We start from the raw sequence: 109,098 nt of genomic DNA, 5'->3' as shown, positions 1-109,098 counted from the left end.
GTCCAGGGGCCCGCGCTGTGCTCGCTGACCGCGCCGCTGAGCAGTTGCCTGTCGCCTGCCGACCCGTCCGGGCCGCTCGCGCCGCTGGGAACATCCGGGAGCCGCCCGTAGTTGTCCGGACATGGCGAAGACGTTGCGGTGGGCCCTGCCCGCGCTGCTCGGCACGGCGGTGGCGGCCCTGTGGGAGATCCCGGTCGCGTTCGGCGGGCGGCCCGACCCCGAGCGCATGCGGCGCTCCCCGCAGTTCCACGACGGCCGGTTCCGCAACCTCGCGCCGCCGCTCGTGCAGCCGGCCAGGGCACGCGACCTGGTCGGCGAGATGGTGTTCGGCAAGCAGCAGCGCAAGCCGACCGGTCCGGTGCCGCTGGTGCCGCCTGCCGCGCCTGCCGACGAGGGGCTGCACATCACCTGGTACGGCCACGCGTCGTCGCTGATCGAGATCGACGGCCGGAAGGTGCTGGTGGACCCGGTGTGGGGCGAGCGGGTGTCGCCGTCCCGGTTCGTCGGCCCGAAGCGGATGCACCGGCCGCCGCACCAGCTGTCCGAGCTGCCGGACCTGGACGTGATCATCGTGTCGCACGACCACTACGACCACCTGGACCGGCCGACGGTGGTGCGGCTGGCCAAGACGCAGCGCGCGCCGTTCGTGGTGCCGCTCGGGGTGGGCGCGCACCTGCGGCGGTGGCGGATCCCGGCGGAGCGGATCATCGAGCTGGACTGGGACGAGACGGTCTCGGTCGGCGGGGTGGACGTGACCGCGGCGGCGGCCCAGCACTTCTCCGGGCGGGCCTTCACGCGGAACAACACGCTGTGGGCGTCGTGGATCGTGGCGCGCTCCGGGCGGAAGGTGTTCTACACGGCGGACTCCGGCTACTTCGACGGCTACCGCACGATCGGCGAGAAGTACGGGCCGTTCGACGCCGCGATCGTGCAGATCGGCGCGTACCACCCGGCGTGGCCGGACATCCACATGACGCCCGAGGAGGGGGTCGCCGCGCACCTCGACGTCCGCGGCGGGCTGCTGATCCCGGTGCACTGGGGCACGTTCCGCCTGGCGATGCACGGCTGGGCCGAGCCGGCGGAGCGGGTCTGGCGGGAAGCGAAGGCCCACGAGGTGGCGCTGGCGGTCCCGCGCCCGGGCGAGCGGATCGACGTGGACGCCCCGAAGCCGGTCGACCCGTGGTGGCAGCCCATCGGGTAGCGCGTCAGGGACGCACCCGGGTCAGCCCGACGCGATCCGCCGCGCGGCGGATCTTGAAGAACGTGTTCCGGAACCACGCCATCAACGTCGCACGCGCGTCCGGGTCCAGTTGCTCCTCGCCGGCGGCCTTCACGGCCTTGTAGTGGTCGATGAGGGTGTGCAGCCACGCGTCCACGTCCCGGACGCTCTCCAGCTGCACCATCCCGCCGGTCTCCGGCAGCCGCCGCAGGAACTCCTCGTGCGTGTTGCGGACCCAGTGCGACAGCTTGAGGTCGATCTCCGGGATCACGACCGGCGGGTCCAGTTCGAACGCGAGCCGCGAGCGCCACCCGAGCAGCTCCCGCTCCACCGGGTGGTCCCAGCGGCCGGGGCGGCCCAGCTGGTGACCGGCGATGCGGCGCTCGGCGAACCACAGGAAGTCCTCGGACCCCCGGCGCAGGGTGCTGATCATCGACGGCGCCAGCGCGCCGATCACGGTCCGGTCGACGACGTCCCACGTCGTGCCGCCCGCGAACGGACTGTCGATCTTGAGGGTCTTCGCGGTCCGCACTCTGAATTACTGCCTTATCTTCCCGTTTGTCCGCAACCCGCCAACGGTGTGCTTTACCTCATGCCGAGTCTGCGGTCGAGGCTGATCTCGATCACGACCCGCTCCGGGTGGGGCGTCGGCTGCCGGTGGTACCGCACGGCGTAACGGTTTTCCGCGTCCGCCACCGACTCCGGATCCTCGCGGACCACCGCCGATCCCTCCAAACTCGACCAGCGGCGACCGTCCACCTGGCTCACCACGACACGCGCGGGTTCGCCGAGCCGGACGTTGCGCGCCTTGACGCTGCCGCGGCGGCAGATCACCCGTGCCGTGGTGAAGTCCTGGTCCACGGTGACCCCGACCGGCACGACGTGCGGTTTCCCGTCCGGACGCAGCGTCGTGAGCATGCACAGGTGCCGCTCGGCCCAGAACGCCCGCAGCTCGTCGCTGGGCGCCTCGGTGGTCCTGGTCATGCGCGTCCCTTCGCGTCGGTCGGTGTCCATCTTGCCAAGATCTTCTTCATGATGGGCTCCACCCACGCGCTCACCGGCTGGTGCGCCGGTCTCGCGCTCGCCCCGGCCATCGGCGCCGGCTCCGTGCACCAGGCGCTGGCCTTCGCCGCGACGACCGCGGGTTTCGCGCTGTTGCCGGACCTCGACCACCCGCACGCCCGCGCATCGAAGCTGCTCGGGCCGATCACCGGCCTGGTGTGCTGGCTGCTCCGGCACACCTCGGCGGCGCTGTACAAGGTCACGAAGGGCCCGCGCGACGAGCGGGGCCGGGGCAGCCACCGGCACCTGTCGCACACGCTGCTGTTCGCGATCGGTCTCGGCGTGGCGACGACGTACGGCACCCGGGCAGGCGGCTGGTACGTCGTGGCCGGGGTGGTGTTGTTCGCGTTGCTGCTCGCCGCGGACGCGCTGGGGGACTGGCTGCTGCTGGTCGCCGGCGGCGGGGTCGTGTGGTGGGCGCTGACGGCCAGCGCCGCGGCGGAGTTGTCGCAGCTCACCGGCTGGCTGGGGATCGCGGTCGCGGCCGGCTGTTTCGTGCACTGCCTCGGCGACGCGCTGACCGAGTCGGGCTGCCCGTTCCTGTTCCCGGTGCCGATCGCCGGGGAGACCTGGTACGAGCTGCGGCCGCCGTCGTTCCTGCGGTTCCGCACCGGGAAGGGCGTGGAGAAGTTCCTGGTCGTGCCGGTGTTCACGGTGCTGGCGGTGCTGCTGGTGCCCGGCGCGTGGCCCGGTCTGGTCGGGTTGTTCGCGGAACCGGCGGTGACGGCGGGCGGCTAGAATCGGACACGATGACGACCCCCGCGAGCCGCACCGGACTGCGCGCCGACGCGCGCCGCAACCGCGCCCGTGTCCTGGCGGCGGCGCACGAGGCGTTCGCGGACGAGGGCCCGTCGGTGCCGCTGGACGAGATCGCCCGGCGGGCGGGGGTCGGCGCCGGCACGGTGTACCGGCACTTCCCCAGCAAGGAAATGCTGTTCGAGGCCGTCGTGCTGGACCGGATCGAGTGGCTGGCCGGGCAGGCGCGGGAGCGGCTCGAAGCGGCCGACCCCGGTGCGGCGTTCTTCGAGTTCTTCGACGTGGTGGCCGAGCAGGCGCTGCTGAACAAGGCCCTGTGCGACGCGCTGGAGGCGAGCACCGGGCTGCCGTTCAAGGCCGCGTCGGACGAACGCGCCGAGTTCCGCGCCGCGTTCGCCGACCTGCTGCGCCGGGCGCAGGCTGCGGGCGCCGTCCGGGCGGACGTCGAGCCCGGCGACCTGACCGCGCTGCTCGCGGGCTACCTCGCGATCCAGCGCCAGGCCCCGGCGGGCCGCCCACTGGCGAAGATCATCGCCGACGGCCTGCGCGCCTAGCGCCCGATTTTGTCGGTACCCCCTGCGACGATGAACTCGCCGGCCGACAGGGGGCGAGATGACGGATGACGCGGATGTTCTGCGGATGCGGTGGCTTGCGGAGCTGAGGGCCGAGAAGGCGGCTTCCGAGGAAGAAGCGGTGGCCGCGCAGTGGCGCGCGGAGGCGAACCGCCTCCGGCCGCGGCGGCGTGACTCGCGCCGGCCCACTCGGCAGGGGAGCCGTGCGGCCGGCGTCGAGCGCTTCGAGTCGGCGTTGGCGGAGTTCCTGGGCGGGGCCGCGGTTCCGGGTGACGTGCTGCGGATCGCGGCGGAGAACTGGGTCGTCCTGGTCGGTGGCAGGCTGGACACGGCCCGCGAGTGGTGGGCGAGCGGGATCAGCCCGTTCGACGACAGCGTGTGGGAGCTGCACCTCAAGGGCGTGCGCCCGGACGACCTCGGGCGGCGCTGGCAGGGGAAGTCCTTGCTGCAGCACTTCCGTTCGGGCGTCCCGGCCGAACGGTGTGCCGAGCTCGCACTGCGGTTACGCCTCGGAGGCGTTCCCAAGTCGGCGTAGGGCCATCAGTGCGAGCCCGCGCGACGTCACCGCCAGCCCGGAGCGATCAGCGCTGCACAGCCATCTCGCCCAGCTCGGACCAGTCCTCCTGCGGCACCTCGAAGTTGACGATCCGCGGGGTCTCCGCCAGGTACGGCGGCAGCGTGCGCTGCGCTTCCTTGAAGTGCTCGGACTGGACGTGCGCCGCGCCGGCGTCGCCGTCGCGGAAGGCTTCCACCAGCACGTACTCGTTGGGGTCCTCGACGCTGCGCGACCAGTCGAACCACAGGCAGCCCGGCTCGGCGCGGGTGGCGAGCGTGAAGTCCCGCGCGATGTCGGGCCAGTCGTCGGCGTGCTGGGGCAGGATCCGGAACTTCGCGGTGATGAAAATCATGGGTCCACCGTAGAGCCGCGGGGCCGCGACCACACCGGCCGCGGCCCCGCGCGGGTCACGGCGTGACGCCGAACTGGTTCGCCAGGTCCGTCAGCATCGCCGAGGCGCCCTGCAGGCTCACGGCGCTGAACCACGTGGTGTCGGAGACGTCGACGATCTTGCCCTGCAACGTCGCCCACAGCGGGTTGGCCTGGAACTTCGCCTTCGGGTCCTCCGCCGTCTTCGTCTCGTCGGAGTACGACGACACGAAGATGACGTCGGCGTCCAGCTTGGCGATGTCCTCCTGGCTGAGGTTCACCGAGATCTTGTCGGTCGAGTCCGGCTGCCCGGCGGGCCGGGACAGCTTGGCGTCGGCCATCACGACGCCGGGGTAGGACGCGCTGCTGTAGAGCCGCACGGTCGGCTCGCCCTCGACGAACCGCACGATCGACACCGTGGGCGTGCGGCCGAGCTTCGCGGCGATCTCCTGGCCGATCCGCTGCGCCCGCTGCTCGTACGCGGCGATCTTCTGCTCGGCCAGCGGCTCCTTGCCGAGGACCTGCGCGAGCAGCCGGATGTTGTCCTTCCAGATCCCGCCGGTCGTCGTCGAGAAGACCGTCGGCGCGACCCCGGTGAACTGCTCGTAGTACTTCTCGTGCCGCACCTTCGCGGAAACGATCACGTCCGGCTTGATGTCGTAGAGCTGCTCGACGTCCGGGGTCTCCAGCGGGCCGATCACCTTGGCGCCCTCGCCGAACCTGCGGTCCTCGCCCAGGTACTCAGGCAGCTGGTCGAAGTTGCGGTACTTCGTGTACGCCACGACCTGGGCTTCCAGCGCGAGCGCGGCGTCCACGTAGCTGGTGTCGAGCGCGGCGACCGTCTTCGGCTGCGTCTCGAGCACGGTCGAGCCCATCGCGTGCTGGATCGTGCGGGGGAAGCCCGCCTGGCCGGCCCCGCTCTGCTGCGTGGCCTCGTCGCTGCCGCCCCCGCAAGCGGTGAGGGTCAGGCTCGCGGTCACGGCCAGCGCCAGTGCTGCTCGCCACGGTCTCGTCATCGTGATCTCTCTTTCGGTTAGCCTTGCCTAACGCGGAGCATAGGATGCGGTTTGTCCCGTTTGGAAGCTCGAGTTGGATAGGCGACATCAGTGACGGTGGTGGCGACAGCCCGGCCACGGACGCGGAGGCAGCGTCGTCTCGCCGGTATCGGCGGGCTCGCCGTCCTGCTGGTCCTCATCTGCGCGGCGAGCGTCGCGCTCGGTACGAAGTCGATCCCGCTCGGTGAAGTGTGGACGGCGCTCACCCAGCCGTCCGGGTCCGAATCGGACATCATCGTCCGGTCGCTGCGGTTGCCGCGCACCGTGCTCGGCCTGCTCGTCGGGCTCGCGATCGGCGTCGCGGGCGCGCTCATGCAGGGCCACACGCGCAACCCGCTCGCCGACCCCGGTCTGCTCGGCGTCACGCACGGCGCGGCGCTGGCGGTCGTGTTCGCGGTCGTGGTGCTCGGGATCGACGGCCTCTACGGCTTCATCTGGTTCGGGTTCGCCGGCGCGCTGCTGGCCAGCGTCGCGGTGTTCCTGCTCGGCGCGGTCGGCGGCAAGGGCGCGACCCCGGTGACACTCGCGCTCGCCGGCGCCGCGGTGAGCGCGCTGCTGCACGGGCTGGTGTCGGCGATCATCCTCGGCGACGAGCGGGGCATGGAGATCTACCGCTTCTGGCGGATCGGGTCGATCGCCGGGCGTGACTTTGCGATCACCGGCCAGATCGCGCCGTTCCTGGTGGTCGGCCTGCTGCTCGCCCTGATCAACACGCCCGGCCTCAACACGCTGGCGCTGGGCGAGGACGTCGCGACCGCGCTCGGGCAGCGCGTGCTGCGCACCCGAGTCCTCGGCGTCGTCGCGATCACGCTGCTGACCGGTTCGGCGGTCGCCGCGTGCGGGCCGATCGCGTTCCTCGGGCTCGTCGTGCCGCACCTGGCCCGCGCGATCACCGGCCCGGACTACCGCTGGCTGGTGCCGGTGGCCGGGCTGCTGGGCGCGGTGCTGTTGCTGACGGCCGACGTGCTCGGGCGGGTGCTGACCGGCGACAACTTCGAGGTGGGCATCCTGCTCGCGATCATCGGGGCGCCGGTGTTCATCGTGCTGGTGCGGCGGCGGGGGCTGAGCAAGGTATGAGTCGCAAGGTGCTGGCCGCCGGGCCGGTGGCGTGGACGGTCAAGCCGCGGCTGGTCGCGGTCGTCGTGATCGCGGCGGTGCTGCTGGTGCTCGTCGCCGCGATCAACATCGGGATGGGCAGTTCCCGCATCGGGATCTGGAACGTGCTGGAGACCCTGCTCGGCGGCGGAACCCGGCGGGAACGCGGGATCATTTTCGACCTGCGCCTGCCGCGCACGCTCGCCGGTGTGCTGGTCGGCGCTGCGCTCGGGCTGTCCGGCGCGTTGTTCCAGTCGGTCGCGCGGAACCCGCTGGCCAGCCCGGACATCCTGGGCATCACGTGGGGCGCGGGGGTCGGCGCGGTGACCGCGATCGTCGCCGGCGGGTACCGCGGCCAGGTCAGCGGCATGGTGAGCGCGCTCGGCGTGCCGGTCGCCGGGCTGATCGGCGGGCTGCTGGCGGGTGTGCTGCTGTACGCGTTGTCGTGGCGGCGCGGCATCGACGGCTACCGCATGGTGCTGATCGGGATCGGGTTGTGGGCGATCAGCTACAACATCGTGAACTGGCTGCTGGCCGCCGGGGACGTGAACGACGCGGCGCGCGCGACGACGTGGCTGGTCGGCAACCTCGCCGACGTCGGGTGGGACTCGGTCGGCCCGGTCGCGATCGCGCTGGCCGTGCTGGTGCCGGTCACCCTGATCTGCGGGCGCACGGTCGGGGGCTTGCAGTTCGGCGACGACACCGCCCGCGGGCTCGGCATCCGGGTCGACGGCGCGCGTGGCGCGCTGCTGTTGCTGGCGGCCGCGCTGGCCGCGATCGCGACCGCCGCGGCGGGGCCGATCACGTTCGTCGCGCTGGCGACGCCGCAGATCGCGGTGCGGCTGGCGAAGACGGCGCAACCGCCGCTGTTCGGATCGATGGTGCTGGGCGCGCTGCTGACCGTCGGGGCGGACCTGCTGACCCGGTTGCTGCTGCCGGACCTGCCGGTCGGGGTGCTGACCGCGATCCTCGGCGCCCCCTACCTGATCTTCCTGTTCGTCCGGAGCCGCCGGGAGGCACGAGCATGACGTCACGACTGCGGGCCGAGGGGCTGAAGCTGGGGTACGGCGAGCGGCTGGTTGTCGACGGCCTGGACCTGGACGTCCTGGACGGCACGATCACCGCGATCATCGGCCCGAACGGTTGCGGCAAGTCGACGCTGCTGCGGGCGCTGGCGCGGTTGCTGGCGCCGCGGGAGGGTGCGGTGCTGCTGGACGGCGAGCGGATCGACAAGCTGCCCACGCGCGAGGTCGCGAAGGTGGTCGGGCTGCTGCCGCAGTCGCCGGTCGCGCCGGAGGGTCTGACGGTCGGCGACCTGGTGGCGCGCGGGCGGCACCCGCACCAGCGCTGGTACCGCCAGTGGTCGTCGTCGGACGAGGCCGCGATCGAAAACGCGCTGCGCTTGACCGGGATGGACGTGCTGGCGGACCGGGTGGTGGACGAGCTGTCCGGCGGCCAGCGGCAGCGGGCGTGGATCTCGATGACGCTGGCCCAGGAGACCGGGTTGCTGCTGCTGGACGAGCCGATCACGTACCTGGACCTGGCCCACCAGATCGACGTGCTGGACCTGGTGCACCGCCTGCACCGCGACCGCGGCACGACGGTCGTGATGGTCCTGCACGATCTGAACCTGGCCGCCCGCTACGCCGACACGCTGGTCGCGATGCGCGACGGGCGGATCATCGCGCAGGGCCCGCCGTCGGCGGTGCTGACCGAGCCGCTGCTGGACGAGATCTTCGGCCTGTCGGCGAAGGTCCTGCCCGACCCGGTCTCCGGGACGCCGCTCGTGGTGCCGATCAGCGCACACCTCCAAGGGGACGACTGACCGCGGGCGCACCGCTCGGTCGCACCGGCGCTGCTGCGGTGCCGACCGCACCAGCTGCTGCGGCGCGCCACCGCCACCGCGCGAGCTGCGACCGAGGCCGCTACGGCACCAGCTGCGACCGGTGCTGCGACGGCGCGCCACCTCCACCGGGGCCGCTACGGCGTGCCACTGCCGCCCCGCGAGCTGCCAACCCGGGCCGCTGCGGCGCGCCACTGCCGCCGCGCGAGCTGCCACCCGGGGCCGCTACGGCACCAGCTGCGACCGGGACCCGCTAGGGCACGAGCTGCGACCGGCGCTGCGACGGCGCGCCACTGCCACCGGGGCCGCTACGGCGTGCCACTGCCATCGCGCGAACTGCCAACCCGGGCCGCTGCGGCGCGCCACTGCGACCGGGGCCGCTACGACGCCAGGTGCCGCGGCCACCGCCAACGGTGCGCCGCCACCACAGTCACTTGTTCAGCGCGCCAGCCGCCGCCATCACCGTTCGCTGCCCACCGCGTCCCGCAACAGGAACGGCGCGCCTGGGCCACCAACAGCAGGACGGCGCTCATCCACAGCCAGCCGACGGACACGTGGATGAGGACGAACATGCGTCGGTGGCTGGACCGTCTCACCGCGACAGTCCTCATCGGACTCGGGCTGCGGATCGCTACGGAGTCCCGCTGAGCGACAGTGCCATGTACTTCACGTCGAGGTACTCCTCGATGCCCTCGGCGCCGCCCTCGCGGCCGAACCCGGACGCCTTGACACCGCCGAAGGGCGCCGACGCGTTCGACACCAGCCCGGTGTTGAGCCCGACCATCCCGGTCGCCATCCGTTCCCCGACGCGGATCGCGCGGTCGAGGTCCCGCGTGAACACGTACGCCACCAGCCCGAACTCGGTGTCGTTGGCGAGCCGGACGGCCTCGTCCTCGTCCTCGAACGTGGTCACCGGCGCGACCGGCCCGAACACCTCCTCACGCAGGATGCGCGCGTCCGGCGGGACGTCGGTGAGCACGGTCGGCGCGTAGAAGAAGCCGTCGCCGTCCAAGGCCTTGCCGCCGGTGGTCGCGTGCGCGCCGCGGGACAACGCGTCCTCGACCAGCTCGACGACCTTGTCCCGCTGTTCGGCGCTGATCAGCGGCCCCACCTTCACGCCGTCCTCGGTGCCGTGCCCGACCTGCAGCGACGACATCGCCTCGGTCAGCTGCCGCACGAACTCCCCGGCCACCGACGAGTGCACGTGGAACCGGTTGGCCGCCACGCACGACTCGCCGTTGTTGCGCATCTTCGCGGTGACCGCGCCCTTGACCGCGGCGTCGAGGTCCGCGTCCTCGAACATCAGGAACGGCGCGTTGCCGCCCAGTTCCATCGACATCCGCTGGAGGTTCGGCGCGCATTGTTCGACCAGCTTGCGCCCGACCTCGGTGGATCCGGTGAAGGACAGCTTCCGGATCCGCGGGTCGGCCAGCGCCGGGTTCACCACCCGGCTCGCCGACGTGCTCGGCAGCACGCTCAGCACACCGTCCGGCAGCCCGGCCTCCTTCAGCAACCCGGCGAGGTTCAGCATCGACAACGGCGTCAGCTGCGCGGGCTTGACGATCATGGTGCAGCCGGCGGCGATGGCGGGCCCGATCTTGCGGGTGCCCATCGCCAGCGGGAAGTTCCACGGTGTGACCAGGATGCACGGACCCACCGGGTGCTTCGACACCAGGACGCGACCGCCACCGGCCGGGCTGCGCGCGTACCGCCCGTCGATGCGCACGGCCTCCTCCGAGAACCACCGGAAGAACTCCGCGGCGTAGGTGACCTCGGCCTTCGACTCCGCCAGGCTCTTGCCCATCTCCAGCGTCATGAGCCGCGCCAGCTCGTCGGCGCGGTCGGTCATCAGCTGCCACGCTCGGCGCAGGATCTCGCCCCGCTCCCGCGGCGGCGTCGCGGCCCACTCCTCCTGCTTCGCGACGGCCGCCTCGATGGCTTCGCCGACGTCGGCGTCCTGCGCGTCGGAGACCTCGCAGAGCTGCTGCCCGGTCCCCGGGTCCTGCACGCCGAAGCGGCTGCCGTCCGCGGCGTCACGCCACTGACCGGCGAGGAAGATCTGACGCGGTACTCCATCGAGGGTCATGTGGCGTGACTACCCGTGCGCGGGGCCTCGTATGCCTCTGCCCCGGCCGTCGTGCGGCAGAGCCCGGACCCCCCGACGAGCCCGGGCGCTGCCACTCGGCTGACCAGGTGCTACCCGATGTCGCGCCGCTGAAAACGTGCCAGACCCGTGGCAAGCGTGACCACCGCGATCCCGAGCAGCCACGCGAACGGCGCGACCACGAAGTCCGCGCTCGGCAGCTTCGGCACGTGCGTGAACGGCGAGACGTCGAGCAACAGCTGCGGCGCCTGCACGACCGGTCCGAACAGCGACAACAGGAGGAACGCCGCGGCCACCCCCCACGCCGCCGTCGCGAACTTCGGCGCGAACCCGAACACCACCACGGCGATCCCGACGACCACCCACACCGCGGGCACCTGCGCGACCGTCGCGCCGAGCACCGCCGGCACTTGGCCGGCCACGTCACCGACGCGCAACCCGTGCAGCAGCCCCGCGGACAGCCCGGACACGACCAGCAGCAGCGCGGTCCCCAGCAGCGAGAACACCAGGTGGCTGCCCGCCCACTGCAACCGGCGCACGCGGGTCGCGAGCAGCGGCTCCAGTCGCAACGCGGTCTCCTCCGAGCGCATCCGCAACGTCGCCTGCACCGCGTACATCGAGGCGACCATCCCGAAGATGCCGGCGATCGCGGCGAGGAACGTGTCGACCAGGTTCTGCGCGCCGCCCAGCCGCTCGAACATCTGCTGGGCTTGTGCGCTGTCCCCGACGATGTCGCCGATGCCCGCGGCCAGCGAGCCGAACATCGCCCCCAGCACCGCGAAGCCGACGGTCCAGCCGATCAGCACGCCCCGGTGCAGCCGCCACGCCAGCGCGAACGGCGACCGCAGCCCGGGCGCCGCCACCGGCGGGCCGGGACGGGCCGGGAAGATGCCCATCCCGACGTCCCGCCTCGGCAGCAGCCGGTAGGCCACCGCCCCCAGCACGACGGCCACCGCGACCAGCAGCAGCGCGACGGCCCACCGGTCCCCGGCGAACGGCCGGATCTGCGTCGACCACCCGAGCGGCGACAGCCAGGACAGCCACGAGATGTCGGTGGCCGAGTCGCCGACCGCGCGCAGCAGGAACGCGACCCCGAGCACCGCCGAGGCGATGCCGTTGGCGGTGCGTGAGTACTCGGCGAGCTGGGCGGCGATGGCGGCGACCGCGGCGAACACCAGCCCGGTCAGCGTGGTCCCGAGCCCGAATGCCACCGACCCGCCCGCGGGCAGCCCCGCGCCGATCAGGCCGAGCGCCACCAGCAGCCCGGTCCCCACCGCGCCGATGGCGGCGGTGATCAGCGCGGCCGTCAACGCGGCGTAGCGCCCGGTCACGGTCGAGGACAGCAACTCCTGCCGCCCGGTGTCCTCCTCCTGGCGGGTGTGCCGCGTGACCGTGAAGATGCAGGCCAGCGCCGCGAACAGGGGCAGGAACACGCCGAAGCGCCATGCCGTGAACCCGCCTGCGGTGGACAGGTCGAACGGCGGCCCGTACAGCAGGGTGATCGACGGGTTCGCGCTCATCCCCGTCGTCAGGGACGCGCGGCTGGCGGCGTCCGGGTACAGCTGGTCGTAGGCGCCGGCGCTGCTCGCCGGCAGGACGCCGATCACCAGCGCCCAGAGCGGCAGCACGACCCGGTCCCGCCGTAGCGCGAGACGCACCAGGTGCCGGGTGCCCACGAGCGCGGTCATCGCGCGCTCGCTTCGGTCGTGTAGTGGCGCAGGAACAGCTCCTCCAGCGTCGGCGGCTGGCTGGTCAGGCTGCGCACGCCGACCTCGGTCAGCTTGCGCAGCACCTGGTCCAGCGACTGGGTCTCCACGTCGAACCGGACCCGGTTGCCGTCGACCTTGAGGTCGTGCACCTCGGCCAGCGAGCCGAGCCCGTTCGGGTGGCCGGCGAGCTCGGCCACGATGGACGTGCGGGTGAGGTGCCGCAGTTCGCTCAGCGTGCCGGTCTCGACCGCGTGCCCGTTGCGGATGATGCTGACCCGGTCGCACAGCGCCTCGACCTCGGCGAGGATGTGGCTGGACAGCAGCACCGTGCGGCCCTTGTCGCGTTCCTCCTGGATCGCGTACTGGAAGGTGGCCTCCATCAGCGGGTCGAGGCCCGAGGTCGGTTCGTCGAGGATCAGCAGCTCGACGTCGGAGGACAGGGCCGCGACGATCGCGACCTTCTGCCGGTTGCCCTTGGAGTAGGTGCGGCCCTTCTTCTTCGGATCGAGGTCGAACCGCTCGATCAGCTCGTCGCGTCGGCGCTTGTCGAGCCCGCCGCGCAGCCGCCCGAGCAGGTCGATGACCTCGCCGCCGGACAGGTTGGGCCAGAGGTTGACGTCTCCGGGGACGTAGGCGAGCCGGTGATGCAGGCTCGCGGCGTCGCGCCAGGGGTCGCCGCCGAGCAGGCGGACGGTGCCCCGGTCCGCGCGCAGCAGACCGAGCAGGACACGGATGGTGGTCGACTTCCCGGCCCCGTTCGGGCCGAGGAAGCCGTGCACTTCTCCGGTCTTGACCTGCAGGTTCAGGTCGTCGAGGGCCTTGGTCGCACCGAACGACTTGTGCAGGCCCTCGATGGAGATGGCGTTGTCCATGCGGCCGAAGCTACAGTCATTTCACAAAGTTGTGAAGTTAGGAAAACGTATAGATTGGCTGAAGCGCTGGACGGGTGAGGAAGGATGATCTCCATGCGGGACGAAGAGGCGGTTCGGCGGTACGTCGAGCGGCTGGCTCTCGTGCTCAACCAGCTCGGCATCCAGCGCATGGCCGCACGCGTGTTCGCCGCGCTCGTGGTCACCGACGACAGCCGCCTGACCGCGGCGGAGCTGGCGGAGAACCTGCAGGTCAGCCCGGCCGCGGTATCCGGGGCGGTGCGCTACCTGGAGCAGGTGGGGCTGGTCGAGCGGGAGCGGGAGCCCGGCTCGCGGCGCGACCACTTCCGGGTGCTCGACGACATGTGGTTCGCCAGCCTGCGCAAGCGCGACCGGCTCATGGAGATGTGGCGGGACGCCGCTGAGGAGGGCGTCGACGCGGTGGGGGCGGGCACCCCGGCCGGCAGGCGGCTCGCCGATATGCGCGACTTCCTGTCGTTCATCATCAGGGAGCTGCCGCTGCTGCTGGAGCGCTGGGAGAAGGAGCGGGCGAGTCGCTAGGGCAGGACGGCCTTGACGAGCTTGCGCGCCAGCGCCGTCGGGTCCCCGGCCTCGGTGTCCCAGTGCCGCAGGAAACCCTGCTGGAAGGCGGCGCCCAGCAACAGCGTCGCGATCGCGTCCGGGTCCGATGTGGACGGCAGACGGCCCAGGTCCCGTTCGGCGCGCAGGTAGTTCGCCAGCCTGGTCACGGGTGTGCGCGGCCCGGCCCCGTGCTCGTGGATCGCGGCGCGGTGGGCCGCCAGCAGTTCCCGCGAGGAGAACAGGGAAGCGCCGATCGGGAAGCTCTCGGTGTAGAAGTCGATCGCTGTGCTGGTGATGCGGATCAGGTTGCCGCGCACCGTGTGCCGCCCGGGGGCGATGTCGCCGAGGACTGCCTCCAGCCCGGGCAGCTGTGAGGTCATGACGCCGAGGAAGATCTCGGTCTTGTCCGCGAAGTGCTTGTACAGCGCCGCTTCCGAGAAACCCGCGGCGCGGGCGATCTCCTTGGTGGTGGCGCGCGCGTAGCCCTGCTCGCGCATCACCTCCGCGGCCGCGGCGAGGATCTTCTCCCGAGTTCCCATGCGTCCTCAGCGTTCTCTCAGTGCTCGCTTGACGGTTAGTGAGTGCTCACCCACCATAGCAGGTGAGTGAACACTAACCAGGGAGGAAGACCATGAAGCTGACGGTGTTCGGCGCGACCGGCGGGACGGGCGTGGAGATCGTGCGGCAGGCGCTGGCCGCGGGTCACCAGGTGACGGCCGTGGTGCGTGATCCGGCGCGGCTGGACGTGCCACCGCAGGCGCGGCTGGAGGTCGTGACCGCGGACGTGTTCGACGCGGATTCGCTGGTGCCCGCCATCACCGGCCGCAAGGCCGTGCTGTCCGCGCTGGGGCCCCGCGACCGGGGGCCGAGCGTGATCTGCCGGGACGGGACGAGAGCCATCATGACCGCGATGGCCGCGGCCGGCGTGCGGCGGCTGGTCGTGGTGAGCAACAGCGGCATGCACCCCGAGGGCGACGGGTGGTTCACGCGCCTGGTGGTCAAGCCGCTGCTGATCCGCATGCTGCGTGAGGGATACGCCGACATGGGCGAGATGGAGCGCCGGGTGATCGAGTCCGGGCTCGACTGGACGATCGTGCGCCCGCCGAAGCTCAACGACGGCCGTCACACCGGCCGCATCGCGAGCGAGACCAGGGGGAACGTGCGCGGCAGTTTCACCATCTCCCGCGCCGACCTGGCCGACTACGTGCTGCGCGCGGCCGCGGATCCGGAGCTGACGAGGATGGCCGTGTCGATCGCCAAGGGCTAATGTGAACGGGTGTCAACTTCGCGGACTGCCCTGACCCTCGCGGCCACGGTCGGACTCGCCCCGGTGCTGGTCGCCCAGGGCCTGCACGTGCGCCGGACGACACCGCGGCTGCCGGGCGCGTCCGGGCCGCTGCGGGGTTCGGCGCCCGGACCGGACCCGCTGCGGCTGCTGGTGGTCGGCGAGTCCACTGTGGATGGCGTCGGCGCGGGGACGCACGAGGAGGCGCTGACCGGGCAGCTGGCCGCGGCGCTCGCCCGGCGGCTGGGGCGCGGGATCGACTGGCGCGTGGCCGGGCGGACGGGCGCCAACGCGCGCACGGTCCGGACGGAGCTGCTCGACGAGGCGTGCCGGGAGCGGGCGGACCTGGTCGCGGTGGCGCTCGGTGTCAACGACACCATCGAGATGCGCTCACCCACCCGCTACCGGCGCGACCTGCTGGAACTGGTGGTGACGGCGCGACGGGCGCTCGGGCCGGTCCCGGTGCTGCTGGCCGGCGTCCCGCCGCTCGCCGCGTTCCCGTCGCTGCCGCAGCCGTTGCGCCTCGTGCTCGGCCTGCGGGGCGAGGCGCTGGACGCGGCGGCGGCGACGCTCGCGGACCTACCGGGCGTCACCCACTGCCCGGTGCCGCGCGCGGTGGTCGCCCCGGAGCTGTTCGCGGCGGACGGGTTCCACCCCGGACCGGCCGGCTACCGGCTGTGGGCGGACAAGCTCGCGGAGGCCGTCGCATTGGGCTGATCGGGTGAAACCGGCCGCCGCCGACCAGGTGCTTTGGAAAAACTTCTGTCGCTGTGTATCTGGCGAGGGCCTCCCCGCGTCATAGGGGGCGTTGGCTGGTTGCACACCGACTGGAGGAACGCATGAGCTCTCCCCGGCCCTTCGCCGAGGAAATCCGCGCCGTGCGGGATTCCCTTGCCACGATGGGGGATCCGTGGCAGGCGGGGGAGACGGTGCTCAGCCGGCTGGCGGGCGAGTCGCGCAGGGTGCGACTGGGGGTGCCGGCCCCGAGCGTGGCCGAAGTGGAAGCCCGGGCCGAGTTGCCGGGGCGGATGCTCGAGGTCGCGCTCGGGGCCGCCGGCCAGCCCTGCACCGCGCTGCACGCGCCGGGCAGCACGCTGCCCGCCAAGTTCGACCTCCGCGACGTGTGCGGCCGCAGCTACGTCACGCCGGTGAAGGACCAGGGGGAATCGGGGTCCTGCAGCGCGTTCGGCACCATCGCGGCACTTGAGGGGACCGCCGCGTACACGCGCCGCAACACCGGCATGCGCCTCGACCTGTCGGAGGCGCACCTGTTCTTCGGGTTCGCGCCGGCACACCGCAAGCCGGGTGACACCGGGTCCTGGCCGGACGACCTGATGGGGGACTGCGCGGCCAAGGGCGTCACCTTCGAGGACTACTGGCCCTACTCGGACGAGGGCACCGGCGCGCTGCACCCGAACTGGGTGAACCGCGTCGCGCGCGCGGAGGGCGTCGTCGACCTCACCCAGGACCCGGCCGCGATCAAGCACCACATCTACGGCTACGGGCCGGTCACCGCGTGCATGGTGATCTACGACGACTTCTTCCACTACACCGGCGGCATCTACCGCGCCACCACGACGGAGAGCAACGGCGGGCACTGCGTCGCGCTCATCGGCTGGGACGACGAGCAGAGCTGCTGGATCGCCAAGAACTCCTGGGGCACCGACTGGGGCGAGGGCGGGTTCTTCCGGATCGCCTACGGCGAGGCCTTCATCGAGGACTACCCGGAACCGCGGCCGACGACCCTCGGCTGCACCGGGGTCACCCTGCGCGCGTGGCTACCGCCGCAGCGCGCGCTGCGCCTGTTCTCGGCCGGTGCCGGTGAATGGGTCTGCCTGGAGCAGCTGGGCTGGGTCCGGCTCGCGGGGGACGCCGCGGGCGTGAGCCGTCAGCTCGCGCTGCTCGCCGAGGCTCGGGCGGGCGGGCATCCCGTCAGCCCGTTCCTCGACCAGGGCGTGCTGACCAAGGTTGCCACCACCTACTGATGGGGAGCGGAGCATGACCACGAGCAAGAGCGAGACGCCGGACACCGGCCCACAGGACGACCCGAACGCCGAACTCGCCGAACTGACCAGGGAGACGCCCGGATCCGACGGCCCGGCCGGCGTCTACGACCCGAACACCCCGCCGCCGACCGGCGTGTATGACCCGAACACGCCGCCGCCGACGGGCGTTTACGACCCGAACACGCCGCCGCCGACTGGCGTGTACGACCCGAACACGCCGCCGCCCACCGGCGTCTACGACCCCAACACCCCGCCCCCGAGCGGTGTGTACGACCCGAACACCCCGCCGAACGGCAACGGCACGCCGGCTCAGCCGGTCCAGCCGGTGCCGCAGGCGCAGGGCGTCTGGGTGCACGGCAGGCAGGTCGCGCGGCTGTGGTCGACGAGCGCCAACCCGGGCGTCTGGGTGGACATCGCGGGTCTGGGCTGGAAGCGGCTCGCCGCCACCGCGGACGGGCGCAGCTCCCTGACGACGCTGGCACTGCTGGCCCGCAACCACGGGCTGCCGGTGTCCTTCCACGAGAACGCCGCCGGGCAGATCGACCAGATCCTGGTCTGACGGCGGCACGCAGACCGGCGGTGGCCGGCAGCCGAGGGGGCCGCCGGCCACCGCCACCCTGGGGAGCTTCCAGTGACACAGATCCGGCTCGCGCAGGCGGATTCGGGGGAGACGGCGCGGCTCCACGTGGGGGACACGGTGGAGCTGCGCCTGCCGGAGGTCCGCGCGTCGGGTTACCGGTGGCGCTGGCGGTTGCCGGACGCGGTCCGCGTGGTGGCGGACGAGCACGTCCGGTCCAGGGGGGTGGCCCACGGGGAGGGGCCACCGGGCGAGGGGGGTGTGCGCCGGCTGGCGCTCGACGTCGTCGAGCCCGGCCGGCACCTGCTCCGGGCGGAGCTGGCGCGGCCGTGGGAGGTGGAGCCGCGCCGCTCCGTCACGTTCGTGCTCGCCGTGACTGCTCCGAACGAGTGATGTTGTGTATCTGGCGTTCGCCTTCGTGCTCTGCACGGTGACGGAGCCGGAGATACTGCCTAGCGCTGACCCGAGGAGAACCACGCGAAGTGGGGGCGAACGCGGTGACGGAAGCGAGGACCGCCGAGGCGGATCCGTCCTGGGAGGGACTCCGCGGACCGGAGCTGTTCGAGGCGTGCCTTGCCGCGGCGCGGGCGGGGGACAAACGCGCGCTGAACCGGCTGGTCGCCGAGCTGACCCCGCTGGTGTGGAACGTGGCGCGCGGCCAGGGGCTGGACAGCCACTCGGCCGAGGACGTGGTGCAGACCGTGTGGCTGGCGCTGGTCAGCCACCTCGACCGGCTGCGCGAGCCGAAGGCGCTGGCCGGCTGGCTGGTCGTCACCGCGCGGCACGAATCGCAGCGCGTGCGCGGGCGGAAACCGCCGCCGGTGCCGTTGACCGACGAACTGGCCGAGACCGTGGCGAGCACCGACCCCGCGCCCGAGGCCGAGGTGCTGCGCACCGAGCGCGACCAGCGGCTCTGGCGCGCCTTCCGCAGGCTTCCGCAGCGGTGCCAGGAACTGCTGCGGCTCACCGTGCTCGCCGGTCGCGCCGAGTACCGGCTCGTCGCCGAAGCGCTGCAGATGCCGCGCGGCAGCATCGGACCGAACCGCGGCCGCTGCCTGAAGACGATGCGCGAACTGCTGGACATCGAAGGGGGCAGCGCATGAACGACAATCTGCCAGGGGGTGGGGCGCACCCCGGCGACGAAGAACTGCTGGCCGATCTGGGCCGGGTGCTGGCTGCCGTCGACCCGCCCCCGGACGGCCTGGTCGAGCGCGTGCAGTTCGCACTCGAACTGGAGAACCTCGACTTCGAGATCGCCCAGTGGGAGCGGGCCGACCCGGCGCTGGCCGGCGTCCGCAGCATCACCGACGAGGGCACGATCACGTTCACGGTCAGCGATCTCACGGTGATGATCAACCTGACCAGGGTCGGGCACTGCCACCGCATCGACGGCTGGCTGGTGCCCGCCGCCGCGCACGGGGTCGAGGTGCGGGTGGCCGAACACGGGTCGTCGTCGACGGTGGCCGACGAGGGCGGCCGGTTCGTGCTCGACGACGTGCCGCGCGGGACCACCCAGATCGTGATCTCGGTCGGCGGGGCCAGCAGCCGCCGCACCGTCGTCACGCCCGCGGTCGTCCTCTGACCGGCTGCTCACCCCGGCCCCCGCATGTGCTCAGATAGACCACGTGTCAGCTCAGCGTGAGTCCCGGCGTGCGCTGGGCCGGGCATCGGAGCTGCGTGGGCGGGCCGCGGACGCCGCGGGCAACTTCCGCAACGTGGAGGCGGTGCGGTTGTTCAACCGCGCCTTGCGGGTGCTCGCGGACGGGCCGGACGACGTCGAGTGGATCACCCTGCGGGCTCGGGTCCTGCTCGGCCTCGCGATGTCCGAGGCCGAGACCGGCTCGGCGGCGGCGGGCCTGCGCCACCTCGACGACGCCCGGCAGCTGACCGATCGGCTGCCGCCCGGGCCGCCGCAGCGGGTCCTGCGGGCGCTGGTCGGCGCCCAGCGCGCGCTGGTGCTCGGCCGGATCGGCCGGCTGTCCGAAGCGCTGGCGCTGTTCGACGAGATCCTGCCGGTGCTGGAAAACGAGGCCGACGACAACGCGCTGTCGCTGACCCGCAACCTGATGAACCGCGCCAACATCAACGTCGAGCTGCAGCGGCCCGCGGCGGCGCTGGCGGACCTGCGGCGCTGCCTCGAACTGGCCACCGAGCACGGGCTGACCCGGCTGGAGGGCAAGGTCCGGCACCTGCTGGGCGAGCAGGGGCAGCTACTCGGCGACGTCCCCGGCGCGTTGCGGCACTACGAGCAGGCCGCACGGATCTACGAGGACGCGGCTCCAGGCTGGCTCGCCCGGCTGCGCGTCGACCAGGCCAGGGCGCTGCTCGTCGCCGGTCTCGCCGAGGACGCGGCGCGGCACCTCGACGAGGTCCTGCCCGAGCTGTATTCGAGCCGCAACGTGCAGGACATCGCCGAGGCCGAGGTGGCCCGCGCGGCGGCCGCGATCCTGGACAACGACCACGGCCGGGCCCGCGAGCTGGCCGAGCTGGCGCGGCGGCGGTTCCTCCGGCGCGGCAACGAACGATGGGCCGCGGTCGCCGCGCTGACCCGGCTGCGCGCCGACGCCACCGAGGTCCTCGGCGGCACGCGACGGCCGCCGGCGCGGCTCGTCACGGGTCTCACCGGGCACGCCGACCGCCTCGCGGAACTGGGGCTGCGCGACGAAGCGGCGGTGGCCCGGCTGCTCGCGGTGCGGCTGCTGCTGCGCCGCGGGGACGTCACGGCGGCCGAGGAGCTGCTCGCGCGGGTGCCGCGGCCGCGCCGCACCACGCCGATCGACCACGTCATGCTGCTGCGGCTGTGCCGCGCCGAACTCGCCGTGGCGACCGGCCGTCCGCGTGCGGCGCTGGCGCAGGCGCGCAGCGGCTTCGCCGAGCTGAGCCGGGTGCGCGACCGGATGGGCGGGCTGGACCTGGTGTGCGGGACCGCGGTGCACGGCCAGGAGCTGGGCCGCCTCGCGGTCGGGCTGGTGCTCGGCACCACCCGCGGCCACGCCGGCGCGCGCAGGCTGTTCGCGTGGCAGGAGCGGACGCGTGCGCAGGTCTACCGCTACGAGCCGCTGCCCGCGATCGACGATCCGGTGCTGGCCCGGCTCATCACCGAGATGCGGCAGGTGCAGCGGCTCGCTCAGCAGAACCGGCTGGACGGCAGGCCGGTGGCGGCGCTGGAGCAGCGCTACGCCCGGCTGCAGCGGGAGGCGGGCCGCCTCGGCTGGTACACCAGCCCGTGGGGCAGGCCGCGCCCGGTCAGCTCACCCGAGGAGGTGGCCGCCGAGCTGGGCGAGCGCGTGCTGGTCAGCCTGATCGGCCAGGACGGCGAGCTGTCCGCGGTGGTCGTGCGGGACGGCCGGTTCCGGCTGGTGCGGCTGGGCGGGCTGGACGAGGTCGTGGAGATTACCAAGCAGCTGCACGCCGACCTGAACGCGCTGGCCCCGGACCACCTGCCGTCGCCCCTGGTCGCGGCCGTCACGGCGTCCGCGGAGAAGCGCGCCCGCCTGCTCGACGAGCGGGTCGTGCGGCCGCTCGCGGACGCGATCGGCGACCGCGAGCTGGTGATCGTGCCGACCGGGCCGCTGTACGCGCTGCCGTGGCCCGCCCTGCCGTCGTTGCGCGGCCGTCCGCTGTCGATCGCGCCGTCGGCGACCGCGTGGGTGACCGCGATGCGCCGCGAGCTGATCGACCCGGTCGTGCTGGTCGGCGGGCCGGACGTGCCCGGCGCGATCGGCGAGGTGCGGCAGCTGCGCGCGGTCTACCCGTCGGCGACGCTGGTCGACGGCTCGGCGGCGACCAGTTCCGCGGTGCTGGAAGCGCTCGACGGGTCGGGCCTGGCGCACCTGGTCGCGCACGGCGCGCACGAACCGGCGAACGCGTTGTTCTCGCGGCTGGAACTGGTCGACGGGCCGCTGTTCGCGCACGAGACCGCGCGGCTGCGGCGCCCGCCGGACCGGGTGGTGCTGGCCGCCTGCGAGCTGGCGATGAGCCACATCCGGCCGGGTGAGGAGGCGCTCGGGTTCGCCGGCGCGCTGCTGGCGAGCGGGTCCCGCACGATCGTCGGGGCGATCGCGCGGGTCGGCGACCGGGCGGCGGCGGAGGCGATGACCGACCTGCACCAGCGGCTCGCGTCGGGGATCTCCCCGGCGCTGGCACTGGCGCACGCGACCGCCGCCGATCCGCTGCGCCGCCCGTTCCTCTGCCTCGGCGCCGGTTAGCGCTCGGCGGCCTTGACCAGCTTCGCGGACAGGAACTTGATCGCTCCCGCGAGCGCGGCGCGCACGACCGGGCCGGTGCCGGGGATCTTCTCCTGGAACGAGCCGCGCCAGGTCAGCCGCGTGCCAGTGCCGTCGGGCTCGAAGGTCACCTCGCCGCGGTAGCCGCGCACCGGCGCGGGCTCGGCGAAGGTGTAGACGTGGCGGCGGTCCTGCTCGTACTCGAGCGTCTCCTCGCGCATGAGCAGCGGCCACGCCCCGACGGCCCGGATCGCGCCCACCCCGCCCGCCGGATCGGCCCACCGGTCCCAACGGGACACGACGATGAGCGGTTTCGCCCAATCGGACCAGCGGGCGCCGTCGGTCTCCAGGCGGAAGAGGGTCGCGGGCGGGGCGCTGCTGGTGCGGGTGACCTCGAAGGAGAACGTCCTGGCGGGCATCGGTGGCCTTTCCGCTCGGGTAGGGGTTACCGGGCAGTAAACCAGGGGCTTACCGGATGCGGGGGGCCTGACCTTGGGGTTTCATGGGTTCATGGGCATCGACTTCAACGAGATCAAGAAAAAGGCGCAAGAGGCGCTCGGCCACAACGCCGGCAAGATCGAACACGGCCTGGACAAGGCGAGCGGCTTCGCCAAGTCGAAGTTCGGCCAGCACTCCAGCAAGATCGACAACGTCACGTCGAAGGCGAAGGACTTCCTGCACAAGCAGACCGGCGGCGGGCACGGCGAGCCCGGCCCGCAGGGCGGACCCGGACCGGCCGGACCCCAGACCGGACCCCAGAGTGGCCCGACCGGGCCGACCGGGCCGACCAGTCAGCCGTAACCGTTACGGCACCTCGCCGATGGCGGTGTCCTCGGTGAGGGAGGTGATGCGGCCGCCGCGCTCGCCGAGCGCACGCAGGCCGTCCCGGGCGTCCGGCGCGTCCAGCGCGACGCGGACGCCCGACAGCGTGGCCTGCCTGGCGGCTGCAAGCGCTTGCGCGCCCTCGTAGCCCGAGTCGATGCTGACGGCGAGGCCGCCGGTCGAGGCCAGTGACCCGCGCAGGGCGCCCAGCCGGCCGAGGGCCTCGTCGATCACGGGCAGCAGCGCTTCGCGGTTGCCCTCGGTCATCGCGCGCACCAGCGCCGGCCGGGTGGCGGCCACCCGGGTGCCGTCGGTGTAGGAGCCGGCGGCCAGCGCCATCGCGACCGGCCCGCCGTCCGCCCCCACGGCCGCGAGCACCGCGGCCAGCAGGTGCGGCAGGTGGGAGATCCGGGCGACCGCCTCGTCGTGGGTGGCCGCGGTCAGCGGAACCACGTGCGAGCCGAGGTCGATCGCCAGCCGGGCCACCTCGGCCCACGCGCCGAGATCGGTGTCGTCCTCGACGCACACCACCCACGCCGCGCCGCCGAACAGCGCGGCGTTGCCGGCGCGCCAGCCGGACTCGGCGGTGCCCGCCATCGGGTGCCCGCCGACGTACCGGGCGTTCGGCGCGAACGCCCGCGCGGCCGTCAGCACACCCGTCTTCACGCTGGTCACGTCGGTGAGCAGGCACGACGGCGCGCACACGTCGACCGTCCGCAGCACCTCCTCGACGGCGGTCAGCGGCACGGCCAGCACCACCAGCGCGTCCCGCTCGGCGGCGCGCCGCAGGGCGGCTTCCACGTCCGTCGAGGCGTCGAACCCGTCGGCGGCCGCCGCCTCGGCGTCGGCCGCCGAGGCCGAGGCGCCCCACACCCCGCGCCCCACCGCCGCGGCCGCGCGCAGCACCGACCCGCCGATCAACCCGAGCCCGATCACGCATACGTCTCGCACGGGGCGTCATCCTGCCAGGGCGTCGAGGGCGAAGGCCGCGTACATCGCGACACCCGCCGGGAAAGCACCTTCGTCGTGGCGCACGCGGTTGGAGTGGTTGGTCGGCGCCTCCGCCGGGTCGACGTCCGGCGGGCACGCGCCGAGGAACGCGAACGCGCCCGGAACGCGTTGCAGCACGTAGGAGAAGTCCTCGGCGCCCATGATCGGGTCTGCCATCAGCTCTGCCCGGCCGAGCACGCGCTGGGCGAGGTCCAGCACCCGCAGCGCCTGGTCCGGGTCGTTCACGGTGACCGGGTAGCCGGGCTCGATGTCGACCAGCACGCGGCAGCCGTGCGCCTCGCCGACCGCTTCGCACACCTTCGGCAGCTCGGCCTTCACCAGGGCGCGCGTGGACTCGGACAGCGTGCGGATCGTGCCGGCGACCTCCGCGGTCTCCGGGATGATGTTGGTCGTCGTGCCTGCCTGGATGCGGGTCACCGACACCACCGCCGGGTCGAACACGCTGACCCGCCGCGTCACCATCGTCTGCAGCGCGCCGACCATCGCCGCGGCCGCCGGCACCGGGTCGATCGCGTTGTGCGGGCTGGACCCGTGCCCGCCCTTGCCGGTGACCTGGACCGTGAACGTGTCGTTCGAGGCCATCAACGGCCCGGGCCGCGTGGTGATCAGCCCGGACTCGACGTGGGACAGCAGGTGGATGCCGAAGGCCTTCTCGGCCCGCGACCCGGCGGCGTCCAGCACGCCTTCGTGGATCATGTGCCGCGCGCCGTGGTAGCCCTCCTCGCCGGGCTGGAACATGAACACGACCGACCCGGCCAGTTCGTGCCGGCGGGCCGCGAGCAGCCGCGCGGCGGAGGCGAGCATCGCGGTGTGACCGTCGTGGCCGCACGCGTGCATGGTCCGGTCCACTTCGGAGGCGAACTCCAGCCCGGTGTCCTCCTGCAGCGGCAGCGCGTCCATGTCCCCGCGCAGCAGCACCGCGGGCCCGTCCTGCGCGCCGCGCAGCACGGCGGTCAGCGCGGAGGTCGACTTCCCCTCGACGATCTCCAGCGGGAGGCCCTCCAGCGCCCGCCGGACGGCGGCCTGCGTGTGCGGCAGGTGCAGGCCCTGCTCCGGCCTCCGGTGAATCTCGCGGCGCAGCGCGACGGTGGCCGGTTGCAGGGCCTCGGCCTCGGAGAGCAACGCGGCGAGCCGGGTGTCCGGCAATGGGGGCAACTCCGTGGGTCCCGTCATCTTCCGATCCTCGCAGAGCGACTGCACCGATGATCGGTCCAGGTATACGGTGTGCGCTATGTCGGTGAAGGAGCCGGTTGCGGGATTCGCGGTGGCCGTGGTCCGGGAGGACGGCAAGTGGCGCTGCAGCGCGCTCGACGCCGGCGCACTCACGGGGTTGGACGCCGCCATCACCGAGCTGGCCAAGTTGCGGTCCACGGGGGCCGTGTTCGGCCTGCTCGCGGTGGACGACGAGTTCTTCGTGATCGTGCGGCCGAGCCCGCGCGGACCGTCCCTGCTGCTATCGGACGCGGCGGCGGCGCTGGACTACGACATCGCCGCCGACGTGCTGGATGTGCTGCGGGTCGATCCGCCGGACGAGGAGGACGACTCGATCTGGCCGGAGGGCGACCTCGACATCCTCGCCGACGTCGGCCTGCCCGGGCCCGAGCTCGAGGTGATCGCGGGCGAGGTCGACCTCTACCCGGACGAGCAGCTGCAGATGATCGCGCAGCGCTGCGGGTTCGGCGGCGAGTTCACCGCGTTGCTCGACGAGATCTGACGTGTCCGACGCCGACCTGGTGTCCGTGGCGCTGGCCGCGGCGCGGGAGGCGGGCCCGGACGTGCCGATCGGCGCCGCCGTGTTCGCACCCGACGGCCGCCTGCTCGCCCGCGCCCACAACGCCCGCGAGGAGCTGGGCGACCCGACGGCGCACGCCGAGGTCATCGCGCTGCGGGAGGCGGCCCGCGAGTTCGGCGACGGCTGGCGGCTGGACGGCTGCACGCTCGCGGTGACGGTCGAGCCCTGCACGATGTGCGCCGGGGCGCTGGTGCTCGCGCGCGTGGCCCGGGTCGTGTTCGGGGCGTGGGAGCCGCGCACCGGAGCGGTCGGGTCGCTGTGGGACGTGGTGCGCGACCGGCGGCTCAACCACCGCCCGGAGGTGCGCGGCGGGGTCCTGGAGGCCGAGTGCGCCGCGCTGCTCGCCGAGTTCTTCACCGGTCACCGGGACGTGTGACGCCGCGCGAGGCGGGGTAGCCCGTCTCTGACCGCGTCGAAGGAGGGTCGATGAACGTCGTGAAGAACCGGATGACGAGCCGGTCCCGCCAGGCCAAGGGCGGGGCGCGGGAGCTGTTCGGCCGCCTCACCGGTAAGCGCCGCCACCAGAGTGCCGGCCGCGCCGAGCGGATCCGCGGTGTCGTGCGCGAGACGACGACCGAGGTGGCGGACTGGGCGGCCACCGCCGCGCGGGACGCGCAGCGCCGCTTCCGCTCCAGGTGAGGAGTGCCTGCAAGTCGCTCTTGGGCGTCTAGTAACCTAGTCGGCGGTAGCGTGTCCGAGCGGCCGAAGGAGCACGACTCGAAATCGTGTGACGGTTGACCCCGTCCGTGGGTTCAAATCCCACCGCTACCGCCGGAACGAACGCCGGGTCTCCCCAGGGAGGCCCGGCGTTCGTCGTTTCCGCTACCGCACGTCCACGGTGATCTCGGCCGCGGTGCCGCCGTCGGCGGACAGGGTCAGGGTGGCGGTGCCGAAGGTGACGTCGAGGACCTTCGCCGTCCAGATCGGGTTCGGGCAGGCCGGCACGGGCCCGACGCCCACCGGGGTGCTCGTGAGCCGGAAGGCGGACCGCCCGTGGTGCGGGGTCTGCTGCCGCCCGCTGGTCGCCGTCACCTCGACCTCGGTGTCCTGCCCGGTGACCCGGTGCCCGGCCGGGTTGACGCACTCGACCCGCGCGGTGCCGGTCGCCTCGGCGGTGACCTCGAAGGTCGTGCCGCCGAGACCGGCCACCTCGCCGGTGCACTCGAACCCGGCGCCGGTGTCGCCGCACGCGGCGCCGGTGACGAAGTGGCCGTTGTCCGCCTGCGCCGGCGCGGCGAGCGCCGCGACGGCGAGCGCGCCCGCGAGGACGCCGAGCATCCGCCTCATCTGCTTGCCTTTCCGCATCGTCGGGGAGTCCAGTCTCGGCGCGCCCGGCCCCCCGTGGCGGCCCGCTCACGCGGACGGGTGGCACGGTTCGCCCGCCCGGGTCCCCGCAGACGATCCGTACCGGCCGCTCCCGCCTGCGGGAACAGCCCGCCGGCGTGCGTGGGATCCGCCAGCGTCAGGTCGTAGGTTCACCCTCTTGGTCACTTCTTCTGCTGGGGGTACCGATGAGACTGCTCAACGTCCGCACCCTGTCCGCGGCGGCGGCCGTGGCGGCCGCCGGCGTGCTGGTGCCGGCCGGCACCGCGGCCGCCATGCCGGACCCGCCGGGCGACAGCTGGGACCACACCTTCACGGCCCCCGGTGTCACCGTCTACGTCGAGGAGTACGGCGACCGGATCTCCGTCTGCGACAGCGCGGCGAACGGCTCCAGCGCGCAGGTCAACGTCTGGGCTGACGGCGGGTGGCGTTACAAGGCCGTCGCGAGCGGCGGCTCCGGGAGCTGCGTGACGCACTCGGCGAGCGAGGGCGGTGCTTACAACCTGCCGGAGGGCGCGTTCATCGAGCTCTATTACAAGGGCGTCAGCACCGGCTACGCCACCAGGAGCACGTACGTCAACGACCACTGAGGCACCCTCCGTCAGTCGTAGGCCGGGCGGACGAACCGTTACCGGTTGTTGCCGCTGAGTCTTCCTTCGCCTCACCTCATAGAGGGAAGATGCCTCGACTGTTGATCAGACGAGGGGACTCAGGGTGACGACCAGTCGAAGAATCGGCGTGCTCGCCGCTGCTGTTCTGGCGGGGGCGACCGTCGCTGCCGCACCGGCGTCGGCGGCGAGCCCGGACGTCGTGATCGCCGAGGTCTACGGTGGTGGTGGCAACAGCGGCGCCACGCTGACCAGCGACTTCATCGAGATCGCCACGGCAGGCGGCACCGTCGCCTTGGACGGCTGGAGCGTGCAGTACCTGCCCGGCTCGCCCAGCACGTCGAGCAAGTGGCAGGTGACCGCCCTGTCCGGCTCCGTCGAGGCGGGCGGGCGGTACCTGGTCGCCGAGGCCACCGGATCGGGTGGCACGGTCTCGCTGCCCACCGCCGACGCCGCCGGGTCGATCTCGATGGCCGCGGGGTCCGGCACGGTCGCCCTCGTCCAGGGCACCACTGCGCTCACCTGCCTGACCGCGGCCGACTGCGCTGCCGACCCGCGGGTCCGCGACCTCGTCGGCTACGGCTCGGCGACCGTCCGCGAAGGCAGCCCGGCGCCGGCGGCGAGCAACACCACGTCGGTCGCTCGCGCCACGCTGACCGACACCGATAGCAACTCCGCCGACTTCGCGGCAGGCGCCCCGACGCCGGTCAACACCAAGGGCGAGACCACCGGCGGCGACGCGGGCGGCACCCCGGCCAAGATCCACGACATCCAGGGCACGACCCGGCTGTCGCCCCTGGCGGGCAAGAAGGTCACCGACGTGACCGGGATCGTCACCGCGCTGCGCACCTTCGGTTCCGCGCGCGGGTTCTGGATGACCGACCCGCGGCCCGACGCCGACCCGCGCACCAGCGAGGGCGTGCTGGTGTTCACCGGCTCGACCACGCCCGCGGTGGCCGTCGGCGACGCGGTCACGGTGTCCGGCACCGTCACCGAGTACTACCCGGACAGCCCCACCGGCTCGATCTACCAGTCCACCACCGAGATCACCGGTCCGAAGTGGACGGTTCAGTCGAGCGGCAACCCGCTGCCCGCCGGGACCGCGATCACGCCGGCCACCGTGCCCGGCACCCTCGCCCCCGACGCCGGCGGCAACATCGAAGCGCTGCCGCTGGAGCCGGCGAAGTACTCGCTGGACTTCTGGGAGTCGCACGAGGGCGAGGTCGTCAGCGTGCAGGACGTCCGCGTGGTCGGGCCGTCCACCGAGTACTACGAGCTGTACGTCACCACCAAGCCGGGGGAGAACCGGACCGACCGCGGCGGCACGATCTACACCGGCTACGCCAGCCCGAACACCGGCATCCTCAAGATCGAGTCGCTGATCCCGTTCGCGCAGCGCCCGTTCCCGCAGGCGAACACCGGCGACACACTGACCGGCCTCACCGCGGGCCCGGTCGAGTACGACAGCTTCGGCGGGTACACGCTGCAGGCGACCACGCTGGGCGAGGTCAAGGACGGCGGCATCCAGCGGGAGGTGACGCGCAAGCAGTCGCCGAGCGAGCTGGCCGTCGCCACCTACAACGTCGAGAACCTGTCCGCCGTGGACGACCAGGCCAAGTTCGACCAGCTGGCGCGCGGCATCGTGGAAAACCTGGCGTCGCCGGACATCGTGACCCTGGAGGAGATCCAGGACAACAACGGCCCCGAGGGCGAGGGCGACGGCGTGGTGGCCGCGGACCAGACGTTGAAGCGGTTCACCGACGCGATCGCCGCCGCGGGCGGGCCGCGCTACGAATGGCGGCAGATCGACCCGCAGGACCTCACCGACGGCGGCGAGCCGGGCGGCAACATCCGCGTCGGGTTCCTGTTCAACCCGCGCCGCGTGTCCTTCGTGGACCGTCCGGGCGGTGACGCGACCACGGCGGTGTCCGTGGGGACGGAGCGCGGCAAGCCGCACCTGTCGGTGTCGCCGGGGCGCGTCGACCCGGGCAACCCGGCGTGGGCGAACAGCCGCAAGCCGCTGGCCGGGGAGTTCGTCTTCCACGGCCACACGGTGTTCGTGATCGCCAACCACTTCAACTCGAAGGGCGGCGACCAGCCGACGCACGGCCGGTACCAGCCGCCGGCGCGGAGTTCGGAGGTGCAGCGCGGGCGGCAGGCGCAGGTGCTGCGCGGGTTCGTCGACCAGCTGCTGAACGCGGATCCCTTGGCCGACGTCATCGTCGCCGGCGACCTGAACGACTACCAGTTCTCGCCCGCGCTGAAGACGCTCACCGCGGGCGGCGCGCTCACCGACCAGATCGACCGGCTGCCCGCCGACGAGCGGTACAGCTACGTCTACGAGGGCAACTCGCAGGTGCTGGACCACATCCTGACCTCGCGGGCGCTGTGGTGGGTCGACTACGACGTGGTGCACATCAACGCCGAGTTCGCCGAGCAGGCGAGCGACCACGACCCGCAGATCATCCGGTACCGCCCGATCCTCTGACGCCTGGGCCGCCGCCGCCTCCCTCCCGGGCGGCGGCGGTCAGCGGTGCAGCTGGCGGGCGCGGCGTTGAGCGGCGCGGGCGGCCTGCAGCATCGCTTCGGCCAGGTCGGACGGCTTCACGTGCTCGAAGAGGGCGGAGTTGATCGCGACTTCGAGGACCTCCCCGTTGCCGGCGACCCCCACCTCGACCAGACCCCAGTCGTCCTGCGCGGTGACGACCTGCTGGGCGGCCTGGCGCCGCCGGGCGGCCGGACGCTCCTCCACACCTTCGGACTGGGTGGTCAGCTCGCGGTTCACCGGATCCTCTTCCTCTCACCTGGCTGCTGGGACGTGACCGACTCCCCACCGGTTCCGTGGGGAACCAACCACAGGCGCGCAACGTCCCAAGATCATGAACTGGGTACGCGCGACCGTCGACCACCTGTCCCGCCGCGAGGTCTCACCCGTGGTGCCCGCGACCCTGCGCAGCGACCTGAGCTGGGCGCGCGCGTACGTCCGCCGGGAAATGCCGAAGCCGGACACCCTGGAGCCGGAGAGCTGGCTGCGGCCCGCGAACTAGTCGCAGCCGCCGGCTGAATCAGCGCCGCGCGCGCCACCCCAGTGACAGCACCGCGTCCACCAGCGCCTGGTAGGTCTCCTTGACCTCGCGCAGGTAAAGATCCAGCCGTCCGGCGTAGGCGTGCGGCGCGGGCGCCGGGTCGGCCCCGACCTCCAGCCACGGCAGCCTGCTGACGTTGTCCTGCGCCATCCGCCACCAGTGCTGCGCGCCCTGCACCGTGCGGGCCTCGCGCTCCTTCGCCTCCGCCACGGCGGCCTCCGCGGCCGCGATCTCGGCGTCCAGCTCCTCGGCCCGGCGCCGCTCCCACGCCCGCAGCTCCTCGGCCGCCTTGCCGGCCAGCCCGACGATCTGCTTGTACTCCATCGCCGCGTTCATGCCTGGTGCTCCGGCCGGTCGAAGGGGATCATCACCTCGGGCGAGACGTGCGTGCTGCGGTCGAAGAACAGCGCCCGCCCCGGCCGCGGCGACCAGTGCACGACCTGCCCGGCCGCGAACTGGCTCAGCTCCGCGCCCTGCACGTCCAGCGCCGCCCACGCGCCGATGTCGTCGGTGCCCGCGAACCCGAGCGTGTCCTTCAGCCGCGCCGTGCTGCGCCACCACCCGATCGTGTGAGTGCCCTTGCCCGGTCCCTGCTTGAGAACCACCCGGAAGTGGTCCAGCCCGCTCTTGAGCTGACCGGGCTGCTTCTGCTCCAGGATTGGCAGCGCCGCGTCGACGCCGTACAGCAGCAGGATCCGCGCGTGCTCGGGCGGCTCCTCGGCGAGCTTGGCCATGTGCTCGCCCAGCTCGACGTCGCTCAGCCGCACCACGCGGTGCCCGTCCGACTCCAGCCCGTCGGCCAGCTCGCCGACCGCGGACGCACACCGGTCGACCAGGCACGCCACCAGGAACTCCACCTCGTGCGGCGGGTACTGCTTCGCCAGCGACCGGGCCGCGGCGTCCATGATGGACAGTGCCTCGGCGATCGCGGTGCCCATGATCGCCAGGTTGCGGCCGGGCGCCCCGGTCAGCTCCACCGCGCACGCCGTGTCCTCGACGTCGATCGACTGGCCCAGCAGCGCCCGCGGCGGCCCGCCCGGCGTGAGCCCGGCGAACGCGGCCGAGTGCTCCAGCACCGGCGAGTGCGCGCCGTCGAACAGCCGCGGCCGCTGGTGCTCCTGGGCGTAGCGCTCCCACAGTTCCCGTTGCAACGACGAGAAGATGTCCTTGCTGCTGGCGTCCGGCACGTGCGCGAGCTGGTTGCCGTGCGCGACCCCGGAGTCGTGGTTGATCACCGCGTGCCACTTCGGCGCCGCGACGGCCGCGTTGTTGGTCTCGGCGAGCACGCGCCGCGCCTTGGGCATGGCGATGCGCAGCGTGCACTGCTCGAACACAGCGGGCTTGCCCCAGAACGCGTCGATGCCCGCGATGTCCTGGCTCGCCAGGATCAGGTGGATGCCCTGGGCGCGGCCACGGCGGGCGATGTCCTCCAGCAACGCGGTCGCCTGGTTGGTGACCCCGTCACGGCCCGCGAACAGGTACTGGAACTCGTCGATCACCGCGACGATCCGCGGCCAGTGCCCGTCCGGGTCCTGCTGGCGCAACCCGGCCAGGTCGGTGACCTCGTGCTCCTTGGCCGCGGCCGACCGGCGGCGCAGCTCGTCGGCGAGGAACCGCAGCAGCGCCAGGCCGAACTCGCGGTCGGTGTTGACGTTGACCCCGATCAGGCGCGCGTGCGGCAGCCAGCTCGCGTCCCGGCGGCCCGGCGCGAGCCCGGCGAAGGACACGCCCTCCTTGAAGTCCAGCAGGTACAGCGCGAGCTCGTCCGGCGGGTAGCGCGCGGCGAGGCTGCCGAGCAGCGCGTAGAGGAAGTTCGTCTTGCCCGAGCCGCTCGGGCCGCCGATCAGCGCGTGCGGGCTGGCGTCGCCGATGACGACCTCGACCGGATCGCCCTCGAAGAAGCCGACCGGCGCCCGCAGCTCGCGCGCGGAGTTCTCCTGGCCCAGCTCGGCGGGCAGCAGGTCGCGGAACGACCGCGGGCCGCCCTGCTTCTCCACGATCGCGTCGGCCAGCCTGCTCGCCGCGGCGCTGACCTCGGCCGACGGGACCGGCGGGTCCAGGTCGACGACCAGGTTGGGCCCGGTCATGCTGGTCGCCGCGTGGTGCTCGTCGAGCATCCGGATGTTCTCGAACGCGCCGCCGAGGATTGTCGGGATGTCGACGGTGATCAGCGAGATCCCGGCGGCCAGCGCGGCGCCGGCGATGCGCTTGAGCTCCCGCAGCGGTTCCGGCGCCCACGTCTCGCCGTTGCCGAACAACACGACGATCCGCCACGGCTCGACACGCTGCCCGAGCTGGTCGCGCAGGCCGCGCAGCGACGTGTGGCCCGCCTGCATGGTGTGCGCGTGGATGCGGCGGATGTGCCCGGTCACCTCGTCGAGCAGCACGCCGAGCTGGTCCGGGTCGTACAGCGTGACCGCGGACGTGCGGGACAGCGGGTACAGGTTCGGCAGCACGGCGGTCAGCTGCGCCACGTCCCACAGGTGGATCCGCACCGAGCCCAGCTCCATCGTGCTGAGCACGCGCAGCAACAGCCCCTCGATGAGCGATTCGACGGCCGCCCGGCCGCGCACGGCCGTGGTGATCGCCAGGTGCGAGTCGTCCAGCAGCGGCACCATCACCGGAAACGGGCCGGAATCGTCCATTGTGGACGACCCGATGCGCCACAGCGGCGGCGGCTTCAGCGGCTCCCGGCCCGCGCGGCCGAGCCACGCGCTGGGCGGCAGGCTCGCCGGCCCCGGCGCGACGCGCGCGACCAGGTCCCGCAGCCGCGCGGGCACCGTCGCGGCGTCGGTGTAGAACGCGGCGTGCTGCGCGTTGAGCTTGTCCCGCACCCCCGCCATCACCGGGCTGCGGAGCGCGGCGGTGAGCTCCTCGTCCCCGGCCGCGTTGTCGATGCCGACGCGCACGATCTGCTGTTCCAGCTGGAGCCGGGCCAGCTCGGTCTCGGCGATCTGACGGCCCGCCTGCGCGGCGCCGAGCACCATGCCGAGCTTCTCGCGCATGGTGCCCAGGGCCGTCACGACCCGGCGTTTCTGCTCGTTGGCCTTCGCCATGGCGCGCCTACAGCCGGGCCAGGTAGGTGTTCACCAGATCGTCGGCGGCGCGCAGCCGGTCGGCGTCCTTGCCGAGCCGGTCGACCGCCGCCGCCAGTTCCGGCGGCACCCACGCGTCGGCCTGTTCATGGGCGTTCACGATCACTTCGCGCGCTTCGTCCAACAGCTCCACCGCACGGTTGGTGTGTTCGCTTGCCTCGGCCAGTTTCGCACGGAACGCGGTCAGCTGCGCCTGCAGTTCGGGGAGCGAGAACATCTAGAGGCGGGCGGCGTACGACTCGGCCGACGACACCGCGGCCTGGATCGTGTTCTGCTGACCGCTGATGCCCTGCAACGCCTCGGCGAGCATGCTGTTCGCCTGGGTCACCTCCGGCTGCGTGCTTCCCGAGGTGACCTGGCCCAGGATCTGCTGGGCCTCCTCGAGTGCCTGAGCGGCCTGCTGGAGGGCTGCGACGCTGGCGTTGCACTTCTCGTTCGCCATCGCGATCCCAGCGCGGATCTCTTCCACTCCGGCCATAGTGACGCGGGTTCTCCTCGAGCTAGCGGTTAGTACGGCCGCGTGTGCGGCCTGTCAACAAACTATCGGTAGAGCGGACCGGAGCATGAGCCTGGTCACTGGTGCATCCGGGTGAAGCGCGGGGCCGGTTCACACGGCCGTGTGCGCCCTCGAACGCAGAACGCCGGGCCCCTGTGGGGTGCCCGGCGTCGTGCGAAGAGCGGAGGATACGGGATTCGAACCCGTGAGGGCTGTTACACCCAACACGATTTCCAATCGTGCGCCTTAGGCCGCTCGGCCAATCCTCCGCTGAGAAGGGTACAGCAGGCCTCGGCGCGCTCCGCCTAGACCCGCTTCTGGCAGGTGTAGGCCCCGAAGACCCGGCCGGTGAACTGCACGTCCAGGACCTCGAAGCCGGCGGCGTCCAGCATCGGCTCGAGCAGCCACCGGAAGGTGCTGTGCTCGGTGCGCACGTGTTCGGCCAGGTCGTCGCGGGTGTAGCCGACCTCGGGATCGGTGACCGCCTGGTCGAACCAGTCCCGCAGGACTGTTTCCGTCTCGCCCGGCTGGAAGTCGTAGATCAGGTCCCGCAGCCGGAGCAGCCCGCCCGGCCGGAGCATCCCGGCGATGCGGTGCAGCGCGATCGCCTTCCAGAAGTCCGGCAGCTGGTGCAGCGCGTGCCGCGTGAACACCGCGTCCGCCGGCTCGCCCCGGTGCTCGTAGGTGAGGAACCCGGCCTGCACGCACTCGACGTTCGGCAGCCCCGCGGACCGGATCACGGCGAGCATCGCCGGCGACACGTCCACGGCCACCACCCGGTCGAACCGCTTCGCGGCGGCCATGGCGAAGCGGCCGGTGCCCGCCCCCAGGTCGACGACCGTGTGGCCGTCCAGCAGGGCGAGGTCCTCCGAGGGGTCCGGCCGGCCCTGCTTGCGGTCGAAACCGGCGACGAAGCCGGGGTCGAGGTGTTCGGGCCCGGCATGGGCGAGCTCGTCGAGCATCCACGGTCCGGTCATGTCCCCGATTGTGTCGGCCGTGGCCAGCGGTTTTTCAGGCCGCTTCGGGCGGGGCGGCGAGGATCTCGCGGCCGGCGTCGGTCAGCCGCACGCCCACCCGCTGGCCCAGCAGGCCGGGCCGCGACGGGCACACGAACCCGGCGTGCGCGAGCAGGTGGGCCGTGACCTGGTCGCAGCAGGGGAGGCCGTCGATGAACAGGTCCGGCTCCGAGCTGCAGGTCATCTCCGCGCGGCCGGCGCTCACGGCACGCAGCATCGCCATCGCGCGGCGGGAGAGGTTTCGTCGTTGTTCCATCGTCGCCCCCGTCAGGCCGACTGGGTGAGTGTCTCCCCGTCGTCGTCCGGAGCGGCGACGGGCGCGGACAGCGCGCAGATCTCCTCCACGACCTGGCGGTGCGCGGCGAGCGCCAGGTGGCCGACCCCGGGCAGCACCACGTTGCGCACGTCGAGGTCGGGGTGTTCGATCCGGCCGTGGCGGCTGGGCAGCACCAGCTCGTCGCCGTCGCTGGAGAACGCGACGAACTTCGTCGCGCAGTCCGGCGCCGGCTGGTCCAGCTCGGCCAGCAGGTCGCTGCCGGGCCGCAGCTGGCGCGCCAGCGGGATCGGCGAGAACAGCCAGGCCGCGACGGTGCCGCCGTGCGGCGTGCCGACGGTGACCACCGTGTCGACCCGCTCGTGCCCGCCGAGCCGCTGCACGTAGTACCGGGCGATGAGGCCGCCGAGGCTGTGGCCGACCAGGTCGAGCTTCGCCGCGCCGGTGACCTCGCACAGCTGCTCGATCTGCTCGGCCAGCCGCGCGGCCGCGGACCGGACGTCCCGCAGCAGCAGGCTGTAGCTGAACGAGACGACCGGCCCTGCGCCGCAGCGGTCGAGCGCGAGCTTCAGGTCGGTGAAGATCGCGGTGTTGTCGGCCAGGCCGGGCAGCACGACCAGCGGGCGGCCCGGCACCGGCACGCTCCGGCGGACCGGGTGGATCGCCCAGCGCCGCCCGATGCCCGCCGGGTACCGGACCGCGTGCGTCACCACACTCGCGATCTCACCCGCGACCGTACGCAGAACCGTCATCGCACACCTCCCCGTCGAGGTGGTCGTTCACTTGCTGCGAGGTTAGCCGTGGGTACCGACATTTTTGTTTCGCCGCCCCGGTATCGGTTTCGTTTCGACCCCGATCAGTGGAACAACGCGAGCTTCCCGGCGACCTCGCGGGCGGCCGCGAGCAGGGTGCGCACGGTGCCCAGGTAGGTCTTGGCCTCCGAGGGCAGGATGTGGCTGTCCCTGCTGGTGGGCATGTCCAGTTCCCGCGCCCGCTGGCGGAGCAGCTCGATCTGCGAGAACTGGTGCCCGAACTGGGCCGCCACGGCCGTCCCGACCGCCTGCTCCGGCGCGGACAGCGCGGGCCGCAGCCCCTGCCGGGCGAGCAGGCCGGAGCCGATCAGCTGCGCGGCCTTGGCCAGCAGCAGGAACGCCGAGTCCGGCGACACCTCCGCGAGCCGCTCGGCCGAGGAGATGTGCTTGGCCGCGAGGTCCAGGAACGGCTGCCCGTTGGCGGCGGGCCCGCCGACGAGGTCGAGGTGACCGGCCCGCACCAGCTGGATGACGACGTCGTGCCCGTTGAGGACGACGCCGGAGGCCGGTGGCACCTGCCGGGGCGGGATGGGCGCGATCTCGACGACCGGGTGGCCCGGCCGCTGCCGCGGGATCTGCAGGCCGTCCAGACCACGCTCGAGCGCCGCGATCGAGAAGCTCACCGGGCGCTTGAGCCGCTGCTCGGCGCGCCGCGCGGCGGTGTGCAGGCCCTGCTCGTCGGCCGGTGCGCCGGGCTGCAGGGACACCAGCAGTTCGATGCTCTCCGGGGCCGGGCCCGGCAGGCCGGCGAACCGGTCCGCCCACACGCCGCCGACCAGGATGCGCAGCACGCCGCGCACGCTGCCGAATTCCTCGCCGAGGATCTGGGGGACGCCGTAGGTGAGGCGAAGCAGTTCGGCGAGCGGGCGCGCGAGCGGCCCGTCCCCGGACGCGCGCATCAGCCGGATCGTGCCCTCGCGGCGGCTGGTCAGGATGCCGGCTTTCTCGAGGAGCTTGTTCTCCTTGTCCACGGAGGCGAGGGAGCTGCCGGAGTGCTCGGCCAGTTCGGTGAGGCTGAACGAGCGGTCCGGGTTCAGCAGCGTGGCCGCGAGGATGCCGGCCTGCACGCGGGAGCGGAAGACCGGGAGGAGGGCCGGAGTGCCCTGCGCGCGACGCGCGGGCCCGGGGGAGGCGGGCGCGTTGTCGGTGACGACGGCGTGCCCGAGCCGATTTCGCCGCCGGGCAGCCGCGGCCGCCTGGTCGAGCCGTTCCTGGGGCACCTGCAGGACGACGGACAGCCATCGTCGCGTGCCCAGTCTCGGGATCTGGTGCCCGCGTTCCCACCGGGCCACCAGATCACGCGTGACGGTCGGCCGCCCCGAAACGGTCGCCAGTTCGCGGGCCAGGGTGTACTGACTGAGCTTCCGCTCCCGCCGAGCGGCCCGGATCAGGTGCGAGATGGGCTGGTTCAGGTCCACTTCCATGATCTTCAGGGCTCCTAGTTCCGCCGATTGGGCCACGACCGTAGCTCCGCGGCCGGCCCCCGCACCGTACGTTTCGCGCACGCTTTCATCTGTTTTGCGCCCCCGGCGCACTGAGCCCGCCGCTGGGTGAACTCGTCCCCTGGTTGGGGTTTTTCCGATTGGGCGAGTCTGAGATCACCGTTCCTGGCCGAGAAGCTGATGAATGAGTGAGCCATGTGTCTTCAAGATTTCCTGATCACCCAAGGAGCCCGCCTCCGGGACGCTTTGACGGTCATCGACATGCACGGTCTCGACAACGTGCCGGTGGTGGACGGCGGCGACCGTCTCCTGGGCGTGGTCACCGAGCAGGACCTCCGCCGCGCGTTGCTCAGTGGCGCCTCGCTGGACGACGATGTCCAGCCGCTGTGCAGGGAACCGCGGGTGAAGGTGACACCGGGGTCCGGTCGAGCCGAAGTGGTCGACCTGATGCAGGCCCTGGGGATCCGCCAAGTGCCGATCGTCGACGAGAACGGCCGGGTGGTCGGCCTGCACTCCGACCAGAAGGTGATCGGAGTGCGGCGCCTCCCGAATTGGGCCGTGATCATGGCCGGCGGGAAGGGAACCAGGCTGGGTGCGCTGACGAAATCGACGCCGAAGCCGATGTTGCCGGTCGCGGGGCGCCCCATTCTGGAACGCATTCTGCTGCACCTCGTCGGATCGGGCGTGGATCGCGTTTTCCTGTCGGTCAACTACATGGCCAGCGTGATCGAGAAACATTTCGGTGACGGCGCGCAGTTCGGGTGCACGATCGACTACCTGCGCGAGGACCCTGACCAGCCGCTCGGCACCGGTGGGTCCCTCGGGTTGATCGAGGACCTCGGGTACGAGCCGGTCGATCCCGTGCTGGTCATGAACGGCGATCTCATCACGCAGTTCTCGGTCCGGGCGATCCTCGAAGCACATGCGCAGCAGTCGGCCGTCGCGACGGTGGCGACAGCCGAGTACAAGCACGAGGTTCCGTTCGGGGTCCTCGAGGAGAGCGGCCACCGCCTCGTCCAGATCATCGAGAAGCCGACGCACCGGTGGCCGGTCAACGCCGGCATCTACGTCTTCGATCCGTTGCTCTTCTCGCGCATCCCGAAGGGATGCGATTACCCGATCACGAAGCTGATCGAGAGCTGCCTGAACCGGGGCGAGCGAGTCGGTTTGTGGGACATGGCCAGCGACTGGCAGGACATCGGTCGCCCGGAGGAGCTTTCCCTCGCCCGCGGCGAACGGTGACGCGGCACGGATGAAGCACAGCGGAAGGAAAACGCGCGAAATGAATACCGCCATCCTCGGAACCGGTTCGTACCTGCCCCGGGAAGTGCTCACGAGCGCCGAACTGGGAGATCGGCTGGGCGTCGGGGAGCAGTGGATCATGGACCGGACGAGGATCCGTGAGCGCCGCGTGGCCGCACCGGACGAAGCCACTTCGGACCTGGCGACGCAGGCTGCACACGAGGCGATCCGGGACGCCGGGTTGACCGCCGCCGACATCGATCTCATCATCGTCGCCACGTCGACCCCCGACCAGCCGATGCCGGCGTCGGCGTGCCTCGTCCAAGCGAATCTCGGAGCCTGGCGGGCGGCGGCATTCGATGTCGAAGCTGTGTGCTCAGGCTTCGTCTACGCGCTGGTGATCGCGCACGCGATGCTGGTCGCAGACGCCGGCCCGCACACGGCACTGGTGATCGGGGCCGACACCTATTCACGGGTGCTCGACTACACAGACCGAAAGACCGCGGTTCTGTTCGGTGACGGTGCGGGTGCCGTTGTGCTGGGTAAAGCTCCGCACGGCCGCGGGCTGATGGCCAGCCTGCTCGGCGCGGATGGCGCCGCCGCTGATTTCGTCCAGGTTCCCGCCGGCGGTAGCCGCCGCCCCGCCAGTCACGAGACGGTGAATCACGGTGAGCACTACTTCGCGATGAAGGGACGCGAGGTGCGCAAGATGGCTGAGCAGGTGCTGCCCGAGGTCGTCGTCCGCCTCACCGAGTCCGCAGGTATCGATCTGCGCGATGTCGGGCTCATCGTGCCCCACCAGGCCAACGGTGTCATTCTCGAGGCGATGGCGGCGTCGCTGGAACTGCCACGAGATCTCATGCACGTGACCGTCGACAAGTACGGGAACACAGGGGCGGCATCCGTTCCGGTGACGCTCGACGACGCCGCGCGGAACGGACGGTTGACGCCGGGCAGCACCGTCCTCCTCGTCGCTTTCGGCGGAGGTATGACCTGGGCAGGAGCGGCTCTGCACTGGCATGGTCCGGCGCGACACCGGAAGGACCCCTCATGCACCTGAAGGACCGCGTAGTTTTCATCACCGGCGCAAGCCGGGGGATCGGTGCCGAACTGGCGCGTGATTTCGCTGCGCACGGAGCGCGGCTCGGGCTGGTCGCGCGGAACATCGAGGCGCTCGCCGAACTCGCCGGCGAGCTGCCTTCGGATGCACTGCCTGTACCTTGTGACATCCGTGACGAGGAGGCTCTCGGAGCGGCGTGCCGGAAGGTGGCAGACCACTTCGGCACTATCGATTCCGTAGTCGCCAACGCGGGCGTCGCGCTGGAATCGGGGCGAGCCCACAAGGTGCGGACAGAGACCTGGATCCGCACGCTCGAGACGAACCTCACGGGACCGTTCCTCACCGCCCGCGCCGCCCACCCCTATCTCGCGGCCTCCGGGCGAGGACGCCTCGTCCTGACGTCGTCGGTGATCGCGCGGCAACCGCGCCCCGGCTTGAGTGCTTACGCTGCATCGAAAGCCGGGGTCGAAGGGTTGACCCGCGCACTTGCCGCGGACTGGGCGAAGGATGGCATCTGCGTGAACGCCGTGGCTCCCGGGTTCTTCGGCCTCGGAATGGGAGCCGCTTTCGAGGCCGGTGAGCGCCTTCGTGACCAGGTGATCGCCCGCACCGTGCTGGGCCGCTTCGGTGAGCCGCAGGACATCGCGGGTGTTGTGCGGTTCCTCGCCAGCGACGCCGCTGCCTACGTCAACGGGCAGGTCCTCGGAGTGGACGGAGGGTACGGGCTGGGAGTTTGATGGGGCATCGGCACCGGCAAGCGCCCGTGCCGATGCCCCATCTGCTCAGGATGTCGGTGCGGTCCAGCCGGCTCCTACCGGAACGTAGTCCGTAGCCCGCGTGTCGCCGGAGCCGGCGAGCAATGTGGACTCGAAGTCGTACCGCGGACGGTAGCCGAGGAGCCGTTCAGCCTTCGCGTTCGACAGCTCGAACGCCAGCCGAACCGGCATGTGGGCGTTGAGGAGGGTGGTGTCGCGGTGCTTAGCGATCACCTTGGCACCTTCGGCGAAACTGGTCGCCCGCGGCCCCACGATGTTGAAGCCCTCGTTCGCGGCCGCTGGGGACTCGATGCACCGGATCGTCCCTTCAACGGTGTCGCGGACGTCGGTGAGGTGGATGGACCAAGGTGCACCGTCCGGCCCGACGAGGCAGACGGCCGGGTCGTCCGCCTGGTCCGGCGCGGGCAGCAGGGTGGCGAGGCCGTGCGCAAGTTTGAACAGCGGCCAGAGGTTGCTCCGCGGCCCGAGCGCCGAGTGTGTTTCGAGGAAACCTCTCACCCAGCTCATCCGGAAGAGCGACCCCGCCTCGTTCGGAGCAAGTACCGATCCGTACCGCAATATTGTGTACTGGAGCCCGTGGATTTTGCGGTAGTTGCGGACGAGGTGCTCGCACAAGACCTTTGAAGTTCCGTAGTAGTCGCCGGGAAACTGCTCGGACTCTTCGGTCAGTGACATGACGTTCGGGTCCGCCGGACCGTAGGTGTTGTCGGTGCTGGCGTAGATGAAACGCCGGACCGTGCGGCCTGCGCCGACTGACGCCTCCAGGACGCGCAGCGTTCCCAGGACGTTGATGTCGTAGTACTCCTCGACCGTGCTGTCGCCCAAGGGCATCTGGGCTGCCAGGTGGATCACCACGTCGGCACCTTCGACTGCCGTTCGGAGCGCACGGCCGTCAGTCAGGTCGGCCTCGGCCGTCTCGACCTCGGACGGCATCGGGAACTTCTTGTTGCCGGGGCGAACCACCGCACGCACGTCGTAGCCGCCGGTGCTGAGCCTCCGCACGAGCGTCGAACCCACCCGGCCGGCAGCCCCTGTCACACACACCAATGTCATTTGTCAACGCCTCCGAGGTCGTTCTCGTAAAATCGCTTCTTCTGGAAATCAGGGAAATCGGCACTTTTCACCGGTGCTGCGACGAGGCGGCTCAGGTCGTTGTCCGCCGGCCTCCCGGGTTCGGGTGGCGCCTTGCGCTGGACGGCACGGGCTTTGGTGATCGCCGCAGCGATCGCGGCCCGCTCTGGTGGGCAGTCGAGAACCGAAGCTGCCCGATCGCGCCCCTCCTGACGAGAGCCGATGTTGACGCTCGGGACTCCGGCGGCCGGTGCGTCGACCAGACCGCTGGACGAATTCCCGATCACGACGGCACTGCAGGCCAGGAGGCTTTGGTACCGCCGCCAGCCGAGTGAGGGCACCAAGAGCGCTCGTTTTCCGTTCCGCCACACGTAATCCCGGATCTGGAGGAGAATCTGCTGCCCACCGCGGTCGACGTTGGGTGCGGTGAACACGAGCGTGGCATCGGGATGGGAATCCAGAGCGTCCAGCATCGCCGCGAGCCCTTTGGCGGATTCGAGTTGGTCACTCGTGACCGGGTGGTAGGTGATGGTGAAGACCGGTGGCCCGAGTGAGATACCCAATTGCTGCGCGAGTTCGGCCCGGCCCAAGGTTCGGCCGGTGACGTGCCCGCGGAGAAGAGCGCCGCCGACGACATGCACGTGGGCTGGATCTTCGCCCATGCGCACCAAGCGGCCCTTGTCGGTCGCACTCAGCACGAAATGGAGGTGCGCGATCTTCGTGAGGGCGTGGCGGATACGTTCATCCACGACCCCGTAGGTGAGCTGACCGCCACCGAAGTGAGCGATCACGATGTCCTGTGGAAGTGCTGCCACCGCGACGGCGAGTGCTTCGTACCTGTCGCCGGAAACGAGCAGCACGTCAGGCCTGATCCTGCGCAGTGCGTCGGACATCCCGATCACTCCCAGGCCGAGTGACTTCGCCATGGCGGCGGGGTGGTCTCCGGACAGCACGACATCGATCTCGTCGGCGATCGTGAAGCCGTCTTCGCGGACTTCGTCAACAGTCTTTCCCTGGTCTGGCACCAGGTGACCGCCGGACACCAGTAACACCAAGTCGATCTCGGGATCGGTGTCCAGGCATTCCAAGATGGGGATCATCGGACTGTAGTCGGCCCGGGATCCGGTGAACGCACACACTTTCCGCAGCTGAGTCATCGGCCTCGGTTGATGGTCTGGATGACCTCGTGGAGAACGCGGTCCTGGTCGATCTCGCTCAAATGCACCGAGCTGGGCAGGGAGACGGCCCGCTGGTACAAGGAATCCGCGACACCCCGGCCCACCTGGTGCGACGAGAGGTACGGAGGCTGCCGATGAACTGGTGGCCACAGGCGCCGCGCTTCGATGTTCTTCTTGGCGAGGGCGTCGATCAGCGGATCGGGATCGCTTGTGAGGATCGAATAGATCCAGTGGGATGGGGTCGCCCATGGTTCGTGCGGGCAACGCTCCACGGCTAGCTGCTCGAGACGCGCGTTGTAGCGCGCGGCAATTCGTTGCTTCGCCGAGAGCTTCTTCGGGAGCTGCTCCAGCTGAGCCAGACCGATCGCTGCAGCGACATTGGTCATCCGGTAGTTGTAGCCCACTTCGTCGTGCCAGTAGCCGCGTTCGGGTGACCGCGCTTGCGTGGTGAGGTGCCGTGCTTTCGCCGCGGCACGCTCGTCAGTGGCGGCGATCATGCCACCGCCGCCGGAAGTAATCATCTTGTTGCCGTTGAAGGAGAAGCAGCCGTAGTCACCGACGGTGCCGACATGTCGGCCAGCCAGCGGTCCTGTGCTCCATCCCGCCCCCAGCGCCTCGGCGGCGTCCTCGACGATGCGCACGCCGAACCGTTCGCGGAGGTCCAGGAGCGGCTCGATGTCAGCGGGATGGCCGAGAAGGTGGACCACCTCGACGACGTCGGGGAACCGACGGCCTGCTCGTGCGGCTCGCACGACCTCGTCGTGGAGTAGGTGGGTGTTCATGTTCCAGGTGCGTGGCTCGCTGTCGACGAGCCACAGATCTGCACCGGTGTACGCGGCGGCGTTCGCCGAGGCGATGAAGGTGAGCGTCGACACGGCGACCAGCGAGCCAGTGCCCGCTCCGGCCAGCCTGAGCGCTACGTGGAGTGCCGCGGTGCCACTCGCGCACGCCACCGTATGCGCCCCACCGATGCTCTCCGCGAACTCGCGCTCGAACCGGTTCACGAACGGTCCCACCGACGACACGTAACCCGTGTCGAGGCATTCCTGTACGTAACGCTTCTCGTTGCCGGAGAGTTCGGGTTCCGCCAGGGGAATTCGATTTGCTTGACCGGTCATCTGGCGTACCTCACGGCGCGGTGGGGATCGGTTCTCGGCTGCAGCCACGCGGCTGTTCTCTTGATGCCGTCCATCAGCGCGGTTTCGGCCCGCCAACCGAGTACCGACTGTGCGTTCCCGGGATCAGATCGCAAGATCTCGACCTCGCTGGCTCTGGGCCGGACGCGTATCGATTGAGTTTCCGGGACCGCGTCGGCGCCCGTGACCCGGCAACAGACGTCGAAGAGCTCACCGATGGATATGTCTTCTCCGGTGCCGAGCTGGACCAAGGTGCCTGGAGCAAGATCGGCGAGGCCCATCCGGACGAAGCCGTCGACCGTGTCGGAGACGTAGGTGAAGTCGCGCCGGGGGGTGAGGCTACCCAGCCGTACTCGCGTGTGTCCGGCGAGCAACTGCCCGAGGATGGTGGGGATGATCGCGCGCGCCGATTGCCGGGGGCCGAAGGTGTTGAACGGGCGCAGGGTCCGGACGTCGAGGTCGAATGACCGCGCGTACGCTTCGCAGAGCTGGTCCGCAGCGATCTTCGATGCCGCATAAGGCGACTGAGCCCGCAGCGGGTGAGACTCCCGGATGGGCACCGTACTGGGGGTTCCGTAGACCTCGCTGGTCGAGGTGTTCACAACCGTCACGCCGCCAAGAGCCCTGGCCGCTTCCAGAACGTTGAGGGTGCCGGTCACGTTCGTCTCAACGAAAGAGGCCGGGGCCTGGTAGCTGTATGGGATGGCGATCAGAGCGGCGAGGTGGAACACGATGTCGATGCCTTCGACGATTTCGTGCACGAACCGCCCGTCCCGGATGTCGCCGAGCCGGAGGTCCAGTCGCTCCGCGAGGTCCTGGTCGAGCTCGTCCAGCCAGCCGTACGACCCGTTCGAGTTGTACACGCACAACGCACGGACGTCCGCGCCTTCGGCGAGGAGGCGCTCGACCAGATGGCTCCCGATGAATCCGTCGGCACCGGTCACCAGGACCTGGCGGTTCAGGAGGGTGGCCGCATGGCCACCCCCTGTTCGCGTCGGCAACGGCTCTTTTCTCGTATGTGCAGACCGTTCAGTCACACCTACGTTGCTATCAACCGTCGCCGCGGCGCTCCCAGAGAGCGAGTTACGCTGCGGGCCCGCAGAGTCAGTCGAAGACGATGAGCCCGCGGAGGTCCCGGCCCTCGTCGAGCGCTGCGGAGGCCTCGTTGATCTGGTCGAGGCGGTAGCGGTGACCGATCAGCTCGTCGAGTTTCAACTTGCCCGCCAGGTAGAGCTCGACCAGTTCGGGGAACGCTTCGTGCGGGTTTGACGAGCCGTATTTCGACCCGACGATCCGCCGCTCGCCCGAGGTGAGCAGCCCGGGGTCGACGCGGACCAGGTCACCAGGACGGGGCGCACCTACGAGGACGCACACGCCCCGTGGCCGGAGAACCGCCAGCGCCTGTTCCATGACCTGCGTCGAGCCGACCGCCACCACTGCGCAATCGACTCCGCCGGCCGAGTGGGCGAGGACTTCATTGATCGGGTCCGTTTGCTGCGCGTTGATCTGAACCTCTGCGCCGAGGACTTTGGAGGCTTCCAGCTTGTGCTCGGCGAGGTCGACAGCGATCACCGGTTGAGCTCCTGCGAGCGCAGCCCCCTGCACGGCGTTCAGGCCGATGCCCCCGCACCCGAAGACGACGACACTCTGGCCAGGCCGTACTTGGGCGGTGTTCAACACCGCTCCGACGCCCGTTGTCACGGCGCAGCCGATGAGCGCTGCCTTGTCGAGCGGCATGTCGGCGCGGATCTTGACCGCAGCGGTCGCGTCCACCACCACGTACGAGCTGTACGTGGAGGGGCCGAAGTGCTGGATGGGGGTGCCGCCGGCTTCGAAGCGGGTGGTCCCGTCCCGCATCTGGAACGGGGAGGTGTTCGGGCACAGGGCGGGAAGCCCGGCTGCGCATGAACGACATCGACCGCACACCGGGGCCCAGGAGAGGATGACGTGATCGCCGGGTTGCAGTGAGTCACATCCTGGTCCCACGGCTTCGACGACGCCGGCGCCTTCGTCGCCGAGGATCATGGGCAGGGGCACGTCCGGGTAAGCCCCCTTTTCGACGCTGAGACAGCTGTGGCAAACCCCGGCCGCGACCATCCGCACGAGCACCTCACCAGTCCGAGGTTCGCCGAGTGCAACGAGTTCGACGTTCTGTGGCTCATTGGGGTGTCTCAACACGGGGGCGAGAACGTCCACTGTCGGCTCCTTGCTCGAACGGGCGGGCGGCGCCGCGCTTGCTGTGGGGCTCGGCCGGCCAGGCGAATCGTCACCGCTGCCGGCGCGACGCCCGCTGGTTCCGGACAACGATACAACAGTTTCATAATGGCGAGAACCGCTACCGCCCCGGATGGCCTACGGTGCACCACAATCACCGCCTCGCCGCGGTGCGTGCGGACAGGAAAACGACTGGTCCAGCCGTTGTCCACCGTTAGCGGTAAGTGACCTGGAGCTTCGCGCCGGTCGCGTGCTGTGCCCAGGTTCCGCTTCTTGTTGGACGCCAACCCGTGGGGTACCTTGTTTGAAACAGCAATCTCACCCAGTAGAACCGAGCTTGTTGGCGACACTGCGCTCCCGGGGGCATTGACCACGGTTCAGAGGAGACATCATGAGCAATTCCGCATCTCGTACCGCTCCGCCGGCTCTCGCAGCAAAACGGCGTGGCATCGGCAGGCGAGAGGCGTTGCGCTGGGGGATCGGCGCGGGGGCGGGTCTGGTCGTGGGTCTTCCCGTCTTGTCCGGTTGTTCCATCGGTAGTCAGCAGTCTTCGGGTGGCGGGCAGGGCAGCCCGCCGGCAACCCCGACCGGCGTGCTCCGTGTCGGGCACCCGGCGGATCCATCGAGCCTCGACCCGTCGGTCGCCTTCGACGGTGCGACCCTCTCGGTGCTCTCCAACCACGTGTACGAGGGGCTGCTGCGTTTCAAGCAAGGGACCTCTGACGTGGAAGGACTGCTGGCGGAAAGTTACGAATCCTCCCCTGATGCTCGCGAGTGGACGTTCCGGCTCAGGGAAGGCGTCAAGTTCCATGACGGCGAGGTGCTGAACTCGACGGCCGTGCGGAAGACGTTCGAGTACTACAGCCGGGAGGACGCCGGTCTTTCGCTGCTGATCCCGGCCGATGCGGTCTTCGACGACTCCGACCCCGCCGTCTTCCGCGTCAAGTCGCCTAAACCTGCACCGGATATGGCGCGGAACGCCACATTGGTCGGCATCATCTCGCCGAAGCTCGTCGCCCAGGGGGTCGACGTCGTCAAGGCGACAGCGGTCGGAACTGGCCCCTTCAGGTTCGTCAGTTACACGGCAGCGAAATCGATCGTCCTCACCGCCAACCCGGACTACCGCGGCCCGGGGCCGTACGTGCAGGAGGTCCAGTTCCTGATCATCCCTGATGCGTCGGCCCGTGCTTCCGCCCTGCGATCCGGCAGCATCGACCTGGTTGCCAAGGTCGCGCCAGCTGATGCGGTGGCGCTGCGCTCCGATCGGAACCTGGTGGTCCAAGAGGCGCCGACCTGGTCGCAAAGCGAAGTCATCTTCTTCCTGAAGAGCCCGGTTTCGGACAACCTCAAGGTTCGGCAGGCCGTCGCCCACGCGATCGACAAAGCCGCACTGATAAAGTCGATCCAGAACGGTGTTGGCACGCCTGCCGAAAGTGTTCTTCCCCCGGGGGTGTACGGCTATCATGCGCCCGCCACCAAGTACTCGTACGACCTCGGAAAAGCACAGCAAATCATCGCCGAATGCGGGTTGTCCTCCCCTGTCCAGGCTGAGATAATCTGGGCGCCAGAACTTGGTGCGAGTCTCGACAAGATGGCGTTCGCGATAAGCGGCATGGTGAAGAAAATCGGTGTCGAGCTGAAGGTCACCCAAAAGCCCATCGGTGAGATCGCAAAACAGATCATGGACACAACTCTGCAGAAGCCGTACCAGTCGGTCATGGGGGACATGGGCTGGCTGAACGGAGCTCCGCTGTTCCTCACCACCGGGTACTTCGAGACTGTCTCCGGGTTCGAGGAGTTGAAGCCTCTCAAGGAAAAAATGGTAAGCACGCCGGACGGGCCGGAACGGTTGCAGGTGATCGCGGACATGCAAGAGCTGTTCGCCCGGCAACTGCCCATGATCCCGCTCTACACCGTGACCGAGATCGACGTGCACAGGTCCGCTGTCCAGGGTTACTCCGTTCCCCGTGACGGGTTCCTGCCGCGACTGGGCGAGGTGTACCTCAGCGCCTGAAACCTGTGACCGGCTAGGAGGTCAGATGTTGTACAGATACGTCGGTAGCAGGCTTGGGCAGAGCCTGATCGTTTTGTTCGGCGCGGTGGCGATTTCCTTCGCCCTGACGAACCTGATCGGCAAGCCGTCGGACGTTCTCGGTGGCCCGTTCATGACCGCCGACCAGCGTGCCGCGCTCAACGCCCAGCTAGGGTACGACCAGCCGGTACTTCCGAGGTTCGGCAATTTCCTGGTCAACCTCGTCACCGGTGATTTCGGTGTTTCATACCGGTCCAACGAGAACGCCATGACGGTTGTTATGGAGTCCCTGCCGAACACCCTGGTACTGGTTCTCTCCGCGCTGCTCCTGGCGTCGGCGATCTCGCTGGTCCTGGCGATCTTCAGCGTGCGGCACCGGGAAGGCGTGGCGGACCGCGCGCTGCGTCGTTCAGTTGGAGTCTTCCAGGGCATGCCGAACTTCTGGCTCGCCCTGATGCTGATCTTGCTCCTGTCTGTGCAGGTTCCACTGCTGCCGAGCTTCGGCTTCAACGAACCGGCCGCGTTGGTGCTTCCGATGCTCGCGATGGCTATCCCGATCGTGCCGATCCAATTCCGCATCTTCCGGGGACAACTGCTCGACGTGATGGGGAAGAACTTCGTCGAAGCGATGCGAGCCCGGGGCTTGAGCGAGCGAAGCATCGTCTATCGGCACGGACTGCGCAACATGGTGGGCCCCGCGGTCACCTTGACTGCCCTGCAACTCGGTTACCTGATCGGCGGCAGCCTGGTCGTGGAGACGGTGTTCTCCTGGCCGGGGATCGGCAACCTCGTGGTGTCGGCCGTACAGGCGCGGGATTTCGCTGTGGTGCAGGCGATCATCATCGTCGTCGCCGCCTTCTACGTCCTGCTCAACCTGGTGGCAGATGTCGTCGTCCTGCTCATCGATCCTCGGACGCGGAAGGGGACGGCATGATAGCCATAGCGGACAGGATCCCTCGCCGGCCTCGGACGAGCGCGGGAGCCACTTCTCTGCGGGCCGGTGTAACCCTGCTGGGTGCCATGATCGCCCTCGCATTGTTCGCGGTGTTCTGGCTCGAAGACCCCAACACGCAGGAGTTGTCGGAGGGCGGCCTCCCCCCGTTCTCCCCGGGGCATCCCCTCGGCACGGACGTCCTCGGCCGAGATCTCCTGAACTGGTGCGCGCACGGGATCGTGACGTCACTGATGATCAGCGTCACGGTTACGCTGCTCAGCGCGGTTGTCGGCGTCACGATCGGCACTCTTTCCGCTTACGTCGGGGGCTGGGTGGACGCGCTGCTCATGCGGATCGTCGATCTCCAGCTTGCCGTGCCGCCAATTCTCGTGTTCCTCGCCGCTGCCATGGTGGTGCCGAGGAACGTAGTGACGATGGTGTTGCTGCTGTCCTCCGTCGCTTGGGTGCCGTTCGCGAGACTCCTCCGGACGCACACGCTCGTCGAGCGCGAGCGCGGGTACATCGCGGCAGCGCGGTTGGCCGGCGCGCGGAAGGGCAACATCTTGATCAGCCACCTGGTTCCGGCGGCGGCGACGCCCATCGTCGTGTTCAGTTCGCTGGAGGTCGGTGGTGTGATGCTGTACGAAGCGGGCTTGTCGTTCCTCGGTCTCGGCCTGGAACCGCCTACGCCGAGTCTTGGTTACATGATCGCGCAGGGGCGCGACCAGCTCGGCAGTTCTTGGTGGATCGCAACGGTGCCCGGGTTGTTCATCGTTGTGCTCATCCTGGCTGCGAACCTGATCGGGGACGGTCTGCGCGACCGTTTCCACGTCGACAACGGAGGCCATTGATGAACGCTCCAGCGGTTGTCGTCGAGGACCTGGCCGTCAGGACGGTGAGCGGAGCGGAAGTGGTGTCCGGGGTGAACCTCGTGGTTCAAGCCGGGCGGATGGTGGGACTCCTCGGCGAGACGGGGGCGGGGAAGACGGTCACTGCTCGCGCGATGCTCGGTCTGTTGCCGCGGGGGCTCAAAGCGGCCGGACGCGTTCGTTTCGGACGTGGACAGTGGCTTGACCTGTCGAAGCCGGACACCGTTGTACCGCTCCTGGGCAGGATGGCCGGTCTCATGTTGCAAGACCCCGCGAGCGCCTTCGATCCGGTTCAGCGGATCGGGCCTCAGTTGGTCGAGTCGGTGGTGCGGAACCGGCTGATGAGCAAGCCGGAAGCCGTGGCTCGTGCCGAGGAGCTTTGTGCGAAGCTCAGTTTGCCCGAGCCGGCCAGTTTGTTCCGCCTGTTCCCGCATGAACTTTCCGGCGGCATGAGCCAGCGTGTCGCATTGGCGATGACGCTCATGCCGGCTCCGGAACTCCTGGTCGTCGATGAGCCAACCTCCGCGCTGGACGCCAACTTACGCGTGGATGCGCTCAGGCTGCTACGCGACATCGCCGGTGACGGGAACACTGGCATGCTGCTGATATCCCACGACCTCGCATTGGTAAGCCATTTCTGCGACGAGATCGGCATCTTGTACGCCGGGCACTTGGCAGAACTGGGACCGACATCTACCGTTCTCCGCAAACCCGCGCATCCCTATACTCGAACGCTCGTCTCGTGCTCTCTGCGCTTGAACAGTTCGAACCGGGTCCTGCTACCCACGGTCGGCGGTGAACCGCCGTTACCGGGTGACTGGCCATCGGGGTGCTACTTCCACCCGAGGTGCCCTGCTGCTCGGGAGAAATGCAGGGACCAGACGCCGGTCTACGTCACGGCCGGCGCTCGCGGCGCAGCATGCCACTTCGCTGATCTGGAGGATTGACGTGACTACCTCAGTGATCGGAACTGCCCCCGCCATTGAAGCGATTGGCCTCGGCAAGACCTTCGGGGGCCGTGGACGCGTCAAACGCGAAGCCCTTGCCGAGATCACGTTTTCGGTCGAACGAGGCCGGACACTCGCGATCGTGGGGGAAAGCGGTGCGGGCAAGACCACGCTGGTGCGGTGTATAGCCGGGCTCGAGACCCCGACCAGTGGCGAGACTCTCATCCACGGCGCACCGCACGCATGCCGGGCGGGCCGGGTCAGTCCCGTGCAAATGGTGTTTCAGAACCCGTCCGATGCGCTCGATTCGATGCGCAGTGTCGGCTCGAGCATCGCTGAACCACTGCGCGGCAGGTCGCGCGCCGCGAGGCGGGCCCGGGTAACCGAGCTCCTGTCCCTCGTCGGCATCAACCCAGCACGCGCCAAAGACCGTCCTCGTTCATTTTCCGGCGGTCAGCTACAACGGATCGTCATTGCCCGCGCGCTGGCGCCCGAGCCATCGGTTCTCCTGTGTGACGAGCCGACCTCTGCGCTCGACGTGTCCGTGCAGGCGCAGATCATCAACCTTCTGCTCAAGTTGCAGAAGGAGCACGGGTTCGCTGCTGTCGTGGTCACCCACGACCTAGCGGTGGCGAAGGTACTCGCTGATGACGTGCTGGTGCTGCGCCACGGCAAGTCGTTGTTCTACGGACCGGTGGACGACCTGCTCGACGTAAATCTGACGCACGACCCCTACGTGACCGGCCTCGTGAGCGCCTCCCGCGATGCCGAACTGGGCTTGGGGACCGGCGAGGAGGAATTGGCGTTGGGTTGAACGGCCGGTTTCGGACTGAAATGGTATATCCTGTTCATTTACTGAAACGCAGTCGAGGAGGGTGATGGTGGCTGCTGGGGAAAGGCGCGTTGCGCTCGTCACGGGTGCCTCACGGGGCATCGGGGCAGCAATCGGCCGCCGCCTCGCGGCGGAGGGGATGGCCGTAGCATTGAACAGTCATCCTGACGAACGTATGGTCACCCTTGCAAAGCAGGTCGCCGAGGACATCGTGGACGCCGGCGGCACCGCGCTCGTCATCCCGGCAGACGTCGCGGAGCCCGCGGACGTGCAGTTTCTCTTCGAGGAATGCGAACGTGAACTCGGCCGGGTCGGGACCCTCGTCCTGAACGCGGCGGCGACCGTCCGCCGGAGTTGGACCGAGATCGGCCCGGAAGAGTGGGACAGGATCATCGGTGTGAACCTCCGCGGCGCATTCCTGTGTAGTCAACGGGCGTTCCGCTCCGCGGAGGTTCGAGACGGCTGCATCGTGACTGTGAGCAGTGTCCTGGCACGTACCGGCGCTCCGAGCGCGCTGCACTACGGGACGAGCAAGGCTGGAGTCATCGGTTTCACCCGGTCGCTCGCCCGCGAGCTGGGACCTCGGGGCATCAGGGTGAACTGCGTGGTGCCTGGCGCCATCCGCACTGAAGAGGAAGAGGAAAGCTTCGCTGATCGTGCCCAGACCGATCGCGCCGCGCTCCGGCACCAGGTGATCGGGCGGCGTGGCACTGCTGACGACGTGGCAGGTGTCGTCAGCTTCCTGGCCGGCCCTGACAGCCGTTTCATGACAGGACAGGCGATCGGTGTGGACGGTGGCTGGACGTTGACGTGAGCGCTCGTGACTCCGCCGGGAGGTGGTGCGAGGTCCGCGAGTCCGTCGTGACGAACGGCCCCGCCACGGGGACGCGCCAGTTGGAGATTCGCGTCGAAGACGGACTGGACATCCGGATTCTCCCGGACCGCGGGTTCGACGTGGGCCAGGCGTGGTGGCGGAGCAAGCCGCTGGCCTGGTACGACGAGAGCCGTGACGTCCCGCCGCTGGCGGTGCTGAGGGACAACGCCTGGATCAGCGGGTTCAGTGGTGGCCTCGTCACTACGTGCGGGCTGTTTCACATCGGCCGGCCGGTGCACGAACGTGGTCTGCACGGGACCTTCGCGCATCAGCGCGCGCACTTGGTCGCCATCGGGCCGGAAGGTTCGGCTCGCGCTCGGATCAGCGAAGCGGACGGGCTCGGGTCGTTGCTCGAGGTGGAGCGGCAGATCAGCACCGAGGGGGGTCGAGGCCGGTTCCTGCTCTCCGACGTAATCACGAACCGCGGTTGCCAGGCCGAGCGGGTCCGCCTGCTGTACCACGTGAACCTCCTGCTTCCCGGTCCGGAAATGTTGTTCCTCCTGCATGGGCAGAGGCTCGGTGACCCACACCTCGAGCGCGCGTACCAGACCACGGCGCTACCCCAGCCGCCAGCCGGGGAGCGCGCCGAGGCGGTACTCCGAGATCACCGGCGGATGCTGGAGATCAAGATCGCCTGGAGCGGCGATGAACTGCCCTTCGGCCACCTTTGGCGCTGCGACACGCCGCACGGTGGGGTTCTGGCGGTGGAGCCGGCCACCGCTCCGCTGCCCGGTGTGCCGCCCCCGGCTCCCGCACCGGAGCTCGTCCTTGCTCCTGGTGCCAGCAAGACGATCCGGCTTGAGGTCGAATGCGCAGAGCTTCGTTCGAGCGAAAGTCATCCTCTGGGGCGCGTGCCGGAAACTGGATTACGTTCTCCACCACCTGTGTCCCTGGATCCGGATTGACGACTTGGCGGTGAGTTCCGTGGCGGGGCCGGCTTTGGTGCCACAACCCAGGCGCGCTTCTTGGACCGGACGGACTGTGCGCGTCAGCACCTTGTTGGTCGCTGAGCTCGACGAGGGGTTGCGAAAGTACGAAGACCACATCCGGAGGATCGCCGGGCTCGTGTCCGGTGATCCGTCACTGCCCGCTCTGCCCGTCACCTTCCATCGAGCAGGACTCAGGAGGGAGGCTTACGAGATACAGCTCGACGAGACCGGAGTGCGCGTGTCAGCCGGTGACAGCCTTGGCGCTTTGCACGCTGTGCGCACGCTGCTCGACGTCTGGGACTGGGGCGGAAACGGATCACTGCCCGAAGGCGAGGTTGCGGATTGGCCGACCTTCGCCGTCCGGGGTGTGTTCGTCGAATCCTTCGCCGGAACGGACCGCATGTCGATCGAGGACTGGCGTCAATTCCTCGACCGGATGTCCCAGCTGAAGATCAACACGGTCGGCGTGTCGATCTACGGCTGCTGGGACATCCGTCATGACGGAAGTCCCAGTGAATACCTCTTCACCCCGTTGCCGGGGTACCCGCAACTCGAGTCACCACAACACGTGACCACTTGGAGCGCGGAGACAGAACGCGAGGTCGACCTGGACTACCTGCCGGCGATGTTCGCCGGCCGATTCTTCGGCGAGGTGGTCCGGTACGCGGACCGCCTGGGCGTCCAGATCATCCCCCATCTCGGTGGCCCCGGTCACTCCACCCTGGTACCACGCGCCCTACCGGCGCTGTCCGCGTTGGACGACGAGGGAGCGCCCACCGGCTACGGGTATTGCGTCTCGCGACCGGAGGCTCGTGCGGAGCTGGCGCGCCTGGTGCGCTGCCTCGTCGCAGAACACCTGCGCCCCAACGGGCTGTCCCGGCTGCACGTCGCCGGCGACGAGTACTATCCGATACGGAACGTCGATCCAGCCGATCGTCGGCGCGTTGTCAGCCCGTACTGCCGTTGTGTAGGTTGCCGGTCGCTGTCACCCGGAGACATGCTCATCGAGTACCTCCTGTGCGTGGGCGAAGTGCTCGCGGGCGAAGGCGTTGCCATGGTGCACTGGCACGACACGCTCGTGCGTGAGGGTGTCCTCGACCGTTATCTCGACGCGGTTGAAGAGCGTGATCTCCCGGTGCCGGTGATCGCCTGGTGGAAGTACAACGATCCGGCCCCGAGACCGAACGCCGATCGCGCGGAGACGTGGTGCTGTCCCACGACCGGGCTCTTCCCGCACCTGTTCCAGCAGGACTTTTCCGGGAACATCGAGGCTGTGTTGCGCCGTGGCCATAATGCCGGCGCGCAGGGTGCCCTCGCCTACAGTTTGCCGGATCCCGCCGATCACGCGAACTACGCGTGTTTCGCCGATCTGTCGTGGAACCTCGAACACTCAGGTGGCGCCGGGGGCTTCCAGCAGAGGTGGGCCAGGTACATCGCGAACGACGAACATGACGTCGCTCTCCAGGCCATCCGATCGGCCGGATCGGTGACCGCCAGTTATCCGTTGATGATGTACATCGTCCACCACCTGCTGCCCTACTTCTCGACCGCCGCTGCGGGAAGCACCCAGTACCCGGACGACTTGTTGCGTTCGTTCGCGATCATCCAGCCGCCAATGGCAGACGTCCTCCGGCAGGTCGCGGCGACGTTGCGAGACGCGGTTTCGATCATGCCCGAAGGGCGGGTGGTTCGCTTCTGGCCCGAGCCCGTCACGCAGTGGAAAGCCGAGTCGGGCCGGCTCGCGGCGACCGCCGATCTTTTCCTCGCTGTCATCGAAGCGGCCCGGCGGCCGACATTGACCAGCCAGGAGGTCGAACGGTTGTCCGCAGACGGGCGCGAGCTGTTGAAGACCGCGGCCACGACAAAGCCGGCTTACCTCGCTCCCCTGGTGGTGCGCGAACACTGGGGTTTCGTCCGGGAGATCGAGACATCGCTCGACCGCTTGCGCACCGGGCCGGGCCTGCAAGGCGAGGAACAGTGGCATGCGTGGATCGTTTGATGGCTCGCAGGTGAGAGCTGCGGAAAATGGAACCTGGCTTTGCAACGGCACGGTTGTCGACGGAACCGGGCGTCCTCCGTTCCTCGGAAACGTGCTGTTGGCGGGCGATGAGATCAAGGCGGTTTCCGCTCCGGTAGCTGAGGTCGACGAGAGTGACCGCATCGATTGCACTGGACTGACGATCGTCCCCGGGTTCATCGACATCCACACGCACTCGGACGTCAGTTTCCTCCACGAGCCGGGGGCGGGAAGCAAGGTTGCGCAGGGCGTGACCACCGAAGTCATCGGTAACTGCGGCTTTTCACCCTTTCCCGTCGCGCGGTCTCGGCGAGATGCACTCGAAGAGTTCATCACCGGGATCGGTTTCCCCCGGCAGCGCGTCTGGTGGGATGACCTGGCGGGATTCGCTGAGGCAGTCACCGCGAGCGGGCCGGTGATGAACGTCGTGCCGCTCGTGGGACACGGTGCGTTGCGAATAGCGTGTACGGGCTCGGCTGACGTCCACCTCGACCGGGCGGACCTGGAACGGCTGGCGGCGAGCTTGGGCAAATCGCTCGAGCAAGGCGCATTCGGCATGTCGAGCGGCCTCACTTACGTCCCCTCGAAGTTCGCAAACCTCGATGAACTCGTGCGACTGGGCCGGGTGCTGGCCGAGCACGGTGCCATGTACGCGACCCATGCCAGGGCGACCCCTGGGACGGAGCCGTTCGAGGAGGCGATAGCCGTTTGCCGTGCTGCCGGCGTCAAGCTGCAATTCTCGCACGTGGCTCTGAACGACCCCAAGATGTGGAGACGGGCACCGGAGGTGGTCGCGTTGTTCCAAGCGGCTGCGGACCGCGGGCTCGACGTCCGGTACGACGTGTATCCCTACCACGCTTCGGCATCGGCCCTCACGCAGTATTTGCCAGGTTGGTTGCAGGAGTCGGGAGAGACGGGCATTCGTGAACAGCTGTCATCGGGGCGCCTGTACGACCGGGCGCGTCGCGAGCTGTCGCGCGGCCTCTTCGGCGCCATCCCCTGGGACTGGAGCCGTGTGGTGTTCTCGTTCGTGGATACCGGGCGGCCGGAACTGGCGGGCCGGAGCGTGGCGCAGGCGGCCGAGGCCCTCGATACGGGCCCCGAGGACCTGTGCCTCGACCTCTGCGCCCGGTATGGCAACCGGGTTCAGGTCGTCCTCTTTTACCGTGACGAAGCCGACGTCGAGTTCTTTCTCGCGGATCCGCTGTCGATCGTGGGTAGCGACGGCAGTGCGATGACCGAGGACGCGCCGGGGAAACCGCACCCGCGGAACTTCGGTGCGCACGCACGTCTCATCGAACGGTACGTCCGCGCGCGATCCGTGGTGGACCTCCCCACTGCCGTGCACAAGAGCACCCTGGCCGCGGCGGAGCGGCTCGGCCTGATCGACCGTGGCCGCATCGCGTCAGGCGCGAAGGCGGACATCGCGGTGCTGGACCTAGCCGCGGTCAGGGAGAGGGCGACCTGGACCGATCCGTGCCGCTACGCGGAGGGCGTGCGGCACGTCTGGATCAACGGTCGGCAGGTTGTGGCTGACGGACGGACAACGGGTGCCCGTGCTGGCCGGTTCCTGCTTCGCGGCCGGTGATCGCGTGGTCAGGACTTCCGCGCTTCCAAGTCTGCGGAAACGGGGTTGGTCGCGATCTCCGCCGCCATGTCGATCAGGGTCTTGGCGACCTTCTTCACGTCCTGCATGGTGAAGCGTGAAGCCGGCCCGCTGACGCTGATCGCCGCCGGGAGGTGGGTTGCCAGGAGTGGCGCGGCGACGCACCGGCCGTCGATCTCGTTCTCGCCGTTGTCGACGGCGTATCCGACGCGCCGGACCTTCGCCAGTTCGTCCAGGTAGTCGTCGATCGAGGTGATCGTGTTGGCGGTCCGTGCGGGCAGGCCCGTGTTCTCCAGCAGCTGCCGGACCCGGTCCTCGGGCAGGTGGGCCGCGATCGCCTTGCCGAGGGCGGTGCTGTGCAGGTAGTCGTGATCGCCGCGGGCAGCGGCCAGCCGGACGCCCCGCCGGCTTTCGACAATCTCGATGTAGATGATGCGGTCGCCGTCAAGGAGGCCGAGGTTCGCCGTCTCGCCGAACTCGTCCCGCAGGCTCTCGAGCGTCGGCCGTGCCCGCTCGCGCAGGATCTCCAGGTGCCGTGACTGCATACCGACGAACCCGAGGCCCAGCCGGAACAGACCGTGTTCCTCGTCCCGCTCGACGTACCTGTGGTTCTCGAGCGTCCAGAGGTACCGGAATGCCGAGGACTTCGGCAGCCCCGTCGTCTGGGCGACCTCGTTGAGGGTGATCCCGTCGACGGACTCCTGCAACAGGTTGAGGATCAGGCAAACCCGTTCAACCGCGCGGACGGAGTAATCGCGCTCCTCTTCCGGCGATCCGGCTCCCGACGGGCTGTCTTCAGGGTCTTGTTTCCGGCCGCGAGCCACGGCTCCTCCTCGTTTCGGCGGGCAATGTCGATGTTTCAGATCTTAGTCGGGATCGAAATCGCTTGTCAGGGGGCCACGCGTGGTTGCGGGACGGTGGATAACACCCCTTGACGCTGGGCGCGGTCAGTCCTACCGTGGGTGAAAGATAGACTCTGAGTTTCACTCAATGAAACGGCGCCGGAGCTGATTCTCGACCGGGCCCGGCCGCAGGAGGGATTCGTCGATGTCCAGCGACTCGTCGCGGCTGTTGCCGCGGTCGGAGGAACTGAGGGAACGCGCGTTGAAGCGAACCCCGGGGGGTGTGCATTCCAACGTCCGGCTGAGCGGCGCCCAGGACTTCATCGCGAGGGCGAAGGGCGCGTGGCTCTACAGCGTCGACGGCCGCGACTACGTCGATTACCTGCTCGGCCAGGGCCCCAACTTCCTTGGCCACGCCCCGGAACAGGTCGTCGACGCCGTCGCGGAAGCGTGCCGGGGTGGAGTGATCTACGGCGGACAGCACGAGCTCGAGGTGCGCGCGTCCGAATTGGTGTGCCGCGCGCTGGGCTGGGCCGACATGGTCCGCTTCGGCGTGTCCGGGACCGAATCCGTGCAGGGTGCACTCCGGCTCGCTCGCGGCGCGACGGGACGAACCAAGGTCGTCCGGTTCGAGGGGCACTACCACGGCTGGCTCGACAACGTCCTCACTGCGGTGCGCGACGGCAAGTGGGGCGCGGCCAGCGCGGGACAGTTGTCCAGCCACCTCGACGACTTCATCGTGTTGCCGTGGAACGACGCGGACCGGCTGGCCGCGGTGTTCGAGGAGGAAGGCGATCAGATCGCCGCTGTCATCACCGAGCCGGTGATGATCAACGCCGGCGTGATCGAGCCGTTGCCCGGCTACCTCGAGCGCATGCGTGAACTCTGCACCCGGTACGGCGCCGTGCTGATCTTCGACGAGGTGATTTCGGGCTTCCGGCTCGGGCTCGGTGGCGCTGCGGAGAGGTACGGGGTCGAACCGGACCTGGCCACCTACGGCAAGGCCATCGCCGGGGGCTTCCCCGTGTCGGCACTGGCCGGGCGCGAAAGCCTGATGAGCCGGCTCGGCACCGGGGAGGTGAACCACTCGGGCACCTTCAACGGCTCGGTCATGGCGACCGCGGCCGTGGTCGCGACCTTGACCAGCCTCTTCGAGGATCCGCCTTACGAGAGGGTTGCCAAGCACGGCAACACCTTGATGATCGGGCTCCGCGACATCGGCCAGGAGTACGGTCTGCCGCTGCGGGTGGCCGGACTGCCACCCGCGTTCCACGTCGCCTTCGGCGATGCTCCGGTCACCGACTACCGCTCCCTGCAGCAGTTGGACCTGGCTCGGTACGAGCGGTTGTCGAAGGCTCTCCTCGAGAACGGGTTGTGGGTGGCCGGGCGAGGTGTCTGGTACGTCTCCGCCGCACACGGTGAGGACGAACTCGACGCCGCCCTCACCAGGTTCGCGGCTGCTGTCGCCGGGGAGGCCGGACGGTGACCGGTTCCGCCGCGTCCCCGGCCGGGGTGTTCGCGCCGTCCGTCCGTGCCGGCGACTACGTCTTCGTCTCCGGGCAGGCTGCGGTCGACGAGGACGGCCGGCTCGTCCCGGGGACCTTCGAGGAGGAATTGCGCCGCTCGATCGACAACGTCCGGCGGGTTCTCGCGCAGGCCGGTCTCACGCTGTCCGATGTGGTCAAGGTCGGCGCGTACGTCGAAGACCCGGCAGACCTGCCGGAGTACAACCGGATCTACCCGGAGTACTTCCCCCACACCCCGGCGCGCACGACCCTGACGAGTTGCCTCGGCGGCATCGTCAAGTTCGAGCTCGACGTGATCGCGTACGCGGGGGACTGATGCGCTTCGCGACCTGTGGCTTGTTCCACGAAGCAAACACCTTTTCCCCGCTCCGTGCTGACCGGCGCATGTTCGAGCGCGGCGGGGTCACCCGCGGTGAGGAGATCGTCGAGGAGTACGCGGACTCCTCGACCGCGCTTGGCGGGTACTTCTCGGCCGCCGAGCAGCTCGGCGTCGAGCTCGAACCGATCCTGTTCGCCTTCGTCACGCCGGCCGGGCCGGTCACCGAGGACGCGTTCGAGTGGCTGCTCGGTGAAATGCTGGCCGAACTGGAGGCGCGCGGCCCGTGGGACGGTGTCCTGCTCAACATCCACGGCGCGGCGGTGGCCGAGCACGTGCTGGACGCGGACGGTGAGATCGCCGCCCGCGTCCGGCAGGTCGTGGGGCCGGACGTGCCCGTCGGGGCGGCGCTGGACATGCACGCCAACATCTCGCAACGCCTGGTGGACGCACTGACCGTGACGCTGGTGTACGAGACGAACCCGCACGTCGACGTACGGGAGCAGGGCGTCCGGTGCGCCGAGCTGATCGCGGCCGCGGCCAGGGGGGAGATCAGGCCACGGCAGGCGCTGGTGCAGTTGCCGCTGGTGGTCAACATCGCGAGGCAGGACACCCGCGAACAGCCAATGGCGGCTCTCGTGGCAAGGGCCCGCGAACTCGGTGACCGGCCCGGCATGCTGTCGGTCCGGGTCTCGGAGGGCTTCCCGTACGCGGACGTCCCGCACATGGGCATGTCGTGCGTCGCGATCCACGACGGCGACGAGGTCGAAGCCGGGGTCGCCGCGCAGGAGCTCGCCGGCTACGTCTGGAAGCACCGCGCTGAGTTGCAGGCGCGGGAGCGCACGGTGGAGGAGGCCCTGGACCTCGCGGTGGGGGAACCAACGGGGCCGGTCGTACTGCTGGACGTCGGGGACAACATCGGTGGCGGGGCGCCAGGGGACTCCACCGTCATCCTCGACGCGGCCCTGCGGCGGGGGGCTCCGCCGCTCGTGCAGACCCTGTGGGATCCGGACTCGGCGCGGCAGTGCATCGAGGCCGGGGAGGGCGCCGCGGTGCACCTTCGCGTGGGGGCGAAGCACGTGCACTCCGCCGGGCGGCCGGTGCCGGTGCACGGGACGGTCCGCACCGTGTCCGACGGCCGCTTCGAGGAGCCCACCGCCACGCACGGCGGGTTCCGCTTCTTCGACCAGGGCCCGACGGCCGTCCTGGACACCGTCGACGGGCACACGCTCGTGATCGGCTCCAAGGCGGTCATGAACTCCAGCCTGCAGCAGCTGCTCAGCGTCGGCGTGGACCCGGCGCGCTACCGCATCGTCGTGGCCAAGGGCGTGAACTCGCCGCGCGCGGCATACGGGGCCATCGCCCGGCTGATGCTCGTCGTGGACACCGACGGCGTCACCGCGATGAACCTCGACCGCTTCACCTACCGGCACCGGCGCAAGCCGTTGTACCCCTTCGAAGCAGCGGAATTCCCGGAGTAGACGGATGAAACTGATGCAGGTGGGCGCTCCCGGCCGGGAGCGTCCCGTGGTGCTGGAAGACGGTCGCCACTACGACCTGTCTCCGCTGACCCACGCCATCGACGGCGCCTTCCTGGAGCGGGGCGGGCTGCACCGGGTGCGGGAGGCGCTCGACGACGGCGTCCTGTACGAGATCGACGTCGTCGGCATGCGGATCGGCTCGCCGATCGCCCGGCCGGGCGCCGTCCTGTGCATCGGGCAGAACTACGCCGCCCACGCGGCCGAGACGGGGGACCCGCCGCCCGCGGAGCCGATCCTCTTCCACAAGTCGCCGAACACGGTGGTCGGTCCGTACGACGAGGTGCTGATCCCGCGCGGTTCGGAACGCACCGACTGGGAGGTGGAACTCGGCGTCGTCATCGGCAAGCGCGCCCGCTACCTCGAAACGCTCGGCGACGCGCGGGACTGCATCGCCGGGTACGTCACCTCCGACGACGTCTCGGAACGCGCCTTCCAGCTCGGCAGGCCCGGCGGGCAGTGGTCCAAGGGCAAGTCGTGCGAGACGTTCAACCCGCTCGGGCCGTGGCTGGTCCCCGCCGACGAGGTGCCGGACCCGCAGGTGCTCGAACTCCGGTCGTGGGTCAACGGCAGGCCGCGCCAGGACTCCAAGACCTCCGACATGGTCTTCACGGTCGACGAGATCATCTGGCACCTCAGCCAGTTCCTCGTGCTCGAGCCCGGCGACCTGGTGAACACCGGCACCCCGGAAGGCGTCGCGCTGTCCGGGCGGTTCGGCTACCTGCGGCCGGGCGACGTCGTGGAGACCGAGGTGGTCGGGCTCGGCCGCCAGCGCAACGTGTGCGGGCAGGCCTGATGGGACTGGACCGCGACTTCGCCGCCGCCCTGGCCGAGGTGGTCGGCCCCGACCACGTCCGCCAGTCGCCCGGCGACCTCGCGGTCTACGCGCGCGACGCCACGCCGCTGTTCCACCACCCGCCGGACGCGGTCGTGTTCCCGGCCACCACCGACCAGGTCGCCCGCGTCCTGCAGCTGGCCACTGCGTACCGCGTCCCGGTCGTGCCGAGGGGATCCGGCTCGAACCTCTGCGCCGCCACCGTCCCGCTGCGCGGCGGGATCATCCTCGCGCTGACACGGATGACGCAGATTCTGGAGGTCAGCTCCGAGGAGCTGCTCGCACGCGTGCAGCCGGGCGTGACGACGGCCCGGCTCGCCGACGCCGCCGCGGCCCGGAACCTGTTGTACGCGCCCGATCCGGGCAGCCGGACGACCGCGACGGTGGGCGGCAACATCGCCACCTGCGCCGGCGGTCTGCGCGGCCTGAAGTACGGCGTGACCCGCAACTACGTGCTCGGCCTGGAGGCGGTGCTGCCGACCGGCGAGGTAGTGCGGACCGGCGGACGGCTGTGGAAGGACGTCGCCGGGTACGACCTGACGCGGCTGCTCACCGGGTCCGAGGGCACGCTCGCGGTCATCACCGAAGCCACGGTGGCCCTGCTGCCCGCACCGGCCGAGAGCAACACCGGCGTGGCCTACTTCGAGTCGCTCGCGGACGCGTCCAGAGCGGTCGGCGCCATCATCTCGTCCGGCATCGTACCGGCCACCCTGGAGTTCCTGGACCGCAAGTGCGTCGCCGTGGTGGAGGAGTACGCCGGGCTCGGGCTGCGGCTGGACGCCGGCGCGCTGCTGCTGTTCGGCGAGGACGGTCCGCTCGAGGTCGTCGCCGGGAACATGGTGCGGATGCGCAAGATCTGCGCCGAGTCCGGGGCGCTCGAAGTGACGGTGGCGGCGGACGTCGCGCGTGCCGAGGCGCTGCTGACCGCGCGCCGGTGTTCGCTGCCGGCGCTGTCCCGGCTCGGCTCGCTCACGATCCTGGAGGACGTCACGGTCCCGCGGCCGCGGATGCCGGAGATGGTCGGCCGGATCGACGAGATCGCCGAGCGGTTCGACCTGCAGATCGCGACGTTCGGGCACGCGGGCGACGGCAACCTGCACCCGACGTGCGTCCTGGACCCGGACGACGAGGCCGCGGTGGAGCGGGCGCACAAGGCGTTCGCCGAGGTCTTCCGCACCGCGATCCGGCTGGACGGCACTATCACCGGCGAGCACGGCGTGGGCGCGGCGAAACTGCCGTTTCTCGCCGAGCGGCTCGGCCCGGCCCAGCTCGGGTTGCTGCGCCGGATCAAGAGCGCGTTCGACCCGGCCGGCGTCCTCAACCCCGGGAAGCTCGGTTCATGATCTTCGCGAAACCGTTGCTGGACCGGTGCATCTCCTGCGGGTACTGCCTGCCGGCGTGCCCGACGTACGCGATGACGGGGGAGGAGGCGTCCTCGCCGCGCGGGCGGATTTCGCTGATGCGCGCGCTGGAGACGGGGGAACTGCCGGAGGACGACGGCACGCTCGCCGAACAGGCGTCGTTCTGCCTGGGCTGCCGGGCGTGCGAACCGGTGTGCCCGGCAGGCGTCGAGTACGGGAACCTGCTGGAGCAGTGGCGGGACCACCAGTGGCGCGGCGGACGGCGGCCGCTGCGGGCGCGGTTGCTCATGGCGGCCGTGGCGCGCCCGTGGCTGCTCCGGTTGCCGGGCCTGGTACGCAGGCACGCGCGGACAGCGGCGAGCGCGGGCGGGCCGTCGCTGATGCTCGGGTGTGCGGAACGTGCTTTGTTCCCACGGGTTTCGCGCGCTGTGCGCACGCTGGTGCCCGGGCTGACCGTGCCGCCGCGGCAGGGCTGCTGCGGTGCGCTGCACGCGCACAACGGGGATTCCGCCGCGGGCGAGCGGATGGCGAAGGAGTTCGGCGAAGCACTCCCCGGCACGATCGTGACGACGTCCGGTGGCTGCGCCGCGCACCTGGCCGCGCACCTCGGCCGTCCGCGGGTCCGCGAAGCGAGCGAGTTCTTCGTCGAAGCCGATGTCCTGCCGCTGGGCACGCTGTCGGTCGACGGCCGCCCGGCGCGCGTAGCCTTGCAGGACTCGTGCCACCTGCGCAACGGGCTCGGCGTGTGGCGCCAGCCTCGCGAGTTGATCCGGGCGGTGGCGGAGTACGTGGAGCTGCCGTCGGCGGCCGCGTGCTGCGGCGCGGCGGGCACCTACTCGATCTTGCGGCCGCGTGACAGCGCGAGGATTCTGGCGGCGAAAATCGACGAAATCGAGGCGGCCGGGGTGGACTACGTGGTCGCCGTGAATCCCGGCTGTCTCCGGCAACTGCGCGCCGGCCTGCGGAAACGGCGCTCGCGGGTGGAGGCCGTGCACCTGGCCGAACTGCTCGTGATCGCCTCGAAACAGGTTCGGCCGGATCGGCAGACAGACTTGTCTGAAAGCGGCTCCTGAGTACTATGGGCGACGCTGAAACGAAGGTTTCAGTTTCTGCGACATCCGGATCTCCCGACGGGCCCGTGGTGTCGACCATTGAACCCGGCGACGAAACGTAGATCATGTTGACCCGACCCCTGGAGCAGTACGAGATCTTCCGTTCCCACGACATCGACCAAACCCGCGACCTGATGTCCCGGGTGCTGTGCGAGCACTACCTCGACGTGCTCGATCCGACCGCCCAGCTCGACGCGCGGATGAATTCGACACGCCTGAGCGAGGTTCTCCTCAACTACGTGGAATACGGCGCGCCGGTGCTCGTCGATCCCGGCCGCACGCGCGACTTCTTCGTGGTGCAGGCGCACCTGCGGGGAAGCGGCGTCGTCCGGTCCGGCCGCGAACAGATCGCCGCGAGCTCGAAGCGCATCGTCGTGAGCTCCCCGGAAGAAGCGCTGCGGATGTCGCTGACCCGCGACACCGAGCTCGTCCTCGTCAAGATCGGCACCGGGCCGGTCGAGCGGATCCTGCGGGACCTGCTCGGCGCCGAGCCCGACCGCCCCATCAGGTTCGAACTGGGCATGGACGTGGTCGGCGGGGCGCCGCGGTACTGGTACCGGACGCTGATCCAGGAGATCGGGTCCCTCGGCAAGCACGGGCAGTGGACCGCGAGCCCGTGGTCGGCGCAGTTCGAGGAATGGCTCGTCACCAAGCTGCTCGTGCTGCAGTACAACAACTACTCGGAACGGCTGTCCCGGATCGCCGCCCACCCCGCGCCCGCCCGGCTGGTCACGCGGGCGACCGAGCTGGTGCGCGCCGATCCGCAGGCGGAGTGGACGTCGTGCTCCGTCGCCGCGGCACTCGGGGTGGAGCCCGGACGGCTGGAATCCGGCTTCCAGCGGTACCGCGGCCTGCCGGTGACGGACTTCCTCTTCCGCGAGCGCCTGCGTGCCGTCTACCACCTGCTGCAGGACGGGCACCCGGGGGAGATCCGCCTGAGCGACGTGGCCCGGTGCTGGGGCTTCCGCGACCAGTACCGCTTCGCCAGCAAGTACACCGCGACATTCGGAGAGACTCCCGACCAGACTCTCCGCCGATAACGTCCCGCCGCGATATCCCGAACGGAGACCCCGAGCAATGAGCGGCTACCACTTCGCCTACATCCGCACCGCCGACCCCGCCCTCGCCGTCGAAGCGGCCGAGCCGGTCCTCGGACTGCACGAACTCCTGCCGGAGGGCGGTCCGCGGGAGATGGACCTCCGGATGCACCGGCACGAGGGCGACCAGCTGAACTCGGCCACCGTCACCTACGGCCGCGACGTCGTGGTGCGCCTCGGTGTTCCGCGCACCGCGTACACGACCACCATGGTGGTGAGCGGCCGCTGCGTGTTCCGGATCGGCTCCACTTACCTCGAGGCGGCCACCGGCGACGTCGTCACCGCGTCCCCCGCCGACGCCTTCGGCTTCCAGGCCGGGGCGAACTGCTACCTGAAGCTCGTGCGCGTGGAGCAGCGGGCGATGCACGTCCGGCTGGCGCGGATCACCGGCAGGTGGCCGAGCGCCCCGATCCGGTTCCACCCGGTCATCACCCGGCTCAGCGGCCGCGGCCAGCCCCTCATCACCAGCGCGGAGCAGTTCTTCGGCCGGTCCAAGTCGCGGTTCGCGCGCCATTCGGACGAGATCTTCGTGAACTGGCTGCTGCGGCACCAGCCGCACGAGTACAGCGAGTCGATCGGCCCGCGCGCCGCCGAGGTCGGCCCGCTCGCCAGCGACTTCGGGAAGGTGCTGCTGCGGGCGACAGACCCGGTCAAGGAGGTGAGCGTGACCGAGCTGGCCCGTGCCTCCGGGCTCACCGAGGCGGAGTTCGTGCGGGTCTTCCGCCACCACGAGGGCTGCCGGCCGCAGGACTTCCGGCTGGGGCTGCGCCTGGAGCAGGCCAGGCGGATCCTGCTGGTGGGACGCCCGCCGCTGGTGAGCGTCGGCTACGCCGCCCGGCGTTGCGGTTTCCGGGACGACGAACGGTTCCGTCTGCACTACACCCGGCGGTTCGGCGAGACCCCGCTCGACACCCTCTACCGATCGGAGTGACTGTTGCGGCCGCTTCGGGTGCCCGATGTCGTCATCGCCCGCCACCACAAGGGTTTCCCGCCGTCCACCGCGGGATCGCGGGTCGACGACCTGCGTGGGCGTGAGGTGCTTGGCGCGGATTTCCCCACCCCGCTGCTCGTGCTCAGGCAGCCGGAGCTCGACCACAACCTCGCGGCGATGCAGCAGTTCTGCGAGCAGCACGCGCTGTCGCTCTCGCCGCACGTGAAGACCACGATGTCCCCGGAGATCGCGCAGGCGCAGATCGAGCACGGCGCCTGGGCGCTCACCCTCGCCACTCCCACCCAGCTGGCCGCGTTCCGCGGGCTGGGCGCGGATCGGCTGCTGCTGGCCAACGAGCTGTGCGACCCGGCGGCCATCGAGTGGCTCAGCGGCGAGCTGGACGAAGACCCGGCGTTCACCTGCTACTGCTACGCCGACTCGATCGAGGGCGTGGAGGTGCTGGAGAAGGAGCTCGCCAGGGCGTCGCGCACCCGCCCGTTGCCCGTGATCGTGGAGCCCGGCGTGCCCGGCGGGCGGACCGGCGCCCGTGGCGCCGGCGCGGCACTGGCGGTCGCGGAGCGGGTAGTGGCTTCGTCCCACCTGGAGCTGGCCGGTGTGGGCGGGTTCGAGGGTGTCGTTCCTGGGTCGCTCGGCGCGCGGTTGCTCGGCGACGTGCGTGCCTGGCTCCGGGAACTGGCGGGACTGGCGGACCAGGTGCTGGCGCGGCACGACGTGGCCGGTGAGTTCGTCGTGACCGCAGGGGGCACACAGTACCCCGAGCTGGTCGCCGCCGAGTTGAGCCGGAGCTGGCGGAACGGCCGTCCGATCCGCGTCGTCCTGCGGAGCGGGTGCTACGTCACGCACGACGCGCTGGGCTACGAGCAGTACCGGCGGTTGCTGGCGACGGAGTATGCCGTGATGCCGTTGCGGTCCAGTCTGGAACTGTGGGCGCGAGTGCTGTCCACGCCGGAACCGGATCTGGCCATTGTGGACTTCGGCAAGCGGGACACCGGGATGGACTCGGGCTTTCCGGTGCCGCTGCATCGGATCCGCCGTGGCGGGACGTCCCTGGAGGCGCCGCCGCCCGGCGAGGTGGTGGCGATGAACGACCAGCACGCCTACTTCCGCGGCGAGAATGATCTGGCGGTGGGCGACCGCATCGGGTTCGGCATCTCGCACCCCTGCACGACGTGGGACAAGTGGCGGGTGGTGCCGATCGTCGACGAGAGGTATGTGCTCACCGGGGTCGCGCAAACCCTGTTCTGACAACTGAAAGCACGCCGCTTACGCGGCAAACTCAGTCCTCGTCCTGGCCGGGCCACCACTGGTCGAGCAGCTCCATGCGCGCGTCGACCAGTGCGGGGTTTCTCAGGTCGACCAGGTGGACTCCCCGCCAGCGCTGGAATCCGATGCTCTCCAGCATCGCGCCGGCGCGCAGGCTCGACAGCTCCGCGGTGATGCGGTCGGCGCCGGGGAGGGCGAAGTCCAGCGGGGAGACCCGGCAGGCGGCCAGGCGCGCGTTCGGCGACAGGATCCGCAACGCGCTCGCGATCAACGCGGCGCCGAGGCCGTGCCCGCGCCACGGCTCGGTCAGCTCGATACGCCTCAGGATCACCATGCGCGGCGGGCCCTGGCTGATGCGCGCGTCCAGTTCGGGGTGCAGCTTGCCCTGGTCCGGGTCGATCACCGTTTCCGCGATGAACTCCAGCGCCCATTCGCCGAGCACGACCGAATCCAGCAGATTCCGTTCCTTGGTCAGATCGGCGATGACGAGTGCGATGTCGCCGACGTGCCGGAGCTCGTCCGGGCACACGTCGAGTTCCGACACCTCCGCTCTGGCGTCCCATTGTTCCGGCTGCTCGTCCTCGTCGTCGATCTGCCACCAGAATCGTCGGTGTTTCAGCTCGAGTTCGATCGACAGAGGGTTCGCCGGCAGATCAGGAACCACGACCCCTCCTCGGCGTCATGCGAATGCTGATGCACGTGCAACCGCACTCTAGATGACGGCGGCGGGAAATGCTGCCGGCGTGGGATGAGCGGAAGTCGTCCTTTTCCGGTATCGTGCGCGATTTCCGCCCGGACAACGGGTGAAAGGCGTTCACGAATCCCCCCGGTTTGCTCTTCTGCGGGCCTCGTCGGCGATGAAGGTGCCCTTTGAGCGGATGGTGAACACCAGGCCGCGTTCGCGGAGGATCTGGGTTGCGTGGCGCGCCGTGCCGAGTGAGACGCCGTACTCGGTGGCCAGCCGTCGTTCCGCCGGCAGCGGCGTGTTCGGGCGCAGCTCACCGGCTTCGATGCGGGCCTCCAGGTGGTCCGCCATCATCTCGTAGATGTACCCCGGCTTCGCGGTGGGATCGAACTCTGGGACGGTCACGGGAGGAAGGTAGAACGGCGTTAAAAGGGGCGGATTTCACGGTTGCTCCAAGATGCGCCTGTGCGCGCTATGACGGGGTTGATCACGAAGACACCTGTCCTGTCACCCTACCGGGTGGCGAAATGCGAAACGGTTGCCGAATTCGTCAGTTGTTCACTGTCGTCACCCGAGCGGGTTAGCCAGAACGGGCGCACAATTGTCAGCGGACTTGATTCGGGACGCGCAATGAGTCGTGGCCCTGTCCACGCAGTATCTCGAAACGGTCGGTGCCCGGCCAGCTGTTCACCCAGCTCGACCCCGGCACGTCCTTCGCGCGCTTCTTCAGCGGCGCCAGCAGCCGGGAAACCTCGCGGTAGGACTTCGCCGCCGTGCCGGCGCACACGACCGTCGCCAGCGAGACCGTGACCGACAGGTGCTCGGCCGTCCACGGGGTGCCCAGCAGGGTGTCCGCGACGGCCGGGATCTCGTCGATGCCGCAGGCGATCAGGAAGTCGTCGCCGCCGACGTGGCTCACCGTGACGCTGCGCAGCTTCGCCGCCAGGTCCGTCAGCGTCCGCCCCAGCGCCCGGATCAGGTCGTCGCCGGCCGCGAAGCCCACCGTGTCGTTGATGCGCTTGAACGAGTCGACGTCCAGCCACGCCACGACGAGCGGCCGCCCCGCGGCGATCCGGCGGTCCACCTCGCGCGCGACGGTGTCGCTGCCCGGCAGCCGGGTCAGCGGGTTCAGCGCGGCCGCCTCCTCGATCTTCGCCTCGGCCATCGCGCGCACGATCTCGGTCACGAACACCACGCCGAGGCACTCGCCGTCCACGCCGACCACGATGATGTCGTCGCCGGTGCGGGTCAGGTCGGCGTCGGCGACCAGGTCGAGCAACTCCAGCGCGCCCGCGCCGGTGCGGATGGTGCGCGGCGGGTCGGCCAGCCGCGCGGCCGCCTTGTTCGCGTGCAGCGCGTGCCCGTACGGGCCGGTCAGGTCCAGCAGGAACCGGGCCCGGTCGATCGACCACCGCGGCCGTCCGGCGCGGTCGATCCCGACGATTCCCCTCGGCGCATCGTGGTTCAGCAGCACCCGTCGGACGTCGTCGCACGTCGCGTCGTCGGGCAGCGTCGTCGCGGGGTGCCGGAAGTCGTCCACGCGCGGCGCCGCCGCCCTGGTCAGCGGCACGGGCGCCACGGGCTCGGGCGGCGCCGTGACCAAACCGGACGGCATCGCGTTGGCGCGGGCCGGGGCGAAGAGGTTGCCCTGCACGATCCGCACCCCCAGCCGCCGCACCGCCGACAGCTGTTCCTCGGCCTCGATTCCGGTCGCCACCAGCCGGATGCCGGTCCGCGAGGTGAAGTGCACGAGCGACTCGACGAGCGCGACCGCCGCGGCCTCGCCGGGCAGCCGCCGCAGCGTCGTACGGTCGAGCTTGACGAGGTCGACGCCTGCCTCGGCGAGCAGGTTCAGCGGCAGGTCGCCCGACCCGAGCCCGTCGAAGGCGAGGCGGAAGCCCAGCTCGGCGAACCGCTCCAGGCCGGCGAGCAGCGCCTTCGGCGAGACGCCGTGGAACGGCGCGCCGATCTCCAGCACGATCTCACGTGGACGGCGACCGGTGCGCCCGAGCGATTCGAGCAGCGGGTCGAGCACCAGCTGCGGCGCCGCGGCCGACAGCGCGGTCAGGTTCAGGTGCAGGGGGAGCAGCGTCTCGTGGGTGGCCTCGGCGAGGACCGCCTGCGCGGCGAGGCCGGCGTCGACGTGGACCAGCCGTCCGCGGCGCTGGGCGGCGCGCAGGAGGTCGTGGATCCGTCCGGTGGCCGGCCGGGCGAGGGCTTCGACACCGACGACGCCGCCGGTGTTCAGGCTGTAGAGCGGTTGAAAGGCGAAGCCTACGTCGTCGGCCGCTGCTTCCACACGTGAATCCTCCGCCGTCGCCGGGCCGGGCGGCCCGTTCGTGCGCCGATTGTGTCCCAGCTCACCACGGGACGCGAACTGGCCCCTACCGCCGCGCCCGGCGGTCACTCCAGGCTGGTCTGGTTGTCCGAACTGACCAGCGAGGAGCCGCACGTGCCGCCCTTCATGGAGCCGTTCCGGATCAAGGCGGTCGAACCGATCCCGTTCCCCACGGCGGAGGAGCGCCGCGACGCGCTCGTTGCGGCGGGCTGGAACCTCTTCCGCGTGCCTGCCCGTGCCATCACCATCGACCTGCTGACCGATTCCGGCACGGCGGCGATGTCGGCCGCGCAGTGGTCCGCGCTCATGCGGGGCGACGAGTCCTACGCCGGCGCGCGTTCGTTCGAGCGGTTCGAGGCCGTCGTGCGGGACCTGACCGGCTACGGCGAGGTCCTGCCGGTCCACCAGGGACGCGCGGCCGAGCGGATCCTGCTCGGCCTGCTGCTGCGACCCGGCGACATCTCGGTCAGCAACACGCACTTCGACAGCACGCGCGCCAGCGTGGAAGCGGTCGGCGCGGAGGCGGTCGACCTGCCGGTGCCGGTCGCGCCGGGGGAGCTGAACCCGTTCGGCGGCGACCTCGACACCGGCAGGCTGCGGGACCTGCTGCGCGCCTCGGCCGACCGCGTGAAGTGCGTCGTTCTCACCATCACCAACAACGCGGGCGGCGGCCAGCCGGTCTCGGTACGCAATGTCAAGGAGGTGCGCCAGCTCTGCGACGCCCACGGCGTTCCGCTGTACCTGGACGCGTCGCGCTTCGCCGAGAACGCGTACCTGGTGACCGAACGCGAGGACGGCTACGGGCACCTGTCGCCGCGCGAGGTGGCCCGCGTGGTCTTCGAGCTCGCGGACGGCTGCTGGGCCAGCCTGAAGAAGGACGGCATGGCCAACATCGGGGGGCTCATCGCGTTGCGCGACGCCGGTCTCGCCGCCCGCGCCCGCGAGCAGCTCATCGCGTTCGAGGGGTTCCCGACCTACGGTGGGCTCGCCGGGCGCGATCTGGAAGCGCTCGCGGAGGGGCTGCTGGAGGTCGTCGAGCCGGACTACCTGCGGTACCGCGCCGAGTGCGCGCGCTGGTTCGGCGAGCAGCTGGGCCTGGCCGGCCTGCCGGTGCTGCAGCCGACCGGCTGCCACGCGGTGTACGTGGACGCGGGCGCGATGCTGCCGCACATCCCGCCGCAGCAGCTGCCCGCGACCGCCTTCGCCAACGCGCTCTACCTGGCGGGCGGGGTGCGGGTGACCGAGCTGGGGACGCTCGTCTTCGGCAGGCGGGACCCCGGCGGCGGGCCGGACGTGCCCGCGCCGCGCGAGCTGTTGCGGTTCACGTTGCCGCGCCGGGTCTACACCCTGAGCCACCTGGAACACGTCGTCGACGTGGCCGAGGGCGTCTGGTCGAAGGCGGGCCAGCTGACCGGCTATCGCATCGTCGAGCAGGGAGGTGCCCTTCGACAGTTCACGGCGGTCTTGCGACCGGCCGCCGAATAGTAAAACCCCTGATCAACCGGGGCCCGACGCGTCGGATGCAAATTGCACATAGCAAATTCGCCCGTTCGTCGGTAGCAATTGAACGCCAAACAACGGACAGTGGTGCATTGGAGGTGTATGGGAGTCGGCGCCACCGTACGTTGATCTTTTCGACTGCCCGGGACATGACAGTACTGCCGTTGGACAAGTACCGGCTCTTCCACTCGCGAGATGTCGACGAGACCCGCGAGCGGGTGGGGCGCCTGTTCTGCCCACACTCGATGAACACCGTCGGCCGCAACCCGCGGCTGAACACCAAGGTCAACTGCCGCCGCCTGGAGAACGTGGCGATCGCGGTGGTCGCCTACGGCACCGACGTGCGCGTCGAACCCGGCGAGCTCGGCTCCTTCTACGTGGTTCTGGCTCCGGTGATCGGCCGGGGCATGGTCCAGTGCGGACGTGAGCAGATCAACTCCGCGCCGGACACGGCCGGCGTGGTCGGCACGGACGACCCGCTGCGGATGCGGCTGTCCGACGACTGCGCCCAGTTCGTCATCCGGATCGAGCGGCCTGCGCTGGAGGCGCGCCTGGCCGAGCTCATCGACGGTTCGGTGTCGGAGCCCGTGCGGTTCCGGCTGGGCATGGACATCACCCGCGGTTACGGCCGCAGCTGGTACCGGGAGCTGGCCTACGGCGTCTCGGAGCTGGACCAGCCGGACACGATGCTCTCGCACCCGGCAGCCGTCGAGCAGTTCGAGCGCAACCTGATCACCGGGTTGCTGCTCGCGCAGCCGCACAACTACACGGCGATGATCGAGGGCCGGGACCGTCCGGTGCCATCGCGGTCGCTGCGGGCGGCGCTCGATCTGATCCACAGCCATCCGGAGGCCCCGCACACGCCGGGCAGCCTGGCCCACCAGGCCGGGGTGAGTGTGCGGGCGCTGCAGAAGGCCTTCCGGGAGCAGCTGGGCAGCTCGCCCAGCGAGTACCTGCGCGGTGTGCGGCTGCAGCGGGTGCGCGACGAGTTGTCGGCCGCTCAGGTCGAGGTCACGACAGTCGGGGAAATCGCGAGCAAGTACGGGCTGATGCACCACGGCCGCTTCGCGGCGGCCTACCGGGAGCGGTTCGGTGAGTCACCCAACGCGACATTGCACAGACGGTCTGGACGTCTACTGGAGTGTGAAGGGGCGAATCGTGCGTGATGAGGACAAAACCGTGCGCCGAACGGATCGTGCCGGCTGGGCGGCGCTCGTAGCTTCCGCGTCATGAGCGCCGACGCCGCCGTGGCCGCCCGCGACTCGATGCCGATCGGCCGGCTGATCCGGTCCGCGCGGCACGAGCGCGGGCTGACCCAGTACCAGCTCGCGGACGAACTCGTCACGGTCTCGGGCAACGAGAGCCTGGGCCGTGGCGAGGTCTCGCGCTGGGAGCGGGGCAAGCGCGTGCCCGGCCCGTACTGGCAGAGTCACCTGAGCCGGGTGCTGGAGGTGCCCCCGGACGAGTTGCGTGCCGCCGCGCGCACGGCGAAGCAGTGGCGACGGCGCCAGTGAAACACAACCCCTGATTTCCCCATCCCGCTTTTGCCATTTTTGCAGCGAAAGTTTTGCTCTTTTTTCGCGCAGGAGTGGGAGTCCCATGGGAAAGTCTTTGGTCACACTGGTCAACCCGAATCTCGTCCATCCCCCGATCACGCCGTACGCGCTGGACATCCTGACGACCTCGCTGGAGGCCGACGGGTTCGATGTGGACGTCGTGGACCTCACGTTCCGGCGGGACGACTGGTGGGCCGTGCTGCGCGAGTACTTCGCGAGCCACACGCCGATGCTGGTCGGGGTGACGGTGCGCAACACCGACACGATCTACGCGCAACAGCAACGCGGTTTCCTCGGCGACCACCGCGCCGTCATCGACGAGATCAAAATGCACAGCGCGGCCCCGATCATCGCGGGCGGCGTCGGTTTTTCCTCGATGCCGTTCGCGTTGGTCGACTATTTCGGCATCCCATTCGGGGTGAAGGGGCCGGGTGAGGGAATCATCGTCGGCCTGGCGAATGCGTTGTGGTCCGGGGAACCGCCGGACACCGTGCCCGGGCTGCTGGTCAACCGCGGCGGCGGGCGCGTGGAGAAGGTCGTTCCGCAGCTCGGCCGCCGCGGCCGCCCGTTGTCCTCGCCGCTCAACACGACCACGAGCTACACCCGCCGGTCCGGGGAGCCGTGGAAGGTGGACAACCTGCGTTACTACCGCGGCGGCGGGCTCGGCAACATCCTCACCAAGAACGGCTGCGCCTACTCGTGCGCGCACTGCGTGGAGCCGGACGCGAAGGGCACCCACTTCACGCGCCGCGCGGTGGAGTGCGTGGTCGACGAGATGGAGGCGCTGACCGCGCAGGGCGTGTACGACCTGCACACGACCGACAGCGAGTTCAACCTCGTCATCGCGCACAGCAAGAACGTGCTGCGCGAGATCATCCGGCGCCGCGACACCGACCACTCCACGCCGCTGCACAACCTGAAGCTGTGGATCTACGCGCAGCCGACGCCGTTCGACGACGAGCTGCTCGACCTGCTGGTGCGGGCCGGGTGCGCGGGCATCAACCTCGCGCCCGACCACGTGCGCGACGACGTGCTGGACGGCTGGAAGGTCTCCGGCGGCGGCCGCCGGTTCTACACCTTCGACGACGTGCGCGCGTTGTGCGCCAAGATCGCCGAGGTCGAGCTGCCGGTGATGGTCGAGGTCCTGCTCGGCATGCCGGGCGAGACGGCGGTGACGATGACCGAGGCGGTCCGCCGCACGCTCGACCTGGACGTCGCGGTCGCCGGTTACAGCCTCGGCATCCGGGCGTTTCCCTACTCACCGCTGGGGATCCGGATGGCGGAGCAGTGCGCCGGCCGCCGCACGCTGCCCGGTCTGCAGTCGGACTCGGCGGTGGAGCCGATCGTGCTCCGGCCGCGGGCGATGTGCGATTCGGTCGTCGAGTACGAGCGCCAGTTCGCCTTCGACGACGACGGGCGGTTCCGGCCGGTCTACTTCCTGTCGCCGGACCTGCCGGAGGACCCGGCGACGATCGCGTCGCCGAACGGCCGGTGGGTGAACAGCGTGCAGATGCTGTGGGACCTGGTGCCGGCGTCGGAGTACCACCGCGTGATGCTGCCGACCCTGCCCGGCATCACCGAGGACGACAACAACTACGCGGACAACCCGTTCCTGCTCAAGCTGATCGAGCTCGGTTACACGGGGGCGTTCTGGTCGCACTGGCCGCAGCGACACGAGATCATGCAGGGCGTCTGACCAGGGACTATTTCGATCCGAACACGAGACCTTGAGCCGCCGCGAACGTTACGTAGACTTTGCCGCGGCGACACGCCCCAGATCCCGCTGCGCCGGCCGGTTCCTCAGCGTCGAGAAGCCGGCCGGCGCAGCCGCCCCACTTCTCAGCACGCGTGCTTGGCGCGCAGGACCGTGGTGAGCGCGTCGGTCACCCGCTCGGCCGGCAGCGTCCCGTCGGCGGTCGCCTTCTCCATCGCGTCCAGCACGGTCGACACCCGGCCGCCCGAGGACCACAACGCCTGGTCCGCGCCGGACTGCACGGCCTTCACCACGGCCTGCGGCAACGGGTAGCGCTGGGTCACCGCCTTCATCGCGCCGAGGTCGTCGGTCAGGACCGGGCCGTCGAACCCGAACTCGCCACGCAGCAGCTGGTAGGCCGCCGGGGACAGCGACGCGGGCTCACCGCCGGTCAGGCCCGGCACGTCGAGGTGGCCGACCATGACGGCGGCGGACCCGAAGTCGGCGAGGTTGCGGTAGGGCACCAGGTCGTTCTCGCGCAGTTCGTCCAGCGGCGGCGTGGTCACCGAGCCCTTGTGCGAGTCGCCGGTCGCGTGCCCGTGGCCGGGGAAGTGCTTGAGCACCGGCTGGATCCCGGCGTCCTCCAGGCCGGCGGCGAAGGCCTGCGCGTAGCGGCGGGCGGTGTCCGGGTCGGCGCTGAAGGAGCGGTCGCCGATGACGTCGCCGGCGGCGCCGTCGGTGAGGTCGAGCACCGGCGCGTAGTCGACTGTCACCCCGCGCGCGGCCATCGCCCGGCCGCGCTCCCGCGCGAGTTCGCGGACCTCGCCGGTGGTCATCGTGGCGGCCATCTTGCGGGCGCTGGGGATCGACCCGTCCAGGTCGTCGAGCCGCTGGACGCGGCCGCCCTCGTCGTCGACCGCGACGGACACCGGCAGCCGCCCGGCCTGCTGGACCTGGTCGAGCGCCTTGTTCTCCAGCAGCGCGGTGGCGTTGCCGCCGAGGAAGATCCCGCCGACCTGCTCGCTGCGCACGAGGTCGGCCGCGCCCTGCGGGTCGGACGCGTCGACCCCGACGACCACCAGCTGCGCGAGCCGCTGGCGGGGTGTGAGCTCGCCGATCACGGTGGCGCACGCGTCCGGCCCCGCGGCGGCGGCGATGCGCGGCTGCGGCGGCGGCGCGGTGGTCGGAGCGGCGGCCGGGGGCTGCTGCTCGGCCTCGTCGCCGCCGGCGTAGACGACCACCGCGGCGAGCAGGGCTCCGGCGGCCAGTACGAGCAGCAGTCGCCGGGTCAGGTGCTTGGCCGGCCTCATCGGCGTTGGGTGTTCCTTCCTGGCGGAATGGGGTTCGCGGCCACGGTAACCCAGCGCCCGGCGGGTCAAACGGCTCGTCGCCGGACCGGGTGAGTGCGGCCACGTGTCCGGGGCACGTCCGGCGGGTATCCGGGAAGCATGCGAATCCCGCGTGAGCGGCCTCGCAGCCGCGAGGAGTACCAGCGGGGCCTGCCGGACTACCACGATCCGACCGCCGGTTTCGGTGGCGCCGCGCCGGCGTACAGCGCGCTGACGCTGCGGATCTGGCTCGCCGCCATCGGCATCCTCCTCGCCGCCGGGGCCGGTTTCCTGTTCGCCACGATCGAGATGTGGTGGGTGACGGTGCTGATGGGCCTGGTGGTGGTGGGGCTGGTGATCGACCTGGCCTGGGTCGTGCACCGCAAGCGCCGCGGCGAGCCTGGTTGACGATCTCCGGCAGGGGTAGACCTGTGGCATGAGGCGGCGACACGAGTACCGCGACCGCCACGAGGCGGGCCTGCGGCTGGGCGAGCTGCTCGCCGAACGCGAGTGGCGTGACCCGCTGGTGCTGGGGCTGGCGCGTGGCGGGGTGGTCGTCGGTCACGCGGTGGCCAGTGTGCTCGGCGCGCCGCTGGACGTGGCGGTCGCGCGCAAGATCGGCGCGCCCGGCCAGCCGGAGTTCGGCGTCGGCGCGGTCACCCCGGACGGCCCACCCTGCTACGACGAGCGGTCGCTGTCGATGCTCGGGCTGCGGCCCGCGCAGCTGGCGGACGCCTGCCGGGCCGAACGCGCCGAGGCCCGCCGTCGCGCCGTGGTCTACCAGCGCGGACGTCCGCCGCAGCCGCGCGCCGGACGGGACGTGCTGGTGGTCGACGACGGGCTGGCGACCGGCGTGACCGCGCGGGCCGCGTTGCGGGCGTTGCGCGCGGACCGGGCGCACAGCCTGGTCTTCGCCGCGCCGGTGTGCGCGCCGGACGCCGCGGCGGCGTTGAAGAGCGACGCGGACGAGGTGTTGTGCCTGCTGGCGCCGCACGGTTTCCGCTCGGTCGGGCAGTGGTACGCCGACTTCCGCCAGACCGGCGACGACGAGGTCATCGAACTGCTGGAGAGGCCATGACCGTTCCGCTCACCGTCGACCCCGGCCTCCAGGGCGACCTGACGGTCCCGTCCGACGCGATCGGGGTCGTCGTGTTCGCCCACGGTTCGGGCAGTTCCCGGCACAGCGCCCGCAACATCGCGGTGGCGCGCGAACTGCAGGACAACCGGTTCGCCACGCTGCTGTTCGACCTGCTCAGCCCGGACGAGGACCACGGCGACCGGCGGTTCGACATCGACCTGCTGACCGAACGCCTGCGCGCCGCGATGGCCGAGCTGTCCCGGCGCGCGGAGACGGCCGGGTTGCCGCTGGGACTGTTCGGGGCCAGCACCGGCGCGGCCGCCGCACTGCGGGCCGCGGCGGCCGAACCCGAGCGCGTGCGCGCGGTCGTGTCCCGCGGCGGCCGCCCCGACCTGGCCGGCGACGCGCTGGGCCAGGTGCGGAGCCCGACCCTGCTGATCGTCGGCGCGCGGGACGAGGACGTGCTGCGCCTGAACCAGTCGGCCGCCGCCGAGCTGGGCGGACGGCACGACATCGAGATCGTCCCGAAGGCGACACACCTGTTCGAGGAACCCGGCGCGCTGGAGCGGGTCGCCCAGCTCGCCGCGTCCTGGTTCAGCGAGTACCTCGGTTAGGGCTTGCGGGCCACCGCGGCGAGGATGCGTGACTTCGAGGGCGCGTCGGCGAACAACGCCTTCTCGTCGGGGTGCCATTCGGGGGCGTAGACCAGCCCCGGCTCGACCAGTTCGAAGTCGCCGTAGAACTTCAGGAACTCCTCCCGCGAGCGGTACTGCCCGGGGTTCGTGGTGGTCTCGTAGTAGGCCTTGAGGTCGTCCAGCGCCCGGCGCTCCTCGTCGTCGGCCGGGTTCTCGTCGGTGAGCTGGCACATGATCAGGAACGACCCCGGTGCGAGCTGGTCGCGGTAGAAGTCCAGCGCCTGGTGCGGCTGCTGCTCGTCCTTGATGAAGTGCAGCACCGCGTTGATCACCAGCGCGACCGGCTGCTCGAAGTCGATGACGCCGGTCTCGCCGACCCGCTCCCACAGGTCGATCGGCTCCAGCAGGTCACCCGCGATCGCGCGGTGGCGGTCCGGGTCCGCCGTGTCGGCGAGCAGCAGCTGCGAGTGCGCGAGCGCGATGGGCTCGTTGTCGATGTAGACGACCGTGGTGTCGTGCTCCGGGCGGGCCTCGTCGGCGACCTCGTGCACGTTGCCCGCGGTCGGCAGGCCGGAGCCGATGTCGACGTACTGGTGGATCCCCGACTTCGACGCGTACCGCACGGCGCGGCCGAGGAACTGCCGGCACGCCACCGCGGAGTCGGGGATCAGGGGGAGCCGCGCGCGGACCTTGTCGCCGAACGCGCGGTCGATCGCGTAGTTGTGGTTCCCACCGATGAAGTAGTCGTACACCCGCGCCGCCGACGGCCGGTCGAGGCTTCCCTCGACGGCCCGCAGCACCTCGTCATCCGCCGCCATGCGACGAGTCTGCCACAACGTGTAAACGGTTCACGGCAGGCCGACGAAAGCGGCCGATTGCCCTGACGTGTAGGCGAAATAGGCGTCCGCGGGATCCGCCGTGTTGGCGTACTGGCCGAACAGCTCGAAGCTGATCGCGCCGAAGAGGTGGGTCCACGCGGTCATCAGCCGGACCAGGTCCGCCTCCGGGAGCGACGTCCCGAGCGCGGTCTGGACCTTGCGTGCCTGGTCGGCGAGCTCGGCCGGCAGCGGCGGACCGGGCATCGCGGGCGCGAGGTCGGCGGACTCCATGACGCGGACCAGCGCCTGCGCCACGCGGCCGGCGGGCGTGATCGTGTCCTGCGGCGCCTGGTAGCCGGGCACCGGCGAGCCGTAGATCAGCGAGTACTCGTGCGGGTTCCGCTTCGCCCAGTCGCGGGTGGCGGCCCAGATGCGCAGCCAGCGGTCGCGGGGCGCGGCGGACGGGTCGTCGGCGCGTTCGGCCGCTTCGCCGATCTCGTTGTAGGCGTCGATGATCAGCTCGGTCAGCAGGTGGTCGCGGCTCGGGAAGTAGCGGTAGAGCGCGGAGGAGACCATGCCCAGCTCACGGGCGACGGCCCGCAGCGACAGCCCGTGCGGGCCGACCTCGCCGAGCTGGCGGCGTGCCTCGTCCTTGATCTCGCGGGTCAGTTCGGCGCGGGCCCGTTCGCGCGCGGTCTTGCTGGCTGGCATGTCGTCGAGTGTGCCACGATAGAGAGCGGCGAACAAATTAGAGAGCACCGCTCTTGACAACGGGCCCGCTTGAGTGTTCACTGATCTCAACAGAGAGCGCCGCTCTCGCCGAAGGGAGACCCAGATGGACCGCTACCTCAAGCCGGGCAAGGGCGACGGCGTCTTCAACGTGGCCGTGCAGTTCCTGACCAAGCTGGGCGTGAGCCTGGCAGGCAGTCGCGTGCTGCTGGTCCGCGGCCGCAAGTCGGGGGAGATCCGGTCGACGCCGGTGAACCTGCTGAAGGTCGGCGGGCAGCGCTACCTCGTCGCACCGCGCGGGCAGACGCAGTGGGTGCGCAACCTGCGCGCGGCGGGCGAGGGGCAGCTGCAGGTGGGGCGCCGGGTCGAGACGTTCCGGTTCGCCGAACTGGCCGACGAGGAGAAGCCGGTGATCCTGCGCGCCTACCTGAAGAAGTGGGCGTGGGAGGTCGGCCGGTTCTTCGAGGGCGTCGACCACCAGTCGCCGGACGAGGTGCTGCGCGGCATCGCGCCCGGTTTCCCGGTCTTCCGCATCACAGAAAGCGCTTGAGGTGCGCGAGCAGCGCCTCCGGTTGTTCCTCGGCGAGGAAGTGGCCGCACTCGGGCAGTCCCTCGCCCGTGACGTCCTCGGCGTACTCCCGCCAGATGTCCAAAGTGGGCAGTGAGCCGAGCAGACCGGCCTGTCCCCACAACGCGAGCACCGGCATCGTGAGCTTGCGCCCGGCGTCGGCGTCGTCGTGTTCGGCGTCGTCCGGGAAGGACGCGCGGTAGTCGTCGAAACCGGCGCGCAGGGCGCCCGGGGCGGAGAATGCGCGGACGTACTCGGCGATCGCCTCCGGGGCGAGGCCCTGCCGCTGGTAGGTCCAGCGTTCGAAGAAGTACCCCAGGTAGGCCGCGATGTCCTTGCCCGCCAGCAGTTCCGGCAGGTCGGGTTGCAGGTGGAACAGCCAGTGCCAGTAGCCGCGGCCGACACCGGCGTCGAGCCGCCGCCACATCTCGCGGGTCGGGATGATGTCGAGGACGGCCAAGCGCTCCACCTCGTCCGGGCGGTCCAGCGCCCACCGGTGCGCGACCCGTCCGCCGCGGTCGTGCCCGACCACGCTCGCCGACGCGAAACCCAGCTCGTGCAGCAGTGCGGAGACGTCCGCGGCCATGGTGCGCTTGTCGAAGCCCGTCCGCGGCTTGTCGGTGAGCCCGTAGCCGCGCAGGTCCGGCGCGATGACGGTGCGCTCCCGCGCGAGCGTGTCGAAGATCCGGTGCCAGCAGTAGGAGGTCTGGGGCCAGCCGTGCAGCAGGACGACCGGTGGACCCTCGCCGGCCCGCCGGTAGTGCATGCGGATGCCGTTGACGGTCGCCATGTGCGAGTCCATGTCTCACCTTCCTAACCGGTTATTACGGTTAGAGTACGCTGGACGTGGTGAAGGCGCAGTGGGTTTTCGACGGTGGCCGCCCGTGTCTGGACCTGGTGAACACGCTCCGGGACCGGCACCGCGGCGGCCGTGAGCTGCTGACCTCGCCGTCCGCGCTGGTCGAGTGGCTGGTGCTCGCCGGTCTGCTGCCCCGGCCGGTGACCGCGTCGGCGGACTCGCTCGCGTCGGTGATCGCGCTGCGGGAAGCGGTCGACCGCGTCGCGCGGGGCGCGGGCCGGCCCGCTGATGTCCGCCTGCTGAACCGGCACGCGCGCAACGCGCCGGTGCCGCAGTTGCGTATCGACGGCAACGGCGTCGCGCACCGGCGGTTCGACGCGCCGGACCCCGTCGCAGGCGCGTTCGGCACGCTGGCGGTCGACGCGATCGACCTGGCGACCGGCGAGGCCGACGTCCGGATCTGCGCCTACGACGACTGCGGGCTGCGGTTCGCGGACACCTCGCCGAAGCGCAACCGTCAGTGGTGCTCCATGGCGCGCTGCGGAAACCGGGCGAAGGCACGCGCCCACTACGCCCGCACCCGCGGCCGTTGACGCTCTTCCGCCCCTCCTTGTAGTTTGAAATGCACGTTTCAGAGAGGTGGTGGCGGATGGGTGCGCAACGGACCGCGCTGGTGACCGGTGGCGCCACCGGCATCGGCGCCGAGATCACCTCCCGGCTGGCGGCCGATCGGATGACCGTCTTCGTGGTCCAGCGGACCGAAGAGGACGCGAGCGAAGGCCGGAAACTCTTCGCGGAGCACCCGTTCGCCGAGCTGATCCAGGTCGGCGCGCACGACCTCGCCACCGGCGGCGGCTGCCGGGACGCGGTGGCCGAGTGCGTGCGCCACTTCGGACGGCTCGACGTCCTGGTGAACAACGCCGGTATCAGCGGCTACGCGGCCTTCGGGCCGGTGGAAAGCGCGAGCGACGACCTGATCGACCGGATCGTCGACACCAACCTCAAGGCGCCGCTGCGCCTGGCCCGCGAGGCGTTCGCCCAGCTCGTCCTGAACCAGGGCGTGATCGTCAACATCAGCTCGATCGCGGAGTTCCAGGCCCAGCGCGACGTGCCGACGTACGTGGCCAGCAAGGCCGGGCTCGGCGGACTGACCAGGGCGCTGGCCTGCGACCTCGCCCGGCACGGGGTCCGCGTGGTCGGCGTCGCGCCGGGCGACATCGCCACCGGAACCAGCCGCAGCTCGGACTACACCGCCGCCGTCGGGCTGGTGAAGGAAACCCCGCTCGGCTTCGCCGGGGATCCGGCGGACGTCGCCGGCCTCGTGGCCTGGGTGGTCTCGTCCGAGGCCCGCTACGTCACCGGCACGACGATCGTCGTCGACGGCGGGCGCACCGCGTTCTGACGCGGCAACCGGCGGCGCCCCGCACCCAGGGACGCCGCCGGCCGGTCACCTCAGTGACCGCCCCCATGGGATGCCCCGGGGTGGACGTGGAACCGCGCCACCTCGGGCGGGTGCACGACGAACGGCCGCATCATGCCTTCGTCCTCGTGGTCGAGGATGTGGCAGTGGTACATGAACTCGCCGGTCGCCCCGGTGTGGTGCCCGGCCACGCTCACCCATTCGCCAGCCTGGATTTGGAACGTGTCCTTCCAGCCCTCTTCGTACTTCTCCAGCGGCCTGCCTGCACCGGGCACCGGCAGCGGCGCGGGCGTCCCGCCGGCGGCCGTGTCGAACCCGATCACGTTCCCGGCCGCGTCCAGCGGGTAGGCGCGGCGGGTCAGGACCTGGAACTCGGCCAGGTGGATGTGCATCGGGTGGGTCGGGCCGCCCAGGTTGACGAAGTTCCAGATCGCCCACCGGTCGTGGTCGATGAAGAACGTAGTGGTGTCGTCGAACAGGCTCGCCACCATCCGGAAGGTGCGCACCGCGCCGTCCGCGGGATCGGTGAGCTGGATGAACCCCTCGGCCGGGAACCGCGCGGGCAGCTCCGCCGGGTCGGTGACCTCCTGCAGTTCCCACATTTGCGGGTGCGGCTCGCCCGCGGTGCCGGGCGGGACCAGCGCGACGAAGACGTGGTCGTGGTCCTCCGGCACCGTCGTCCCGTGGTGCAGCCGCACGTACGACCGCGAAACGACCTCGGGCAGCGTGAACTGGTCGTGCCGTTCCCGGTTCTCGACGCGGAACTGCATGACGTCCGGCTCGGTCCGGTCGGCCAGCGTGTCTCGCAGGATCAGGTTCTGCCCCTGGTACCGGCTGAAGTCGATCAGCACGTCCGCGCGTTCCGCGGGCGCCAGCACCAGGCCCGCCGCCGGGAACGCGGCCGGCGCGGGCAGCAGACCACCGTCGGTGCCGATGATCCGGACGCCGTCGTTGTTCACCGCGCCAGTCTCGTCGACGAGGTTGAGCCGGTAGAACCGCGAGTTCGACGCGTTCAGCAGCCGGAACCGGTACCAGCGCGCGTCGACGTCGAGATACGGCCAGATGACCCCGTTGACCAGCGTGAACGGCCCGGTGAACGGGATCGGCACCGTCGGCCCGTCAGGCCCGGCCGGCGTGATGAACGGGATCTTGAACAGCAGCTGCCCGGTCAGCGCGCCGGTGGCCGGGTCGGTGTCCAGGTTGCGGTCGGCGATGATCAGCGGGATCTCGCGGTCGCCCGCGGGCAGGCCGAGCGCGTCCTCCTCGCCGTCGCGGATCAGGTACATCCCGGAGAGCCCGGCGAACACGTTGAAGCGGGTCACCGCCATCGCGTGGTCGTGGTACCAGAGCGTGGCCGACTGCTGGCCGTTCGGGTACTCGGCGAGCTGGGACGCGCCGCGCAGCACCGCGTTGTGCGCCCAGCCGTCGTTGCCGCCGCCGGTGCGCGCGCCGTGCAGGTGCACCACGGTCCACGCGGGCAGCGCGGACACGCCGTCGATGATCTCGGCGCCCGGCTGCGGTGTGCCGTCCGGGTTGCGCCAGCCGGGCGTGCGCACCGGCGCGGTGATGTCGGCGAGTTCGGCGTGCTGCTGGACGGCGACCACCGGGATGGCGCCGTCGATGTCGTTGCTCCAGCTGACCCGCAACTGCTTGCCGCTGCGCACTTCCACCGTCGGGCCCGGGAACTGGCCCTCGTAGGCCCACACCTCGGTTTCCGGCAGCTGGCTGTGCAGCCGGACCCGCGAGCGGACCATGTTGACGGTGATTTCGTCCTGGTGCCACCAGGAGTGCGGCCGGATCAACGGCGGCACCCGCAGCGGGTCGGCGAACTTCGTGAGGCCGAATCCCGGCCCGGTGAGCGTCGCTGCTGGTTGCGTGATGACGTCGGTCATGAAGTCTTTCCCCCCAGAAAGCCCCCAGTTCGGCCGGACCATCCCGGCCCTTGCTGGAACAGAGGGCGCCGGGGGTCAGCTGGATACACGCTCCCGCGGTTTCGCCGGAACCGGCGCCGGAACCGCGACCGCGCGGGCGATCGTGATCAGCAGGCCGACGTCCGCGGCGAGCGCGAGCCGCTGGCTCAGCCCGACGGGCAGCACGCCCGGAACCAGGTAGCTCACCCCGAACAGCAGCACACCGCCGAGCGTCAGCAGCGTCAGCCGCACGACCGCGGGGTGGGTGCGCAGGCCGGCGGGCAGGGTCCAGCCCAGTGCGGCGAGGCTCAGGAACGCGGTGGCGCAGGCGTATTCGTGGATCTGCCCGCTCACCGGGTCGAACCTTTCCGGGTAGCTGGCGGGGAAGAACGCGGCCGCGACGAGCCCGGTGGACCAGGCCCAGAACAGCACCTGGGTGGTCCGGCTCAGCCGGTGGCCCGCGGCCTTGAGCGCGGCCAGCAGTGCGACGGACCCGACGGCGATCGCGATCATGCTTGCGCCGAGCAGGCCGACCCCGCCTTCGGCGAGCGCGTAACTGGACAGGGTGTCCGACACGGGGTTGCGGCCGCTGACCACGTGCAGGATAAAGGCGGTGAACAGTCCCCAGCCGATCGCCACGTTCGCCGCGAGCAGCCAGGGCCGGGCTCTTTCGGAAATCCCCATGGAAGCAGCTTTCCGCCGCGCGGCCCGCGGAAGATCCGGAGAAGTCCCCGATCTTTCCCCTAGGGTCGCCCGAACTCGACGAGCACCAGCGCCTGGTCGTCGTGGCGCTTGGCCCGCGGCCACCGCGTCCCGTCCGGATCGCCGTCCTCGGCCGCTCGGACGCTGTCGAGCACCGCGTCCACACCGCGGGCGCGGGCCAGCCGCAGGGCTTCGGGCCAGGTGAACAAGCCGTATTCGTCGACACCGCAGGACACCCCGTCGGTGGCGAGCAGGACGGCGTCCAGCGCGGCGCGCGGCCAGCTGCGGGTCAGCGCGTGGTCCGCGGCCGACGGATCGGCTTCGGCGACCCAGAACCCGCCGGGCCGGTTGCGCAGCGCCCGCACGGCCTGCTGCGTCCGCAACCGCCCCGCACGGCGCAGAGTGGTCAGCCGGTCGTCGGCGAGCACGTCGGCCGACTGTCCAAAGGCGACGATCGGGCTGTCCGCCAGCACCAGGGCGTCCACCCGGTCGTCGTCCCAGCGCAGCATCGCCACGGTGCTGGACGGGGACGATCCGGGGCGCAGGCCGTGTTCCCTTGCCACAGCGGCGATCGCTCGTGCCAAAGCGGGACGGAGATCGCCGGGCAGTTCCCGTTCGAGCTGCGCCGCGAGGCGTTCGGCGTACCAGCCGCCGGAGGGCTGGTCCGGGTCGGCGGAAGTCGCGCCGTCGAGCACCGCGACGGCCCGGTCGAGCACCACGACGCGGTCCTCGGTGGGGCGCGGGCGGCCGTCGAGGCCGACGCCGGGCCGTTCGGCCACGTGGATCACCAGTCCGACCCTAGCCGTCAACCGTGGTTGACACGGTGGCGGTGTCAACGTAGGTTGACGTCATGACGAAGGCAACCGATCTGGCCGCCCGCGCGGGCGACCGCGATCCCCAGGTCGGCCTGCGTGCCGTGGCCGCGCTGCGGCGGCTGCTCGAACAGCTCGAAGCCGTGCAGGTGCGCAGCGCGCGGGCACAGGGCTGGTCGTGGCAGGACATCGCGGCCGAGCTGGGCGTGAGCAGGCAGGCCGTGCACAAGAAGTACGGGAGGCAGTGATGTTCGAGAAGTTCACCGCGGACGCCCGCGAGGTGGTCGTCGAGGCGCAGCAGGACGCGATCCGCCTGGATTCGGAGCGGATCGACCCGCTGCACCTGCTGGTCGCGCTGCTGCACTTCCCGGAGAGCAAGGCCGCCCGCCTGCTGACCGGGTTCGGCGTGGCGCTGGACGACGTCGCCGCCGAAACCGCGCGCGTCCGCCGCCGGGGCGGGATCACCGAGGCCGACGCCGAAGCGCTCGGCGAGTTCGGCATCGACGTCGACGCGATTCTCGACCGCGTCGAGCAGGCGCACGGACCGAACGCGCTCGCCGGTGGCGCCGGTGGGCGGAAGCGGCGGCACATCCCGTTCGCCGACGAGTCGAAGAAGGTGCTCCAGGTGTGCCTGAAGGAGGTGATTTCGCTGGGGGGCAAGGAACTCGGGAGCGAGCACATCCTGCTCGCGCTCACCGCGCTGCGCGGACCCGCCGCCGACGTGCTCGCCAGGTTCGACGTGGACGCGCGGCGGGTCCGGCAGGCGCTAGCGTGACTCGCGCCAGGTGACGTGGGGGAGGAGCGCCTGCGTGAGGGGCCCGATCGCGAGCGCGTAGAGCACGGTCCCGGCGCCGACCGTGCCGCCGAGGAACCATCCCGCCGCCAGCACGGTGAGTTCGATGCAGGTGCGCACCGTCCGGACGGACCAGGTGTTGCGGGCGGCGAGCCCGGTCATCAGCCCGTCGCGCGGGCCGGGGCCGAGCCGGGCGCCGACGTACACCGCGGTCGCCACGGCGTTGAGCACGACCCCGCCGAGCAGCAGCGCGATCTGCCAGCCCAGCGCGTGCTGGTCGGGCAGGACGGCTCGCACCAGGTCGACGGTCACCGAGATGACCAGCACGTTCATCACGGTGCCAAGGCCGGGGCGCTGCCGGAGCGGGATCCACAGCGCGAGCACACCAATCGAGGCGATGGCGACGACGGTGCCGAAGCTGAGCCCGGTGCGTGCGGCCAGTCCCTCGTGCAGGACGTCCCACGGGGACAGGCCGAGCCCGGCGCGCGTCATCATCGCCATGCTCGTGCCGTAGAGGGCGAGACCGCCCATCAGCTGGGTGAGCCGGCGCGCTGGGCTGACGGAGACGCGCACCGGCCGAAGATCGATTGCAGTCACGGCGACCACTTTGCGGCCAGTTGGACTGGATAACCAGAGCCAATCCGCGATAATTGGCTGTCATGGACCCCATCGGCCGGATTTCGGCCCGCAGATTGGCCCTTGTGCTGGGAATGTGGCGTCGCAGTGGTTCGCGTCACGGGGCGGCGGACCTCGCGGCGGCGATCGAGCTGGGCGTCCTCGACGGCCAGCTGCCCGTCGGCACCCGGCTGCCTTCGGAGCGGGAGCTCGCCGAGGCGCTGGACGTCAGCCGCACCCTCGTGGCGGCGGCGCTGGACCGCCTGCGCGACGCGGGACTCGTGGCCAGCAGGCGGGGCGCGGGCTCGTGGATCACCAAGCCGCGGGGGAGGGCGCCGGAGTCCGTGTCGCCGGACGTGCCGCAGGCGATCGACCTCGTCAGGGCGGCGACGCCGGCGGCCCCGGGGGTGCTGGCCGCGGTCGACCGCGCCCGGCTGCTGCTGGTCGACGAGCTGGGGCGGCACGGCTACACCGGCACCGGCCTCCCGTCCCTGCGCGAGCGCATCGCCGCCCGGTACACCGCGCGCGGCCTGCCCACCTCGCCGGGGCAGATCCTGATCACCAACGGCGCGCACCACGCGTTCGTCCTGGTGCTGCGGATGCTGACCCACCCCGGCGACCGGGTGCTGGTGGAGCAGCCGACGTACCCGAACGCCCTGGACGCGGTCCGCGCCGCGCACACGACGCCGGTGCCGGTGGCGCTCGGCGAGCACGGGTGGGACCTGGCGGGGGTGGAGGCCGCGGTGCGCCAGACCGCGCCCCGGCTCGCGTACCTGATCGTCGACTTCCACAACCCGACCGGCTACCGCCTCGACGCGTCCGGGCGGGCGGAACTGGGGGCGCTGCTGGCCCGGACGCAAACGCATGCGGTGGTGGACGAGACGTTCGTCGAGCTGGACCTGGAGGGTGATGACGGGCCGCCGCCGCTGGCCGCGTTCGCCGGGGACTGGGCGATCACGGTCGGCACGGTGTCCAAGTCGCACTGGGGCGGGCTGCGGATCGGCTGGATCCGGGCGCCGGAGGACCTGGTGACGCGCCTGACCTCGGCGCGGTTCGCGTCGGACCTGGGGTCGCCGGTGTTCGAGCAGCTGGTGCTGGCGGAATTGTTCGACGCGGGCGACCCGGATCCGGCCGCGCGCCGGGCAGTCCTGCGTTCCCAGCGGGACGCGCTGACCGAGGTCCTGCGGCGGGAGCTGCCGGACTGGCGGTTCCGCGTGCCGTCCGGTGGCTTGTCGTTGTGGTGCCGCCTGCCGGAACCGATGAGCACGCGTCTCGCGATCGCCGCGGCCAACCACGGTGTGCAGATCACGCCCGGTTCGAGGTTCAGCGCCCAGGGCGGGCTGGAGCACTGGCTGCGGATCCCGTTCGCACAGCCGGCGGACCGCCTCGCCGACGCCGTCACGCGGCTGGCGCTGGCGGCCGCCTCGGTGCGAGTCCAGCCCGCGGACGATCTGCCGGTGGCGTGACGAGGTCCGGAAGAACAGCCGGTGCGCTGGTCGTCCGTCCGCCGCTCCAGGGAGGAAGTTCGGCGGAGACGTCCAGCGCACCGGCTGCGGGACGCCCGGCCCGGATCGCTCCGGGCCGGGCTCCACGGTGACCCGCCGGCACCGCCCCTCGACGTGCCGGCGGGTCATCGCGGCTAGGCGCGCATCGGGCTTCTGCTCGGCGCGGTGAGCGGAAGCTCTCGACACGTGCCCGGTGGGGCCCCGGCGTCGCGGGGGCATCGCGACGCCGGGACCAGCGCCCGATCCGGCCAGGCGCGGTTGGCCGGTCGGGAAGTCTGGGATTCGGCCCTCGGGCGGCAGAGATGTGCCCCGGGTGGACCCGGTAGTTGATCTTGTTGTGGACGCGGGTCGCCTGTGTGAACGGGTTTCGCGTCAGTCGGGCGAGGTGGGCGGCAGGCCCGCTACCGTGCCCATACCCACGAAACCGCTGGTCAGCGCTCCCACGATCGGCTGAACCGGGTCGGCGGAGGCACGCGGGCCGAGGACGGCCAGCAGGTCGCGGCCGCCGTTGCCGGGATCGTGGGAAACGGTGATGACGACACCGGGATCACCCGGGTCGGTGGGTGCCGGAGCCGGCGGGGCGTTGTCTGCGCGCGACGGGTCCGGAATGTTCTGGTCCTGAACCGGCGCTTCTGCCTGCTTGACGGCGGGAGCGTGGTGCGTGACGGCGTGCACGGGCGCGGGGGCCGGTTCGGCGGGGGGCTGGGCGGGAGGTTCGGCCGGAGCCGGGGGCGCGGGCGCAGGGTCGGTGACGGCCGGCTCGCTGTCCACCGCTCCGGTCTCGGCCGGTTCGGACCGCTCGGGTGTCCCGGGGGTGATCGTCTGGACGGTCTCGTCGACGATTCCGGTGATCGGCTGCGTCGCTTGGTCAGCCGTTTCGGTGACGGTCGTCAGTGTCGATTCCGCCGTATCGGTGACGGCCGAAAGTGTGGTGTTCACCGTGTCGGTGACGACGTCGACGAGTCCGGTCACCGTGCCGAGGAGGTTCGGCTGCTGTTGCGTGGCGACGGTGTCCGGTTCGGACGGCGCCTCGTCGGCCGCGGCCGAGGGCGCGCCCAGTACCGCGGTGAGCAGCCAGCCCGCGAGCACGAATCCGCCCGCGAGCAGCAGCTTGAGTTCGACCGGAAGTGGTCGCGCGGAGTGGCGCGCGCTGATCGCGTCGCGCATCGCCACCACCACCGTCCACGAACGACTACGGAAAGTTTCTTCCGGCCTGGTCATCAGGTGTGCTGATCCCAGCCTGATTTCTCCTGCCGGTGGCGAGTGTTTCACCTCGAAAGCGATCGATCCAGCCCCGTACGGCGGAACCCTGATTCCGCCTTCCGAGTGTCTGTTGGTTGGGCGATCACGCAACGTGTGCGTAGTTTTACTCAACTTCTCGCCTACCAGCGGTTTTCGGGAGCTTTCGCGCGGGTTGGGCCATCTGAATCGCGACCGGTGATCGCGAGGGGTGCAATGACCGAAATCGAACTGATCGAGTTGCTGGCCCGGGCGTGGCGCGGCGACCAGAGTGCGTGGTCCGCGTTGGTGCGCGGGTTGTCGGTGGTGGTGCTGCGAGTGGCGCGGGCGCACCGGCTCGGTGACGCCGACGCGTTCGACGTCTGTCAGAACACGTGGGTGTCGCTGGCGCAGCTGCGGGAGCTGCGGGAGCCGGCCCGCCTACCCGCCTGGCTGGCGACGACGGCCCGGCGGCAGGCGCTGAGGGTGCTGGAGTCGAGGCGGCGGGAGATTCCGGCGGAGTGCGACCGGGCCGACGAGCTCACCCCGGAGCGCCAAGTGCTGACCGGCGAACGGGACGCGCTGCTGCGCCGGGCGGTGGCCCAGCTACCGGCCCCCCAGAGGCGCCTGGTGGAACTCCTGATGCAAGACCCACCAGCGACGCACGCCGAAATAGCCGCCGAGCTGGGCATCGCGATCGGCAGCGTCGGCCCGACCCGCCGCCGAGCCCTCGACCGCCTCCGCCGCTACCTGGAAGCCCACGGCTACGACCACGCCTGAGCGCGGACCCGAGCCGACTCGCTGGGCCCGGCGGCGCACTGGACTCCGGCCGCCAGGTGCCGGAGCCCAGCGTGCAGCCGACCGCCTGGACGGGCTCCCCGGCTCCGGCTTCGCCGCGCTGGCTCCGGCTTCGCCGCGCTGGCTCCGGCTTCGCCGCGCTGGCTCCGGCTTCGCCGCGCTGGCTCCGGCTTCGGCGCGCTGGCTCGGCCGGCACTCCGGCTCCGGCACTCCAGCTTCGCGCGCTGGCCCGGCTGGCACTCCGGCGTTTCGGTTTCGGACGCTCCGCCCTCCCGACGCTGCGGCGCTCTGACCTTAGGACGCCGTGGGCTCCCGGCGTTGCAGGCTTCCGGCGCTACGGGTGCTGCCGCCTTCCGGTGCGCCAGCTCTCCGGCTCTGGGCGCTGTCGCCGTTCGGCGCTCTGGCTTCCGTGCGCTGAGGCCACTGCGACCGCTCGGCAGGCCGGCTCTGGGGGCTGTCGCCTTTCGGCGCTCCCGCCTCTGGGCGCTGCTGCTTCCCGGCGGTGCCGCCACTCGGCGGGCCAGCTTTGGGCGTTGCCGCCGTTCGGCCCTCTGGCTCCGGGGCGCTGGGCCTCCCGGCGCTGCGGCCCTTCGCGGGCCGGCTCTGGGTGCTGCCGCCTTTCGACGCAACAGCTTCTGGGCGCTGCGGCACTCCCGGCGGTGCGCCACTCGGCGGGCCGGCTTTGGGTGCTGCCGCCTTTCGGCGCTCCAGCTCCTGGATGCTGCGCCTCCTGGCAGTCCGGGTCTCGGTGTTGCAACCCGACGCCCTAGCTCCCGACACCGCAGCTCCCGACGCTCCGGCTCTCGGCTCAGGGGGCCTCTCGGCTCTGCGCGCTGTGGCCTCCGGCGCTGCGGCCTTCCGCTTTCCGGCTTCCCTGCGGCGGCCTCCCGGCGCTGCGGTGCCCTGCAACCTTCCGGTTGTGCGGGCCTCCCAGCGCTCCAGCCTCCCGACCCCCGGTGCGCCCCGCCCGTCCGCAACCTCGCGGTGCACCCACCGCCTGCGATCGCGCCCGGGCTCGCCTTTCGCGCCGATGCGCCGCCCCGTTCCACCGAACCGCGGTCAGGCCAGCTTGTGCAGCCGCTCGATCGCCTCGTCCAGCACCTCGTCCCGCTTGCAGAACGCGAACCTCAGCACGTGCCGCCACTCCGCCGGGTTGTCGGTGAACACACTCACCGGCACGGCCGCCACACCGACCCGCTCCGGCAGTTGCCACGCCAGTTCGGCGGCATCCGTGAAGCCCAGCGGCCGCACGTCCGCGCACACGAAGTACGTGCCGAGGCTCGGCCGCACCGCGAAGCCCGCCGCCGCGAGGCCCGCCGACAACCGGTCGCGTTTGGCCGCCAGCGAGGTCCGCAGCGACTCCACCCACGCCAGTTCGTGGTCGAGCGCGTGCGCGACGGCCGGCTGCAGCGGCCCGCCGGACACGAACGTCATGAACTGCTTCGCCGCCCGCACCGCGGCCACCAGTTCCGGGCTGCTGCACACCCAGCCGATCTTCCAGCCGGTGCAGTTGAACGTCTTGCCCGCGCTGGAGATCGACACCGTCCGGTCGCGCATCCCCGGGAACGCGGCCAGCGGCACGTGCTCGGCGTCGTCGAAGACCAGGTGCTCGTACACCTCGTCGGTGACCGCGATCAGGTCCCGTTCGCGGCACAGGTCGGCGATCGCCGACAGCTCCTCGCGCGTGAAAACGGTTCCCGTCGGGTTGTGCGGCGAGTTCACCAGGATCGCCCGCGTCGCCGGGGTCACCGCGGCGCGCAGCGCGTCGAGGTCGAGCGCGAACCGCCCGTCGGCCCCCTCGACGAGCGAGACCACCCGCCGGGTCGCTCCCGCCATCGCGACCGCCGCCGCGTACGAGTCGTAGTACGGCTCGATCACGATGACCTCGTCGCCGGGCTCGGTCAGCGCCAGCAGCGCCGCGGAGATGGCTTCGGTGGCGCCGGCGGTGACGAGGATCTCGTTGTCCGGGTCGTAGGACAGCCCGTAGCGGGCCCGGTGACGTGCGATCGCCGCCCGCAGCTCCGGCCGCCCTGGCCCTGGCGGGTACTGGTTCGCGCCGCCGAACAGCGCGTTCTTCGCGGCGTCGAGCATTCCGGACGGTCCATCGGTGTCCGGGAAGCCCTGGCCGAGGTTGACCGCTTCGGTGCGCACGGCGAGTGCGGTCATCTCCGCGAAGATGGTCGACGTGAACGGCCGCAGCCGGGGTACGAGAGCTGGTTCGCGCATAATGGCCGATCCTCACGGACAATGGGGTCGTGGAGCAACTGACCCCCGCTGACATCGGCCTTCCCCCGGTCCCGGACCAGGAGGGCAAGCGGCGGGCGCTGCGCCGGATGAAGCTGGTGGCGCTCGCCTTCCTGCTCGGCGCGACCGTGATCTTCCTGTTGACGACGTGGGCGCAGTCGGCAGGCTGGCCGGGCTGGGTCGGCTACGTGCGGGCCGCCGCCGAGGCCGGCATGGTCGGCGCGCTGGCGGACTGGTTCGCCGTGACCGCGCTGTTCCGGCGACCGCTCGGCCTGCCGATCCCGCACACGGCGATCATCCCCAGCAAGAAGAACATGATCGGCAGCAGCCTCGGCGAGTTCGTGGGCACGAACTTCCTGTCCGAGCAGGTGGTCCGCGACAAGCTGCAGCGCGTCCAGGTCTCCCGGCGGTTCGGCGAGTGGCTGGCCAAGCCGGAGAACGCCGAGCGGGTCACGTCCGAACTCGCCACCGTCGTGCGGGGTGTCGTGACGGTGCTCAAGGACGAGGACGTGCAGGCCGTCATGGAGCAGGCGGTGGTGCGGCGGGTCGTCGAGCAGCCGTGGGGCCCGCCGCTGGGCAAGCTGCTGGAGCAGGTCTTCGCCGACGGCGCGCACTACAAGCTCGTGGACCTGATGTGCGACCGCGCGTACGAGTGGGTGCGTGACAACCACGCGACCGTGCTGCGCGTGGTTTCCGACCGTGCCCCGAGCTGGTCGCCCAAGTTCGTCGACGCGATGCTGGCCGACAAGGTGTACGGCGAGGTGCTGTCGTTCGCGTGGGCCGTGAAGACCGACGTCAACCACCCGATGCGCTTGGCCCTCGACAAGTTCCTCGGCGAGTTCGCCCAGGACCTGCAGAACGACGCGGAGACCATGGCTCGCGCCGAGCAGGTCAAGCAGCAGATCCTCGACCACCCCGACGTGCAGAAGCTGATTGGGTCGGCGTGGAGCACCGCGAAGGGCATGCTGCTCAACGCGGCCGAGGACCCGTCCAGCGAGCTGCGCCGCCGGGTCCGCGAGGGCCTGCGACACCTGGGCGAGCGCCTGGTGTCCGACGAGGGCCTCGGCGGCAAGGTGGACGGTTGGGTCCAGGGCGCCGCTGCCTACGTGGTGCGCAACTACTCCACCGAGATCACCACCATCATCACCGACACGGTCGAGCGCTGGGACGCGGAGGAGACCTCGCGGAAGGTCGAGCTGCAGGTCGGCCGGGACCTCCAGTTCATCCGCATCAACGGCACCGTGGTCGGCGCGCTCGCCGGCCTGGTGATCTACACCGTGGCCCAGCTGCTGTTCTGACCCCATCGCGTTCCGAAGGTTCCGCCCCACGCGCACGCGCGACGCTGAGCAACGCGGCCGTTGGTGGCATCCGAGCGCGTCCGGCTGCCGCCCCAGGGCTGTGGAGGCCTGACCGGCAGGCGGAACTGAACAGCAGGTGCCCCTAATCGTGTGGCGTTGCCGTTCGGCTAAGCGCTGACCTGCACCTTTCTGGGTTGTCCACAGGTGGACCAGTTGTCCACAGGCCTGCTGTGGGCAACTCCACTGGGTGTTCAGGCCCGGCGTTGGCGCCAGCTGCGCGCCTTCTCCCGGTTGCCACACACCTGCATGGAGCACCAGGTGCGTGAGCGGTTGCGGGACTCGTCGTAGAACGCCCAGCGGCAGTCGTCGGCCGGGCAGATCTTCACCCGCGCCCACTGCCCGAGCACCGCCAACCTGGCGGCCGCGGCCATCACGGCACCGACCGCGTCGTGCGTGACCAGAGCCGGCCCACCGGACGACAGTTCGATCGTGACCGGTACCGCCAGTGGCGGCGGGTCCACGGTGTCGCCGACCGCAGCACGTAGGGCTGTACGGGCGGACCGCGCCGCGGACACCGGGCTTGCTTCCAGCCCGCGTTCGTGACTCCAGGCGCGCCAGGTGGCTGCGTTCGTGAGCACATCAGTGTCGTCCTCCACGTCGAGGGTGTTGAGGAAATCCACCACGAGGGACACGTCCGTCGAGCTCACGTCACCAGTGTAAGCCGGACGGTGGTTGCGGACGTGTCGCGTAACTTGCATACTCCTTTCACTGGTTATCTGCTCGCTGGCCGTTCGAATGCTGGGAGGAATCGCATGGGTGCCGTTCCGAAACTGGGCGCGATCGTTCTCGACTGCCCGGATCCGGTGGAACTGGCCGGGTTCTACGCGCGGTTGCTGGACCTGCCGCAGCCGAAAGCGGACGACGACAGCTGGGTGGATCTCGACGGTCTGGACGGAGTGCGGGTCTCCTTCCAGCGCGTCGAGTCCTACCGTGCGCCCGCGTGGCCGGGGCAGGATGTTCCGCAGCAGCTTCACCTCGACCTGGACGTCACGGATCTCGAAGCGGCTCACAGTCGCGCCTTGTCACTGGGGGCGAAAATGCTCGACCAGGCGTCGACGTTCCGGGTCTACGCCGATCCGGCCGGTCACCCGTTCTGTCTCTGTGCGTGCTGACCTCCTGAATATCTAGTCGAGGGGTTCTGTTGGACCGGGTGGCCGATCCGGTCCGTGTCCCCCGGGCCTCACCTCATCGCCGTCACGGAACACCAGTCCGGCTGGAGTCGTGTCGCACCTTCCGCCGAGAGGCGACCGCCGGATCGTCCGCTCGAACCCTCAGCCTGTGTCACCCCGCTCACGCTGGGGGTTCTTGCTATGCACGGGGTGTATAGACAGCGACTGTACACCGTGTGTATAGTTCTGTCCATGGCGATCGGACAAACACTTCTCGGCCTGCTTGAGGCGGGCCCGCGCCACGGCTACGAGCTCAAACGCGCCTACGACGCGCGTTTCGGGCATGACCGGCCGTTGCACTACGGGCAGGTGTACGCCACGCTGGCGCGTCTGCTCCGCAACGGGCTGGTGACCGAGAGCGGGGTCGAGCCGGGCGGTGGTCCGGAGCGCAAGAGCTACGCGATCACCGATGCCGGGATCACCGACGTCGAGCAGTGGCTGAGCACTCCGGAGAAGCCGGAGGCGTACCTGCAGAACACCCTGTACACCAAGGTTGTGCTCGCGTTGATGTCCGGCCGGGACGCGGCGACGGTGCTCGACACCCAGCGCGCCGCGCACCTGAAGGTCATGCGCGAGCTGACCCGCCGCAAGGCTGAGGGCGACCTCGCGGACACGCTGATCTGCGACCACGCGCTGTTCCACCTGGAAGCGGACCTGCGCTGGCTCGAACTGACCGCGGCCCGTCTCGACGAGCTCGCCCGGCAGGTGCGGGCATGAGCCTGCTCAGCGCCACCGGGCTGCGCAAGTCGTTCGGGCCCACCGAGGCGCTGCGGGGCGCCGACTTCGAGATCGACGCGGGGGAGATCGTCGCGGTGATGGGACCGTCCGGGTCCGGCAAGTCCACGCTCCTGCACTGCCTGGCCGGGATCATGCCGCCGGACGACGGCCAGGTCGTCTACCGCGAGCGCGACCTCGCAAGCCTGTCCGACGCAGACCGGTCTTCGTTGCGCCGCAGCGAGTTCGGATTCGTCTTCCAGTTCGGACAGCTCGTTCCCGAGCTGTCGTGCCTGGAGAACGTCGCGCTGCCGCTGCGTCTGGGCGGGATGAAGCGCAAACCGGCCGAGGCGTCGGCGCGGACGGCTCTCGACCGGTTCGAGCTCGGTGACCTCGCCGGCAAGCGGCCCGGTGAGGTGTCCGGCGGCCAGGGGCAGCGGGTGGCGATCGCACGGGCCTTGATCACCACGCCGAAGGTCGTCTTCGCCGACGAGCCGACGGGAGCGCTGGACTCCCTCAACGGCGAACGCGTGATGCGCCTGCTCGTGGCGGCGGCGAAGGAGCTGAGCACCGCGGTAGTGCTGGTCACGCACGACGTTCGGGTCGCGGCGTACTCCGACCGCGAGGTCATCGTCCGGGACGGCCGGACACCGGAGCGGGTGGCCGTTCCGTGAGCTGGCTCAACGACTTCGCACTGGGCTTCCGGCTGGCCGTCGGGGGCGGCCGGACGTTCCGTGCCAACTTGCCCCGCCTGGTGCTGACCACGATCGGCATCGGTCTGTCGGTGGCGATGCTCCTGCTGCTCGCGAGCACCACCAAAGCCTTGGGCGAGCGGAGCGATCGCATCGCCGGGCGCGAACCGGCGACCGTGGACGGGCCCGCGTCGCTGTACCTGTCCTCCGACGTCACCCCGGTGGGAGACCGGACGTTGACGATCACCTGGCTGGAACCTGTAGGCCCGGATGCGCCGGTTCCGCCCGGTCTGGCCACGCTTCCGCAAGCCGATGAAGCAGTGCTTGCGCCGGCGCTCGCGGAGCGGCTCGCGGTGGATCCGTTGCTGCAGCAGCGGTTCCCAGGGCGGGTGGTCGGTGCCATCGCGCCGGACGGGCTCGCCGGGCCGGACGAGTTGTTCGCCTACGTCGGCGCCACCGGCATCCGAGCCGCGAACGGGGGAGTCGCGGTCGCCGGTTTCGGGGCGGACCCGGCACCGGACGCCTCGTCCCCGCAGCTGATCTTCCTGCTGATCGTCGGCGTCGTCGTGCTGCTCATCCCGATGCTCGTCCTGCTCAGCGCCGCGGGTCGGATCGGCGGTGCGGAGCGCGAGCGCCGGCTGTCCACGCTCCGCCTCGCGGGCGCGCGACGCGGGCAGGTGCACCGGATCGCCGCCGGTGAGTCACTGGCCGGCGCCTTGGCCGGTGGTGCGCTGAGCCTGGCCATCTACCTCGCGGTGCGCGGGTCGGCCGCGGGGCTGGAGTTCGAAGGGATCACCGTCTTCCGCCCGGACTTCGTGCCGGGCTGGCCACTGGGGGTGGTGGTGGCCCTGCTCGTCCCCATGCTCGCGATCGGGCCGGCGTGGTTCGGGTTGCGGCGGCTCGTCGTCGAACCGCTCGCGGTGCTGCGCAACGCGAAGTCGGAGCGCAGACGGCTGTGGTGGCGGCTGGTCCTGATCGCGCTCGGCGTCGTGCTGCTGCTGCCGGACAAGCTCCTGGGGGTGTCGTCCCGTCCGGGTAGCACCCTGCCGTTCCTGCTCGCCGGGTCGACGTTGCTGCTGATCGGCGTGCCCGCGGTCATGCCCTGGATCACCGACTTCGTGGTGCGGCGGATCCGGGGCGGGAGCCCGGCGTGGCAACTGGCCGTCCGACGGCTGCAGCTCGACAGCGGCACGCCGAACCGTGTCGCGGCAGGAGTGGTGGTCGTGCTGGCCGGGGTCATCACGCTGCAGACGATGATCGGTTCGGCCGCCGCGGACGCGGACCGCCCTCGGGCCGCCACCGGCGCCGGGAATCTCAGCGTCACCGACAATGCCGAAGCGGAGGCGATGCGCCTGCTCGACGGGACGTCCGGGCTGGTCGGCGCGTACCCGATCCAACGTCTGGCGGCGAGCCCCGGGACCGGCAGGCCGGTGGAGTTGCTGGTCGCGCCGTGTCCGGTGCTGGAGCACCTCTTCGGAACATCAGGGTGTGTCGACGGTGCCGTGTACGTCGTGGCCGGGGCGGGCGTGCAGCCGGGATCGACCATGAGGGTGGACGAGGTGCGGTTCACGGTTCCCGCGGATGCGGCGACCGCCTCTCCCGGTGCCGCGGGCGTCGCCCACGGTGTCGGTCTGGCCGTCACACCGTCGGCCGCGAGCGCGCAGCACCTGCCCGGCGGCGGGCGGATGATCGAGCTCCTGCTCGCTCCAGGCGAGCCGGGTGCAATGGACCGGATCAGGGCCACGCTCGGCCCGCTCGGGTGGCAGGCGACGGCTTATAGCGAAGACGAGTACTACGGCGGGGGAGACGATTTCCTGACCGCGGTCAACGGCCTGCTCTACACCGGCGGACTGCTGGGACTCGTCATCGCGGCGGTCAGTCTGCTGGTGCTGCTGGCCGGGCAGCTGAGCGAACGGCGGAGGGCCTTCGCGGCGATGCACGCGTCCGGTGTGCCGCTGCCGGTCCTGGGACGGTCGCTGCTCTGGCAGAACGCGATTCCGCTGGTGTTCGGGGTCGTGGTCGCTGTGGCGGTGGCGATCGGCACCGGCGCCCTCCTCGTGCGGCTGCTGGGCGCGGACATCAGCCTGCACGTGGACGTGGGCTTCATCGGTGTCGCCGCCGTGACGGCGGTGGCCCTGGTATTCGCGGTGACCGGCGCGGCGTTGCCCGCGCTCCGGGCGGTCACCAGAGTGGAGGCGCTGCGAGCGGAATGACGAGCTCCGGGCGGGAACCCGGCGTACCTCACCCCCGACCGGCCGGATCATGCGTAGGGTGGCATACGTGATTTGTCCGAAGTGTCAAAACGTGATGCGGACCGTCAACAAGAACGGCATCCACATCGAGCAGTGTGAAGGCTGCCGGGGCATCTTCCTGGACCGCGGCGAGCTGGAGCAGATCGTGGGCGCGGAGAGCGCTTACTACGGCGGGCCCGCCGCTGCTCCACCGCCGTACCAGGGGGCCGGGCACACCGCGCCGTACCGGGATTCGCCCCGCCCGTACGGCGGCCACGGGCACACCGACTCGCCCCGGCCGTACCGGGGTGGGCACGGCTACTCCGATTCGCCCCGCCCGTACCAGGGTGGTGGCTACTACTCGGATTCGCCGCGCCCGTACGGGCACCGTGGTCACCGCAAGCGGAGCTTCCTCGAGCAGCTCTTCGACTGACACATGCCGGAAGCGATGCTGGATCCCCGCATCTGCCCTCGATGCGGGGACCTGGCTGAAGTCCCGGCCGTGGAGGGCGACGTCCGGTTGTGCCACCGGTGTGGTCACCGTTGGTCCTTCCGCCGGTTGCCGCTGTTCGCCCTGACCGGGCCGAGTGGGGCGGGGAAGTCGACGGTCGGTCCGGCCCTGGTCGAGCGGCTCGGCGGTCGGGTCACGGCGCTGGAGCAGGACGTGCTGTGGGTGGCCGGCCTCCGCGACGACGTGAACGGGCACCCGACGTTCCGGGGCACCTGGCTGCGGATGGCCGCGATGGTGCACCAGAACGGTCGGCCGGTCGTGCTGTGCGGCACCGTGGTGCCCCCGGAGTTCGAGACGCTGCCCGAGCGCGCGCTGTTCAGCGAGATCCACTACCTCGCGCTCGTGGCCGAGTCGGAGGTGCTCGCCCGGCGGCTCCGGGCCCGCCCGGCCTGGCGCGGCTGGGACGAACCCCGCATCGCCGAGATGCTCGAGTTCAACACGTGGCTGCGCAAGAACGCCGACACGCTGGACCCGCCGGTCACCCTCTTCGACACGACGACCGCGCCACTCGACGCGAGCGTCGAGCACGTCGCGAGCTGGGTCGAAAGCCGGCTGCCTTAGCGCGACGGCCGATGGTGGCTCGCGGCCGGGGGGCTGTGTGCGGGGTGGCCGGGGGCGCTGTGTCGCGGCGCTGGGCGGTAGGCGTTGGCGACGGCGCGCACACCGCTGGACAGGGGGCGGCGCGTGGTGCGCCGAGCGCTGGCAGTCGGTGGTCGCTGCGCGGTGGGCGGGGTGGTGGCTGTTGGTGGTTGCTGACGTGGTGCGCGGGGCGCTTGCATTCGGTAATTGCCGGTTCGATGCGCGGAGTGCTGGCTGTCGGTGGTTGCTGGCGTGGTGCGCGGCGCGTTGGCGTGCGGTGGTTGCTGGTTTGATGCGCGGTGTGCTCGCTGTCGGTGGTTGCTGGCGTGGTGCGCCGAGCGCTTGCATTCGGTAATTGCCGGTTCGATGCGCGGAGTGCTGGTGTCGGTAGTCGCTGGCGTGGTGCGCGGCGCGTTGGCGTGCGGTGGTTGCTGGCTCGGCGCGTGGAATGTTGCCGGTCAGTGGGTTGCTGGTGTCGTGCGGGAAGCTTGCGTCGCTGGGTGCTGGCGTGGTGCGTGGGGGGCTGGGCATCGGTGGTTGCCGACGGGGAGGGTGTCGGGAGCTAATCAGGGTGGCCGCTGGCTGGGGGTGCCTCGTACCGCCCAGCGGCAGTCGTTGGCGGGGTGCGCCGGGCGGGGTCGTCGCCGGCGGGGGCGGCGAGTGTCGGCCGGCAGTAGTCGCCGTCAATGCGCCGGATCTCGGCTGGGTCGGTGGGCAAGCGGTGTCGCCGGTGGGGTGCTGGGCGCCGCGGGGTCTAGTGCAGTGGCCAGCGGTAGTCGCCGTCGGGGTCGTCCAGCCAGAATTCCTGGTGCTGGGGCGTCACGGTCATCCCGAACCGCTGCCGGGCGGGCTTGCCGAGCGCGGTCCACTGCCGGTGGGCGGCCTCCGTCAGGTCCCACAGCCGCCGCGGGCCGCCCTGCGTCACTGTCGTCCGGTCGGCGTGCGTTGTCACCCGTGCCCAGGAACCGTCGCTGTGCAGGAGGAACGCGTCCTCGCCGCGGAACACCGGCACCACCCCCGGCAACGCCAGCCCGGCGAAGAACTCGAACCGGCTCGACGGGTGCAGGACCACCTCGGCCGACAAGTCCGTGGCACGCACGGGCCCGGAGATCTCCGGTAGCGACACCGGATCCGGGAGGCGGTGCGCCCGCAGCGGCATGAACCGGCCGTCGCGGCTCAGCACGCGGCCCCGGGCAACCGGTCCGGGCATCACGATCAGCCGCACCAGGCCGGCGCCGATCGGGCGGTTCAGGGTGGTCACCACGATCGCCCCGCGCGTCGCCTGCTCCAGCCACGCGACCGGCACCTCCGACACCGCGCACGTGCACAGCACGCGGTCGTACGGTGCACCCGCCGGGAAACCGTCCGCGCCGTCCTGGACCTCGACCGCCGGGTGGTACCCGCACAGCGACAGGCGTTCCGAGGCGAGCCGCACCAGCTGCTCGTCCACATCCACAGTGGACACCAGCGACGAGCCGAGCCGTTCGGAGAGCAGGGCGGCGTTGTAACCGGTGCCGGTGCCGATCTCCAGCACCCGGTGCCCGCTGTGCACCGACAGCTCCTCGAGCATCACCGCCATGATCCCCGGCATGCTCGACGAACACGTCGGGTTGCCGCGCACCACGCCCTGCCTGCGAGCGCGCTCCCACGCGAGCGGATCGCCGTCGAGTTGCGTCACCAGGACCTGGTCGGCGTAGACGTGGTCGAGCCAGTCCTCATCCGTGCGGTCGACGGCGCGCCAGCCACCGGGCTGGGATAGGAAGTACCGGGGCACGAAGGCATGCCGCGGCACCCGCCGGAACGCGTCCAGCCAGGCCGGATCGGTGATCATGCCGTCCCGGCGCAGCGACTCGGCCAGCTGGCGCCGGCGACGTGCCGTGCTGTGCACACCCCCACCGTAACGGGTGACTCAAGTAACACCCGATGGTTGCAAGCAGGGTGCTTGCAATAGCTAGCACCCGCGCGTACCGTAGGAATCGTCGCGAGGAGATGGACTGACATGTCGGAGGACAACGGCCACGAGAACTCGGCGGGCGGACCGGTGGAGAAGGTCGCCGACATCGCCTCCGGGATCGGTGAGTACATCCGCCAGCAGCGCAACAACGCGAAGATCTCCTTGCGGCAGCTGGCAAAGCTCGCCGGAGTGTCCAATCCGTACCTGAGCCAGATCGAGCGCGGGGTGCGCAAGCCCAGCGCGGAGATCCTGCAGCAGATCGCCAAGGGGCTGCGGATTTCCGCGGAAGCGCTCTACGTGCAGGCCGGAATCCTCGACCTGCCCAACGGTGGACCGGTGACCGACGCGATCCGCGCGGACGCCGAGCTCACCGAGCGGCAGAAGCAGGTCCTGCTCGACGTGTACGAGTCGTTCCGCCGGGAGAACGCGGCGGCGGGCGGCGATCGAGGACAAGCAACCGTCATCGCCAAGGAGTGAGCACAATGCCCAGCACCAAGACCGCCATCGAACAGCTCCGCACACCGCTGCTGGCCGCCCTGGGCGCCGGCAACCTGGCCGGCCAGGCCGTGGTCGACGCCGTGGGCAAGGCCCGCGAGCGGGTCGTCGAGGGCAGCGAGGTGGCGCGGAAGAACATCGAGGAGCTGCCGACCGAGGTGACCACCCTGCGGGAGAAGCTCGACCCGGCCGAGCTGCGCAAGCTGATCGACGAGTACACCGAGGCCGCGCTCAAGCTGTACAACAAGCTGGCCGAGACCGGTGAGCAGGCGTGGGACAAGTTCCTGGCCGAGCCGCGCGTGAAGAGCGTGGTCGAGCAGGTCGAGGAGGCGCTGACCACCGCGCAGGAGCGGGTCGGCGAGGTGAGCACCGAGGCGCGCGAGAAGGTCGAGGACGTGCTCGGCCTGGTCGCGAAGCGGACCCGCGCGGGTGGCGAGAAGGTCGCCGAGGCGGCGGACGACGTCGCGGACAAGATCGAGGACGAGGTCAAGGAGGAGCAGGCCAAGCCCGCCCCCAAGACCGCCACGACGAAGGCCCCGGCCGCCCGCCGGACCACGACGCCGGCCAAGCGCCCGGCGAACGCGACCACGCCGAAGACGACCAAGTAGGCCAAGGCGGACGCCGATAGTGGCGGCCAGCGTGCGAGAGGCGCGTGCCTGGGCCGCCACTGGAAGCATGGTGGGCGCCGACGGTGCGCGGCCACGATGCGTGAGGTGCGTGCCTGGGCGGTCACTGGAGGCATGGTGGGTGCCGATGGTGAGTGGCCGCCTTGCGTGAGGTGCGTGCCTGGGCGGCCACTGAGGCAAGGTGGGCGCCGACGGTGAGCGGCCACCATGCGCGGGACGCATGTCGAGGCGGCCATTGGAGGCACCGTGGACGTCGACGGTGGGCGGCCACGATGCGCGTGCCTGGGCAGTGACTGGAGGCATGGTGGGCGCCGGCAGTGGGCGGTCATCTTGCAATGAGGCGGATGTGTGGGCTGCCAGTGGAGGCATGGTGGGCGCCGATGGTGGGCGGCCACGACGCGTGAGGTGCGTGCCTGGGCACTGACTGGAGGCATGGTGGGTGCCGATGGTGGGTGGCCGCCTTGCGTGAGGGGGATGCGTGGGCGGTCACTGGAGGCATGGTGGGCGCCGATGGTCAGTGGCTCACCATACGCGAGGCGCATGCCGGGGCAGGCACTGGAGGCAAGGCGGACGCCGACGGTAGCGGGCCCACCGTGGTGAAGGGGCGCGCTGAAGGTAGCCAAGGCGTATAGGCAACACACATGCCCACCGGCCGTGCCGAACAACGCTCGGCACGGCCGGTGGGCTTTGTCGTGTCGGGCTGCCGCGCCAAGGGGCTTGCCGGAGGCTCGGCGTGGCGGGTGGGCTTGTCGGGCTGCCGGGCGGGTGGGACGGTGCCGTGAGGCTGCGCAGGCTGCGCGGGGTGAGCGGGCATGGGAGGTGTTCGGGCCGACCGCCGCTGTCGGGCGGCTGGAGGCATCGGTGCGGGAGGCGGGGGCCCCAGGCCGGGACGGCGGTGACGGTCCCGGGCGTTCGTGGCATTCTGGACACCGGGGATCCGACGGCGGGGGCGAAGGGACGTAGGCTAGGAACGTGCCGTTCATCGCGTACTGGATCATGCAGGTCATCAGCTGGGCAGGCACGCTGGTGGGCCTCGGCGCGTTCGTGCACGCCCTTCTCCAGCGCGCGGACGCCTACCACGCCGCGGACCGCAAGACCAAGCCCATCTGGCTCGCCATCACCGGCGCCGGCACGGCCGCCATGGGGCTGTTCGGCTTCGGGGGTGCGGGCAGCCTCTTCTGGCTGGCCGGCATCGTCGCCGTCCTCGTCTACCTCGTCGACGTGCGGCCACGGCTGATCGAGGTTCAGCGCGGCGGCAAGAACTGGTGAACGGGCTATTCCCTATCCTGACGGCGTGAGGACCTGGAGCATCGCCGGGACGCTGACCGTCCACCCGGCCGCCGAACGCACCGACCTGCTCGCCGAGCCCGTCGCCAAAGCACTGGCCGCCCTCGACGCCGACAGCGTCGGCGCCGTCGAGATCGATCCCGAACTCGCCGACACCGCCGCGTTCTGCGAGGCCTACGGCTCGCCGCTGAACGCCTCCGCGAACTGCGTCGTCGTCGCCGGGAAGCGGGCAGGCGAGGTCCGGTTCGCCGCCGCGCTGGTGCTCGCCACCACCCGCGCCGACGTCAACGGCGTCATCAAGCGCCGCCTCGACGTGCGCAAAGCCTCCTTCGCCCCGATGGACGAGGCCGTCGCCCTCACCGGCATGGCCTACGGCGGCATCACGCCCGTCGGGCTGCCCGCGGACTGGCCGATCCTCGTCGACAAGGCCGTCGCCGACTCGCCGGAACTCGTCATTGGCAGCGGCATCCGCGGCGGGAAACTCCTGGTCACCGGCGACCTGCTCGCGTCGCTGCCCGGCGCCGAGGTGATCGACGGCCTGGCTAAACCGGTCGCGTAGACATCGTCGCCCGGCGCGACAACGTCAGGCCCCGCGGCACGGCGAACCGCTCCAGCAGCGCGAACACGCCCTCGCACACCAGGGCCAGCACGATGACCGCGAGCCCGCCCGCCAGGATCTCGCCGTAACCACCCGCGCCCTGCGCGAACCCGTCCACGATGAACCGGCCGAGGCCGCCGCCGTCGTTGACGATCGCGCCGATCGCGACCGTCGCCACCAGTTGCAGGAACGCCACCCGCGCGCCCGCGAGGATCACCGGCAACGCCAGCGGCAGCTCGATGCGCAGCATGATCTGCCCCTCCGTGTGCCCGATGCCGCGCGCCGCGTCCACGGCCTCCGGCTCCAGCGACACGACCCCGGCGTAGGTGTTGGTGAACAACGGCGGCAGGGCCAGCGCCACCAGCGCGAGCAGCAGCGGCCAGAACGACGTGTCCACCTCCCACCGGCTCGCCAGGTACCAGAACAGGATGATCAACCCGAAGCTCGGGATGGCCCGGCCGATGTTCACCGCACTGCTGGCCAGGAACGCGCCCCGGTGGTAGTGGGCCAGCACCAGAGCGGGCGGCACGGCCAGCGCGGCGGCGATCACCAGCGACAACGCCGAAAAGCCCAGGTGCTCCAGCGTGCGGTACGGGATGCCGGCCGGGTCGGTCCAGCTCCACCGGCCCGGCTGCCCCAGCCAGTCCAGCGCCTGCTCGAACGCGTTCACGCCCGCCCCGCCTTCCGCGCCCACGGGGCCAGCGCCCGCTCGCTCAGCCACAACAGCGCGTCCACCAGCACCGCGAGCACGATCGACAACCCGATCCCGACGATGATCGCCGTCGGGTTCGGCGTGGTCGTCTGGATGCCCTGCCGGATGAAGAAGCCCAGCCCGCCCATGCCGAGCATCGCGGTGACCGTGACCAGCCCGATCGTCGTCACGGCCGCGACCCGCAGCCCGGCGATCACCACCGGCAGCGCCAGCGGGAACTCGACCTGCAGCAACAGGCGCAGCCGCGTGAAGCCCATGCCGATCGCGGCCTCCCGGACCTCCGCGGGCACCTGCTGGATGCCGGTCACGATGTTGCGCAGCAGGATCAGCAGCGTGTACGTGGCCAGCGGGATCACGGCCGTGGTGAACGACAGCCCGAAGAACGGCACCAGCAGCGCGAACGCCCCGAGGCTCGGGATCACGTACAGGGCGCCGGCCGCGCCCAGCGCGACCGCGTAGAACCAGCGCCAGCGCAGCGACAGCACGGCCAGCGCGACCGACACGACGAGCCCGATCGCGAGCGCGGCCGCCGTCAGCGCCAGGTGCTCGCCGAGGCGCTGGACGATTTCGTCCGCGTTGCGCTCCACCCACCGCCACTCGAACAGCGGCCGGTCGGTGGCGGCCAGCACGTACTCGCTCACCGGGCGAGCATACGGGCGGTGACCGACACTGACGGGCGGACGATCTCACTATGTGGTTTCTGTCGGTGCCCGCGGATAGGGTCGCTGGCGACGAACAGCACTGGGAGGGTGAACAGGTATGCGGTGGACACGGAGCCTGCGGGCGGCCGGGGTGCTCGCGGTGGCGGTCCTCGGGCTCACGGCCTGCGGCGGCGGGGACGACGGCGGCACTGCGGCGCCGGGCAAGGGCGGCGCGCCGATCGTGGTGGCGTCGTTCAACTTCACGGACAGCCAGATCCTGGCGGAGGTGTACGCGCAGGCGCTGGAGGCGAAGGGCTACCCGGTCCAGCGGAAGTTCAACATCGGCTCACGGGAGCTGGTGTACCCGTCGCTCAAGTCGGGCGAGCTGCAGTTCATCCCCGAGTACCAGGGCGCGGCGATCAGCTCCGGGTTCAACGAGCAGGCGCCGAACGACGCGGCGTCCGAGCACGCGAAGCTCGCCGAGCTGTTCAAGCCGTCCGGCATCGGGTTGCTGGACTACGCGCCGGCGGAGAACAAGAACACCTACGTGGTCAAGTCCGACCTCGCGCAGCAGCAGGGACTGCGGACGATCAGCGACTTGAAGAAGCTGGACAAGGTCGTGCTGGGCGGCCCGCCGGAGTGCGGCACCCGGGCCAACTGCTTCATCGGGTTCCGTGACGTCTACAAGCTGAACGTCACGTTCTCGAGCATCCAGGAGTCCGGCCCGCGGGTCGAGCAGCTGCGCTCGGGCGCGGTCACGGTGATCCCGCTCGACTCGGTGAACCCGCTGGTCGGCAACCCGGACTTCACCGCGCTGGAGGACGACCAGAAGATCGTCGCGACCGAGAACATCGTGCCCGCGGTGAACCAGAAGGTGCTCGACGAGCGCGGCCCCGACTTCGCCGCGGCGGTCAACGCGGTGAGCGCGAAGCTGACCACCGACCAGCTGCGGGATCTGAACAAGCAGGTCGACGAGGACGGCGACCAGGTGGCGGACGTCGCCAAGGACTGGCTGTCGCAGGAGGGCCTCCTCTGATCGATAGAGTCGCGGGCGACAGCGTTCGAGCAGATCAGGAGGGGTTATGGCGAAGGTCACCGCAAGCGCGGAACGGACGATCGACGCACCGGCCGACAAGGTGCGGGCGCTGGTCGCGGACTACGCCGAGACCCGGCCCAAGATCCTGACCGAGCACTACCGCGACTACGAGGTGGTCGACGGCGGCACCGGCGCCGGCACGAAGGCGAAGTGGAAGCTGCAGGCCACCTCCAAGCGGGTGCGGGACGTCGCGGCGAGTGTGTCCGAGCCGGAAGCGGGCACCCTCGTCGAGACGGACGCCAACTCCAGCATGGTCACGACCTGGACGGTGCGGCCCGCGGGCGAGCGCAGCGTCGTCCGGATCGAGACCACCTGGCAGGGCGCGGGCGGCATCGGAGGCTTCTTCGAGAAGACCTTCGCGCCGGGCGGGCTCCGCCGGATCTACGACGGGGTGCTGGGCAAGCTCGCCGAGCTGGCCTAGCCGCGCCAGTCGGCGGGGTGGCTGTAGCCTCAGCCACAAAGCGGAATCA

116 protein-coding genes and 2 tRNA genes (1 of these 118 running past the window's edge) are annotated in these 109,098 nt (G+C 70.6%); 73 read left to right on the top strand and 45 right to left on the bottom strand.

Translation table 11 applies throughout. The features are described from left to right. Window positions 1-111, top strand: partial view of a glycoside hydrolase family 1 protein gene (locus tag AMYTH_RS0127130; protein ID WP_027932905.1) — the 3' portion only. It extends 1,149 nt beyond the left edge of the window; 111 of the gene's 1,260 nt are visible here — the last part of the coding sequence; its start codon lies beyond the left edge, outside the window; it ends in the stop codon at window positions 109-111. A 10-nt stretch (window positions 112-121) separates the two neighbouring features. Next, entirely contained in the window at window positions 122-1,201 is a 1,080-nt protein-coding gene (locus tag AMYTH_RS0127125; RefSeq protein WP_027932904.1) for an MBL fold metallo-hydrolase, read from the top strand. Between the two features lie 4 nt (window positions 1,202-1,205). On the opposite strand, the gene AMYTH_RS0127120 is transcribed toward AMYTH_RS0127125, so the two are convergent. Together AMYTH_RS0127120 and AMYTH_RS0127115 are read right to left on the bottom strand one after the other, a co-directional pair. Further along, window positions 1,206-1,751 carry a hypothetical protein gene (locus AMYTH_RS0127120; protein WP_027932903.1) on the bottom strand — a complete coding sequence of 182 codons (546 nt, stop codon included), beginning with the start codon at window positions 1,749-1,751 and terminating at the stop codon, window positions 1,206-1,208. Window positions 1,752-1,804: 53 nt separating this feature from the next. Next, window positions 1,805-2,233, bottom strand: a complete 429-nt coding sequence (locus tag AMYTH_RS0127115; RefSeq protein ID WP_037322711.1) for a pyridoxamine 5'-phosphate oxidase family protein — start codon at window positions 2,231-2,233, stop codon at window positions 1,805-1,807. 18 nt (window positions 2,234-2,251) lie between these two features. Between AMYTH_RS0127115 and AMYTH_RS0127110 the strand changes: the two genes are divergently transcribed. From AMYTH_RS0127110 to AMYTH_RS47210, 3 genes are read left to right on the top strand one after another with little or no spacing between them, the layout of a single operon-like run. After that, on the top strand, window positions 2,252-3,019 hold the full coding sequence (locus tag AMYTH_RS0127110; protein ID WP_027932901.1) for a metal-dependent hydrolase: 768 nt from the start codon (window positions 2,252-2,254) through the stop codon (window positions 3,017-3,019). Window positions 3,020-3,030: 11 nt separating this feature from the next. Continuing rightward, window positions 3,031-3,591, top strand: a complete 561-nt coding sequence (locus AMYTH_RS0127105) for a TetR/AcrR family transcriptional regulator (RefSeq protein WP_027932900.1) — start codon at window positions 3,031-3,033, stop codon at window positions 3,589-3,591. A 58-nt stretch (window positions 3,592-3,649) separates the two neighbouring features. Continuing rightward, window positions 3,650-4,144: a hypothetical protein gene (locus AMYTH_RS47210; protein WP_051362834.1), complete on the top strand. Its 495-nt coding sequence runs from the start codon at window positions 3,650-3,652 to the stop codon at window positions 4,142-4,144. A 46-nt stretch (window positions 4,145-4,190) separates the two neighbouring features. Here the strand turns inward: AMYTH_RS47210 and AMYTH_RS0127095 are convergent, their stop codons facing one another. Continuing rightward, window positions 4,191-4,517 carry a putative quinol monooxygenase gene (locus AMYTH_RS0127095; protein ID WP_027932899.1) on the bottom strand — a complete coding sequence of 109 codons (327 nt, stop codon included), beginning with the start codon at window positions 4,515-4,517 and terminating at the stop codon, window positions 4,191-4,193. Window positions 4,518-4,572: 55 nt separating this feature from the next. Further along, window positions 4,573-5,550, bottom strand: a complete 978-nt coding sequence (locus AMYTH_RS0127090) for an ABC transporter substrate-binding protein (protein ID WP_027932898.1) — start codon at window positions 5,548-5,550, stop codon at window positions 4,573-4,575. A 90-nt stretch (window positions 5,551-5,640) separates the two neighbouring features. Between AMYTH_RS0127090 and AMYTH_RS0127085 the strand changes: the two genes are divergently transcribed. Genes AMYTH_RS0127085 through AMYTH_RS0127075 form a run of 3 tightly spaced genes read left to right on the top strand, consistent with a single transcriptional unit; the run spans window position 5,641 to window position 8,509 of the window. Beyond that, entirely contained in the window at window positions 5,641-6,666 is a 1,026-nt protein-coding gene (locus tag AMYTH_RS0127085; RefSeq protein ID WP_027932897.1) for a FecCD family ABC transporter permease, read from the top strand. Then, window positions 6,663-7,712, top strand: coding sequence for a FecCD family ABC transporter permease (locus AMYTH_RS0127080; RefSeq protein WP_027932896.1), 1,050 nt, complete (start codon window positions 6,663-6,665; stop codon window positions 7,710-7,712). The genes AMYTH_RS0127085 and AMYTH_RS0127080 overlap by 4 nt, the downstream gene beginning before the upstream one ends. Further along, window positions 7,709-8,509: an ABC transporter ATP-binding protein gene (locus AMYTH_RS0127075; protein WP_027932895.1), complete on the top strand. Its 801-nt coding sequence runs from the start codon at window positions 7,709-7,711 to the stop codon at window positions 8,507-8,509. Before AMYTH_RS0127080 ends, AMYTH_RS0127075 begins: the two co-directional genes overlap by 4 nt. A 649-nt stretch (window positions 8,510-9,158) precedes the next feature. Here AMYTH_RS0127075 and AMYTH_RS0127065 read toward each other — a convergent pair. The 3 genes from AMYTH_RS0127065 to AMYTH_RS0127055 form a co-directional block, all read right to left on the bottom strand. Beyond that, window positions 9,159-10,613: an NAD-dependent succinate-semialdehyde dehydrogenase gene (locus AMYTH_RS0127065; RefSeq protein ID WP_027932893.1), complete on the bottom strand. Its 1,455-nt coding sequence runs from the start codon at window positions 10,611-10,613 to the stop codon at window positions 9,159-9,161. Between the two features lie 110 nt (window positions 10,614-10,723). Continuing rightward, the gene (locus AMYTH_RS0127060; protein ID WP_027932892.1) at window positions 10,724-12,319 is read right to left on the bottom strand and encodes an ABC transporter permease; all 1,596 of its coding nucleotides are present in this window, start codon (window positions 12,317-12,319) and stop codon (window positions 10,724-10,726) included. Further along, a complete protein-coding gene (locus AMYTH_RS0127055; RefSeq protein ID WP_027932891.1) occupies window positions 12,316-13,212 on the bottom strand; it encodes an ABC transporter ATP-binding protein in 897 nt (298 codons plus the stop codon). Before AMYTH_RS0127055 ends, AMYTH_RS0127060 begins: the two co-directional genes overlap by 4 nt. 84 nt (window positions 13,213-13,296) lie before the next feature. Here AMYTH_RS0127055 and AMYTH_RS0127050 point away from each other — a divergent pair, with 84 nt between their 5' ends. Next, window positions 13,297-13,770 carry a GbsR/MarR family transcriptional regulator gene (locus AMYTH_RS0127050; protein WP_027932890.1) on the top strand — a complete coding sequence of 158 codons (474 nt, stop codon included), beginning with the start codon at window positions 13,297-13,299 and terminating at the stop codon, window positions 13,768-13,770. On the opposite strand, the gene AMYTH_RS0127045 is transcribed toward AMYTH_RS0127050, so the two are convergent. Next, window positions 13,767-14,330: a TetR/AcrR family transcriptional regulator gene (locus AMYTH_RS0127045; RefSeq protein ID WP_027932889.1), complete on the bottom strand. Its 564-nt coding sequence runs from the start codon at window positions 14,328-14,330 to the stop codon at window positions 13,767-13,769. The genes AMYTH_RS0127050 and AMYTH_RS0127045 overlap by 4 nt on opposite strands. 92 nt (window positions 14,331-14,422) lie before the next feature. Here AMYTH_RS0127045 and AMYTH_RS0127040 point away from each other — a divergent pair, with 92 nt between their 5' ends. The 8 genes from AMYTH_RS0127040 to AMYTH_RS0127005 all read left to right on the top strand — a co-directional run bounded on the left by AMYTH_RS0127040 (window position 14,423) and on the right by AMYTH_RS0127005 (window position 21,867). Continuing rightward, complete coding sequence (locus AMYTH_RS0127040; protein WP_027932888.1) at window positions 14,423-15,058, top strand: NAD(P)-dependent oxidoreductase; 636 nt, start codon at window positions 14,423-14,425, stop codon at window positions 15,056-15,058. 9 nt (window positions 15,059-15,067) lie between these two features. After that, a complete protein-coding gene (locus AMYTH_RS0127035) occupies window positions 15,068-15,793 on the top strand; it encodes an SGNH/GDSL hydrolase family protein (protein ID WP_084022692.1) in 726 nt (241 codons plus the stop codon). A 122-nt stretch (window positions 15,794-15,915) separates the two neighbouring features. Beyond that, complete coding sequence (locus tag AMYTH_RS0127030; RefSeq protein ID WP_037322708.1) at window positions 15,916-17,061, top strand: C1 family peptidase; 1,146 nt, start codon at window positions 15,916-15,918, stop codon at window positions 17,059-17,061. Window positions 17,062-17,074: 13 nt separating this feature from the next. Then, complete coding sequence (locus tag AMYTH_RS0127025) at window positions 17,075-17,641, top strand: hypothetical protein (protein ID WP_027932885.1); 567 nt, start codon at window positions 17,075-17,077, stop codon at window positions 17,639-17,641. Between the two features lie 72 nt (window positions 17,642-17,713). Further along, on the top strand, window positions 17,714-18,052 hold the full coding sequence (locus AMYTH_RS0127020; RefSeq protein ID WP_027932884.1) for a protease inhibitor I42 family protein: 339 nt from the start codon (window positions 17,714-17,716) through the stop codon (window positions 18,050-18,052). Window positions 18,053-18,156: 104 nt separating this feature from the next. Further along, window positions 18,157-18,762, top strand: a complete 606-nt coding sequence (locus tag AMYTH_RS0127015; protein WP_027932883.1) for an RNA polymerase sigma factor — start codon at window positions 18,157-18,159, stop codon at window positions 18,760-18,762. Next, window positions 18,759-19,241: a hypothetical protein gene (locus tag AMYTH_RS0127010; RefSeq protein ID WP_027932882.1), complete on the top strand. Its 483-nt coding sequence runs from the start codon at window positions 18,759-18,761 to the stop codon at window positions 19,239-19,241. Before AMYTH_RS0127015 ends, AMYTH_RS0127010 begins: the two co-directional genes overlap by 4 nt. A gap of 43 nt (window positions 19,242-19,284) precedes the next feature. Next, on the top strand, window positions 19,285-21,867 hold the full coding sequence (locus AMYTH_RS0127005; RefSeq protein WP_228684976.1) for a CHAT domain-containing protein: 2,583 nt from the start codon (window positions 19,285-19,287) through the stop codon (window positions 21,865-21,867). On the opposite strand, the gene AMYTH_RS0127000 is transcribed toward AMYTH_RS0127005, so the two are convergent. Continuing rightward, complete coding sequence (locus AMYTH_RS0127000) at window positions 21,864-22,304, bottom strand: SRPBCC family protein (protein ID WP_017986302.1); 441 nt, start codon at window positions 22,302-22,304, stop codon at window positions 21,864-21,866. The two genes, AMYTH_RS0127005 and AMYTH_RS0127000, sit on opposite strands and share 4 nt — an antisense overlap. Before the next feature lie 91 nt (window positions 22,305-22,395). Between AMYTH_RS0127000 and AMYTH_RS0126995 the strand changes: the two genes are divergently transcribed. Next, window positions 22,396-22,686, top strand: a complete 291-nt coding sequence (locus tag AMYTH_RS0126995) for an antitoxin (RefSeq protein WP_027932880.1) — start codon at window positions 22,396-22,398, stop codon at window positions 22,684-22,686. A gap of 3 nt (window positions 22,687-22,689) precedes the next feature. Here the strand turns inward: AMYTH_RS0126995 and AMYTH_RS0126990 are convergent, their stop codons facing one another. Next, window positions 22,690-23,643 (bottom strand): prephenate dehydrogenase, encoded by a 954-nt coding sequence (locus AMYTH_RS0126990; protein ID WP_027932879.1) that lies wholly within the window; start codon window positions 23,641-23,643, stop codon window positions 22,690-22,692. Between the two features lie 21 nt (window positions 23,644-23,664). Then, window positions 23,665-24,891, bottom strand: coding sequence for a M20 metallopeptidase family protein (locus tag AMYTH_RS0126985; protein WP_027932878.1), 1,227 nt, complete (start codon window positions 24,889-24,891; stop codon window positions 23,665-23,667). 58 nt (window positions 24,892-24,949) lie between these two features. Between AMYTH_RS0126985 and AMYTH_RS0126980 the strand changes: the two genes are divergently transcribed. The 4 genes from AMYTH_RS0126980 (at window position 24,950) to AMYTH_RS0126965 (ending at window position 26,281) form a co-directional block, all read left to right on the top strand. Then, window positions 24,950-25,432, top strand: coding sequence for a tRNA adenosine deaminase-associated protein (locus AMYTH_RS0126980; RefSeq protein ID WP_020419480.1), 483 nt, complete (start codon window positions 24,950-24,952; stop codon window positions 25,430-25,432). 1 nt (window position 25,433) lies between these two features. Next, a complete protein-coding gene (locus AMYTH_RS0126975; protein ID WP_027932877.1) occupies window positions 25,434-25,886 on the top strand; it encodes a nucleoside deaminase in 453 nt (150 codons plus the stop codon). Window positions 25,887-25,936: 50 nt separating this feature from the next. Continuing rightward, window positions 25,937-26,149, top strand: coding sequence for a CsbD family protein (locus AMYTH_RS0126970; RefSeq protein ID WP_027932876.1), 213 nt, complete (start codon window positions 25,937-25,939; stop codon window positions 26,147-26,149). 45 nt (window positions 26,150-26,194) lie between these two features. Next, window positions 26,195-26,281 (top strand) — tRNA-Ser (locus tag AMYTH_RS0126965). Between the two features lie 51 nt (window positions 26,282-26,332). Here AMYTH_RS0126965 and AMYTH_RS0126960 read toward each other — a convergent pair. Further along, entirely contained in the window at window positions 26,333-26,815 is a 483-nt protein-coding gene (locus tag AMYTH_RS0126960) for a hypothetical protein (protein WP_228684974.1), read from the bottom strand. 206 nt (window positions 26,816-27,021) lie between these two features. On the opposite strand from AMYTH_RS0126960, the gene AMYTH_RS0126955 reads away from it, so the two are divergent. Beyond that, complete coding sequence (locus AMYTH_RS0126955; RefSeq protein ID WP_027932874.1) at window positions 27,022-27,423, top strand: hypothetical protein; 402 nt, start codon at window positions 27,022-27,024, stop codon at window positions 27,421-27,423. Window positions 27,424-27,547: 124 nt separating this feature from the next. Next, entirely contained in the window at window positions 27,548-29,929 is a 2,382-nt protein-coding gene (locus tag AMYTH_RS0126950; protein ID WP_323807241.1) for an endonuclease/exonuclease/phosphatase family protein, read from the top strand. Window positions 29,930-29,968: 39 nt separating this feature from the next. On the opposite strand, the gene AMYTH_RS0126945 is transcribed toward AMYTH_RS0126950, so the two are convergent. Next, complete coding sequence (locus AMYTH_RS0126945; protein WP_017986311.1) at window positions 29,969-30,226, bottom strand: YbaB/EbfC family nucleoid-associated protein; 258 nt, start codon at window positions 30,224-30,226, stop codon at window positions 29,969-29,971. A 94-nt stretch (window positions 30,227-30,320) separates the two neighbouring features. Between AMYTH_RS0126945 and AMYTH_RS49640 the strand changes: the two genes are divergently transcribed. After that, window positions 30,321-30,488: a hypothetical protein gene (locus AMYTH_RS49640; RefSeq protein ID WP_167344614.1), complete on the top strand. Its 168-nt coding sequence runs from the start codon at window positions 30,321-30,323 to the stop codon at window positions 30,486-30,488. A gap of 18 nt (window positions 30,489-30,506) precedes the next feature. Here the strand turns inward: AMYTH_RS49640 and AMYTH_RS0126935 are convergent, their stop codons facing one another. The 9 genes from AMYTH_RS0126935 to AMYTH_RS0126895 all read right to left on the bottom strand — a co-directional run bounded on the left by AMYTH_RS0126935 (window position 30,507) and on the right by AMYTH_RS0126895 (window position 37,644). Further along, window positions 30,507-30,863 carry a hypothetical protein gene (locus AMYTH_RS0126935; RefSeq protein ID WP_027932872.1) on the bottom strand — a complete coding sequence of 119 codons (357 nt, stop codon included), beginning with the start codon at window positions 30,861-30,863 and terminating at the stop codon, window positions 30,507-30,509. Further along, window positions 30,860-33,583, bottom strand: a complete 2,724-nt coding sequence (locus AMYTH_RS0126930; protein WP_027932871.1) for an FtsK/SpoIIIE domain-containing protein — start codon at window positions 33,581-33,583, stop codon at window positions 30,860-30,862. Before AMYTH_RS0126930 ends, AMYTH_RS0126935 begins: the two co-directional genes overlap by 4 nt. Before the next feature lie 7 nt (window positions 33,584-33,590). Continuing rightward, on the bottom strand, window positions 33,591-33,839 hold the full coding sequence (locus AMYTH_RS0126925) for a hypothetical protein (RefSeq protein ID WP_017986315.1): 249 nt from the start codon (window positions 33,837-33,839) through the stop codon (window positions 33,591-33,593). Continuing rightward, window positions 33,840-34,100, bottom strand: a complete 261-nt coding sequence (locus AMYTH_RS0126920; protein ID WP_017986316.1) for a hypothetical protein — start codon at window positions 34,098-34,100, stop codon at window positions 33,840-33,842. A gap of 200 nt (window positions 34,101-34,300) precedes the next feature. Continuing rightward, window positions 34,301-34,387: transfer RNA gene (locus AMYTH_RS0126915), tRNA-Ser, on the bottom strand. A gap of 36 nt (window positions 34,388-34,423) precedes the next feature. Then, window positions 34,424-35,095 carry a class I SAM-dependent methyltransferase gene (locus AMYTH_RS0126910; RefSeq protein ID WP_027932870.1) on the bottom strand — a complete coding sequence of 224 codons (672 nt, stop codon included), beginning with the start codon at window positions 35,093-35,095 and terminating at the stop codon, window positions 34,424-34,426. A gap of 34 nt (window positions 35,096-35,129) precedes the next feature. Next, window positions 35,130-35,357: a hypothetical protein gene (locus tag AMYTH_RS0126905; protein WP_037322706.1), complete on the bottom strand. Its 228-nt coding sequence runs from the start codon at window positions 35,355-35,357 to the stop codon at window positions 35,130-35,132. A 44-nt stretch (window positions 35,358-35,401) separates the two neighbouring features. Then, window positions 35,402-36,160 carry an alpha/beta fold hydrolase gene (locus tag AMYTH_RS0126900; protein WP_027932869.1) on the bottom strand — a complete coding sequence of 253 codons (759 nt, stop codon included), beginning with the start codon at window positions 36,158-36,160 and terminating at the stop codon, window positions 35,402-35,404. Between the two features lie 104 nt (window positions 36,161-36,264). After that, on the bottom strand, window positions 36,265-37,644 hold the full coding sequence (locus tag AMYTH_RS0126895; protein ID WP_027932868.1) for a helix-turn-helix domain-containing protein: 1,380 nt from the start codon (window positions 37,642-37,644) through the stop codon (window positions 36,265-36,267). A gap of 213 nt (window positions 37,645-37,857) precedes the next feature. On the opposite strand from AMYTH_RS0126895, the gene AMYTH_RS0126890 reads away from it, so the two are divergent. From AMYTH_RS0126890 to AMYTH_RS0126880, 3 genes are read left to right on the top strand one after another with little or no spacing between them, the layout of a single operon-like run. Next, complete coding sequence (locus AMYTH_RS0126890; protein WP_027932867.1) at window positions 37,858-38,904, top strand: nucleotidyltransferase family protein; 1,047 nt, start codon at window positions 37,858-37,860, stop codon at window positions 38,902-38,904. Between the two features lie 40 nt (window positions 38,905-38,944). Further along, entirely contained in the window at window positions 38,945-39,964 is a 1,020-nt protein-coding gene (locus AMYTH_RS0126885; RefSeq protein WP_027932866.1) for a 3-oxoacyl-ACP synthase III family protein, read from the top strand. After that, a complete protein-coding gene (locus tag AMYTH_RS0126880) occupies window positions 39,955-40,701 on the top strand; it encodes an SDR family NAD(P)-dependent oxidoreductase (RefSeq protein WP_027932865.1) in 747 nt (248 codons plus the stop codon). Before AMYTH_RS0126885 ends, AMYTH_RS0126880 begins: the two co-directional genes overlap by 10 nt. Window positions 40,702-40,746: 45 nt before the next feature. Here the strand turns inward: AMYTH_RS0126880 and AMYTH_RS47205 are convergent, their stop codons facing one another. The 5 genes from AMYTH_RS47205 to AMYTH_RS0126855 all read right to left on the bottom strand — a co-directional run bounded on the left by AMYTH_RS47205 (window position 40,747) and on the right by AMYTH_RS0126855 (window position 46,321). Further along, on the bottom strand, window positions 40,747-41,793 hold the full coding sequence (locus tag AMYTH_RS47205) for an NAD-dependent epimerase/dehydratase family protein (RefSeq protein ID WP_084022691.1): 1,047 nt from the start codon (window positions 41,791-41,793) through the stop codon (window positions 40,747-40,749). Continuing rightward, window positions 41,790-42,968 carry a UDP-N-acetylglucosamine 2-epimerase gene (neuC, locus tag AMYTH_RS45770; protein WP_051362831.1) on the bottom strand — a complete coding sequence of 393 codons (1,179 nt, stop codon included), beginning with the start codon at window positions 42,966-42,968 and terminating at the stop codon, window positions 41,790-41,792. Before neuC ends, AMYTH_RS47205 begins: the two co-directional genes overlap by 4 nt. Beyond that, window positions 42,965-44,107, bottom strand: a complete 1,143-nt coding sequence (locus AMYTH_RS0126865) for a DegT/DnrJ/EryC1/StrS family aminotransferase (RefSeq protein ID WP_037322703.1) — start codon at window positions 44,105-44,107, stop codon at window positions 42,965-42,967. Before AMYTH_RS0126865 ends, neuC begins: the two co-directional genes overlap by 4 nt. Continuing rightward, on the bottom strand, window positions 44,104-45,162 hold the full coding sequence (locus tag AMYTH_RS0126860) for an SDR family NAD(P)-dependent oxidoreductase (RefSeq protein ID WP_228684972.1): 1,059 nt from the start codon (window positions 45,160-45,162) through the stop codon (window positions 44,104-44,106). Before AMYTH_RS0126860 ends, AMYTH_RS0126865 begins: the two co-directional genes overlap by 4 nt. Window positions 45,163-45,229: 67 nt before the next feature. Further along, window positions 45,230-46,321: a Zn-dependent alcohol dehydrogenase gene (locus AMYTH_RS0126855; protein WP_148085707.1), complete on the bottom strand. Its 1,092-nt coding sequence runs from the start codon at window positions 46,319-46,321 to the stop codon at window positions 45,230-45,232. Between the two features lie 409 nt (window positions 46,322-46,730). Between AMYTH_RS0126855 and AMYTH_RS0126850 the strand changes: the two genes are divergently transcribed. From AMYTH_RS0126850 to AMYTH_RS0126810, 9 genes are all read left to right on the top strand, one after another. After that, window positions 46,731-48,353, top strand: coding sequence for an ABC transporter substrate-binding protein (locus tag AMYTH_RS0126850; protein ID WP_084022689.1), 1,623 nt, complete (start codon window positions 46,731-46,733; stop codon window positions 48,351-48,353). 25 nt (window positions 48,354-48,378) lie between these two features. Beyond that, window positions 48,379-49,305, top strand: coding sequence for an ABC transporter permease (locus tag AMYTH_RS0126845; RefSeq protein WP_027932859.1), 927 nt, complete (start codon window positions 48,379-48,381; stop codon window positions 49,303-49,305). An 86-nt stretch (window positions 49,306-49,391) separates the two neighbouring features. After that, entirely contained in the window at window positions 49,392-50,156 is a 765-nt protein-coding gene (locus AMYTH_RS45765; RefSeq protein WP_051362829.1) for an ABC transporter permease, read from the top strand. After that, a complete protein-coding gene (locus tag AMYTH_RS45760) occupies window positions 50,156-51,121 on the top strand; it encodes an ABC transporter ATP-binding protein (protein ID WP_037322699.1) in 966 nt (321 codons plus the stop codon). The genes AMYTH_RS45765 and AMYTH_RS45760 overlap by 1 nt, the downstream gene beginning before the upstream one ends. 1 nt (window position 51,122) lies before the next feature. Continuing rightward, window positions 51,123-51,935 (top strand): ABC transporter ATP-binding protein, encoded by an 813-nt coding sequence (locus AMYTH_RS0126830; protein WP_051362828.1) that lies wholly within the window; start codon window positions 51,123-51,125, stop codon window positions 51,933-51,935. A 67-nt stretch (window positions 51,936-52,002) separates the two neighbouring features. Then, window positions 52,003-52,767 carry an SDR family NAD(P)-dependent oxidoreductase gene (locus AMYTH_RS0126825; RefSeq protein WP_167344612.1) on the top strand — a complete coding sequence of 255 codons (765 nt, stop codon included), beginning with the start codon at window positions 52,003-52,005 and terminating at the stop codon, window positions 52,765-52,767. 47 nt (window positions 52,768-52,814) lie between these two features. Continuing rightward, on the top strand, window positions 52,815-53,732 hold the full coding sequence (locus AMYTH_RS0126820; protein ID WP_167344611.1) for a DUF4432 family protein: 918 nt from the start codon (window positions 52,815-52,817) through the stop codon (window positions 53,730-53,732). Between the two features lie 10 nt (window positions 53,733-53,742). After that, window positions 53,743-55,755, top strand: a complete 2,013-nt coding sequence (locus tag AMYTH_RS0126815; protein ID WP_167344610.1) for a glycoside hydrolase family 20 zincin-like fold domain-containing protein — start codon at window positions 53,743-53,745, stop codon at window positions 55,753-55,755. Continuing rightward, a complete protein-coding gene (locus AMYTH_RS0126810; protein WP_084022685.1) occupies window positions 55,739-57,361 on the top strand; it encodes an N-acyl-D-amino-acid deacylase family protein in 1,623 nt (540 codons plus the stop codon). The genes AMYTH_RS0126815 and AMYTH_RS0126810 overlap by 17 nt, the downstream gene beginning before the upstream one ends. 8 nt (window positions 57,362-57,369) lie before the next feature. On the opposite strand, the gene AMYTH_RS0126805 is transcribed toward AMYTH_RS0126810, so the two are convergent. Further along, window positions 57,370-58,203, bottom strand: coding sequence for an IclR family transcriptional regulator (locus AMYTH_RS0126805; RefSeq protein ID WP_027932853.1), 834 nt, complete (start codon window positions 58,201-58,203; stop codon window positions 57,370-57,372). A gap of 223 nt (window positions 58,204-58,426) precedes the next feature. On the opposite strand from AMYTH_RS0126805, the gene AMYTH_RS0126800 reads away from it, so the two are divergent. From AMYTH_RS0126800 to AMYTH_RS0126760, 9 genes are all read left to right on the top strand, one after another. Further along, complete coding sequence (locus tag AMYTH_RS0126800) at window positions 58,427-59,707, top strand: aspartate aminotransferase family protein (protein ID WP_027932852.1); 1,281 nt, start codon at window positions 58,427-58,429, stop codon at window positions 59,705-59,707. Continuing rightward, window positions 59,704-60,063, top strand: a complete 360-nt coding sequence (locus AMYTH_RS0126795) for a RidA family protein (RefSeq protein ID WP_027932851.1) — start codon at window positions 59,704-59,706, stop codon at window positions 60,061-60,063. The genes AMYTH_RS0126800 and AMYTH_RS0126795 overlap by 4 nt, the downstream gene beginning before the upstream one ends. Continuing rightward, on the top strand, window positions 60,063-61,544 hold the full coding sequence (locus AMYTH_RS0126790) for a M81 family metallopeptidase (protein WP_027932850.1): 1,482 nt from the start codon (window positions 60,063-60,065) through the stop codon (window positions 61,542-61,544). The genes AMYTH_RS0126795 and AMYTH_RS0126790 overlap by 1 nt, the downstream gene beginning before the upstream one ends. 4 nt (window positions 61,545-61,548) lie before the next feature. Continuing rightward, complete coding sequence (locus AMYTH_RS0126785) at window positions 61,549-62,397, top strand: fumarylacetoacetate hydrolase family protein (protein WP_027932849.1); 849 nt, start codon at window positions 61,549-61,551, stop codon at window positions 62,395-62,397. Beyond that, a complete protein-coding gene (locus AMYTH_RS0126780) occupies window positions 62,397-63,779 on the top strand; it encodes an FAD-binding oxidoreductase (RefSeq protein ID WP_027932848.1) in 1,383 nt (460 codons plus the stop codon). The genes AMYTH_RS0126785 and AMYTH_RS0126780 overlap by 1 nt, the downstream gene beginning before the upstream one ends. Next, window positions 63,776-64,870 (top strand): (Fe-S)-binding protein, encoded by a 1,095-nt coding sequence (locus AMYTH_RS45755; protein ID WP_051362825.1) that lies wholly within the window; start codon window positions 63,776-63,778, stop codon window positions 64,868-64,870. Before AMYTH_RS0126780 ends, AMYTH_RS45755 begins: the two co-directional genes overlap by 4 nt. Before the next feature lie 104 nt (window positions 64,871-64,974). Then, a complete protein-coding gene (locus tag AMYTH_RS0126770) occupies window positions 64,975-65,949 on the top strand; it encodes an AraC family transcriptional regulator (protein ID WP_027932847.1) in 975 nt (324 codons plus the stop codon). Window positions 65,950-65,986: 37 nt separating this feature from the next. Continuing rightward, the gene (locus AMYTH_RS0126765) at window positions 65,987-66,937 is read left to right on the top strand and encodes an AraC family transcriptional regulator (protein WP_027932846.1); all 951 of its coding nucleotides are present in this window, start codon (window positions 65,987-65,989) and stop codon (window positions 66,935-66,937) included. A gap of 3 nt (window positions 66,938-66,940) precedes the next feature. Further along, entirely contained in the window at window positions 66,941-68,203 is a 1,263-nt protein-coding gene (locus tag AMYTH_RS0126760) for a type III PLP-dependent enzyme domain-containing protein (RefSeq protein ID WP_157360669.1), read from the top strand. A 31-nt stretch (window positions 68,204-68,234) separates the two neighbouring features. Here the strand turns inward: AMYTH_RS0126760 and AMYTH_RS0126755 are convergent, their stop codons facing one another. The 3 genes from AMYTH_RS0126755 to AMYTH_RS0126745 all read right to left on the bottom strand — a co-directional run bounded on the left by AMYTH_RS0126755 (window position 68,235) and on the right by AMYTH_RS0126745 (window position 71,205). After that, window positions 68,235-68,885, bottom strand: coding sequence for a hypothetical protein (locus tag AMYTH_RS0126755; protein WP_027932844.1), 651 nt, complete (start codon window positions 68,883-68,885; stop codon window positions 68,235-68,237). A gap of 150 nt (window positions 68,886-69,035) precedes the next feature. After that, window positions 69,036-69,311: a winged helix-turn-helix domain-containing protein gene (locus AMYTH_RS0126750; protein WP_027932843.1), complete on the bottom strand. Its 276-nt coding sequence runs from the start codon at window positions 69,309-69,311 to the stop codon at window positions 69,036-69,038. Between the two features lie 199 nt (window positions 69,312-69,510). Next, window positions 69,511-71,205, bottom strand: a complete 1,695-nt coding sequence (locus tag AMYTH_RS0126745) for a GGDEF domain-containing protein (protein ID WP_027932842.1) — start codon at window positions 71,203-71,205, stop codon at window positions 69,511-69,513. Window positions 71,206-71,358: 153 nt separating this feature from the next. On the opposite strand from AMYTH_RS0126745, the gene AMYTH_RS0126740 reads away from it, so the two are divergent. The 4 genes from AMYTH_RS0126740 to tsrT all read left to right on the top strand — a co-directional run bounded on the left by AMYTH_RS0126740 (window position 71,359) and on the right by tsrT (window position 75,996). Further along, a complete protein-coding gene (locus tag AMYTH_RS0126740) occupies window positions 71,359-72,729 on the top strand; it encodes a tryptophanase (RefSeq protein WP_027932841.1) in 1,371 nt (456 codons plus the stop codon). Window positions 72,730-72,893: 164 nt separating this feature from the next. Beyond that, window positions 72,894-73,910, top strand: a complete 1,017-nt coding sequence (locus AMYTH_RS0126735; protein WP_037322696.1) for an AraC family transcriptional regulator — start codon at window positions 72,894-72,896, stop codon at window positions 73,908-73,910. 63 nt (window positions 73,911-73,973) lie between these two features. Continuing rightward, the gene (locus AMYTH_RS0126730) at window positions 73,974-74,258 is read left to right on the top strand and encodes a helix-turn-helix domain-containing protein (protein WP_020419524.1); all 285 of its coding nucleotides are present in this window, start codon (window positions 73,974-73,976) and stop codon (window positions 74,256-74,258) included. A gap of 85 nt (window positions 74,259-74,343) precedes the next feature. Continuing rightward, on the top strand, window positions 74,344-75,996 hold the full coding sequence (gene tsrT, locus AMYTH_RS0126725) for a tryptophan 2-C-methyltransferase (RefSeq protein ID WP_027932839.1): 1,653 nt from the start codon (window positions 74,344-74,346) through the stop codon (window positions 75,994-75,996). A 143-nt stretch (window positions 75,997-76,139) separates the two neighbouring features. On the opposite strand, the gene AMYTH_RS0126720 is transcribed toward tsrT, so the two are convergent. Continuing rightward, a complete protein-coding gene (locus tag AMYTH_RS0126720; RefSeq protein WP_027932838.1) occupies window positions 76,140-77,303 on the bottom strand; it encodes a glycoside hydrolase family 3 N-terminal domain-containing protein in 1,164 nt (387 codons plus the stop codon). A gap of 138 nt (window positions 77,304-77,441) precedes the next feature. Here AMYTH_RS0126720 and AMYTH_RS0126715 point away from each other — a divergent pair, with 138 nt between their 5' ends. Genes AMYTH_RS0126715 through AMYTH_RS0126705 form a run of 3 tightly spaced genes read left to right on the top strand, consistent with a single transcriptional unit; the run spans window position 77,442 to window position 79,013 of the window. After that, window positions 77,442-77,729: a DUF6343 family protein gene (locus AMYTH_RS0126715; protein WP_027932837.1), complete on the top strand. Its 288-nt coding sequence runs from the start codon at window positions 77,442-77,444 to the stop codon at window positions 77,727-77,729. Between the two features lie 28 nt (window positions 77,730-77,757). Then, complete coding sequence (locus AMYTH_RS0126710; RefSeq protein ID WP_027932836.1) at window positions 77,758-78,399, top strand: phosphoribosyltransferase; 642 nt, start codon at window positions 77,758-77,760, stop codon at window positions 78,397-78,399. Next, the gene (locus AMYTH_RS0126705; RefSeq protein ID WP_027932835.1) at window positions 78,396-79,013 is read left to right on the top strand and encodes a dienelactone hydrolase family protein; all 618 of its coding nucleotides are present in this window, start codon (window positions 78,396-78,398) and stop codon (window positions 79,011-79,013) included. Before AMYTH_RS0126710 ends, AMYTH_RS0126705 begins: the two co-directional genes overlap by 4 nt. Here AMYTH_RS0126705 and AMYTH_RS0126700 read toward each other — a convergent pair. Continuing rightward, window positions 79,010-79,852, bottom strand: a complete 843-nt coding sequence (locus AMYTH_RS0126700) for an SAM-dependent methyltransferase (protein WP_027932834.1) — start codon at window positions 79,850-79,852, stop codon at window positions 79,010-79,012. The two genes, AMYTH_RS0126705 and AMYTH_RS0126700, sit on opposite strands and share 4 nt — an antisense overlap. A gap of 30 nt (window positions 79,853-79,882) precedes the next feature. Beyond that, entirely contained in the window at window positions 79,883-80,563 is a 681-nt protein-coding gene (locus AMYTH_RS0126695) for a TetR/AcrR family transcriptional regulator (RefSeq protein ID WP_027932833.1), read from the bottom strand. Between the two features lie 124 nt (window positions 80,564-80,687). On the opposite strand from AMYTH_RS0126695, the gene AMYTH_RS0126690 reads away from it, so the two are divergent. Beyond that, window positions 80,688-81,131 carry a nitroreductase family deazaflavin-dependent oxidoreductase gene (locus AMYTH_RS0126690; RefSeq protein WP_027932832.1) on the top strand — a complete coding sequence of 148 codons (444 nt, stop codon included), beginning with the start codon at window positions 80,688-80,690 and terminating at the stop codon, window positions 81,129-81,131. Here the strand turns inward: AMYTH_RS0126690 and AMYTH_RS0126685 are convergent. Further along, complete coding sequence (locus AMYTH_RS0126685) at window positions 81,115-81,951, bottom strand: alpha/beta fold hydrolase (protein ID WP_027932831.1); 837 nt, start codon at window positions 81,949-81,951, stop codon at window positions 81,115-81,117. The genes AMYTH_RS0126690 and AMYTH_RS0126685 overlap by 17 nt on opposite strands. A gap of 44 nt (window positions 81,952-81,995) precedes the next feature. On the opposite strand from AMYTH_RS0126685, the gene AMYTH_RS0126680 reads away from it, so the two are divergent. Both AMYTH_RS0126680 and AMYTH_RS45750 read left to right on the top strand, forming a co-directional pair. Beyond that, window positions 81,996-82,541 (top strand): CGNR zinc finger domain-containing protein, encoded by a 546-nt coding sequence (locus tag AMYTH_RS0126680; RefSeq protein WP_027932830.1) that lies wholly within the window; start codon window positions 81,996-81,998, stop codon window positions 82,539-82,541. A gap of 56 nt (window positions 82,542-82,597) precedes the next feature. After that, window positions 82,598-83,350 (top strand): SDR family NAD(P)-dependent oxidoreductase, encoded by a 753-nt coding sequence (locus tag AMYTH_RS45750; protein ID WP_051362824.1) that lies wholly within the window; start codon window positions 82,598-82,600, stop codon window positions 83,348-83,350. A 50-nt stretch (window positions 83,351-83,400) separates the two neighbouring features. Here the strand turns inward: AMYTH_RS45750 and AMYTH_RS0126670 are convergent, their stop codons facing one another. From AMYTH_RS0126670 to AMYTH_RS0126660, 3 genes are all read right to left on the bottom strand, one after another. After that, the gene (locus AMYTH_RS0126670; protein WP_084022682.1) at window positions 83,401-85,260 is read right to left on the bottom strand and encodes a multicopper oxidase family protein; all 1,860 of its coding nucleotides are present in this window, start codon (window positions 85,258-85,260) and stop codon (window positions 83,401-83,403) included. A 75-nt stretch (window positions 85,261-85,335) separates the two neighbouring features. Beyond that, window positions 85,336-85,962: a DUF998 domain-containing protein gene (locus AMYTH_RS45745; protein ID WP_037322694.1), complete on the bottom strand. Its 627-nt coding sequence runs from the start codon at window positions 85,960-85,962 to the stop codon at window positions 85,336-85,338. A gap of 59 nt (window positions 85,963-86,021) precedes the next feature. Next, window positions 86,022-86,768: a protein phosphatase 2C domain-containing protein gene (locus AMYTH_RS0126660; RefSeq protein WP_027932828.1), complete on the bottom strand. Its 747-nt coding sequence runs from the start codon at window positions 86,766-86,768 to the stop codon at window positions 86,022-86,024. A gap of 62 nt (window positions 86,769-86,830) precedes the next feature. On the opposite strand from AMYTH_RS0126660, the gene AMYTH_RS0126655 reads away from it, so the two are divergent. Then, entirely contained in the window at window positions 86,831-87,040 is a 210-nt protein-coding gene (locus AMYTH_RS0126655; RefSeq protein WP_020419540.1) for a helix-turn-helix domain-containing protein, read from the top strand. Next, entirely contained in the window at window positions 87,040-87,567 is a 528-nt protein-coding gene (locus AMYTH_RS0126650; protein WP_017986344.1) for a Clp protease N-terminal domain-containing protein, read from the top strand. The genes AMYTH_RS0126655 and AMYTH_RS0126650 overlap by 1 nt, the downstream gene beginning before the upstream one ends. Here the strand turns inward: AMYTH_RS0126650 and yczE are convergent. Further along, on the bottom strand, window positions 87,559-88,182 hold the full coding sequence (gene yczE / locus AMYTH_RS0126645) for a membrane protein YczE (protein ID WP_037324065.1): 624 nt from the start codon (window positions 88,180-88,182) through the stop codon (window positions 87,559-87,561). The two genes, AMYTH_RS0126650 and yczE, sit on opposite strands and share 9 nt — an antisense overlap. A gap of 62 nt (window positions 88,183-88,244) precedes the next feature. On the opposite strand from yczE, the gene yczR reads away from it, so the two are divergent. Further along, window positions 88,245-89,666 carry a MocR-like transcription factor YczR gene (gene yczR, locus AMYTH_RS0126640; protein WP_037322692.1) on the top strand — a complete coding sequence of 474 codons (1,422 nt, stop codon included), beginning with the start codon at window positions 88,245-88,247 and terminating at the stop codon, window positions 89,664-89,666. Between the two features lie 411 nt (window positions 89,667-90,077). On the opposite strand, the gene AMYTH_RS0126635 is transcribed toward yczR, so the two are convergent. Then, window positions 90,078-90,872: a hypothetical protein gene (locus tag AMYTH_RS0126635; protein ID WP_228684971.1), complete on the bottom strand. Its 795-nt coding sequence runs from the start codon at window positions 90,870-90,872 to the stop codon at window positions 90,078-90,080. Between the two features lie 288 nt (window positions 90,873-91,160). Here AMYTH_RS0126635 and AMYTH_RS0126630 point away from each other — a divergent pair, with 288 nt between their 5' ends. After that, window positions 91,161-91,703 carry an RNA polymerase sigma factor gene (locus AMYTH_RS0126630; RefSeq protein ID WP_027932824.1) on the top strand — a complete coding sequence of 181 codons (543 nt, stop codon included), beginning with the start codon at window positions 91,161-91,163 and terminating at the stop codon, window positions 91,701-91,703. A gap of 1,077 nt (window positions 91,704-92,780) precedes the next feature. Here AMYTH_RS0126630 and AMYTH_RS0126625 read toward each other — a convergent pair. Continuing rightward, window positions 92,781-93,947 (bottom strand): pyridoxal phosphate-dependent aminotransferase, encoded by a 1,167-nt coding sequence (locus AMYTH_RS0126625; protein ID WP_027932823.1) that lies wholly within the window; start codon window positions 93,945-93,947, stop codon window positions 92,781-92,783. 29 nt (window positions 93,948-93,976) lie between these two features. Here AMYTH_RS0126625 and AMYTH_RS0126620 point away from each other — a divergent pair, with 29 nt between their 5' ends. Beyond that, window positions 93,977-95,263 (top strand): DUF445 domain-containing protein, encoded by a 1,287-nt coding sequence (locus AMYTH_RS0126620; RefSeq protein ID WP_027932822.1) that lies wholly within the window; start codon window positions 93,977-93,979, stop codon window positions 95,261-95,263. A gap of 251 nt (window positions 95,264-95,514) precedes the next feature. On the opposite strand, the gene AMYTH_RS0126615 is transcribed toward AMYTH_RS0126620, so the two are convergent. Further along, window positions 95,515-95,970 carry a CGNR zinc finger domain-containing protein gene (locus AMYTH_RS0126615; protein ID WP_027932821.1) on the bottom strand — a complete coding sequence of 152 codons (456 nt, stop codon included), beginning with the start codon at window positions 95,968-95,970 and terminating at the stop codon, window positions 95,515-95,517. Between the two features lie 105 nt (window positions 95,971-96,075). Between AMYTH_RS0126615 and AMYTH_RS0126610 the strand changes: the two genes are divergently transcribed. From AMYTH_RS0126610 to AMYTH_RS0126585, 6 genes are all read left to right on the top strand, one after another. Continuing rightward, window positions 96,076-96,435: a VOC family protein gene (locus tag AMYTH_RS0126610; protein WP_027932820.1), complete on the top strand. Its 360-nt coding sequence runs from the start codon at window positions 96,076-96,078 to the stop codon at window positions 96,433-96,435. A 249-nt stretch (window positions 96,436-96,684) separates the two neighbouring features. Continuing rightward, window positions 96,685-97,209 (top strand): PadR family transcriptional regulator, encoded by a 525-nt coding sequence (locus AMYTH_RS0126605; protein WP_027932819.1) that lies wholly within the window; start codon window positions 96,685-96,687, stop codon window positions 97,207-97,209. After that, window positions 97,206-97,880, top strand: a complete 675-nt coding sequence (locus AMYTH_RS0126600) for an ABC transporter ATP-binding protein (protein ID WP_027932818.1) — start codon at window positions 97,206-97,208, stop codon at window positions 97,878-97,880. Before AMYTH_RS0126605 ends, AMYTH_RS0126600 begins: the two co-directional genes overlap by 4 nt. Further along, the gene (locus AMYTH_RS0126595; protein WP_027932817.1) at window positions 97,877-100,111 is read left to right on the top strand and encodes an FtsX-like permease family protein; all 2,235 of its coding nucleotides are present in this window, start codon (window positions 97,877-97,879) and stop codon (window positions 100,109-100,111) included. The genes AMYTH_RS0126600 and AMYTH_RS0126595 overlap by 4 nt, the downstream gene beginning before the upstream one ends. Window positions 100,112-100,160: 49 nt before the next feature. Then, window positions 100,161-100,562: a TFIIB-type zinc ribbon-containing protein gene (locus AMYTH_RS0126590; RefSeq protein WP_081617646.1), complete on the top strand. Its 402-nt coding sequence runs from the start codon at window positions 100,161-100,163 to the stop codon at window positions 100,560-100,562. A 15-nt stretch (window positions 100,563-100,577) separates the two neighbouring features. After that, a complete protein-coding gene (locus AMYTH_RS0126585; RefSeq protein ID WP_209440789.1) occupies window positions 100,578-101,201 on the top strand; it encodes an AAA family ATPase in 624 nt (207 codons plus the stop codon). Window positions 101,202-101,973: 772 nt separating this feature from the next. Here the strand turns inward: AMYTH_RS0126585 and AMYTH_RS0126580 are convergent. Beyond that, a complete protein-coding gene (locus AMYTH_RS0126580; RefSeq protein WP_027932815.1) occupies window positions 101,974-103,107 on the bottom strand; it encodes a methyltransferase domain-containing protein in 1,134 nt (377 codons plus the stop codon). A 111-nt stretch (window positions 103,108-103,218) separates the two neighbouring features. Here AMYTH_RS0126580 and AMYTH_RS0126575 point away from each other — a divergent pair, with 111 nt between their 5' ends. The 4 genes from AMYTH_RS0126575 to AMYTH_RS0126560 all read left to right on the top strand — a co-directional run bounded on the left by AMYTH_RS0126575 (window position 103,219) and on the right by AMYTH_RS0126560 (window position 106,140). Continuing rightward, complete coding sequence (locus tag AMYTH_RS0126575) at window positions 103,219-103,650, top strand: helix-turn-helix domain-containing protein (protein ID WP_020419556.1); 432 nt, start codon at window positions 103,219-103,221, stop codon at window positions 103,648-103,650. 5 nt (window positions 103,651-103,655) lie between these two features. Continuing rightward, on the top strand, window positions 103,656-104,276 hold the full coding sequence (locus tag AMYTH_RS0126570) for a membrane protein (protein ID WP_027932814.1): 621 nt from the start codon (window positions 103,656-103,658) through the stop codon (window positions 104,274-104,276). 990 nt (window positions 104,277-105,266) lie between these two features. Further along, the gene (locus AMYTH_RS0126565) at window positions 105,267-105,563 is read left to right on the top strand and encodes a DUF2516 family protein (RefSeq protein WP_017986361.1); all 297 of its coding nucleotides are present in this window, start codon (window positions 105,267-105,269) and stop codon (window positions 105,561-105,563) included. 25 nt (window positions 105,564-105,588) lie between these two features. Next, window positions 105,589-106,140: a YbaK/EbsC family protein gene (locus tag AMYTH_RS0126560; protein WP_020419558.1), complete on the top strand. Its 552-nt coding sequence runs from the start codon at window positions 105,589-105,591 to the stop codon at window positions 106,138-106,140. Here AMYTH_RS0126560 and AMYTH_RS0126555 read toward each other — a convergent pair. Then, window positions 106,124-106,873, bottom strand: a complete 750-nt coding sequence (locus tag AMYTH_RS0126555) for an ABC transporter permease (protein ID WP_037322691.1) — start codon at window positions 106,871-106,873, stop codon at window positions 106,124-106,126. The genes AMYTH_RS0126560 and AMYTH_RS0126555 overlap by 17 nt on opposite strands. Beyond that, entirely contained in the window at window positions 106,846-107,532 is a 687-nt protein-coding gene (locus AMYTH_RS0126550) for an ABC transporter permease (protein WP_027932812.1), read from the bottom strand. Before AMYTH_RS0126550 ends, AMYTH_RS0126555 begins: the two co-directional genes overlap by 28 nt. A gap of 118 nt (window positions 107,533-107,650) precedes the next feature. Here AMYTH_RS0126550 and AMYTH_RS0126545 point away from each other — a divergent pair, with 118 nt between their 5' ends. Both AMYTH_RS0126545 and AMYTH_RS0126540 read left to right on the top strand, forming a co-directional pair. Beyond that, window positions 107,651-108,568 carry an ABC transporter substrate-binding protein gene (locus tag AMYTH_RS0126545; protein WP_027932811.1) on the top strand — a complete coding sequence of 306 codons (918 nt, stop codon included), beginning with the start codon at window positions 107,651-107,653 and terminating at the stop codon, window positions 108,566-108,568. 46 nt (window positions 108,569-108,614) lie between these two features. Continuing rightward, a complete protein-coding gene (locus tag AMYTH_RS0126540) occupies window positions 108,615-109,049 on the top strand; it encodes an SRPBCC family protein (RefSeq protein ID WP_027932810.1) in 435 nt (144 codons plus the stop codon). The last annotated feature ends 49 nt before the right edge of the window (window positions 109,050-109,098 follow it).

It is taken from the genome of Amycolatopsis thermoflava N1165 (assembly GCF_000473265.1).
Taxonomy (GTDB): Bacteria; Actinomycetota; Actinomycetes; order Mycobacteriales; family Pseudonocardiaceae; genus Amycolatopsis_E; species Amycolatopsis_E thermoflava.
Note: the sequence above shows the minus strand (reverse complement) of the source record. Positions and strands in the feature narration are given on the sequence as shown.

What these genes read in the sequence shown, in the direction of transcription:
- AMYTH_RS0127030 (WP_037322708.1), top strand. Translation starts at nt 15,916, where the DNA reads ATGAGCTCTCCCCGGCCCTTCGCCGAGGAAATCCGCGCCGTGCGGGAT.
- AMYTH_RS47205 (WP_084022691.1), bottom strand. Translation starts at nt 41,793, where the DNA reads ATGACATTGGTGTGTGTGACAGGGGCTGCCGGCCGGGTGGGTTCGACG.
- AMYTH_RS0126600 (WP_027932818.1), top strand. Translation starts at nt 97,206, where the DNA reads ATGAGCCTGCTCAGCGCCACCGGGCTGCGCAAGTCGTTCGGGCCCACC.
- AMYTH_RS0126655 (WP_020419540.1), top strand. Translation starts at nt 86,831, where the DNA reads ATGACGAAGGCAACCGATCTGGCCGCCCGCGCGGGCGACCGCGATCCC.
- AMYTH_RS0126955 (WP_027932874.1), top strand. Translation starts at nt 27,022, where the DNA reads ATGAGACTGCTCAACGTCCGCACCCTGTCCGCGGCGGCGGCCGTGGCG.
- AMYTH_RS0126885 (WP_027932866.1), top strand. Translation starts at nt 38,945, where the DNA reads ATGAATACCGCCATCCTCGGAACCGGTTCGTACCTGCCCCGGGAAGTG.
- AMYTH_RS0126670 (WP_084022682.1), bottom strand. Translation starts at nt 85,260, where the DNA reads ATGACCGACGTCATCACGCAACCAGCAGCGACGCTCACCGGGCCGGGA.
- AMYTH_RS0126695 (WP_027932833.1), bottom strand. Translation starts at nt 80,563, where the DNA reads ATGCCAGCCAGCAAGACCGCGCGCGAACGGGCCCGCGCCGAACTGACC.
- AMYTH_RS0127060 (WP_027932892.1), bottom strand. Translation starts at nt 12,319, where the DNA reads ATGACCGCGCTCGTGGGCACCCGGCACCTGGTGCGTCTCGCGCTACGG.
- AMYTH_RS0126910 (WP_027932870.1), bottom strand. Translation starts at nt 35,095, where the DNA reads ATGACCGGACCGTGGATGCTCGACGAGCTCGCCCATGCCGGGCCCGAA.
- AMYTH_RS0127010 (WP_027932882.1), top strand. Translation starts at nt 18,759, where the DNA reads ATGAACGACAATCTGCCAGGGGGTGGGGCGCACCCCGGCGACGAAGAA.
- tsrT (WP_027932839.1), top strand. Translation starts at nt 74,344, where the DNA reads ATGGGAAAGTCTTTGGTCACACTGGTCAACCCGAATCTCGTCCATCCC.
- AMYTH_RS0126900 (WP_027932869.1), bottom strand. Translation starts at nt 36,160, where the DNA reads ATGACGGTTCTGCGTACGGTCGCGGGTGAGATCGCGAGTGTGGTGACG.
- AMYTH_RS0126890 (WP_027932867.1), top strand. Translation starts at nt 37,858, where the DNA reads ATGTGTCTTCAAGATTTCCTGATCACCCAAGGAGCCCGCCTCCGGGAC.
- AMYTH_RS0126705 (WP_027932835.1), top strand. Translation starts at nt 78,396, where the DNA reads ATGACCGTTCCGCTCACCGTCGACCCCGGCCTCCAGGGCGACCTGACG.
- AMYTH_RS0127055 (WP_027932891.1), bottom strand. Translation starts at nt 13,212, where the DNA reads ATGGACAACGCCATCTCCATCGAGGGCCTGCACAAGTCGTTCGGTGCG.
- neuC (WP_051362831.1), bottom strand. Translation starts at nt 42,968, where the DNA reads ATGACTCAGCTGCGGAAAGTGTGTGCGTTCACCGGATCCCGGGCCGAC.
- AMYTH_RS0127040 (WP_027932888.1), top strand. Translation starts at nt 14,423, where the DNA reads ATGAAGCTGACGGTGTTCGGCGCGACCGGCGGGACGGGCGTGGAGATC.
- AMYTH_RS0127105 (WP_027932900.1), top strand. Translation starts at nt 3,031, where the DNA reads ATGACGACCCCCGCGAGCCGCACCGGACTGCGCGCCGACGCGCGCCGC.
- AMYTH_RS0126590 (WP_081617646.1), top strand. Translation starts at nt 100,161, where the DNA reads ATGCGTAGGGTGGCATACGTGATTTGTCCGAAGTGTCAAAACGTGATG.
- AMYTH_RS0126570 (WP_027932814.1), top strand. Translation starts at nt 103,656, where the DNA reads ATGCCCAGCACCAAGACCGCCATCGAACAGCTCCGCACACCGCTGCTG.
- AMYTH_RS0126605 (WP_027932819.1), top strand. Translation starts at nt 96,685, where the DNA reads ATGGCGATCGGACAAACACTTCTCGGCCTGCTTGAGGCGGGCCCGCGC.
- AMYTH_RS0126895 (WP_027932868.1), bottom strand. Translation starts at nt 37,644, where the DNA reads ATGGAAGTGGACCTGAACCAGCCCATCTCGCACCTGATCCGGGCCGCT.
- AMYTH_RS0126980 (WP_020419480.1), top strand. Translation starts at nt 24,950, where the DNA reads ATGTCGGTGAAGGAGCCGGTTGCGGGATTCGCGGTGGCCGTGGTCCGG.
- AMYTH_RS0127025 (WP_027932885.1), top strand. Translation starts at nt 17,075, where the DNA reads ATGACCACGAGCAAGAGCGAGACGCCGGACACCGGCCCACAGGACGAC.
- AMYTH_RS0126710 (WP_027932836.1), top strand. Translation starts at nt 77,758, where the DNA reads ATGAGGCGGCGACACGAGTACCGCGACCGCCACGAGGCGGGCCTGCGG.
- AMYTH_RS0127115 (WP_037322711.1), bottom strand. Translation starts at nt 2,233, where the DNA reads ATGGACACCGACCGACGCGAAGGGACGCGCATGACCAGGACCACCGAG.
- AMYTH_RS0126880 (WP_027932865.1), top strand. Translation starts at nt 39,955, where the DNA reads ATGCACCTGAAGGACCGCGTAGTTTTCATCACCGGCGCAAGCCGGGGG.
- AMYTH_RS0127000 (WP_017986302.1), bottom strand. Translation starts at nt 22,304, where the DNA reads ATGCCCGCCAGGACGTTCTCCTTCGAGGTCACCCGCACCAGCAGCGCC.
- AMYTH_RS0126920 (WP_017986316.1), bottom strand. Translation starts at nt 34,100, where the DNA reads ATGGCCGGAGTGGAAGAGATCCGCGCTGGGATCGCGATGGCGAACGAG.
- AMYTH_RS0126935 (WP_027932872.1), bottom strand. Translation starts at nt 30,863, where the DNA reads ATGAACGCGGCGATGGAGTACAAGCAGATCGTCGGGCTGGCCGGCAAG.
- AMYTH_RS0126970 (WP_027932876.1), top strand. Translation starts at nt 25,937, where the DNA reads ATGAACGTCGTGAAGAACCGGATGACGAGCCGGTCCCGCCAGGCCAAG.
- AMYTH_RS0126995 (WP_027932880.1), top strand. Translation starts at nt 22,396, where the DNA reads ATGGGCATCGACTTCAACGAGATCAAGAAAAAGGCGCAAGAGGCGCTC.
- AMYTH_RS0126930 (WP_027932871.1), bottom strand. Translation starts at nt 33,583, where the DNA reads ATGGCGAAGGCCAACGAGCAGAAACGCCGGGTCGTGACGGCCCTGGGC.
- AMYTH_RS0126865 (WP_037322703.1), bottom strand. Translation starts at nt 44,107, where the DNA reads ATGACCGGTCAAGCAAATCGAATTCCCCTGGCGGAACCCGAACTCTCC.
- AMYTH_RS0126625 (WP_027932823.1), bottom strand. Translation starts at nt 93,947, where the DNA reads ATGCGCGAACCAGCTCTCGTACCCCGGCTGCGGCCGTTCACGTCGACC.
- AMYTH_RS0126690 (WP_027932832.1), top strand. Translation starts at nt 80,688, where the DNA reads ATGGACCGCTACCTCAAGCCGGGCAAGGGCGACGGCGTCTTCAACGTG.
- AMYTH_RS0126960 (WP_228684974.1), bottom strand. Translation starts at nt 26,815, where the DNA reads ATGCGGAAAGGCAAGCAGATGAGGCGGATGCTCGGCGTCCTCGCGGGC.
- AMYTH_RS0126845 (WP_027932859.1), top strand. Translation starts at nt 48,379, where the DNA reads ATGTTGTACAGATACGTCGGTAGCAGGCTTGGGCAGAGCCTGATCGTT.
- AMYTH_RS0126905 (WP_037322706.1), bottom strand. Translation starts at nt 35,357, where the DNA reads ATGGCGATGCTGCGTGCCGTGAGCGCCGGCCGCGCGGAGATGACCTGC.
- AMYTH_RS0126635 (WP_228684971.1), bottom strand. Translation starts at nt 90,872, where the DNA reads ATGCGCGACGCGATCAGCGCGCGCCACTCCGCGCGACCACTTCCGGTC.
- AMYTH_RS45765 (WP_051362829.1), top strand. Translation starts at nt 49,392, where the DNA reads ATGATCGCCCTCGCATTGTTCGCGGTGTTCTGGCTCGAAGACCCCAAC.
- AMYTH_RS0126765 (WP_027932846.1), top strand. Translation starts at nt 65,987, where the DNA reads ATGAGCGGCTACCACTTCGCCTACATCCGCACCGCCGACCCCGCCCTC.
- AMYTH_RS0126785 (WP_027932849.1), top strand. Translation starts at nt 61,549, where the DNA reads ATGAAACTGATGCAGGTGGGCGCTCCCGGCCGGGAGCGTCCCGTGGTG.
- AMYTH_RS0126585 (WP_209440789.1), top strand. Translation starts at nt 100,578, where the DNA reads ATGCTGGATCCCCGCATCTGCCCTCGATGCGGGGACCTGGCTGAAGTC.
- AMYTH_RS0126770 (WP_027932847.1), top strand. Translation starts at nt 64,975, where the DNA reads ATGTTGACCCGACCCCTGGAGCAGTACGAGATCTTCCGTTCCCACGAC.
- AMYTH_RS47210 (WP_051362834.1), top strand. Translation starts at nt 3,650, where the DNA reads ATGACGGATGACGCGGATGTTCTGCGGATGCGGTGGCTTGCGGAGCTG.
- AMYTH_RS45745 (WP_037322694.1), bottom strand. Translation starts at nt 85,962, where the DNA reads ATGGGGATTTCCGAAAGAGCCCGGCCCTGGCTGCTCGCGGCGAACGTG.
- AMYTH_RS0127045 (WP_027932889.1), bottom strand. Translation starts at nt 14,330, where the DNA reads ATGGGAACTCGGGAGAAGATCCTCGCCGCGGCCGCGGAGGTGATGCGC.
- AMYTH_RS0127110 (WP_027932901.1), top strand. Translation starts at nt 2,252, where the DNA reads ATGATGGGCTCCACCCACGCGCTCACCGGCTGGTGCGCCGGTCTCGCG.
- AMYTH_RS0126780 (WP_027932848.1), top strand. Translation starts at nt 62,397, where the DNA reads ATGGGACTGGACCGCGACTTCGCCGCCGCCCTGGCCGAGGTGGTCGGC.
- AMYTH_RS0126630 (WP_027932824.1), top strand. Translation starts at nt 91,161, where the DNA reads ATGACCGAAATCGAACTGATCGAGTTGCTGGCCCGGGCGTGGCGCGGC.
- AMYTH_RS0126540 (WP_027932810.1), top strand. Translation starts at nt 108,615, where the DNA reads ATGGCGAAGGTCACCGCAAGCGCGGAACGGACGATCGACGCACCGGCC.
- AMYTH_RS0126925 (WP_017986315.1), bottom strand. Translation starts at nt 33,839, where the DNA reads ATGTTCTCGCTCCCCGAACTGCAGGCGCAGCTGACCGCGTTCCGTGCG.
- AMYTH_RS0126810 (WP_084022685.1), top strand. Translation starts at nt 55,739, where the DNA reads ATGCGTGGATCGTTTGATGGCTCGCAGGTGAGAGCTGCGGAAAATGGA.
- AMYTH_RS0126850 (WP_084022689.1), top strand. Translation starts at nt 46,731, where the DNA reads ATGAGCAATTCCGCATCTCGTACCGCTCCGCCGGCTCTCGCAGCAAAA.
- AMYTH_RS0126790 (WP_027932850.1), top strand. Translation starts at nt 60,063, where the DNA reads ATGCGCTTCGCGACCTGTGGCTTGTTCCACGAAGCAAACACCTTTTCC.
- AMYTH_RS0127095 (WP_027932899.1), bottom strand. Translation starts at nt 4,517, where the DNA reads ATGATTTTCATCACCGCGAAGTTCCGGATCCTGCCCCAGCACGCCGAC.
- AMYTH_RS49640 (WP_167344614.1), top strand. Translation starts at nt 30,321, where the DNA reads ATGAACTGGGTACGCGCGACCGTCGACCACCTGTCCCGCCGCGAGGTC.
- AMYTH_RS0126715 (WP_027932837.1), top strand. Translation starts at nt 77,442, where the DNA reads ATGCGAATCCCGCGTGAGCGGCCTCGCAGCCGCGAGGAGTACCAGCGG.
- AMYTH_RS0126720 (WP_027932838.1), bottom strand. Translation starts at nt 77,303, where the DNA reads ATGAGGCCGGCCAAGCACCTGACCCGGCGACTGCTGCTCGTACTGGCC.
- AMYTH_RS0126800 (WP_027932852.1), top strand. Translation starts at nt 58,427, where the DNA reads ATGTCCAGCGACTCGTCGCGGCTGTTGCCGCGGTCGGAGGAACTGAGG.
- AMYTH_RS0127075 (WP_027932895.1), top strand. Translation starts at nt 7,709, where the DNA reads ATGACGTCACGACTGCGGGCCGAGGGGCTGAAGCTGGGGTACGGCGAG.
- AMYTH_RS45755 (WP_051362825.1), top strand. Translation starts at nt 63,776, where the DNA reads ATGATCTTCGCGAAACCGTTGCTGGACCGGTGCATCTCCTGCGGGTAC.
- AMYTH_RS0126545 (WP_027932811.1), top strand. Translation starts at nt 107,651, where the DNA reads ATGCGGTGGACACGGAGCCTGCGGGCGGCCGGGGTGCTCGCGGTGGCG.
- AMYTH_RS0126685 (WP_027932831.1), bottom strand. Translation starts at nt 81,951, where the DNA reads ATGGACTCGCACATGGCGACCGTCAACGGCATCCGCATGCACTACCGG.
- AMYTH_RS0126730 (WP_020419524.1), top strand. Translation starts at nt 73,974, where the DNA reads ATGAGCGCCGACGCCGCCGTGGCCGCCCGCGACTCGATGCCGATCGGC.
- AMYTH_RS0127065 (WP_027932893.1), bottom strand. Translation starts at nt 10,613, where the DNA reads ATGACCCTCGATGGAGTACCGCGTCAGATCTTCCTCGCCGGTCAGTGG.
- AMYTH_RS45750 (WP_051362824.1), top strand. Translation starts at nt 82,598, where the DNA reads ATGGGTGCGCAACGGACCGCGCTGGTGACCGGTGGCGCCACCGGCATC.
- AMYTH_RS0126610 (WP_027932820.1), top strand. Translation starts at nt 96,076, where the DNA reads ATGGGTGCCGTTCCGAAACTGGGCGCGATCGTTCTCGACTGCCCGGAT.
- AMYTH_RS45760 (WP_037322699.1), top strand. Translation starts at nt 50,156, where the DNA reads ATGAACGCTCCAGCGGTTGTCGTCGAGGACCTGGCCGTCAGGACGGTG.
- AMYTH_RS0127050 (WP_027932890.1), top strand. Translation starts at nt 13,297, where the DNA reads ATGATCTCCATGCGGGACGAAGAGGCGGTTCGGCGGTACGTCGAGCGG.
- AMYTH_RS0126650 (WP_017986344.1), top strand. Translation starts at nt 87,040, where the DNA reads ATGTTCGAGAAGTTCACCGCGGACGCCCGCGAGGTGGTCGTCGAGGCG.
- AMYTH_RS0127080 (WP_027932896.1), top strand. Translation starts at nt 6,663, where the DNA reads ATGAGTCGCAAGGTGCTGGCCGCCGGGCCGGTGGCGTGGACGGTCAAG.
- AMYTH_RS0126575 (WP_020419556.1), top strand. Translation starts at nt 103,219, where the DNA reads ATGTCGGAGGACAACGGCCACGAGAACTCGGCGGGCGGACCGGTGGAG.
- AMYTH_RS0127125 (WP_027932904.1), top strand. Translation starts at nt 122, where the DNA reads ATGGCGAAGACGTTGCGGTGGGCCCTGCCCGCGCTGCTCGGCACGGCG.
- AMYTH_RS0126985 (WP_027932878.1), bottom strand. Translation starts at nt 24,891, where the DNA reads ATGACGGGACCCACGGAGTTGCCCCCATTGCCGGACACCCGGCTCGCC.
- yczR (WP_037322692.1), top strand. Translation starts at nt 88,245, where the DNA reads ATGGACCCCATCGGCCGGATTTCGGCCCGCAGATTGGCCCTTGTGCTG.
- AMYTH_RS0126735 (WP_037322696.1), top strand. Translation starts at nt 72,894, where the DNA reads ATGACAGTACTGCCGTTGGACAAGTACCGGCTCTTCCACTCGCGAGAT.
- AMYTH_RS0126700 (WP_027932834.1), bottom strand. Translation starts at nt 79,852, where the DNA reads ATGGCGGCGGATGACGAGGTGCTGCGGGCCGTCGAGGGAAGCCTCGAC.
- AMYTH_RS0127090 (WP_027932898.1), bottom strand. Translation starts at nt 5,550, where the DNA reads ATGACGAGACCGTGGCGAGCAGCACTGGCGCTGGCCGTGACCGCGAGC.